Origin of the sequence: Pseudoalteromonas sp. MER144-MNA-CIBAN-0113 (assembly GCF_040308965.1) — a bacterium.
Lineage (GTDB): Bacteria > Pseudomonadota > Gammaproteobacteria > Enterobacterales > Alteromonadaceae > Pseudoalteromonas > Pseudoalteromonas tetraodonis.
In genome coordinates, this window is record NZ_JBEOOG010000002.1 from 1 (window position 1) to 115,343 (window position 115,343).

Below are 115,343 nucleotides of genomic sequence, written 5' to 3' on the forward strand. Positions count from 1 at the left end.
ACCCAAACCACCTCAAAATGCAGAATTCAGCGCTTCACAGGGGCTTAATATCAAGGCGATACTTTGCAGTAATGGTAGTCCCTTTCAAGAAGTAGCAACGATGAGAGTATGCCCCTGTGAAACGCCCACGGGTTGGCTTAAAAGCGATTTATACTGCGTTATTGATATTAATAATAGAACCACTATTATTTGCAATCAATGCCTTGCCTAAATCGCTTTTAATTCCAACTGAAACTCGCATTTTGAGGTGGTTTAAATATACCCAAACCACCTCAAAATGCAGAATTCAGCGCTTCACAGGGGCTTAATATCAAGGCGATACTTTGCAGTAATGGTAATCCCTTTCAAAAAGTAGCAACGATGAGAGTATGCCCCTGTGAAACGCCCACGGGTTGGTTTAAAAGCGATTTATACTGCGTTATTGATATTAATAATAGAACCACTATTGTTTGCAATCAATGCCTTGCCTAAATCGCTTTTAATTCCAACTGAAACTCGCATTTTGAGGTGGTTTGGGTATACACTTGGCGCGATTTTAAATGATGTGGAATTCTAACAATGCGCGTAGCTGATTTTAGCTTTGACTTACCTGATGAATTAATTGCTCGTTTTCCTAAAGCAGATAGAACGAGTAGCCGTTTATTGAGCCTAAACGGGCCAACTGGTGAGATTGAGCATAAAATATTTAGTGACATACTTGAGCTTGTAAACGAAAACGATTTACTGGTTTTTAATAATACCAAGGTTATACCTGCGCGTATGTTTGGTCAAAAAGAGTCTGGTGGTAAAGTTGAGGTACTCGTTGAACGCGTATTAGACGAACACCGCGTACTTGCGCATATTCGTGCGAGTAAATCCCCAAAGCCAGGTAATGTACTCATTTTAGAGGGCAAAGCAAAAGCTATTATGGTGGCACGCCATGATACCTTATTTGAGCTTGAGTTTGACCGCAATGAAAATGTGCTCGATATTTTAAATGATGTGGGCCACATGCCGCTTCCTCCTTATATTGACCGCCCAGATAACGAAGCCGACCGTGAGCGTTACCAAACGGTATATGGCGAAAAGCCAGGCGCTGTTGCTGCACCTACGGCAGGTCTTCATTTTGACGATAAACTCATGGCTGCGCTCAAAGATAAAGGCGTGCAAATGGCGTTTGTAACCTTGCACGTTGGTGCTGGCACCTTTCAGCCTGTAAGAGTTGAGAGTGTTGATGAGCACATCATGCACTCTGAATATATTGAAGTGCCACAAGATGTGGTTGATGCGGTTGCAAGCACCAAAGCCAAAGGCGGGCGAGTAATTGCTATAGGTACAACTTCAGTACGCTCACTTGAGTCTGCAGCAAAAATACATGGCGGCAAGCTAGATACTTACTTTGGCGATACCGATATCTTTATTTTTCCGGGTTATCAATTTAACGTTGTTGATGCCATGGTAACTAACTTCCATTTACCCGAATCAACTCTGATCATGTTAGTTAGTGCCTTTGCAGGGCAAGACAACATTATGGGCGCTTACAATACGGCGATTGAACAACAGTATCGCTTTTTTAGCTATGGCGATGCGATGTTTTTGACCCGTAAATAATTTACAGCGTTATCGGTTTTTATTTTACTCCTAAGCATAGTGAATTTCTCACTGCTAATAGTAATAGGGTGGTAAAAAGGGTAGAATCGAGCGGTTAAATTATAGCTTGTTGGACTGTTTTTCCGACACAGAGGATATTATGAAATTTGAATTAGACTGCACTGATGGTAAAGCGCGCCGCGGCCGCTTGATTTTTGACCGAGGTGTAATAGAAACACCGGCGTTTATGCCTGTAGGTACTTACGGCACGGTTAAGGGTATGACACCTGATGAAGTAAAAGCAACGGGTGCACAAATTTGTTTGGGCAATACATTTCACTTAATGTTGCGCCCTGGTACTGAAATCATTAAACAGCATGGTGATTTACACGACTTTATGAATTGGGACTTCCCAATTTTAACTGACTCAGGCGGTTTCCAAGTATTTAGCCTTGGTGCAATGCGTAAAATCACTGAAGAAGGCGTGATGTTCCAATCGCCTGTAAATGGTGACCAAATTATGATGTCGCCAGAAAAGTCAATGGAAGTGCAGCGTGATCTTGGCTCAGATATCGTGATGATATTTGACGAATGTACGCCATATCCTGCCACCGAAAAAGAAGCCAAAGACTCTATGGAGCTTTCTCTTCGTTGGGCTAAGCGTTCAAAAGAAGGGCATGGCGACAACCCATCAGCATTGTTTGGTATTATTCAAGGCGGTATGTATCCTGAGCTTCGTGCACAATCACAAGCAGGCCTTGAAGAGATTGGTTTTGATGGTTATGCACTCGGTGGTTTATCGGTGGGTGAGCCTAAACATGAAATGATTAATATTCTTGATCATTGTGCTTATAAAATGCCAGAAAACAAACCGCGATACCTAATGGGTGTTGGCAAGCCAGAAGACCTAGTTGAATCGGTTCGCCGTGGTATAGATATGTTTGACTGTGTAATGCCAACGCGCAATGCACGTAACGGTCACTTATTTATTACTACTGGCATCATAAAAATCCGTAACGCAGTGCATAAAACAGATACTGGCCCACTTGATCCAGAGTGTGATTGCCATACCTGTAACAATTATTCGCGTGCTTATTTGCATCATTTAGACAAATGTAACGAAATTCTTGGCGCACGACTAAACACTATCCATAACTTACGATACTATCAACGTGTTATGGAAGGTTTGCGTAATGCTATTAGCGAAGGTCAACTAGAGACATTTGTACACGATTTTTACGCTCGCCGAGGCCAAGAAGTGCCAGAGCTAGCTGATACAACAAATTAAAATTTAAAAATTAAAGAGGAAGTATTATGAGTTTATTTATTTCAAACGCACATGCCAGCGCTGGCGCACCTGCAGCAGGCGGCGGTATGGAAATGCTAATTATGTTAGCGATTTTTGGTTTGGTTTTTTACTTTTTAATTTACCGCCCGCAAGCTAAGCGCGTAAAAGAGCATAAAAGCTTAATGAGCGCGATGGCAAAAGGCGATGAAGTGCTAACCCAAGGTGGTTTAGTGGGTAAAATCGTAAAAATTGCTGAAGATAAAGACTTCATCGTGATCTCATTAAATGAGCAAGCAGAAGTAACTGTACAAAAATCAGCAGTATCTGCTGTACTGCCTAAAGGCACAATGAAGTCGCTATAAAAATAATAAGGACGGCCCCGTGTTAAACAAGTTTCCAATTTGGAAGTATTTACTTGTTTTAGCTGTGTTAGCCATTGGCCTTTTATATGCTTCACCAAACTTGTATGGCCGCGATCCGGCCATACAAGTTTCTGGCGCTAAAGGCACCGATGTCGACCTCAGTGTTGTAGACAAAGTAAACGCAATCCTCAAAAAAGATAACGTCAGCGCTAAATCGACGAAACTCGAAGACGGGCAAATTCTTGTTCGTTTTAAAAACGTTGAAGACCAACTAAAAGCACAAGACTTATTGCGTAACTCACTTAGTGACGATTATATCTCAGCTATCAATATGGCACCGGCACAACCGGCTTGGTTAAAGTCGCTTGGCGGTAATCCTATGAAGTTAGGCCTAGATTTAAGTGGTGGTGTACATTTCACCATGGAAATCGATATGGTCACTGCGGTTGATAATCAGCTTGAGCAAATGGAGCAAGATTTTCGTAGCGACCTGCGCGAAGAAAAACTACGTTATCGTAGTGTGCGCCGTGTAGCAGGCTCAGAGCGTATGCGTGTAGAAATGCGTAACGAAGAAGACAAAGAAGCCGCAGAGCGCTTTTTAGAAAGCCGTTACCCATTAAACGTTTACATTGATGATAGCAGTAACGATAACGCATTCTTTGCCACTATGAGTGAGCTAAAGCTAAAAGAAATTCGTGACTATGCCATCAAGCAAAACGAAACGATTATTCGTAACCGTATCAACCAAATTGGCGTTGCAGAGCCAAACGTACAGCGCCAAGGTGCTGAACGTATTATTGTGCAATTACCAGGGATTCAAGATACCGCTCGCGCTAAAGAGATTTTAGGTGCTACGGCAACGCTTGAGTTTCGTGAAGTTGACGAAAATGCTGACATAAGCGCCGCTGCTCAAGGTCGTATCCCACCGGGTACTGAAATGATCATGAGCCGTGATGGTTATCCTGTGGTACTAAAAAAGCGCATCATTCTTGAAGGCAGCCATATTACTGGCGCGCAGTCAGGTGCAGATGAGTACCAGCGTCCACAAGTAAGCATTAAACTCGATAGTAAAGGTGGGGCAAAAATGAATGCCTTCACCAAACGTGCTATTGGTAAACGTATGGCTACCGTGTTTATTGAGTACAAGCCATCGGGTAAAAAAGATAGCGAAGGTAAAGCACTTCCACCAATTAAAGTGGAAGAAGTGATTAACGTAGCAACCATTCAAGCGCGTCTTGACCGTTCATTCCGTATTACCGGTATTGATAACCCCGCTGAAGCACATAACTTAAGTTTACTACTTCGCGCGGGTGCACTGGTTGCGCCTATTCAAATAGTAGAAGAACGTACGGTTGGGCCAAGCCTAGGTCAAGAAAACATTGAAGCAGGTATGACCGCTGTAGCCTTAGGTTTTGCGTTTGTACTGGCCTTTATGCTTATTTACTACAAAGGTTTTGGTCTTGTTGCGAATATCGCACTGGCTGCCAACTTAGTACTTATTATTGGTGTAATGTCGTTAATTCCAGGTGCAACGCTTACCCTGCCGGGTATCGCAGGTATTGTACTAACCGTTGGTATGGCTGTTGATGCGAACGTACTTATATTTGAGCGTATTCGTGAAGAGCTCGCTGATGGCCGCAGCCCTCAACAAGCGGTTCATTTTGGTTACGATAGTGCCTTTAGTACTATTTTTGATGCCAATATCACCACATTAATTGCGGCGATTATCTTGTTTGCTGTTGGTACCGGTCCTGTTGCAGGCTTTGCGGTAACCCTAGCAATTGGTATTTTAACCTCTATGTTTACAGCAATTGTAGGTACCCGTGCGGTGATCAACCTATTTATTGGTGGTAAACGTGTTGATAAACTTTCAATTTAAGGAGCAGACATGCAAATTTTAAGATTGGGCGGAAAAACCCTTCGTTTCATGTCTCTTCGAAAAGTGGCAATGGGCTTTTCTACGTTATTAATCATAGCGTCGCTGGCGTCACTTTTTGTTAAAGGCTTAAATTTCGGTTTAGATTTTACCGGCGGTACCGCAGTTGAGGTAGGTTTTTCACAACCTGCCGATCTGAAAAAAGTACGTAATGTACTGGCTGAAAACGACTTTGCTGATGCATCGGTACAGCTTTTTGGCTCAAGCCAAGAAATACTGGTCCGTTTAGCCCCTCGCGGTGATGATGTAAAAGCAGAAGTGATTGGTAACCAAGTAATTGCTGCCCTTAAACAAGCTGATGATAGCGTAGTAATGCGCCGTATTGAGTTTGTAGGCCCAAGCGTAGGTGAAGACTTAAAAGAGCAGGGTGGCCTTGCCATGTTAACTGCGCTTATATGTATCTTAATTTACGTGGCATTTCGCTTTGAATGGCGCTTTGCTGTAGGTGCGGTGGGTGCACTATTACACGATGTAATCATTACGATTGGTTTATTCTCGGTGCTTGGTTTAGAGTTTGACCTAACTATTTTGGCTGCAATACTCGCCGTGATAGGTTACTCACTAAACGATACCATTGTTGTATCAGACCGTATCCGTGAAAACTTCCGTAAAGTACGTATTGACGACACCATTGAAATTATTGACCTGTCACTTACGCAAACACTTAATCGTACTTTAGTTACATCAATTACCACTATTTTAGTATTGATTGCACTCTTTGTATGGGGCGGCCAAACTATTCATGGCTTTGCTACCGCACTATTATTTGGTGTATTTATTGGTACTTATTCTTCAGTTTACGTTGCCAGCTCGGTGGCGATTGCCATGGGCGTAAGTAAAGAAGATTTAATACCAGAGGTGATTGAAAAAGAAGGTGCCGATTTAGACTCAATGCCTTAATTGAGATTAAATTATCCTTTTTAAAAAACCGCTCCTTGTGAGCGGTTTTTTATTGCTTAGCGTGTAAGACATATAATTGTCATACGAGCTTGATATTTTATTACTCTTATTTAATTTTGATCAGAGCTAGTAGTGACTGAGCAACGTAAAGCCTTAGAGTCAATCTTACAACAAGGGGCAATAACAACCTTGTTCCAACCTATTTTTGATATAACTAAGCAATCTATTATTGGGTATGAAGCGCTGAGTCGAGGCCCTAAAAATAGCCCATTAGCGATGCCAAATAAGCTATTCGAAACGGCTCATAAATATCAATTAATTTCAGAGCTTGAGCTTTTATGCCGTTCTCGCGCCATAGAAAACTTTGTAAAACTAAATCTACAAGGGAAGTTATTTTTAAATGTCAGCCCAAAAATTCTACTCGATCCGAGCCACCCTAAAGGCGAAACCTTACATTTAATTGAACAGTTTGGTCTTGCGGCTAATCGTGTGGTGATTGAAGTCACCGAACAAGAAAAAGTAGATGATGGCTTTTTACTGTTAAAAACCATTGCTCATTATCGAGAGCTAGGCTTTACTATTGCTATTGACGATCTTGGTGCAGGTTATTCCGGTCTAAAGCAATGGTCGCAGTTATGCCCAGATATTGTAAAAATTGATCGTTACTTTATTGATCATTGCGATCAAAGCGAAGTTAAAAAAGAATTTCTAAAATCAATTGTGGTGTTAGCGCGGGCAACAAATACAGCGGTGATTGCAGAGGGAATTGAGCGTACTGAAGAACTCGATTTAGTTAAAAGTATAGGCATAAGTCATGTTCAGGGATTTTTGTTAGAAAGACCCAGCCAACAACCAAGCTATGACTATAACTGTAAGCAGTTACAAGCATTTACATCGACTCAAGCAGGGTCAAAGTTTGAACAATCAATGGCTATCGGGGTGCTTGCTGTTGCTCAGCCTGCCATTAGCAGTCATACGCGTTGTAAAGAAGCTCATGCGCTTTTTGAGCAAGACAAGCGCATAATTAGCTTACCCGTTTTAAATAGCAATCAGCAGCCAATAGGGCTGTTACACAAAGATCAGCTAACAGAAGTGTTTGCCGCGCCATACGGGCACGCACTTTATGATAAATGTGAAGTCACTGAGTTAATGGATAAACAGCCTTTGGTGGTTGATGAAAATCAAATGCTTGATATTGTCTCTCAGCAAATAACAGAGCAAGACTTTGATATTCGTCGCCATATTGTTATCACAAGTAATAATAAATATTTAGGTTTGGCACCGCTCAGGGATATATTAAAGCACATTACCGCTGAAAAAATCCGCCACCTCCAACATGCTAACCCTCTGACCATGTTACCGGGTAATGTGGCAATTAGTGAGGTAATAGAGCAGCGTCTGCAACATAAACAGCCATTTTCACTAGCCTATATCGATTTAAATCATTTTAAACAATTTAACGATCTGTATGGTTATGCCAGTGGGGACAGCGTGATAAAACTTCTGGCCGATGTGACTGTAAAAGCGTGTGCGCACAGCGCTAACTTTGTCGGGCATATTGGTGGCGATGACTTTATGGTGGTGTTTGAAAAAAAAGATGCGGTGGAGGTTTGTAATACCATTATCACGTAATTTGAATTGCAGTCACGCGTATTTTTACGCCAGAGCATATTGCTGGAAAAGGGTATTGGGCAACTAATCGAGAGGGCGAAAAGCAGTTTGTACCTTTACTTACATTATCTATAGGTTTAGTTGAGCCGGATCTGCAGCAGTGTAAAAATAGCCATCAAGTAGCGGCATTAGCCACAGATGCTAAAAAAGAAGCAAAACGTTATCGTCACAGCTACTTATTTATTTGTAATCGAAGAAGGCCTGCACCCGCTGTTGTGCGTTTATCCAATAGTAAAAAAAGTGGCTAACAAAAAGCAAAAAAGGAGCCTCGGCTCCTTTTTTAGTGCGGTATTACGATTAACGTAATAACGACTCAGATAATACTGGGCGCATTTCACGAACAATCGCTTGTGTTAGCTTAGGTGCACCACAAATAATGTTACCGCTCACGTTGTAGTTATTACCGCCAGCAAAATCAACAACCATGCCGCCAGCTTCTTTAACTAATAGCTCGCCTGCTGCTGTATCCCACGGTTTTAAACCAATTTCAAAGAAACCATCAACACGACCCGCTGCAACATATGCCATATCAAGTGCTGCAGAACCTGCACGACGAATATCAGCGGTATGTACGAATAATGCTTTAAACGCTTCAGAATAGGCATCTAAGTGGTGTTTTTGTTTGAAAGGGAAACCTGTTGCAAGAACAGAACCGGCAAGTTCAACCGTTTTAGATACACGTAAACGTTTGCTGTTTAACTGTGCGCCTTGACCACGAGAAGCGGTGAAAAGCTCGCCACGAATTGGATCGTAAATTACGGCTTGGTCTAAACGACCTTTAACTTTAAGTGCAATAGATACTGCGAAATGAGGGATACCCTTGATGAAGTTAGTTGTACCATCAAGTGGGTCAACAATCCATTGGTAATCAGCATCCTTACCTTTGTGTTCGCCTAACTCTTCACCAACGATGCAGTGATCAGGGTAAGAACGTAAAATAGTGTCACGAATTACGGCTTCGGCTTCTTTATCAATGTTCGTAACTAAATCATTAGTGCCTTTTTGTTGCACTTCAACTTTTGATAAGTCTTCACTTGCACGAAGAATAAGCTTGCCTGCGTTACGCGCAGCGCGAACCGCAATGTTTAACATTGGATGCATGGTATTACCTTTGGGTTGTAAAAGAACGTTTATATATTTAAGCCGGCGTATTTTAGCGGTTTTTGCCATAAAGTAAACCATAAAGCCTAAATACTTGTGAGTGTTTTTTGTACAGGCATGATCTTTCAATATATTTATCGGAATAAAAACAGACAATAAATTTGTAAATTAGCGCTTTACCTAAAGTTAACTTGAGGTTTTATGATGTTCTATATTCAATTAACAGGAAGAAAGTTATGAAATTAGAACACGTAAATTTAGTTGTTAGTGACATAAACGCCATGCTTAAGTTTTACCAAGCAGCGTTTCCCTATTGGTCAATTAGAAGTGAGGGCGAAGGAACCTGGTATGGTAAAGCAAGGCGCTGGGTACATTTTGGTGATAACGAGCAATATATTGCTATAAGCGATCACGGTGAAGGGAAAAACCGCGACCTATCAGGACATCAAATTGGTTTGGCACACTTTGCCTATGTAACCAATAACTTAAATGCAGTAATAGCGCGCCTAAAACATGCGGGCTTTGCAATAAGTAAAGAAGGTGCTGTAAATCCATTTAGAAAAAACATTTATTATATTGATCCCGCAGGGTTTGAAGTTGAGTTTGTAGAGTACATGAGTGATGTACCTAGTGAGCGAAATAACGACTTATAATATGAATGAAGCCAACTATTATGGTTTCATTCAATGTTCAGCATATTTAATAATGTTTACCATGTATGCCAAGTTGAGTTTTTAGATCATTTGCAAAGCTAATAAATTTTTCTTTAATAGTGCGCTTAACTTTAACTTCCACAGAGCCTAAAACAGTTTTTCCTTCAATGTGAATCGTTGGCCCTTGGCGCTTATTTAGTGACACTGTTTTATTTTCAAAACTGCCTAAAATACAAAACATTTTAGAAACTACATTAACGTGCTCTGGTACATATATTTCTTCGCTGCCAAAGTAACAATTAACGTGAATAGTGACATGTTGATGGGTAAAAATAGCATCCGTAAAATCAAGATTGATTGACCCCATGTAGTTTTCTATATAAATGTTTTGAGGAACTACCCATTGGCCGCTTCGTTCACTCGAACCAAGAATGCTTCTTAATGTAAGTGGCTCTTCATCAGTCTCATGCTGCGCGCTATAATTAGGTGCAAACTGAGAGTGCTTTTGCGCCTTATATTGTTGGTCAGTATTTAAGGTTAAATCTTCAACGAGATCCATAAGTGCTTTATTGTCACTCGCTGCCATGGCGTCGTCTAAGCGCCTTTCAAATGCTTCTACAGAAATAACACCATGGCTGTAGTTATAAATGAGCTGATCAATCACTTGCTCACGAACTTGCTCAATAGGGCGGTCTTCAATTTTAACAGACATTTAAATTATCCTTTTATGATTGCTGGTTATTTCAAAGCAAGCCTTATACCAAACATTAAATTGTTTAAATTCAGTGGTTTATAATTTTGGGTTTTTGACCCTTTATTATATTAACGACAGATTAACCAAATATACAATTATTTAGTTAGTTTCGCTATTCGAGAAACTTTTACGCAATAGTCTGTAAATGTTTACTTAGTAGGTTTAAGCCAATATCTACTATTTTAAATTAACCTATTGAAATTAAAGGTTATAAAATGTTGGCCCGATGCTCGCATTAGCTTAAGTGTCTTTAATCAAAAGGAGAACGATTATGAAAACATTTAATAAGTCTATGATTGCAGCCCTAGTATTAGGAACAACCGCAATGGGCGCTCAGGCAAGCAGTTGGGAAAACGAAAGCAAAGATGCTTGGATTGATGGGAAAGCAGAAACAGTACTGCTGATGAACACCAATCTAAATAACTTTGATATCAACACGGACGTAAAAAACGGCAAGGTAATGCTAACAGGTAAAGTAAACAGCGAAGTAGATAAAGAGCTTGCTGAAGAACTCGTGCTAAGCCTAGATGGTGTAACTGACGTTGAAAACAGTCTAACTGTGGTAAAAAACTCCGACATGAAGAAGCATGACTCTGAAATGATGGGTAACGACACTGAAAGTGATTTAACAGATGCTAAAATCACTACAGTGATCACAACACGTTACTTATTTGATTCTGAAGTAGGTGGTACAGACATTGATGTTGATACCGATAATGGTGTGGTAACTCTTAAAGGTACAGTTGAGTCTGATGCTGAAAAGCAATTAGCGATGGAAATTGCTAAAAACGCTGAAGATGTTCGCAAGGTAGTTGATGAATTAACTGTTATTGCAGAATAATACACTATACTAAAGCCCAGCCCTGCTGGGCTTTTTGCTTTGCTAACATTATAAGGATTAAATTATGGATATCATTAGAATTATTTTTTCTATTTTATTACCACCACTGGGTGTGTTTTTACAGGTAGGACTAGGGATGCATTTTTGGTTAAATATTTTGCTAACTTTGCTCGGCTATTTCCCTGGATTAATTCATGCGATTTACATTATTGCCAAAAAATAATGTAGCAGCATAGCAGGACATTTAATACTGAGTTGCTAAGTGCTCCCAAAGGTATGTGTATTAGTTACTCAGGCTGCTATTAATAGATGGATTTGTTTTACAAAACTCATCACTAACAAAACCTCAAAGCCTACTATTTGAGCAGTTAGCCCCTTGATTGTTAAAATAAAGCTTTTTGCTAGTGACAAGCCCCTAAAAACTTTTTATACTGCAACCCGCTTTAGTCGCTCTGTGGCTAAACGCTTCAAAAATTAACTGCTTACAGTTATACAAAGATGGCCCCTTAGCTCAGTTGGTTAGAGCACACGACTCATAATCGTTAGGTCCCCAGTTCGAGTCTGGGAGGGGCCACCACTTTTCAAAGCTTTCCAAGTAAATAGAAACTCACCTTCCTAGTTTATAAAACTTCATTTCTATTACTTCTATTGTATTTTTATCAGCGCACTGATTTTTTTATTAATTTTATTGAATACATTGCAATATACACAGTTGAATCTACTATTAAAGTGTTATGGGATTTTATTATAAAAATCTTTATTTTGTGACCTTTAATGTCGCTACTGTTAATTGTGTGCAGTATATAAAATACCGCTTTGTTACCCCTTAGGTGCTCTATGTTATTAAAACGAAAAGTATACCTCAGCCTTATTTTGGCTGTTGTTGCTCCTTTAGCAATATCTACTCTAATATTTTCAAATAGTATTCGCTCAAATACAGAAGACAAACTAGCCAAAGTAGATTTACCAACAGCGCTTAGTGAAGTGAAAAGCCAAATCGAATTAGAGTTATCGACTCCTATTATTGTTGGCAAAGAAATAGCGCAAAACTTATTTGTGCAACAATGGATGAATAATAATGAAGATGCGCAAAGCCGAGGTAAATTCATTGATTACCTCAAACATATAAAAAATAAAAACCAAGCCAATAACGCATACATTATTTCTAAAAACTCCCGCAATTATTACACCGATGAAGGTATTTCTAGGCAAATAGACAGTAGTGATACTTGGTTTGATGCTTTTTTAGCATCGGATAGACCATTTGAAGTAGCGCTCGACATAGATAAAGGCAGCTCTGAGGTGATGGTATTTATTAATTATGCCATTGAGCTTGATGGGCAAAGACAAGGAATTGCCGGAATAGGCCGTTCGCTCGATTCTATGGTGGATCTCATAAGTGAATATAGAATAGGAGAGGGCGGCATTGTTTATTTGGTCTCTGGTAGTGGCGAGATTATGTTGCATGGTAATAAAACTAAAATTGGGCAATCTGTTGACTTGGCACCCATTAAAAATGGGGCAATTCAAAGTAAAGTAATTGATGGTAATGACTATGTTGTCTCAAGTACGCCAGTAAATTCATTAGGTTGGCATCTAGTCGCTGAAATTCCCCAAGAGCAATTATATGGCGCAATTAATAGTGCCATTAATACTAATATCATTTTTGGTGTAATTATTGCGCTTGTAGGTTTAGCGTCAGCACGCGTGTTGGTAGGGCAAATATTTAGGCCAATCGAAAACATTACTGCAGCAGTGAATGCGTTAACAGAAAAAGATGGCGATTTAACAGCGCGACTCCCTACTGATGATAATAATGAAATTTCAGACTTAGCGGTTAAGTTTAATCTGTTTTTAGAGCAGTTACATTATATGTTCAAACAGGTTTCTGAGTCGGCAATTCATGTTAAAGGTATTTCCCAAGATGTGCTTGAGCAAGTGCAAGGTGCGGCAAATTTAGCTGAAGTGCAATCATCGAGTACGCAAACGGTGGCGGCAGCCGTTAATGAGATGGAGGTTACGGTTCAGGATATTTCTGGTAGTGCCAGTAATGCAGCAGATATTGCTACTAAAACCGAAGAAACGACGCACAAAGGGGTTGAGTTTGTGCAAAGCACGATTAAACAAATGGAACAACTAGAAGCGTCAATGGCCAATTCTGTGGCCTCGGTGTTAGAGCTTTCGACAGAGATTAAATCAATTTCTCATGTATTGGATGTAATTAAAGGGATTTCCGAGCAAACTAACTTATTGGCGTTAAATGCGGCTATTGAGGCTGCTAGAGCGGGTGAGCAGGGCCGTGGCTTTGCGGTAGTTGCTGACGAAGTAAGAACGCTTGCGCAACGTACCGCGGAGTCTACGGAGCAAATTAATGAGATGATTGATTCGTTAAATGCTAAAGCGTCAAGCACGGTAACAGCGATTGAATTGGGCAGCAAAAACACCCTAGAAAATGCCGAGCGCTTAAAAGAAACCGGCCATACATTAAATGGTATTTCACAGGAAATTGTACTACTAAGCGAGTTAAACAACTCAGTGGCTACTGCAACGCGAGAGCAAACATTAGCAACCTCAGAAATTAGCCAAAATATTGTGATGATTTCCGATTCGGCAGAGCAAACCAAAGAAAATATGAAAAAGTCAGAGCAGCTTTGTAACGGTTTAAATAAAGAATCGAATATTTTAAGGGATTTACTAGGTAAGTTTACGCTTTAAACACGATTTAATTAAAAAATCAGTTGAGCGAGGAAACCATCATAGTTATAGAGCTCTCGCCTATAACTATGATGCTGTAATGGCGGTTAGTTTTTACGGTAAATCTCGTGATCCATTTCGTAAATATTTACGCTTAAACTGTCAGAGGCTCTGCAATACGTTTGCAAGCAGGCTAGTAATTGCTCACTTAGTAGTTGCTTTTGCTCAATGGAACGCCCAGCCATAATATGCACCGCAATATGAATAAACCCTTCTTTACCCACACCTAACTGATAATGCTGATAAGCAATAGCGCGAGTCTTTATTGTTTCTAAATCAAATAAGCCACTTTCAAACGTTGTTGTATGGATTTTTTCCACAAGAACTTGAGGTAGTAAAGGCAGATCTTCTGAGTGTTCAATAATAATGTGTGGCATTTAACGTATCCTCTTTAGATTGGTTTATTTAATTATACCAAACGGGTTTGTACACGCTAACCCCATAACGCTTAATTTTTAAAATGTGGCTTGAACATATTTTTAGCAATAAACTATTTAAGCAATTACAAGACCTGTAGCGTGTTTAATTTTAGATTTATTATGGCAAATATTTTTGGTTGATACGTTTTATGTCAATTTGTGGTGACTTATACGAAGAGTACACAAGCCAGTTGGTATTTGTAATAAAGGTTAAGCCAGAGGTGCGACTAAATGCGCGTTCGGGAAGGCGTATTACGTCATGATGGCTGTTGGTTGATAAGTCGTAATAACTCAAACGGTAATCACCTTGTTTTACATTAAAATAGTAAATACGCGATTGCGCTAAGGTGTCGCCTTCAAAAAAATACCACGAATTATGATTCGATAAATTAATTTCGCTAACCAGTGGTTGCTCAGTTTGGCTATCTGGGTCTTTTATCCATAGTTGATTTGTTGCTTGGTTGGCAAAAATTAAAGCGCCTTGCTTGTTTTCATAAGCGTATAGTGTTGGTGAATCTATGGCCTTTGCGAGTTTATTACCCTTTAAGTCGAAGCGATAAACGTGTTGATCATTCGCTACCAATAGGCTTTTACTATCTGCAGCCCAACTCGGTTTTCCATGGTAACTAAAGCCTGTGGGTAATGACTGACTTGATTGGGTGTTAAAGTCATAAAGGTATAGCGCATGCTCACCAAGATGAGAAGCAACAAAGGCAATGTAATTACCATCAGGTGACCACACCGGGTTGTAAATATTTGCACTGAGATTAGTAAGCTGTTTTCGTGAGGTGCCGTCTTGATTTGCAGTCCATAATTCCATTGAGCCCGATTCGTTAGATACAAAAACTAACTTTTTTCTGGCTTTACTGTAATCAGGAAAGCGCGTATTAAAGTCGCTTGATAATACCGGAAAAGGCGAACTTGCAACCGCATTACTGGTTTCTACACGCATTAATGCAGAGTCGATATTCCATTGATGAAAATACAAACTGCCATCATGTGCATATTCTGGGTAACTTAACCCATCGATGTGCGCATTGATCATTTGTTGTGTTTTAAGGTTATAAAAATAACCTTGGCGCTTGCCTTTTTTAACACCCGAAAAGACGAGTTGTGGCTTATTAGGGTGCCAATCAACGCCTCTCATATCAACAAAACCTGAAGTTAATTGCTTGGCATGAGCTGTTTTTATGTCGATTAAAAATAATTCTTCAAAACCCGTTGGTAAATTACGCGATACCACCAGCTGTGTCGCATCTGGTGAAAACACAACCGACTCATCGGTATATTGGCATGCTGACGTACAAGGGACTTGAGTAACTGTGTATGGCGATGAGGTTAAATCGACAAGGTTAAGCTGGGTAAAATCATTATTTTTTCATCTTCACTTATATAAACCAGCTTAGTGCCTGTGGCATTAATGTCTATATCGGTACTGGTTTTACTTCCGCACAGCCCTATAACAGTGATATTGCCCGAGGCGATATTTTGCTGAATTACTTCACAGCCTTGAGCAGCTTTACGGCGGTAATAATAAATAAACGTTAAATCAGGACTAAATACCGCTCTGCCCTCAATGAATGGGGTGTCGGTAAGTGCTATTGCAGCTTGCTCTGGTAAATGAAGATCACGTAAGTATAAATTAGCTTTATGACCAGGGCGGCGCCACGAATACGCTAAAAAATGACTGTCATTAGAAATAGCCGGAAACAACTCTCTTCCTGGGCTGGTGGTAATTGTTTCAATGTAATCGTACAAACGCGCTGCTTGTTGCGATTGAGCAAGTGGCTGCTTTGCGTTTTCAAAAAGGGCGCTATAACCCCAATAGCTACCTAATAATATAACAATAGCAAGTACGCTAGCGTAAATATACCCAGAGCGAAGCGGCGTATTGTTAATGCTATTAACAGGCTCTGGCGTTGTTGGTTTTTGTACTAAGCGGTAACCCGTTTTACGCAGTGTTTCTATATAGGTATTGTCGGGGTCGAGTTTTTTAAAGCTTTTACGAAGATGCCATATGGCATTTGTCAGTGCTTTTTCGCCCACATATTGATTACCACCCCACACATTCTCTATTAGTTGCTCACGCGTTACTGCGTTTGGATAACACTCTACCAAGTAAACAAGTAGTTCTATAAATTTAGGTTGTAATACACAGGTTTTATCAGCACAAAACAGCTTATTTTCAAACACCGATATTTGGCATTTTCCAATTGAAAATGTCTGTTGAGTATTCATAGTTTGTGTATTTAAACCTCTTGATTAAGTACGTTACTAGGCAGTGTTTAATGCAAAATAAAACGATAGTTGGTTAACATTCGATTTTACATCATTCTAACACGAAAACCTTAAGTGTATGATTATAAATAAATAGATATAAAATAGGGATATAAACGAGACACCTCTCATTGTGCTTTTATTCACGATTACTTACAACATGTTATTAGTAAAATAAACCAATTGGTACAAAACAAATTTAATAACTAAAAAGTTAATAAAAAAGCGATTTGTACTAGGGTCTGTTGACCTTTAAAGATTGAATTTGCATCAGTCTGTTTGGTATTTAGGCAAGGCAGAGTCTGTGTGGTGTGGTTATTCCCCATAAATAGGCGAAAACGCAGCATCAATGCCAAACAGGCGCTGCCCTTCGGGTTCTGCCTAGGGGCGATTTACTCTTTGTTGCTCGGTTTTTACTTAGCCCACTAGGTTACAAACTTCGCGCCGCGATTAAACCGCCCCTAGTTTGAACAAATTTTAATCCGCAAAGATCAACAGACCCTGATCATAATAAAAAATGAGGGAAGTCTGTGAGTAAAATATCAACCAAAAAATGCGCTTTAGCTTTGGCTATAACAGCGAGTTTATCTGGACATGCAATAGCAAATGACGAGGCTATTGCTCGTCAATCAACCGCTAAAGCAAGCGAAGAAGTGGTACAAGAAGCACCAGAAAAAATAACCGTAACGGGTTCGCGTTTAAAGCGTGATAGTTTTTCGGTCACAACTCCGCTGGTTACCATGGACAGAGCATCAATTCAGGATACAGGCTTAGGCAATCTTTCAGATGTATTAATCGATAATATGCCTGCACTGAGCCAAAGTATTGGTAACACAACCAGCCAATCAAGCATTTCGGGTACTGGTTTATCAACAGTCCAGCTTCGTGATTTAGGCGCTAATAGAACGCTTATATTGATTGATGGTCGTCGTGTAGTATCAAATAGTTACGGTGGTAATTATGTCAGTTTAAATACTATTCCTAGTGGCATGGTAGAGCGCGTTGAAATTATTAGTGGTGGTGCGTCGGCCACTTATGGTGCCGATGCGGTAGCCGGTGTAGTGAATATTATTACCCAGTCAAAAAAAGAAGGCTTTGAATTTCAAGCCCGTGGCGGTGAAACAACAGATGGTGGCGGTCGTGAGTTTACGCTTGATTTAAACTACGGGACGTCATTTGCTGATGATCGTGGTTATGTATTTGTCAGCTCAAACTGGGATCGTGATTTTGGCATGACCTTTTACGACCGTGACCGCGCAAAAATAGAAGCGGCGCATAGTTACGATGATGAGTTAATGTGTAATCAAATGTACACTGCTGATGGTTATCAGTGTATGAGTGGTATTACACAAGCTGATTGGGCAAGCAAAAGCGATGGTACCTTAGGCGGTGTATTTTTAGAAAGCAGCCGAAACGACACTCAGTTTTGGTACGACGGGCAAACGCTGCGTGATGACTGGAAAGGTAATGAAGAAATTTATGGTATAAATTCGTCACAATACGTCATGCTTGATGTACCTAGTGATAACTTTTCGACCGCGATAAAAGTAGATCATGATGTAACAGACGACATTATGAGCTACTTCCAAATTCAATACAGCAAAAGTGGCTCGTTCAACGATAAGTCACCTGAAGATGAATACGAAGGGGCTTACGTACCTCGCTACGACCCAGTGACTGGCGACCCTATCGATGATATTGCGCCAGGTTACATTCCTATTGATAACCCATATGTGGCACAAGAAATTATTGACAGCAACCCATACAAAGACCGCATTTATTGGGATCGTCGTTTTGGTGAAGTAGGTAATATCAGCACTGATAACGACCGTACGACCATCCGCACTTGGGCTGGCCTGCAAGGTATGATGTTTGATGATACATGGGATTGGGATATCTCTGCTGGATACGGGCAATTTAAAAAACATCAAATCCGTAGAAACGAGTTAAATACGGTACGTGTCAATCAAGCACTGCAAGCTGAAAAGCTAGCCGATGGCACTATTCAATGTAAAGACGCCGAAGCGCGATCGCAAGGATGTGTCCCGCTTAATCTATTTGGTGAAGGGTCTATTACCCCTGAGATGGCTGATTGGATCCGTACTAACCCGATTATTGATACTGAGATTCAGCAATATACAGTAATGGGTTATATCACCGGAGACCTATACGAATTACCAGCAGGTAATGTGTCTGCAGTATTTGGTGCAGAGTACCGTAAAGACTCACAAAGCCTAGATACCAGTGATGATATGAAAGCGGGCGGTATTACGTTTAACGTTGTGCCTTCTTTTTATGGTGAAGTAGAAGTGTATGAGGCGTTTGCTGAGCTTGCAGTGCCACTACTTAAAGATGTGCCATTTGCTAAAAGTTTGTCGGCAGAAACGTCGCTGCGTTTAGCAAATTACAGCATTGATAATATCAGCACTGTCGCCAGTTATAAGCTAGGCCTTTTATGGCAACCAATTGATGGATACATGCTACGTGCCAACTATGCACGAGCACAGCGTGCGCCGACTATCACGGAATTATTATCACCCCCTCGCGGCGATTTTGATTCATTTGATGATATTTGTGATGGTCTAACAGCAACATCAACAAACCCAGGACACGATAACTGTCGTTTAGAGCCAACCTTGGCACAAAAGCTAGCTGATGATCCTAATTTTGAATTTGAAAGTGAAGACAATAACTACTCGCCAAATACAGGTAATCCAAACTTAAAAGAAGAAACAGCCGATACCTATACCTTTGGTATTACTGTATCTCCTGAGTTTTTAGATGGCTTTAACTTAGCGGTGGATTACTACGATATTGCCATTGTTGATGCAATTGATGAAATAAGTAACGAAAACATCATGCGCGAATGTTATGACTCAGAGGCTGCGTGGGGCAGTGATAACGAATACTGTAACGATATTACCCGTAACGACGAAGGTAACATTGTAAAAATTCTACAGCGTGAATATAACTTGGATGAGTTAACTGCGCGCGGTTACGATGTCGTTGCAACTTACAAATATGACATCGGCAGCTATGGCAACTTGTCATTTAAGCTTGATTACAATCACATTATTGAAAACTCGCAAACCTATGAAGGCTTAGATGGTAACAGTGTTACTTCACAGTATGCAGGTTATGGGCGCTCAAAAGATAAAGCCGCTATGTCGATTGTATGGAAAATGGATGATTTACGTATCCGCTGGCGTACAAATTACGTAGGCGCGTTTAAAGCAAGCCAAGAAGATGAGAAAGACTACCTTGAGTATGTTGCTGCAAACGATGAGCGCTGTGCTGCGGGCGATGCCGTTTGTATTGCAAACCCAGAGCCACTTGCGTATCAAGATTATGGCTCATTTTTAAAGCATAGTTTATCAGCGTCTTACACTCTGGCACTGACTGATAAAAGTGACTTACGTGTATTTGGCGGTATTAACAATGTATTTGACGACAAAGGGGCATTTTACCCAATTGGTCGTGGTAACTTTTATAGTGGCTACGGCGGCGGTGCCGGTCGTTATGTTTATCTAGGTGCACAATATAGCTTTTAATAACCTTTAGCTGTATTTGTTTGCAAAGGCACTCCCTCGGGCGTGCCTTTTTTATTGTGTATCTTGCTGCGAAATACCCTTTAAACCATTACAGTATTGAGTTGGTGGATAAAATTTGTTTTATCGCGGTGAAAGCGTTTAGTATAAGGCGTAACTTAATTTTTAATATGAACGAAGGACTTGCTATGAAGTATCTCAAAATGGGTGGTTTAATTGTATGCTTAGCAGGGCTTGCAGGGTGCTCTGATGATGTTGCTTCAGTAAGTCTTGGGCTATTTACCACTAAAGATGTGGTGGTTAATTCACAGCAAGACCCGCTAGTGACCGGTGTAACCTGTCATATTAGCCATATTGAGGCGAATTTAGATTTTTCAGACCCCTCAGATATGTCGATTGCCTGTCGTCAAACTGGGCCAATTACGCCAGACCAATTACAGTCTATCGACCGCAGTAAATCCGGTGAAGTCGTGTTTAAATCATCTAAGAGTATTTTGTTTAAGTCATTAAAAGTGCGCCGTATTTATGATGCTAAAACACATACATTATTATATTTATCATACTCAACGAAAGAGTCTACGGGCAGTCATCATCATGCGCTCTCTACGGTGCCTTTATACAATACACAAGCATGGCAATGGGCGAAGGGGCAAGAGTAGTTTATGTTAACTCTATTTAAATCAAAGCCCTTATTGGCAGAACAAGAACAACAATGGCTGGTTGATACCTTTATATGGGCAGCAGAAAACTTTGATTTGGATTTTTTTACCAAACACAGCCAAGTTATTTTGCCAACGGTTGAGTTTTTTCCTGACTCGGTTTCAAGTATTGAGGAGATGGCCAGCAAAGTGTTTGCGCGTGTTAAGCAATACGCTGGTATGAATGAATGGCCAGTAACCTTGGTTGCACCGCAACAATTACAACCACAGGTGTTTCCACACTTTGAATTTAGTCAGCATTTACGTGGCGAAGAGTGTCATTTAATAGTACCAGCCAGTCATACTATTAATGTGTCGTTTAACCCTAATCAAATTAATCAACCGCAAGACTTAGTGGCGAGTTTTGCCGGTACGCTTGCCGCCATATTAATTCATCACGTAGGGGTGCTGCCCCCAGGTGGTAAAGAGTATTTACCGCAAGCCACTGATGCCTTGGCGTGTTTTTTAGGCTTTGGGGTAATGATGAGCAATACCGTGTACCAGTTTAAAGGTGGCTGTGGCTCATGTTATAACCCGTATGCAAATCGCGAAGCGGCGCTCAGTGAAACGCATACCGTATTTATGCATGCGTTAGTGAGCTACTTTAAGCAAGATAAACACTCTAAAAAACATTTAAAACCGCATTTACGAGGCCAATTTAAAAAAGCGCAAAAAGAAATAAAAGCCTTGGTTAATCATTCGGCTAACCCATTATTATTGGCTTTTTCGCCAGAGCAAGCCAGTTAAGTATGAACTATATCGATGAATTTTTATTAATTGCGGTGGCTCATTTTTTTGCGGTAGCAAGCCCTGGGCCCGACTTTGCGGTAGTCCTTAAACAAAGTGTACAACACGGCAGGCGCAATGCCTTATGGACAAGTGCCGGTGTTGGTGCGGCTATTTTATTACACATAGCCTATTGTGTATTGGGAGTTGCGCTGGTGTTAACTCAATCACCTGCGTTGTTTATGGCGCTTAAATATATAGCGGGCGCGTATTTAGCGTATTTAGGCGTGCAGGCACTGCGCGCAGCTAAACCTACAAATACCTCATCAGAATCGACTGCAAAACCCAGCCTTGCAGCTGAGTCATCATGGCGTGCGTTTCGACGTGGCTTTTTTACCAATGCACTTAACCCTAAGGCAACACTGTTTTTTATGTCGTTGTTTACCTTAGTGATTAGCCCAACTACGCCGGTAATAGTACAAATGGGATATGGCGTTTATATGGCGCTTGCTACGTGGGCTTGGTTTTCTATTTTATCGCTATTGTTATCAAAAGCGCGTGTACGTGATTTTTTTCAGCAAAGTGGTTATTGGTTCGACCGCGGCATTGGCATTATTTTAATCGCACTGGCTGTGCGAGTTGTTATTTAAAGAAGGAATAGTATGGCGTTATATAATTTTTCGTTTGGCTCCAATATGTCATCTAATCGTTTATTGGCACGTTTACCTAATGCAAAACGTGTGGGTACGGCACTTTTAAAGGGCTATAAGTTAACCTTTAATATGGCCTTTTCAGATGGTTCAGGTAAATGCACTATTGTGCCCACCAATGAACCCGATGCTGTGGTATATGGGGTAGTGTATCAGCTTAATGAAGCCGAAAAAGAGATCTTAGATAAAATTGAAGGCCCTAATTACGACTGTGTTGATTTAACCGTGAGCCTTCTAGATGACGATGACATTAATGTACACTGCTACATAGCAAACACACATGACGACACACTGCTACCTTATGATTGGTACGTGCAGCATGTATACCGCGGCGCACTTGAGGCGGGCGTACCCGAACACTACAGTCAACGCATTTTAGCTTACCCGAGTAAGCAAGATACTAATAAAGCGCGCGCCGAAATAGAATTTGCGGTTCATCAAGACTAAACAAAAATAATAACCTAAGGTAACACTATGAAACTAAAAAAATTAGCCACAGCCGCATTATTGGCTGGCTGGGCGTTTACGAGCTCTGCAGCGGTTGATACCGATAAAATTTCAGAGGTGATCAACGCCTCAATGACACGTTTTGATGTACCCGGAATGGCCGTTGCCATTGTTGAAAATGACAAAGTTGTATTCGCTAAAGGGTTTGGTGTTGCCAACCTTGATACGAATAGCAAGGTGAATAAAGACACTTTATTTGGCATTGCTTCAAATACCAAGGCATTTACCAGTGCAGCATTGGCTAAGCTGGTGGATGAAGGCAAATTAAGCTGGGATGACCGCGTGATTGACCATCTCCCTGAGTTTAGATTGTACGACCCTTACGTTACTCGTGAAATGCGCATACGCGATCTACTTAGCCACCGTAGCGGTTTAGGGCTTGGTCAAGGCGATTTAATGATTTGGCCAAGTACAGATAAATCGGTAGCCGATATTTTATCGGGGCTGAAATATTTAAAGCCTGCGAGCAGTTTTCGTAGTCAATATGCTTATAACAACCTAATGTTTGTTACCGCTGGTGAAGTTGTTGCGCGTGTATCTGGGGTTAGCTGGAACGACTACATTGAAAAAAACATTCTACAGCCGCTAAATATGACCAACTCGCGCGCTGGCTTTTCGCGTATCGCAAAAAACAACAAAAACTGGGCGATTGGACACATCCCAATGGATGGCAAATTGCATCCTTTTTTTGTTAATTACCTTGAAGACTTTCGAGGGGCAGGCGCCATTGCATCAAGCGTAAATGATATGAGCCAATGGCTCCGTACTCAACTTGCGGGTGGCAAAATGCCTAATGGCGAGCAGTTATTTAGTGAAAAGCAGCAAGCACAAATGTGGCATCCACATATTACGTCACTGGCATCTAAAAGTGCCTATGAAGCGTATCATCAACAATTTAGAGGTTACGGATTAGGTTGGAGTATAGAAGATTACCACGGCGTTAAAAAGCTGGCACATGGTGGCGGCATTTTAGGTATGGTATCGCAGGTGACTTTATTACCAGAAAAAAACGTGGGGATTGTGATATTAAGCAACCAACAAGCATTTTCTGCATTATCGGCAGTGACTCATGAAGTACTTGAAGATGTACTCGAGCTTGAAGATAAAGATTGGGTTGAAGAGTTAGCTAAAAAGCATTTTGCAGGTAAAGAAAAAGCCTATGCTAACGCCGCTCCAAAAGCGCCAACAGACACTCAACCGCAATTGCCTAATATAAACTACACCGGTACATTACATGATGATTGGTATGGCGATGTAATCGTTGAAGAACTAGATGGTAAATTACGCATTGATTTTACCCATACAAAACGCCTTAAAGGTGAGCTGAAGCATTACACAGGCAATACCTTTATTGTTAAGTGGGATGAAAAGTTATTAGAGGCAGATGCCTTTATTCGCTTTTCTATGAGCGCCGATAACCGCGTAGAATCAGCAAAAATGAATGCAGTTTCAACGCAGGTAACCGACTTTAGCTTTGATTTTAGAAACCTCGACTTAAAAGCTAAATAACCATAACTTTGGTTAAAGAGTCGTTTAGTATCAACCAAAGTCGCAAAGCCACCACAAGGTGGCTTTGTTATACTTGATGAGCAACTTATTTTTGGAGTTAGCTATGCGCACTGCGATTATTTCTCATCCTCACTGTCGTAAACATAAAATGATTGAAGATCATCCAGAATGCCCTGAGCGTTTAGATGCGATTAATGACCGTTTACTTGCTAGTGGACTGGATGTGGCTATAGAGCAAAAACAAGCCCCTAAAGCACTGCGCGAACATTATTTATTGGCGCACAGTGAGCAGCATATTAAGCATGTAGAAGACATGATCCCCACTGAGGGGCTCAGCGATCTAGATGGAGATACGTGGTTATGCCCCGACTCTTTAAAGGCCATTGAGCGTGCAGTCGGAGCAGGCTTACTCGCTGTTGATGAGATTTTAGAGGGTAAGTTAGACGCTGCGTTTTGTTCAGTACGCCCGCCAGGGCATCACGCTAACCGAGATAGCTCTTCTGGTTTTTGTGTGTTTAATAACCTTGCGATTGCAGTTAAATATGCACAAAGCAAAGGGGTAAAACGCATTGCCATTGTTGATTTTGACGTACACCATGGCAATGGTACTCAAGATATTTTTATGGATGATGAAAATGTGTTGCTGTGCTCGTTATTTCAATATCCATTTTATCCTAATACCGCCATTAAAAATAATGCCACACTGGTAAATTCACCTTTACCGATAGCTAGTGATGGTGCTGATTTAAAAGCACTTTATGAGCAACAATGGCTACCAAAATTAACAGAATTTAAGCCTGAGCTACTTTTTATAAGCGCGGGATTTGACGCACATTTAGAAGATGACATGGCCAGTCTTAAGTTTGTTGAAAGTGATTATATATGGCTTACTGAGCAGTTAGCGCAATTTAGCCAACAGCATCATTGTTTAGGTATTATTTCTTATTTAGAGGGAGGGTACTCACTGTCGGCCCTCGGGCGCAGCGCGATTGCACACGTTAAAGCGTTAGTTGATTTCGGCGAGTAACGCAAACGCTTGGCTTGGTGTGAGCTGCTCTATTTTACTTAAGCAGCATTGCCCTTCTTTTGCTAAATATTCTTTTACTAGCTCTGCTAATTGGCTTGCACTGAGCGCCGTGAGCGAATGGCCGCTTAAGCTTTGATAGCCACTAACCTTATCTAAAATAATGACTTTTTGCTGTTCACTTGCTTCCATAGTGTAAATAAAGTCGTGTAAATCATTGGCGTGCTCTATTAGCTCAATTTCATTATTATAAATAATAATTTGTGGGTAACTGATGCTCATCTATTGTCCTAAATCAAATTGTTTTTTACTGAATAATTTATAATCATTAATTGGTTTAATTTTGGAAGTAGAAGCAATGCCTCACACTAGCCGCTATCAAAAAGTATGCGATGTTTTTACCAATAAGGTGATCGCCTGCGCTAAGGATACCCCTTTAATTGAAGCGGTGAAACTAATGCGAGCGCACAATGTTAGCGCTATTTTTGTAAAACAACAGCAACAAATAATAGGCGTATGGACTGAAACCGATTGTTTAACACTTAACTTTTCTAATCACTCACTTAGGCAGTTAGCGATTGAAAGCGTTATGTCGAGCCCTGTACTAAGTGTGCCCAGCCAACAATTATTAACCGAGACGGCCATGGTGTTTAATAAGCAGGGTGTAAGGCATTTGTTAGTCACTGATACAAATGACATTCCCAGCGGCGTGATCAGCATTACAGATATTGTAAACAATCAAGGGCTAGAGCATTACTTACAATTTAGACCTATTAATGATCAATATAATAAAAACATACGGATAGTACCGAGTTCATTGGCAATCAATGACGCGGTGAGCATGATGCGTGAATATGCAGAGAAAGTGATTTTGGTGTTTAATGAGGATGAAAATGTTCATGGCATTATTACCCAGCGCGACTTACTAAAGCTCATCACCGAGCAGCACAATCATCTTGTTTGTTGGGATTTAGCTAGCCGCCCCCTTTATCAGATAAGCCCCCAAGACAGCCTTTTTGATGCGTACAGGTTGATGTCTGAAAGTAATATTCGGCATTTGGTGGTTAGCGAAAATAATCAAATTAACGGTGTATTATCGCTTGAAAACTTAATTAATGAAATTGAAACGGCTTATTGTTGTGAGCTTGAAAAAGTACTTCAGCAGCGTGATATTGCATTGCAGCATTCGCAGCGTAACTTATTTTTAGCCAATAAAATTATCGACTCCTCCCTAGATGGCATCATGATCACCGACTCGAATGGAGTGATTATGCAAGTAAACCCTGCATTTACTCATCTAACCGGTTACAAAGAATATGAGGTGATAGGTAAGCGGCCTAATATGTTGAGTTCAGGGCGTCATGATAAAAACTTTTATATAAAAATGTGGGATTCGCTTGCCAAAACAGGGGTATGGCAGGGGGAAATTCATAATCGTAAAAAGTGTGGTGATATTTATATTGAGTGGCTCAGTATTATAGAAATAAAAGAGCCAAGTCATAGTGAGGTGATTTACGCCGCTATTTTTAGTGACATAACTGAGCGAAAAAGCGCAGAAGAAAAAGTGGTGCAGTTAGCGTATTTTGATGAGCTAACTGGCTTACCTAACCGGCGTTTATTTAACGATAGACTCTCTATGGCACTCGCCTCAGCACACAGAGATAAACAAATGTTAGCGGTAATGTTTATTGACCTTGACCGTTTTAAAGAGGTGAATGACAGCTTAGGCCATAATGCCGGTGATACCTTATTAAAATTAGTCTCTGAGCGCATTATTAACACCCTCAATGAGGGAGATACGCTGGCGCGATTAGGGGGAGATGAGTTTATTGTATTGTGCGAAATAAACAATGTAGAAGGTGCTATCACCCTTGCTGAGAGTATTTTAAATCACTTAAATACACCGTTTAAGCTTGAAGGATTTGAGGTTGGTGTTACCGCGTCTATAGGGGCGGCTGTTTACCCTGATGATGGCTTAGACAGTGAAACATTATTAAAGCATGCTGATATTGCCATGTACCGCTCAAAAGATGTCGGTCGCAATTCGTTTCAGTTGTTTCAACCCTCAATGAATGCACGATCTTTAGAGCGTTTAGCGATGATGAGTCGCTTTCAACATGCGCTAGAAAATAATGAGTTTGAGCTTTATTTTCAGCCTAAGCAATGTTTAAAAACAGGGTTGATTATGGGAGCTGAAGCACTACTGCGTTGGCATGACCCTGATTTAGGCACTATTTCACCAGCGCAGTTTATTCCGCTTGCTGAAGAGCTAGGTTTAGTGGTGCGTTTAGATTTATGGGTTATAAACCAAGCAGGTAAAGAGTTAACCCTTTGGCAAGCGCAGGGGATTGATGCCGGACGTTTAGCAATTAATGTCTCTGCGTGTCATTTAAGCCAAGGTAAGTTGGCTGATAATATTAAAGCTATGCTTACTCGTTACCAATTACCTGGCAGCTTACTTGAAATTGAGCTGACCGAAAGCAGCTTTATTAGCTCGTTTTCACAGGCAAAAGAGCAACTACAACAGCTCAAAGCGCTGGGCGTGCATATTGCGCTGGATGATTTTGGTACGGGGTATTCTGCACTCAGTTATTTAACCAAATTACCGTTTAATACATTAAAAATTGATGCGAGCTTTATTGCTAAGATTCCTGATGAGTATGGCAATAGCCAAATTGTGGCGGCCATTATAGCCATGGCGACAAGTTTAGGATTGGATGTGGTTGCTGAGGGCGTTGAGCATGCCTCGCAAGAGGCACACTTAGTCGAAATAGGCTGCAATGTTATTCAGGGCTATTATTATTGCCATCCATTAACGCAGCAGCAGTGGATAGCATTTTATAACCAAGCAGCAAAAGGTTATTCTGAGTCTACACTCACTTCATAAGAGGTGAACTTACGAATATTAATAACGCCGCTATCAAAAATTAAGTACTGACCTTTTATACCTTGTAAAATACCGCTAACAACGAGGTTTTTATCGAAGTTAAATGAGCTGATTTTGCTTGGGTATTCGCTTACAGGAAAATCAAGATTCACAACGTCTTGGTCAAGCTGTTCAATAGCGGTTGCGCCAAATAACTCACTCAGCTCGGTTAGTTTTTCGCTAATTTGTGGAATAAGCTCAGCAGCCGCTGCTTTTAAATCAAGAACGTCGTTTTGTCCTTTGAGCATATTGCGCCAATTGGTTTTATCAGCAATAAACTGCGCGAGCGCCACTTCCACTAAGCCCGACTGTAAACGAGTTTGTACTTTAAAAATAGGTAATGCTTGGGTTGCCCCTTGGTCAATCCAACGGGTAGGTATTTGGGTGTGGCGAGTAATGCCTACTTTTAACCCTGATGTATTAGCTAGATACACATAATGCGGGATCATGCAGTTTTCTTCACCCCATTGTGGCTCGCGGCAGGTGCCTTGATCGTAATGGCAGGTTTCAGGTTTCATGATACACATGTCGCAACTTGCAAGCTTGCGCATACATACAAAGCAATGCCCTTGAGAATAGCTTTTTTTTGTTTTTTTGCCACAGTTAGAACACAAAATTGTGCCACTAAAAGTGAGAGTCAATTGTTTACCTATTAAAGCATTTAAATCAACCAGTTCATCACCTACAGGTAAATGATATTGAACGGGTTCTGTTAAGCTCGACTTTAATTTACGCAGTGTACCTTGCATCTTTACTTGGCCCCAAAGATGTTAAAAAGGGGAGCTTAACATTTTTAGGCGGTATTGGCTGTTCAAGAAGTCTAAATAATTATCATAAGAGAGTGCTTTTGCGTACAAATAGCCTTGGGTACGGTCAGCTTTCATGGTGTTGAGCAACTGGTGAACTTCTTGAGTTTCTACGCCCTCAATCGTGATAGTAAGGCCCAAGTTATGCGCCATATCTATAGCTGTTTGCACAATGACCTGATGAGCCCGGTTATCGGTTAAATCATACACAAACGACTTATCTACTTTAAGTTCATTAAAGTGATAGTTAACTAAGTAGCTAAGTGATGAATAACCAGTACCAAAGTCGTCTAACACCACCTTAACGCCAAGTGTGGCGAGTTCACCAACTAAGGTGACTAACGCATCTTGATTTTCGACAAACGCTGATTCAGTCAGCTCAAACTTCAATAAATGAGGGGCAACCTGATACTTTATTAAAAGGTTTTCTACTTTTTCGGTTAAATTGGCAATGGCTAGGTTTTTTGCACTTAAATTAACGCTAATACTATGTTCAGTTACGCCCTCATTTGCCAGTTTTGCAATGTCTTTGCAGGCTTGCTCTATCACCCAAAGTGTTAATTCATTAATAATACCGGTGTGTTCGGCAAGTAGAATTAGTTTTTCTATGGAAATGTTTTTAAACTCAGTATTAGGCCAGCGTAGTAGGGCTTCGGCACCATTGACACTGTTATCTTTTAAACTAATTTGTGGTTGATAAAACAGAGCGAGCTGATCCGTTCTTATCGCTTGTTGAAGCTTAGCAGCAAGCGCAACGTCCATAGCTAAACTGCTGTCCGCAGATGATGAGCTTACCTTACTTAGACTATGTTTAGCGTTATGTAATGCCAAGTAGCCTCGTTTCAACCAAAATTCAAAGTCATCACGTTTACCAAAGGCACTAATCCCCACGCTGTAATTGAGTTGTAAGTCTAGCCCTTTGATTTGATAGGTTTTTGGTAACTTATTTACTACCCTTTTTAATAACTCTTCGAGCGTGTGTGGGCTTTGGTTTTTAGTCGAGATACAGGCAAAAACACCGCTACCTAAATCAGCAATTTTAGCGGGTTGATTAATGCCATTACTTAAGTTAAAAAATTCTCTCTCAAAGCTCAATTGGCATTCTAATTCGTGCGCAACATGCTTAATTAATTCATATCCTTGGGAGGGCGTAATAATGGTATTTAGCGAGTTAAAATGACGTATTTTAACCAAACATAAAGTGGTGGAACGTTGCTGGGCTTTGAGTGCCATAAAGGCATACTTTAACTTTGCGCTATTGAGCAGTTTTGTTTGCTGGGTATGCGTGGCATGATATAAAGCGCGCTCACGCTGATAACGAACCCGATCGGCAAGTGCCATGGCCATGAGGACAATTTCACATAAGATGGCCATTAAAAAAGCATGACGTATTGAAAAGCTATAAGTGATAACGCCTGTAAGCTCTAAAGGCTGAATGGCTGCACCAATAATCAATGGCACCCATGAAAATACGTAAAACTTAGCCCATCTAAAGCCACTTTTTAATTTGTTATAAATTAAAATAAAGCAGACGATATAAAGTAATCCCAAAATTACAAAAAATATGGGGGCAGCTATATTTTCGGGAATAAAAAAGCTTAATGTACCGAGCACTAGCATTAGCCAGAGTAAACCAACACTTAATTTATAACGCCAGCAACGGTCTTTATGATATCGCAAAAACATGGTGCAAAAAGCGAGAGTGAAAAACGCAATAGTGTAATTAACGACAATTATTTTTTCGTGAATAAACAACTGCCATTCTAGCGGCCATAAATAAAAACCAAACCCCAGAACGGTGCCCATTAATGCTATAGCACTAATAATGTAGCCAATATAAACTAAGTACACGCGGTCTTTAATGCCAAAATAGAGTAATAGGTTATATAGTGAGGCCATTAATAAGACACCCGCGAAAATTCCCCAAATGCCTGTTTGTGAGCGAACTAAGTCAACAAATACATTATGGCGATATAAGTGAATTGGAGTTTTACTGATCCCCACAGTATCTATTTTTATAATTAGTCGTTGTGTAGATTGGCCATCGAGGTTAAAGCGAATGTGGGGCACGCTGTACTTAAATAAAGTAAGACGTGGCTCTTTATCGCCAAGCTTATAAGTGTCGAGTAGTTGGTTGTTACTATTGAGCCGATATATGGTGAGATGATCTACCATCGGGTTATCAAAGTGGGCAACCACATCTTCTTGTTGGCTGCTTTTGTTTTCTAAATCGAGGCGTAACCAATAATTTTGCTGTTCAAAGCTCCAAGGTATATCGTTAAATTCTTGCTGTGTAAATAGCGCCTGCTTGGTCATTACTTCTTCAAAACTTTGTGTTTTGCTTTTGTCTATGTAATACGCATGATCGAGGTAAACAGGGGTTATTTTATCTATGGTATAGCGTGATGGCATCACAAAGTTTGTTGCCAATGTGCTGATAATAAAAAAGATAAAAATAAGTATTACAACTGCTACCGCATGGTAGCGCAAGGTTTTAAATTCCAATATTAATCTATGTCCAGATTACTTTTTTATAGTGTAGCAGTAAAAAGCGCAGATAATCTGCGCTTTTATAAAATTTACTCGTTAGTTATCAATCGTTATGATTGTTCACGAGCAATTGCGCGATAAGCAATGTCAGTACGGTATTCCATGCCATCCCAGTTGATTTCATCAACCAGTTTATAGGCACGCTGCTGCGCTTGTGTAACTGTATTACCCAGTGCAGTAGCACACAGTACACGACCACCGGCAGTCACTATGCTATCGCCGTCTTGCTTAGTCCCTGCATGGAAGACTTTTTCGCCTTCAGGGTAAGTTACTTTCAAGCCACTGATAGCATCGCCTTTCGGGTAACTATCAGGGTAGCCTTTAGCGGCTAAAACAACACCTACTGCAGCGCGTGAATCAAACTCAATGGTGGTTTTATCAAGCTCTACACGGTTAGCAGCTTCAATCAATTCAACTAAGTCTGATTGTAAGCGTAGCATCATAGGTTGTGTTTCAGGGTCGCCAAAACGACAGTTATATTCAATAACCTTTGGTGTGCCTGTCTCATCTATCATCAAGCCTGCATACAAAAAGCCAGTGTACGGATGGCCTTCGCTAGCCATACCTTCTACCGTTGGGTAGATCACTTCGTTCATAATGCGCTGATGAATTTCATCGGTTACTACAGGCGCTGGTGAGTATGCACCCATACCGCCAGTGTTAGGACCTTGATCGCCATTGTAAGCGCGTTTATGGTCTTGGCTGGTTGCAAACGGCAGTACGTTTTTACCATCAACCATGACAATAAACGACGCTTCTTCACCTTCTAAAAACTCTTCAATGACCACACGGCTACCGGCGTCACCAAAGGCATTACCCGCAAGCATATCGCGAATAGCCTCTTCAGCCTCGCGTTCGTCCATAGCAACAATCACGCCTTTACCAGCCGCTAAACCATCGGCTTTAATAACAATCGGTGCGCCTTTTTCTTTTAAATAGGCAAGCGCAGGGTCGATTTGTTCAAACGTTTGGTAATCAGCGGTTGGAATAGCATGGCGTGCTAAAAAGTCTTTAGTGAACGATTTAGACCCTTCAAGCTGGGCAGCACCGGCGGTTGGGCCGAAAATAGCTAAGCCGTGTTCACGGAACTTATCAACAACCCCTAATACTAGCGGTACTTCAGGGCCAACAATGGTTAGCTCAACATTATTTTGTTGTGCAAAGCTTAGCAGTCCATCAAGGTCTTCAACGTTAATTGCTACGTTCTCAAGTTTTGGCTCAAGGGCTGTGCCCGCATTACCTGGAGCAACATAAACAGTGTTAACTTTTGTATTTTGAGCGGCCTTAAACGCAAGTGCGTGTTCGCGGCCGCCGCTGCCAATGACTAATACATTCATGGCGAATATCCTATTTAAAGCGGTTTTTTAAATTTCAGCGTCATACGGTCGCTTTCACCTATGGCTTTATATTTAGCGGCATCTTGCTCGCCAAGTCTAAGGCTCGGTGGAAGGGTCCATACCCCTTTAGGGTGATCGGCTGTATCAAGAGGGTTTGCATTAATATCGCTTTTTGCTTCAAGTTCAAAACCAGCTTGTTCAGCAAGTGCAATAACCACACTTTGCTTCATATAACCTGATGATTTTTGCATCTCATCATCTTGCTCTTCTGGTAGGCGGTGTTCAACCACACCTAAAGTGCCGCCTGGTTTAAGTGCTTTGTAAAAAGACTTAAACGCATTGCTTGCAGCTTCTTTATCTTTGCTCATGTACCAGTTATGAACATTACGAAAAGTCAGTACCATATCGGCGCTAGCCGCAGGAGCAATATCTAAATGTGTAGATGGGGCAAACTCAGTGAGTTTAACGTGACTAAAGCGGGCATCTTCAGCGATTTTAGCCTTAAAGCCAGCAAGAGAACGTTGGTAATAACCAACCGATGAATCAGCAGGGAAGTGCGCAGCATAATAGGTGCCTTGCTCTTTCAGCGCTGGCGCTAAAATTTCACTGTACCAACCACCACCTGGGGCAATTTCTACCACGGTCATAGATGGTTTAAAGCCAAAAAATTCGAGTGTTTCTACAGGGTTGCGGTATTGATCGCGCTCACTGCTACGCTCGCTTGCTTTAACTGCATTTGTTAATGCTGAGTCGTGGCCATGGTTATGTGCCAACGCCATTGTTGAGCTTAATGACAGTGTGGCAACCAGTAGAGATTTTAGTGCAAATTTCATCGTCTAATCCTTCACATTATAATTTTTAGTCATGGTTATAGAATAAGCAGAATACGTGAATTTGGTGCAAACAAAAAGAGCTAACTGAAGCAGTTAGCTCTTTAAGCGATTAATGGCGGAAATGGCGCATACCGGTAAACACCATTGCCATTCCAGCTTCGTCAGCGGCCGCAATCACTTCTTCATCGCGCATTGAACCACCTGGTTGGATAACAGCAGTAATGCCAGCCTCTGCAGCTGCATCAATACCATCGCGGAATGGGAAGAATGCATCTGATGCCATCACTGAGCCTTTTACTTCAAGGCTTTCATCAGCGGCTTTAATACCGGCAATTTTAGCTGAGTAAACGCGGCTCATTTGGCCCGCACCTACACCTATTGTCATACCGTCGCGGGCATAAACAATGGCGTTTGATTTAACAAATTTAGCCACTTTCCAGCAGAATAATAAATCTTTAAGCTCTTGCTCAGAAGGCTGGCGCTTAGAAACAACCGTTAAGTCGCCTTGCGTTACCATACCTAAATCACGGTCTTGAATTAGAACGCCGCCATTAACGCGTTTAATGTCATGGCCTGTGCCTTTAGCAGAGAACTCACCACACTCTAATAAACGTACGTTTTGTTTAGCTGATACTATTTGAGCGGCTTCTGCACTCACGCTTGGCGCAATAATAACTTCAACAAATTGACGTTCAACAATCGCTTGTGCAGTTTTTGCGTCAAGTTCTTGGTTAAAAGCAATAATGCCGCCAAACGCTGACGTTGGATCAGTTTTAAAGGCGCGATCGTATGCTTCTAAGATATTATCACCAATTGAAACACCACATGGGTTAGCGTGTTTTACAATTACGCACGCAGGTACATCAAATTCTTTTACACACTCAAGTGCAGCATCGGTGTCGGCAATATTGTTAAACGATAATGCTTTACCTTGCAGTTGAGTCGCTGTTGCCACTGACGCTTCAGTGATGTCGTTCTCAACATAAAACGCGGCATCTTGATGCGAATTTTCACCGTAGCGCATATCTTGCTTTTTAGTGAATTGCATATTGATAGTACGCGGGAACTTAGTATCGATAGCAGCTTCCTCTGTGTAATCAGGAACCATTTTACCGAAGTAGTTAGCAATCATGCCATCGTACTGCGCTGTATGCTCATACGCTGCAATAGCTAAGTCAAAGCGAGTTTTGTAAGTTGTTGAGCCGTTGTTATTTTGCATTTCGCTAATAACACGGTCGTAGTCGCTTGCGTTAACAACAATCGTCACATCTTTGTGATTTTTAGCTGCCGCACGTACCATGGTTGGGCCACCAATATCGATGTTTTCAATAGCATCTTCAAGGCTGCAGTTTTCTTGAGCGACAGTATTCGCAAAGGGGTATAAGTTAACTACAACGATGTCGATAGCAGAGATATTGTTATCTGCCATTACGTCTTCATCTTGGCCACGACGAGCAAGAATGCCGCCATGAATTTTTGGATGTAGGGTTTTTACGCGACCATCCATGATCTCAGGGTGACCGGTGTGATCTGATACTTCAGTTACTTTAATTGCATTGTCAGCAAGTAGTTTACACGTGCCGCCAGTTGAAAGTATTTCAACACCTTGTGCTTCTAGTGCACGGGCAAATTCAACAATACCGGTTTTGTCTGACACACTCAAAAGTGCGCGACGTATAGGACGATGTGTATCCATTGTAGTTTGATTTCCTCAGTTAATGAGCTAGCTTAGAAGCGCGTATTTTAACTGATTACGACTCAAAAAACGACTTATAACGACCCATAAAGCGTGAGCATTTTGCAATTTCGTTAATAAATTTTACAAATAAAAAAAGCACCCTAAGGTGCTTTTTACTCAAAATACTTTATACCAGCTGTATTGGATTAGTAAGCAATTATAACGACAAAGAAATAAGTCAATAACAAGGCAAAAATTTGCTGTGTAGTTATTCTACATAAAAAATTTTTAACGCAGTTAGGGGCTTATTTAGCTCGTTAGAATGATTACGGTTTCAATATAGCTGGTATTAGTTCATACCGTATTTTTTAAGCTTTTTACGTAAAGTACCACGGTTGATACCTAGTAAAATTGCCGCACGAGTTTGATTGCCACGTGTGTAAGTCATTACTTCTTCAAGCAATGGCGCTTCTAGCTCAGAAAGAACAAGGTCGTAAACGTCTTGCACATCTTGACCGTTAAGCTGCTTTAAGTAGTGGTGAACAGCTTTTTTCACTGCATCACGCAATGGCTGCGGTTTCTCGTGTGACTGAACATGAGGGTTAGTGATAAATGGAGAAGTCACGTTTTGTTCGAACATTATAAAGTCTCTTTCTTTCTTAGTTAGCTGCTAGTGTTTTAAAGTATTGCTCTAATGCGACGACCTGTGCCTCTGAATTGTCGAGCGCATTAAATACTCGCCTAAACTGACCGTCACTGTCATGGGTTTGCAAATACCAAGATACATGTTTGCGAGCGATTCGTGCTCCCATTGGCTCACCGTAAAACACATGGAGGTTGGTTAAATGCTCCATTAAAATACTGCGCACCTCTGCTATAGCAGGTGGCTGCATATGTTCACCAGTTCGCAAATAGTGGTCTATCTCCCTAAATATCCAAGGGCGACCTTGGGCGGCTCGACCAATCATAATGGCATCTGCACCCGTATAGTCCAAAACCTGCTTTGCTTTTTCAGGTGATGTAATATCACCATTAGCAACGACAGGTATCGACACTGAACGTTTTATATCCCTAATTGTGGCGTACTCAGCATCACCTTTATACATACATGCGCGCGTGCGCCCATGTACAGCCAGTGATGCAATGCCATAACGTTCAGCTATTCTTGCAATCTCTACACCATTACGGTTGTCCTGATCCCATCCGGTACGGATTTTAAGTGTCACAGGTATATCAACCGCATTTACTACGGCATCAATAATCTCTTCCACGAGTTCTGGAAACTGTAATAAGGCTGAGCCTGCAAGTTTCTTGTTCACTTTTTTTGCTGGGCACCCCATATTGATATCTATGATCTGTGCACCGTTTGCAACATTGAATTGTGCGGCCTGTGCCATAAGCTCAGGGTCTGCTCCTGCAATTTGCACCGCACGTATACCCGACTCACCAGAATGATCCATTCGGTTCATCGACTTTTCGGTTTTCCAAACCTTCGGATTAGACGACAGCATTTCAGACACAGCAAGGCCAGCGCCTAAACGACGACATAACTGTCTAAATGGTCTGTCTGTTATGCCCGCCATAGGCGCGACAATGACATTATTCTCAAGTTGGTATGAACCGATACGCACGATATTCAATAGGCCTCTTTTCAAGGGGCGCTAAGTTTACGGCTTTTTGCGCAAAAATCAAAGGCTATAAATTGAACAAAAGTGACTTTTTTTTGCTCTTTTCGTATTGACATTTGATAACCGTATGACGAAGCGGTTTATTTGTGTGAATTTTGAACGGTCGTTGTTTTTATAATAAAAAATCTTTATTTTTTATTATGTAAAAAAATAGTAAAGCCTGTTAAATACAGGCTCTAGAAACGACTTTTGAGTTAATACTCTAAACTTTGAAAAAACGCACTATTATGCTTTTTTAATGCCACTGACTCGGGTCCAGTCGCCTTCAATGGCAATCTCATCAAGTTCAATAAAGGGCGCATATATATCGGCAACCGATTTTGCTTGCTCTTCTAAAATGCCCGACATGGCAATTTTACCGCCTGGTTTTAATAATCCTAAAATCACACTATGAAGCTCACGCAGAGGTTGCGCTAAAATATTTGCCACAACAATATCGGCTGTAAATTCAGGTTGGTTTTCTGGTAGATAAACTTCAAGCTTGTCAGCAACGCCATTACGATTAGCGTTATCTAGGCTTGCTTCTAGCGCTTGCGGGTCAATGTCTATCCCTATCATGCGCTCTGCACCTAGTTTAATTGCTGCAATGCCTAATATGCCTGAACCACAACCAAAATCGACTACTGTTTTGCCGCTTAAGTCTTGGCTTTCAAGCCACTTTAAACACAGCGCGGTGGTGGCGTGCGTGCCAGTACCAAATGCAAGGCCTGGATCAAGTAGTACATTGACTGCGTCAGGGTCTGGAATATCGCGCCAGCTAGGGCAAATCCATAGTTTTTCGCCAAATTGAATAGGGTGGAAGTTATCCATCCATTCACGTTCCCAATCTTTGTCTTCGAGTTGCTCGATTTTGTAAACTAAATTGTCTTTGAGCTCATCATGGCGCTTTAATAACGCAACCACGGCGTTCATATCGTGATTAGCTTCGAACAGACCAATTACGGTGGTATCAGCCCAAAAAACGACAGTGCCAATTTTGGGTTCGTAAATAGGGGTGTCTTTAGCATCAATAAAAGTAACAGAAGCACTACCAGCTTCCATTAATAAGTCACTAACTGCATCTGCGGTTGCAGCATTGGCATTGATACGGATTTGGATCCAAGCCATGTTTATTTCCTTGAAATAGAAAAAAGGCCGCTACAGCGGCCTTTTGAGTTAACTCATAATGTAACGCTAGATTATTTAGCGTCTAAAAAGCTTTTCAGTAAATCAGAGCGAGAAGGGTGACGTAATTTACGTAGTGCCTTCGCTTCAATTTGACGAATACGCTCACGTGTTACATCAAACTGCTTACCTACTTCTTCCAACGTGTGGTCGGTATTCATATCAATACCAAAACGCATACGCAGTACTTTCGCTTCACGGGCAGTTAAGCCAGCGAGCACATCGTTAGTTGCGCCACGAAGAGACTCCATTGTTGCCGAATCGATAGGCGAATCAATAGTAGTATCTTCAATGAAGTCGCCTAAGTGCGAATCTTCATCATCACCAATCGGTGTTTCCATTGAAATTGGCTCTTTTGCAATCTTAAGTACCTTACGGATTTTATCCTCAGGCATCATCATGCGTTCAGCTAATTCTTCTGGATTTGGCTCACGACCCATTTCTTGTAACATTTGACGTGAAATACGGTTCAATTTATTGATCGTTTCAATCATATGTACTGGAATACGGATCGTTCTTGCTTGGTCAGCAATAGAGCGAGTAATTGCTTGGCGGATCCACCACGTAGCATAAGTTGAGAACTTATAACCACGACGGTATTCAAACTTATCAACCGCTTTCATCAAACCAATATTACCTTCTTGAATTAAATCCAAGAACTGTAAACCACGGTTGGTGTATTTTTTAGCGATTGAAATTACCAGACGTAAGTTCGCTTCTACCATCTCTTTTTTAGCACGGCGCGCTTTCGCTTCACCAATACTCATGCGACGGTTTATATCTTTAATACGTTCAATGCTTAAGCCAGTGCTTTCTTCCATTGAAGAAAGTTTGCTAATACAACGAAGTATTTCAGGCTTCACTTCTTCAAGTTTAGCTGAATGCTTTTCGTTAGCTGCAATTTCAATATCAAGCCATGCTGTGTCAGTTTCGTTGTTTGCAAAGTGCTTAACAAAGGTTTTCTTTGGAAGCTTTGAAACTTGTACTGCATGCTTCATGATAAGACGTTCTTGAACGCGAACTCGGTCCATCATTTCACGCATGTTATTAACCATGCGGTCAAATTGCTTAGGCACAAGTTTAAAGGTTCTGAACAACTCACCAATTTCTAAAATAGCGGCTTGAGATTCTGGATGAGAGCGACCTTTTTTATCGAATGTTTCACGTGCTTTAGTGTATAAATCACGTAAGTTTTCGAAATGGATGCGCGCTTCTTCAGGATCTGGACCTGTATCTACTTCTTCTTCGTCTTCATCATCGCTGTCATCATCATCGTCGCTGTCATCAAGCTGTTTTTCGCTTAATTCAGAACCAATGTTAGTGGCAGCAATTGGTGGTGCTTCGTCTGCATCAGGATCGAAAAAGCCAGAGATAATGTCGCTAAGGCGCATCTCTTCTGCTTCAAACTTATCCCACTGTTCAAGTAGGTAAGTGATCGCTTCTGGGTATTCAGCAACCGAAATCTGTACTTGGTTAATGCCTTCTTCAATACGTTTAGCGATAACAATTTCGCCTTCACGGGTAAGAAGTTCAACAGTACCCATTTCACGCATGTACATGCGAACAGGGTCTGTTGTACGGCCGATTTCTTTTTCTACAGTAGCAAGGGCTGCAGCGGCAGCTTCCGCTGCGTCTTCGTCTGTCGTGGTTTCTTGCATCATTAATTCATCAGCATCAGGCGCGTTTTCGCTAACCTTGATACCCATGTCATTAATCATGCTAATGATATCTTCTACTTGATCTGAGTCGATAATATCTTGTGGAAGGTGATCATTAACTTCTGCAAAAGTTAAGTAACCTTGCTCTTTACCTTTTTGAATCAGAAGTTTTAATTGTGACTGAGGAGTTGGATCCATAGAGATTGTTTCTTCCACTCTGATAAGTTGATACAACAGGCGCCATCATGGAGTTTGCTCAAAGGCTAACCAGAATAATGTGACGCAGTGAATAGCACAGTATAACAGCCTAAATCAAATCTGACTAGCCGTTAGTCGTTTTTAACGCTGTCATTAGCAAATGACATTCTAGTCGTTCATCGCTATTTAAGCCCTGTGTCTTGTCTTTTATTAATAGGGTCTCTAGTCGATAATTTAAACACTGATCTTCAATAAATTTAAAAGTATTTTGAAAAACAGTCTCTAAACGCTCTTCATCTATTTGATGTTGCCATGTAGCCAACTTAGTTAATGGCTCATAGTCATCAGTACCTCTAAATGATTCAAGAATTTGTGCAGTGGTAATGCCATCTTTTTGTAACGCTTGATGTTGTAGGCGTAATAACAAGCCGATTCCTGCAATATTCATTTGTGCTAAATCAGGCAAGTAGGGCACGCTTTTTGCCAAATTAGGGTGCTGAACTAAAATGCCTATCGCTTGGCGCATCGGTGTAATTTTAAATTTACGTTCAATTGCCTGCTGCTGTTTTGGTGTTTTTAAGTGATTATTGAGTTGCTCACGGGTGCGACCAATTAATCTGCCAAGTTGCTCCAAGATATTTTCTTGATAGAACTCACTTGGGATTTTTTCAATTAATGGCAGTGCTGCACTGAGTAACTTAGCCTTACCGGAATCGAGCGTTAAATCAATCTCTTTACTTAGTTTATTAAACAGCACTTTAGTGAAGTCATCGGCGTTTTCTAGCCGCTGCTCAAAAGCCTCTTTACCTTCTTGTTGAACGAGTGAATCAGGGTCTTCACCATCGGGTAAAAATACAAAATGCAGTGCTTTGCCATCGTTTAAGTAAGGAAGTGCATTTTCCAGTGCGCGCCACGCGGCATCTTTACCTGCACGGTCACCGTCGTAGCAACAAATAACTTTGTCAGTGGTTCTAAATAAGGTGTGCATATGCTCGCTGGTTGTCGCTGTGCCGAGTGCGGCAACTGCGTATTCTATGCCTTGTTCAGCCAGCGCAACGACGTCCATATAACCTTCTACTATAAGTACATGATCGAGTCTTTTATGTGCTTGTTTTGCTTCATAAAGGCCATAAAGTTCAAAGCCTTTGTGGAATATTCGTGTTTCAGGAGAGTTTAAATATTTTGGCCCCTGATCTGCTTGCATTACACGGCCACCAAAAGCAATTACGCGACCGCGTTTATCACGAATAGGAAACATTAAACGATCACGGAAAAAATCGAATTGCTTACCTGGCGTTTTTTCAGATGCGAGCTTCAGCTCAACTAATTGCTCTTTTTGTTCTTGATTACGTCCAAGCTGTTGGCAGAGGCCTTCCCATTCGCTGGGCGCATAGCCCATCATAAACTTTTTAACTGTTGCGCCGCTTAAGCCGCGACCTTTTACATAGTCTATGACTGTTTCAGAATTACTATGATGTTTTAACTGGTGTTGATAAAAACGCGCTGCATGGAGCATTAAATCGTAGTCTGAACGTTTTTGTGCTGCGGTGCGTTCTGGGCCATTACTACTTCCTTGTTCGCGAGGAACATCTAGGTTAAGTAAACTGGCTAGCTCTTCAATTGCATCAACAAACTCAAGTTTGTCATATTCCATAACAAAAGAAATAGCATTGCCGTTAGCGCCACAGCCAAAGCAATGATAAAACTGTTTATCTTGCGATACAGTAAACGAAGGCGATTTTTCATTGTGAAAAGGACAGCAAGCTTGATAGTCTTTGCCCGCTTTTTTCAACCCTACCTTTGAGTCAATCAGGTCGACAATATCGGTTCGTGCCAATAAATCATCGATAAAGTTGCGTGGGATCTTTCCAGCCATTGTTTAAAGTACAGCCCTAAGGTAAATATAAAAGTGTTAAAAGCGAATTATAATACGCAGAGATTGGAACACAAATGCATATTTTTTTGAAGTGCTCTAAACGAAGAAACCGAGCTCAAGGCTCGGTTTACTTCAATCATACTTAATGTATGTGGGAGTATTAGGCAGTTAATCGTTGCTTAATTAAACCTGAGATTTTGCCCATATCGGCACGACCTTCGGCTTTGCTTTTGATTATACCCATTACTTTACCCATGTCTTGCATACCTGCTGCATTAGTATCAGCAATAGCCGCGTCAATGAGAGCAATGATTTCTTCTTCACTCAATTGTTGAGGTAAAAAAGCTTCAAGTGCTGTAATCTCATTGGCTTCAATTTCAGCTAAATCATCACGCCCAGCATCTTTGTACTGAGTGTAAGAGTCGCGACGTTGTTTAACAAGCTTCACTATAACGGAGGTAATACCTGCGTCGTCTAGTGTTATTTGCTCGTCAATTTCACGTTGCTTGATTGCAGCAAGTACCATGCGAATAGGATTAAGACGTTGTTTGTCTTTAGCTCTCATCGCATCTTTTTGCGCATCTTTTAGCGTTATTAAAAGGCTCATTTATACAAGACCTAATATATTAGTATAATTTAACGCGACGAGCGTTATCACGAGAAAGTTTTTTCATGTGACGTTTAACAGCAGCTGCTTTTTTACGCTTACGCTCAGCTGTTGGTTTTTCATAGTGCTCGCGACGACGAACTTCTGAAAGGATACCTGCTTTTTCACATGAACGCTTGAAGCGACGAAGTGCTACGTCAAACGGTTCGTTCTCTCTTACTTTAATTACTGGCATTAAAAATTCACCTACCTAAATTATGAGCGTTGCTCAAGTTGATCAAACATTGATCAAGTGGTTCAAAAATGGTGCGGTATTGTAATCCGAAGCAACACCACATGTAAAGGATAATATTAACAGAAACCCGACCGCTAAAACAGTGTTAATTTACATGCCGTTGGTATAGCCTGCAAAAAACTTGACCAGCTTTTTTCTCTTTTATTAACAACCAGTTATTAGGTGCTTTGAACGAAGTTAACTCGGTTTCTACTTCAACATATATTAGTGCGTCAGGGTCGAGCCATTGATTATTTTCTAATAAATTACAGCATGATTGGGCTAAATTTTTGCGAAATGGCGGGTCAATAAAAACTAAATTAAATGTGTCATTGGTGTTTTTGCTTTCAAGAAAGGTCAGGGTATTAGTATTGAGTACCTGTGCATTTTGCGCATTAAGGGTGGCAACATTTTGCGTTAGCTGTTTTGCTGCTAACGGATCAAGCTCTAAAAATGTGGTGTTTTTAGCAAAGCGAGATAGCGCTTCGAACCCTAAACCTCCGGAACCGGCAAAGCAATCGAGAGTGCGCGCATCGCGGGTATCGTGCATTAACCAATTAAATACTGTTTCTTTTATTCTGTCGGTTGTAGGGCGCAAGCCTTGAACGTCTTTTACTGGCAGTTTTCGACCGCGAAATTGGCCGCTAATGATTCTAATAACGCCATCGACTGATTTATGGGTGGTGTTATTTGGTGTGATTTTTTTTCTCATTTAACTCACTAAAAATTGGTATCTATGATCTAGCTCAGATAATATTGCAATCATATCACGGCGTGTCATTTTTCAACTGCGCTAAAAGTGTTACTATTATGCACCCTCGAGGATAACGTGTTGCTAAAAAGCAATTATTCAGGCTTAAAAGCACGCTATCATTATCGTTAGTTTATCAGATTTTTATAAGTGGTTATTAGCAAGTATGGCAAAAAAAAGTAAATTCATGTCGTGGCTCGGTTTTGGCAAGTCAGATAAAAAACAAGCAGAAGCTGATAAACAACAAGCATTGGCAAACGAGCAGGCAGAAAAAGCCGAACAGGAGCGCTTAGCAGCAGAGAAAGCCGAGGCAGAGCGTTTGCAAGCTGAAGCCGAACGTTTAGAACAAGCCCGAATTGCAGCTGAACAAGCTGAAGCAGAACGTTTAGCGCAAGAGCAAGCTGAAAAAGCCGAACAACAAATAGCTGCCGAAAAAGCAGAGACAGAGCGTTTAGAGCAAGAAAAACAGGCGCAAGCACAACGCGCTGCGGCAGCAGAAAAACAAGCGATTGAACACGCTAACGCTGAGCTATTGGCTAAACAACAGGCAGATGCCGAGCAGCAAAGACAAGAGCAAGCTCAACGTTTAGCTGAGCAAGAAGCGCAAATGTTGTTAGAGCAAGAGCGTATAGCAGCTGAAAAAGCAGAAGCTGAACGTTTAGAACAAGAAAAACAGGCGCAAGCACAACGCGCGGCGGAGGCAGAAAAACGAGCGATTGAACAAGCTAACGCTGAGCTATTAGCTAAACAACAGGCGGATGCAGAGCAGCAAAGACAAGAGCAAGCTAAACGTTTAGCTGAACAAGAAGCGAAAATGTTGTTAGAGCAAGAGCGTATCGCGGCTGAACAAGCTGAGCATGAGCGATTAGAGCAACAGCGTATTGCAGCAGAGCAAGCTGAAAATGAGCGCTTAGAACAACAGCGTATTGCAGCAGAGCAAGCTGAGAATGAGCGCTTAGAACAACAGCGTATTGCAGCAGAGCAAGCTGAGCAAGCTGAGCAAGCTGAGCATGAGCGCTTAGAACAACAACGCATAGCAGCAGAGCAAGCTGAGAATGAGCGCTTAGAACATCAGCGTATTGCAGCAGAGCAAGCTGAGAATGAGCGCTTAGAGCAACAGCGTATTGCAGCAGAGCAAGCTGAAAATGAGCGTTTAGAACAACAGCGTATTGCAGCAGAGCAAGCTGAGCATGAGCGTTTAGAGCAACAGCGCATTGCAGCAGAGCAAGCAGAGAATGAACGTTTAGAGCAAGAACGTATTGCAGCTGAAGAAGAGGCTGAACGCTTAGAGCAACAGCGACTGACCACAGAGCTTGCAGAGGAAGAAGCAAAAAAAGCGGAAAAACCTAAAAAAGAAGGTTTTTTCTCTCGCCTCAAAAAAGGCTTACTGAAAACACGCGTTAATATTGGTTCTGGCTTTGCCTCAATTTTCAGCGGTAAAAAAATTGACGATGAGTTATTTGAAGAATTAGAGACTCAGTTACTCACTGCCGATCTTGGTGTTGATACCACCATGAAGCTAATCGATAGCCTGACCGACGCCGCTGATCGCAAGCAGCTTAAAGATGGTGATGCGCTTTATGAATTAATGAAGCAAGAAATGGCAACTATGCTGAAAACAGCAGAGCAGCCTTTAGAAATACCAGCGGACAAAAAACCTTTCGTTATCCTTATGGTAGGTGTAAACGGCGTAGGTAAAACCACCACTATTGGTAAAATGGCGAAACAATTTCAAAACCAAGGTAAATCGGTAATGCTTGCTGCCGGTGATACATTTAGAGCCGCAGCAGTAGAGCAGCTTCAAGTTTGGGGTGAGCGTAATAGTATTCCTGTTATAGCTCAGCACACTGGTGCTGATAGCGCCTCAGTGGTATTTGATGCTTTTCAAGCCGCTAAAGCGCGTAATGTTGATGTGTTAATTGCCGATACAGCAGGGCGCTTGCAAAATAAAGATAACTTAATGCAAGAGCTTGAAAAAATAGCCCGTGTGATGAAAAAAGTAGACCCTGATGCACCTCATGAGGTGATGCTGACTATTGATGCTGGTACCGGCCAAAATGCAATTAGCCAAGTAAACTTATTTAATCAATGCGTAGGTTTAACGGGTATCACACTATCAAAACTCGATGGTACTGCTAAAGGCGGGGTTATTTTTGCCGTTGCCGATAAGTTTAATATTCCTATTCGTTACATTGGCGTAGGTGAGAGTATTGATGATTTACGCACCTTCAAGAGCGATGACTTTATTGACGCGCTATTTAGTCAAGATGAGGACGACGCTTAATTTACCAAAAGGGAGCCTGCTCCCTTTTTAATTGCGAGGAATACCATTTTATTTTTAAGCCTAAGGCTCACAATAAATTGGCAATAATAAAAAATGATAAATTTTCAGCAAGTAAGTAAAACCTATGCCGGTGGGCACCGCGCGCTTGAAAAAGTGAACTTTCATATAAAGCCTGGTGAATTGGCCTTTTTAACGGGCCACAGTGGTGCCGGTAAAAGTACACTGTTAAAGCTTATTAGCTTGATGGAACGCCCTTCTGCGGGCAATGTGTTTATCAATGGCGTGGATTTAAATAAGTTAAATTCACGACAAATTCCGTATGCACGCCGCGACATTGGTATTATTTTTCAAAATCATCGTCTATTAGAACGATACACGGTGTTCGATAACGTTGCTTTGCCCTTAATTATTGAAGGGACTCACCACAAGCAAATTGCCAAGCGTGTGCATGGCGCGCTCGATAAAGTGGGCTTGTTAGATAAAGTACGCTGTCATCCCTCCACACTCTCTGGCGGTGAGCAGCAACGTGTAGGGATTGCACGAGCCATTGTTAATTCTCCTCCTATACTATTAGCTGATGAACCTACCGGTAACCTTGATCCTGAGTTATCGATGGAAATATTACGCCTGTTCGAAGATTTTAATAAGCATGGCACCACGGTTTTAATTGCCACCCATGACTTGGGGTTAGTATCACGAATGAAGTATCGTAGCTTAACGCTTCATGATGGGCGGATGAGCCAAGATCCACTGGCTGAGGGTGTATTATGAGTTTACTGTTCAAAAGCCGTCAAAATAGTAATGATAAACAAAAAAAATCCGTATTCTCTGGCGGTTACTTTTTCATTATTAATATTTTTCGCCAAGGTGTGTACAGTCTTGGGGAAATGTGGCGAACGCCATTAGCCTCTATGATGACCATTGCTGTACTGGGTTTGAGTTTAACGTTGCCCGCAACGTTATACTTAGTGGTTAAAAATGTGCAGCAAGTGAGTAGTGGTTTTGAGCAAGCCAGCGAAATATCCTTGTTTGTAAAAGAGGATATGAGTGAGCAAGAAACGCAAACTTTAGTTAAACGCTTAGCGCTATATCCTGAAATACAAAGTGTGACTTTTATTTCTCGCACTGAGGCTTTGGATGAATTCAAAGAAATGTCTGGGTTTGGTCAGGCTTTAGAATACCTAGATAGTAACCCATTACCGAATGTGGTTTTAGTTACACCAACCCAGCGACATAGCCAACCTAATGCGGCTAAGCTATTGCTTAAAAAACTTGAAGGTGAACGCGAAGTTGACTTTGGTAAGCTTGATATTGCTTGGCTTGAGCGCCTAAATGCATTACTCAGTTTGTTAAAAGAAAGTGTAATTACGATTGCGCTATTATTACTTACCTCAGTGACGCTTATTATAGGCAACACAATTCGTTTATCTATTATGGATAAAAAAGAAGAAATACAGGTAATGAAGCTCGTAGGGGCAACTAATACCTTTATTCATGCCCCCTTTTTATGGACTGGCATTTGGTATGGCGTGATTGGCGGATTGTTTGCTTTTATTTGCGTAGCATTAATGATGTGGTGGCTATCTGCTGCGGTAAGCAGTGTTGCAGGGGTATATCAAACCAGCTTTACGCTAATAGGGCTTAGCCTTAATGAATTTGGCGCGTTGGTATTGTTGGCCACTAGCTTAGGCTTTATTGGTTCTTACTTATCGGTTAACCGTTACATCTCAGAAATAGAACCCGATAAGGTTTAGGGCCCTAATATAATTCTTAAAACTGTCATGTTTTAAGTTTAAAATTATAAAAAGCCAAAGCAAAAAGATTAATCTTTGCTTTGGCTAAACCAATTCATAGGTTATTCAGTCGTCTAGTGTAGACTGACTTAACACTAAAAAAACCACTTGATTTATGATTCAAAAAAGTTTTAAATTCAAGTTAGCACTCTTACTAAAAGAGTGCTAAGATGGTTTCAAATGTTTATCACCGAGGTGAAAAATGAGTAAAGATTTATACGCAATGGCACTTACAGTTGGGCAACAAAGCGCAAGTATGGACGGCTATCTTCAAGCTGTTAGTACTATTCCTATGCTTAAAGTTGAGCAAGAGCAGGAACTTGCAAAAAAACTTCAGGAAGAAGGCGATCTTAGTGCTGCAAAGCAACTCATTATGTCGCATTTGCGCTTTGTAGCGCACATAGCTAAAAGCTACTCGGGTTACGGGTTACCACAAGCTGATTTAATTCAAGAGGGTAACATTGGACTGATGAAGGCAGTAAAACGTTTTGACCCATCAGTGGGTGTACGTTTGGTTTCATTTGCGGTTCATTGGATCAAAGCCGAAATTCATGAGTTTGTGCTTAAAAACTGGCGTATCGTAAAAGTTGCGACAACCAAAGCGCAACGTAAACTGTTTTTTAATCTTCGTAAAAACAAAAAACGTTTAGGCTGGTTTAATCAAGCTGAAGTTAGCACAGTAGCGAGCGAGCTAGGTGTGAGTGAAAAAGAAGTGCGTGAAATGGAATCGCGTATGAGCGGCCAAGACATGGGCTTTGACTTAACAGGCGACGATAACGACGATGCGCCAACCAGTACTTACTCACCAGTGCAATACTTAACGGATGGTTCTGCTGACCTAGCTGACGACATTGAACAGCAACAATGGCAAGAGCAGTCGCATACGCGATTATTTAGCGCTTTGAAAACCCTTGATGAGCGTTCTCAAGATATCGTTAGCGCACGCTGGTTGTCAGATGATAAAGCAACACTGCAAGAGTTGGCTGAAAAATACAGCGTATCAGCAGAGCGTGTTCGCCAGCTGGAAAAAACAGCAATGAAAAAATTACAAAGCGCGATGAGTTAATCGTACTTAAAAAGTTATAAAGCCCTGCATGAAAATGCGGGGCTTTTTTTTAGTTAAAAAAAAGAGGTTAACAAAAAGTATCGTTTTTCTTATTTTGCTTACCTCTAGTCACATCTGTATATCTTTTAATTAAATATACCCTAGTTAAAGTTAATGAATAAGTTTGGTTTTAATTTAAATACATGATTTTAGTTTGTTTTTAATTTGGGTATATGAAAATATTCGCGCACCTGAGCGACTTGTCGTTCAAACCGTAGCCTAAATTAAATTATTAATTGCTGTGCTTATTGCCTTTCAATTTCATTTAACGCGAGTATTTACACTCAATATGAACTCATATTCACTAAAGAAAAAGATCTTGCTATCGGTGGTTCTTGCCCTAGCCGTTATTATTGTATTGCTATCGTGGAATAGCTACACCTCTCAAAAAGCGTTACTGTTAAAAAGCAGTATTGATAATGTAAGTCAGTCTGGTAAGCAACAAGCTGCGAGTATTGAAGATTGGCTAGCTAGTCGTCAGCAGATCATAGAGTCAGTTGCGAGTAAGGTTGAGGGCAATACGCTCAGCGCATTACAGCAAGCCCAAGTGTCCGGTGGTTTTCAATTAACTTACTTTGGAGATAGTATCGGGAAAATGACTGACTCTGATCCAAGTATTGATCGAACCGGCTACGACCCGCGCACTCGTCCATGGTATAAACAAGCACAGCTGAAAAATGGCACCGTAATTACCAAACCTTATTTAGATACTGCGTTTAATCAGTTGGTTGTTTCTATTGCTAAAACCACACAAAGTGGCGTGGTAGCGGGTGATTTATCGATTGAGTCTTTAGTTAATGATGTTAATACTATGTCTTTACCGGCAAATGGCTATGCCATCATGATGCATCAAGATGGCACTGTGATTGCCTATAAAGACACTAAAAAAGTAATGGCAAATATTACGCATATTGACTCGAAAATAAATCACCAATTCATTTTATCTAATAGTCAAAACGGTGAATTTACTCCCCTTTATTTTAAAGATGAAGGCCGAGAGAAGCTTGTTTGGGGTGAAAATATAAATAATACCGATTGGCAGTTGCTATTTGTACTGGATAAAGAAACCTTAGAGGCACCGTTAATTAGTTTATTAGTAACTCAACTCGTATTAGTCAGTGTGGCACTTTTATTGAGCGTGTTGGCTATTTCATGGTTATTAAGTGTGTTGCTTGCGCCGTTAAGCCGAGTATCACAAGCGCTATCAACAATTGCTGATGGTAACGGTGATTTGACCCAGCGTATTAGTGTTGATACACAAGATGAAGTTGGGGTACTGGCTGATAGTTTTAATCGCTTTGTAAGTAGCCAGCATGAGCTTATAAGCCATATTCGCCAGTTAGCTACTGATTTAGATTTTGATGCAGAGAAAAGCTTAATCACTAATCAAAACAGTGTCAGTGAGTTGCAGCGTCAGCAACAAGAAGTGGCGATGGTTGCCACTGCGGTCACAGAAATGGCGAGTGCAACCCATGAGATTGCTGCTAATGCCGAAAATACCGCGACGGCATCACAACAGTCAGCGCAAAGTAGTCGTGAAGGTAAACTGTTAGTTGATAAAACCAGAAATACGATTAATTCACTTGCGGGTGAAATAGACCAAACGACCACCGTCATTGGCGAACTAAGCTTACATGCTCAGGCTATATCGAGTATTTTGACCACCATTCAAGAAATTGCTGAGCAAACAAATCTCTTAGCACTCAATGCCGCAATAGAGGCTGCCCGTGCTGGTGAACAAGGGCGTGGCTTTGCAGTGGTTGCCGATGAGGTGCGTGTACTATCAAGAAGAACGCAAAACTCCACAGCAGAAATTTACACCACCATAGAAACCTTACAAAATACGACCAAAAAAGCAGTGAGCTTGATGGACAGCAGTAAGGGGTATGCTAACAATAGTGTGGATGATGTTAATGCAGCAGCTCATGCACTAGAGGAAATCACCTTAGCAGTGAATGAAATTTCTGATATGGCGGGTCAAATAGCGGTTGCAGCAGAAGAGCAAACGCAAGTGACTAATGAAATTACTCGAAATACGGTCGCCATTAAAGATGTAACCGATGAAATTACTGCCTCAGCAACTGCGCATTTAAGCCAAGCTGAAGTATTAAAAGACAGAGCTACAGATTTAAATGCCAAAGTAGCGACGTTTATTTTATAAGTATAATGCGCTTAAGTGAGTTAAATTAACTGACGGGGTAGGGTGTTTACTTACCCCATCAGTTTAATGAAATAGCTTGTTGTTGAGCTATTTGTACATATTTACGTTCGACCAGTTGCGATACTGGCACCAGTTCAAATCCTTGCTCACTTAATTGCGGCAAAGCGTGGCGTAAAAAATCGATGGTTTCGGGGTAGGGATGCGCTATTGCAATGGCAAACTGATACTTAGTTGCTTTTGATTTTAGCTCTTCTAATCTTAATTGTAATTGCTCTGTGGTCGTTATATTGTCTAAAAATACATGTCGGCTAATGTTTTCCACTCCCAAAAAGTTGGCTGCATTCTGAGCTTGGCTTAATTCAGTTGTACGGCTATCAAGAAAATACAGCTGGCGTTTTTTGAGTACTTCCATGGTCCATTTCATTGCTTGGCTTTGTTGAGTCAGCGCAGAGCCCATATGGTTATTAACTCCTTTAACTTGCGGTAAACTGGCCAGCGCATTCCCGAGCGTTTGTTGAAGTTGTGCTTTATCCATATTTAAAGTGAGCGCACCAGGCCCGAGTTTTTTACCATTTAAAGCCTGCATAGGAACATGCAACAGGAGCTCTTTATTTGACTGACTAGCAAGGGTTGCAAATATTTGAGAATAGGGGGTGTGGGGCAATATTGAATAGGACAACTGCCCAGGTAAACTCAGGAATTCTAAATCACGTTGATGATAACCTATGTCATCGATCACTATGGCTATTTGCTTGGCTTTAACAGCACTCGATGTTGCAAATAAGGCTAAAAACAGCCCAGCTAACACCATTAAATTTATAGTTTTCACGTTTTATAATTTTTATTATCTTTGTCGTGTTTAAAATAATTTACCGAATTTAGTGCATGTTGAGTAGCTGTTTTGCCTTGGTTAACTGGATATCGGCTAAATCTTCAGTGCTAAAAACGGTGTTTTGTTCTAATTGTTCATTTTTTATTATAACGGCTTTATTTGTTTGTGGAAGCGTTGTTTGATTAATCGCCACATTCGGGGTCACGCCAATACCTTCAATCGATTCACCTGATGGCGTAAAGTAGCGTGCGGTAGTTAGTTTTAAGGCGGTATCACCATCGCCTAATGGAATGAGTGATTGTACCGACCCTTTGCCAAATGACTGACTCCCCACTATTTTTGCACGCATATTTTCTTTTAGTGCTGCAGCCAGTATTTCTGCTGCAGAGGCTGAGTTTTCGTTAATCAGTACAACAATAGGTGCGCCTTTTAAAATATCGCCGCGTTTAGCGTAAAACGACTGATTAGAATCATAAAAACGTCCTTTGGTTGTTACTATTAGACCATCTTGTAAAAAGAGATCTGCCACAGCAACCGCGCTTTTTAAAGTCCCGCCAGGGTTGTCTCGTAAATCAATAATTAAGCCTTTTAATGCGTGGCCGTAATGGTTTTGCATAGCGGCTATTTGTAAGGCAACTTCATGCAAGGTGTGATTTGAAAAGGTATTTATAGCAATATAACCGCTACCAGCATCAAGTAATTGCTTAGTTACACTGGCCAGTTTTATTTGTTTTCTGCTGAGGTTAAATATGAGCGGTGTTAGATTGTTATTTCGGATAATACTTAGTTGTACTTTATTGTTGGGGCTGTCTTTAATTTGCTGCGCGACTATATCAATAGGACTATTTTTAATCTGCTGATTATTAACTGCTGTAATAATATCGCCAGCTCGCAGGCCGACTTGTTTAGCAGGCGAATTATTAATTACTTTAACAATCGTGGTGCGCTGCTCAATATTTTTGACCTCAATGCCTAAGCCAGTATAGCGACCATTGGTATTATCAAATAACGCATTTAGCTCATTTTTATCTAAATATTTAGAGTAGAGATCGAGTTTAGAGTATAAGCGTTCAAATTGAGAGGTGTTGTATTCAACGTATTCACTGTTATGCAGTGCTAAATCATCAACGTAGTAGGTATGAATATTAAACAGTATTTCATTTATTTTTTGGCTTTCTAAATCTTTGACCGAACTGGCATGAGCATTATTTATAAAGCCAAAAAGTGCCAATAAAAAAAATACCTGCAAACAAAACCAAAATATTGATTTTGTTTGCGATACTTTTTTTTGGCAAATGTGTGTGTTTATCATAACTGCCTCTACTAGGATGCAGTTATTTTAAGATTAAATACGTCTGCACCATTTTATGGGATTAACAGCACGCCCTTTGTGGCGTATTTCAAAGTATAGACCAGAATCGGCTTGTCCACCGCTTTGCCCAACTAAAGCAACGCTTTCACCCTCTCTGACCATATCACCCACATCTTTGAGTAAGGTTTGTGCATGCCCGTATAAGCTCATAAAGCCTTCACCGTGGTCCACAACAATCACCCAGCCGTAACCTTTTAACCAATCTGCAAATACCACCTGACCGTTATGAATGCTATTTACTGAAGTGCCCTCTGCAGCAGAAATTAACACGCCTTTCCAGTTAATTCCGCCGTGCTTACGTTGGCCAAACTTGTGCGTTAGTTTGCCTTTACTCGGCCAGCTTAATCTTCCTTTATTTTTATTTAGGCCCAATAGCTCAATTTTTGTGGTTTTTTCTTCTTCAAGTTCTTTAATAGTTGCGATCAGCGTTTGTTCGTTCTCTTCTAAGTAACTAATTGAATTTTTTGTTTTATTTAACTGCTGTTTTAGATTTTTTAGGCTGGCTTGGCGCTCATTTTTAGCGTCAAGAAGCGCTGCTTGTCGCCTTTTTTGTTCATCAAATAAAGCAACTAGCTTTTCTTTTGTTTTTTCAAGCTCAGCTTGGTTTTTCGCAATTTCTATTTGCAGCGCTTTAAGTTCATCAAGCTGCTTTATGCGGGCTTTATTTAAGTAGTTGTAATAGCTAAGCGTACGTTCAAATTTAGCGGTATCTTCTTGGTTAAGCAGCATTTTTGAATAGTCATCACTACCTGCCATATAAGCACTTTTTAACTGTGCTGCTAACACACGCTGAAATTGGGCTTGTTGTTTTTCAAGCTTTACCGCGCGTTGTTGTTGCTCTGCTTGCTGTTGTTGTGTTTTTTTAACAGATTGCTCAGCCATATTGAGTGCTTTAGCGTTTTTCGCTATAGCGAGTTCATGTGCTTTTAGCTTTTGCTGCTGTTTAGCTATTTCTTTTTGCTGTTGTTGATATTCAGCTTGGCTTTGCTCTAAAGCCACTTGAACTTGGGATAGGTCTTTTTTAGTACGATCTTCATTAGCCACGGCAACGCCAGTGACTAATGAATGCAGTACACAGATACACGCAATGACGCGGTATGCGCTTTTTTTCATAGGTTATTTCAACACCATAATTGGCGACCCTGTCATTTCTGCAGGTTGCCCTAACCCCATTAAATGCAGCATGGTTGGGGCAACATCGCTCAAGGCTTTGCCTGAATAAGCTTGTGCATCGCGACCTACATAAATGAACGGCACGGGCTCACTGGTATGTGCTGTGTGCGCTTGGCCTGTTTTAAGGTTTGCCATTTGCTCTGCATTGCCATGATCGGCGGTAATAAGTGCTTCGCCGCCATATTCTTTCAATGCATCCACTACACGGCCAATACAGTTATCTACTGCCTCACAGGCTTTAACTGCAGCCTCAAATACACCTGAGTGACCGACCATGTCGCCATTAGGGTAGTTACAAATAATGGCATCGTATTTTCCACTTTTTATTGCTTCTATTAGCTTATCGGTAAGCATTTTTGAGTTCATTTCTGGCTGCAAATCATATGTTGCAACCTGAGGTGATGGAATAAGTTCACGGGTTTCGCCGTCAAACTCATCTTCTCGTCCACCACTGAAGAAAAAGGTAACATGAGCATATTTTTCAGTTTCAGAAATACGCAGTTGAGTTTTACCTTGTTTTTCAAACCATTCGCCAAGTACGTTATTAAGCGGCGTGGGGCCAAAAGCAACAGGCGCATCTATATCGGCTGCGTATTCAGTCATCATCACAAAGCCGCTAAGCTCAGGCGATTTTTTCTTATTAAAGCCGTCAAAGCCTGGTTCTACAAAGGCGCGGGTTATTTCGCGTGCGCGGTCTGCTCTAAAGTTTGCAAATATAATGGTGTCGCCATCATTTACTTTTACAGATTCGCTGCCTTTAGGAGTGATCGTGCTGGCTGCTACAAATTCGTCATTTTCATCGCGCTCATAAGCGGCATTTAGTGCACTTACGCCTTCTTCATAATCAAAATCGCCTTCACCTAAGGTGATTAAATTATAGGCTTTTTCAACACGATTCCAGCGGTTGTCTCTGTCCATGGCATAGTAACGGCCAATTAGTGAGGCTAAACGGCCACATTTAAGTTCGCTAAATAAGGCTTCAATACGCTCAATAGACGCTTTAGCACTACGCGGTGGTGTATCGCGTCCATCTAAAAAGGCATGAAAGTACACCTCTTTAGCGCCGCGTTTTGCAGCCAGTTGTATACTGGCAACAATATGATCTTCGTGGCTATGCACGCCACCTGGACTTAACAGTCCCATAATGTGTACAGCTTTGTTGGCATGAACGGCTTTATCAATGTTTTCAACAAGTGCAGGGGTTGTATCAAATTCGCCATCATCAATGGCTTTGGTGATACGGGTAAAATCTTGATACACAATACGACCTGCGCCTAAATTAACATGGCCCACCTCAGAATTACCCATTTGGCCATCAGGAAGACCGACATCTAAACCCGATGCTGAAATTAATGTATGAGGACGTGTGGCCCAAAGCTCATCTAATACAGGGGTGTTAGCAGCTAAAATAGCATTGCTTTGCTCATCTTCTCTGTATCCCCAGCCATCTAAAATCATTAATACCAGTGGTTTTTTATGCTCTGTCATAGTCACTCCTATTAGGGTCTGTTGACCTTTGCGGATTAAAATTTGTTCAAACTAGGGGCGGTTTAATCGCGGCGCGAGGTTTGTAACCTAGTGGGCTAAGTAAAAACCGAGCAAAGCTTCCGCGTCCTGCTCACGCCCCTTACCTACATCCATGTAGGCAACAAAGAGTAAATCGCCCCTAGGCAGAACCCTTCGGGCAGCACCTGTTTGGCATTGATGCTGCGTTATCGCCTATTTATGGGGAATAACCACACCACATAGGCTCTGCCTTACCTAAATACCAAACAGACTGCTGCAAATTTAACCTTGAAAGATCAACAGACCCTAGCGTTGCTAAAATACACGCTAACATTAATGCCAACATGCCAAGCTTAAGCATACCGTGTTTTATAGCTAGGATCAGCAATGAAAAGAAGATATTAAAAATTTTCAATTAGGATTGGCTAAATTGAAAACTTTAAAGGGCTAGGTTATTTTTCAGTTAAAAAGAGCAGGGCATTGTGGCTTTCAAGTGTGCTTAAACTCGCATTTTTAGCTGATTTGGGTATACTTGCGCGGCTAATCTCTATTTTATTCAAGTATTGAATAGGGTTGTGGGGTAAGTTAAGCCTATCTTGTAGGTGAAAATTCAGAGTAGCCTAACAGCGCTCTATTGATTTGCTGATGAGTGACTGCTCATTGTGCAAGTGCAATTGGTAAGAATTTAAAATATCTAAAACATCCGTTTTAGTATGTAACTTTATAGTGGAAGTCGAATGGATCAATATATTGAATTTGTCTCAAACCATCCAATTCTAAGCCTAGCTTGGGTTGCGATTGCGTTTCTTATTATTAGTGGCGCAATAAAAAGTAAATTTTCAGCAATTCGTCAAATCAATCCTCAGCAGTTAACGTTACTTATTAACCGCGAAGACGGCCAGGTTGTTGATATGCGTGGGCAAAAAGAGTTTAAAACCGGCCATATTGCCGGTGCTGTGCACTTAAACCCAGAAAAAGCTAAAGAATCTGATTTCTCGACCCTTGAAAAGTATAAGAGCAAACCCATTATAGTGGTATGTGCTGCAGGCATGACTGCTTCAGGTGTTGCAACCGCAATGCATAAAGCAGGCTATGAACAGGTTTATGTTTTATCTGGCGGTATGGGTGCGTGGCAATCAGCAAGTCTGCCAACAACAAGCGGTCGCTAATATCTCTTAGCTAAACCGATTAAGGATTAATTATGAGTAACGTTGTTTTATACACCAAAGGATATTGTCCTTTTTGTCATCGCGCATTAGCGCTGTTAGACAGCAAAGGTGTAAAATACACAAATATTGATATTGGCGTTCAGCCAGAGCTTCGCGATGAAATGATCGCCAAAGCCGGTGGCGCAAGCACGGTTCCACAAATTTTTATCAACGATGAACACATCGGTGGCTGTGACGACATGATGGCACTAGAAGCGCAAGGTCACCTTGATGCTAAGCTCAGTGCTTAATTTAATTAATTATAATAAATAACAGGTTAGGAATAACAATGAACGAACAAAATCAAAACGCAGCAGCAGAAGCTGATGCAGGTGCACAGTTTACTATTCAACGTATTTATACTAAAGATGTATCGTTTGAAACGCCAAATTCGCCGGCTATTTTTCAAAAAGAGTGGGCTCCAGAAGTAAAATTAGATTTAGATACGCGCTCTAACAAGCTTGATGAAGGTGTTTACGAAGTTGTGCTTGCACTAACTGTAACGGCATCTATCGGTGAAGAAACTGCGTTTTTATGTGAAATTCAACAAGCAGGTATCTTTACGATTGCTGACGTTGAAGAAATGCAATTAGCGCACATGCTAGGTGCATTTTGCCCTAACGTGTTATTCCCATACGCACGTGAAGCGGTATCTAACTTAGTAAATCGTGGTACGTTCCCACAACTTAATCTTGCGCCAGTTAATTTTGACGCATTATTTGCACAGTACATGCAGCAACGCACAGCGCAAGCTGAGCAGGCTACAGCAGACGCTTAATTTATGAATACAGCCACATCAGCTGTTACTGTTTTAGGGGCGGGGTCGTATGGCACCGCCCTTGCTATTTGTTTAGCCCGAAATGGTCACAAAGTGACTTTATGGGGACGCAATAGCCAAGACGTTGCGACGCTTGCAGCTGAGCGAAAAAATCAACGTTACTTACCTGAAATTCCTTTTCCTGATACCTTAATCCTTGAAGCAGATTTACAGCGTGCAACGCAAAATAGCGATATTGTTTTGGTTGTTGTGCCAAGCCACGCATTTGCTGACACATTAAAGCAAATCAAACCTGCTTTGCGGCCAAATGCAAAAATAGCATGGGCCACCAAAGGGCTAGAGCCAAATACTGGGCGTTTGTTACAAGAAGTGGCAGTGCAAGAACTAGGTGAAGAGGTGCCACTAGCGGTGCTTTCTGGGCCAACTTTTGCCAAAGAAATGGCGATGGGATCACCAACTGCAATTTCGGTGTCATCAACATCATCGGCATTTGCTAAACAAATAGCCGATTTATTGCATTGCGGGCGCTCGTTTAGGGTGTATAACAATGATGATTTTATTGGTATACAGCTCGGTGGTGCGGTTAAAAATGTAATTGCTATTGGTGCGGGAATTTCTGATGGAGTGGGGTTTGGTGCAAATGCTCGTACCGCGCTTATTACTCGTGGTTTAGCAGAGTTGTCGCGTTTAGGGTGTGCACTAGGTGCAAAACCTGAAACCTTTATGGGTATGGCCGGATTAGGTGATTTAATTCTGACCTGTACCGATAACCAATCACGCAATCGCCGTTTTGGTTTAGCCTTAGGCAAAGGTGAGAGTGTTGATGATGCCATTGCATCAATTGGCCAAGTGGTTGAAGGCTTTAGAAATACCAAAGAAGTGTACTTACTCGCGCAGCGTGCGGGTGTTGAAATGCCAATCACTGAGCAAATATACAAAGTACTTTATGAAAATAAAGACATGAAAGCAGCTGCTATGGCCTTATTAGGTCGTGAACAGAAATCAGAATAAAACGAACTGCTAGGTTTTAGGTAACAGGTATTTTTGTTTACCTAAAACCTAAAACCTAAAACCTAAAACCTTACTGAGCGTTTGGAAAACCAAGCTGACGCCAAGACTCATACACAAACACAGCTACCGCATTAGATAGGTTCATACTACGGCTGTCGGCTTGCATAGGAATACGTACTCGTTGCTCGTTTGGTAATGCTTGGATCATGTCATCAGGTAGGCCTCGGGTCTCAGGACCGAATACTAAGCAGTCACCCGCTTCATATTGTGCTTGATGGTGAAACTGACTGCCTTTAGTGGTGCATGCATACACTTTTTTAGGCTGACACTTTTCTAAGTAAGCTTCAAATGAAGCATGGCGTTGCACATGGCTAAATTCGTGATAATCAAGGCCAGCGCGTTTTACACGTTTGTCATCCCATTCAAACCCTAACGGTTCAATTAAATGCAGTGAATAGCCTGTATTGGCACATAAACGAATGATATTCCCGGTGTTAGGCGGAATTTCAGGTTGGTATAAAACAATATCCAGCACAATAAGCCCTATAAAATCTTTAATTTGACGGGGTCAGTATACACGAACAATGAATAAAAAATGATATACTGAAAACATTAAATACAGCTTAAAACGGAAAGATACGTGCATAATCGCAGTTATGAATTTTGGGTCAAGGCCTCCAGCATAGTGACCATGATTATGGTCAGCCTAATGATTGCGACCAAAGCATGGGCGTGGCTTGCGTCAGGTTCGGCGTCAATGCTTGGCTCATTAACCGACTCATTAATGGATATAACAGCAACACTAATGAGCTTTTTGGTTTTATCGTACGCGCTGCGTCCTGCGGATGACGACCACCGATTTGGTCACGGTAAAGCCGAGGCGCTTGCAGGGCTTGGGCAGGCCGCTTTTATTGCAGGCTCAGGTTGTTTATTAGCGTTTCATGGTATTGAGCGTCTCATTAATCCCGTAGAGCTGACACATTCATTATTAGGTGTGTGGGTCAGTATTTTTGCTATAGCGTGTACTTTAGTAATTGTATTTGTGCAAAATAAAGTAGTGAAGCATACAGAATCAATCGCCATCAAGGCTGATTCTGTTCACTATAAAGGCGATTTAATTTTAAACGCGGCGGTACTAATTGCTATTTTACTTGCTTATTATGGGGTGCTGTATGCTGATCCTCTATTTGCCATTGGTGTAGCGGGTTACTTACTTTATAACAGCTGGGATATAGCAACCGAAAGTGCCTCGCATTTAATGGACAAAGAGCTACCCGATGAAGAAAAGCAAAGTATTTTTGAAATAGCGCGTAACCATAATGATGTTTATGGCGTTCACGGTATTCGCACTCGACAGGGCGGTAAAGTTAAGTTTATTCAACTGCATTTAGAGCTTGATGACAATTTACCGCTTATTCGTGCCCATAAAGTGGCAGATGAAGTGGAGCTGATGATCACTCAGCAATTTGAATCTGAAGTTGATATTTTGATTCACCTAGATCCGCTGTCGCTTAGTAGTTAACCTATTGAATCACAAAATTTATAAAGGCTTGTTAGCAATGGTTGGCGAATTTCGTCCCGCTCAAAAAACAGCTCGTGCTTAGCCCCTTTAAACTGCTTTATTAGGGTGTTTTTATGTCGGCTTGCAAGCTTATGCTGAGCTTGGTTATCAACCACTTCGTCATTTTCTGCGCTGGCTATAAATAACGGGGTTGTTATGGATAGTTTATCGAGCGCTTTAATAAATGAAAAAACAGTATGCAGCCAGCCATAGGTAACACCGCCTAATTGTAATAGTGGCGTTTGCTGATAAGTTGCCCTAAATTGATCATAGCGTATTTGGCTACTGGTTAAAGTGTTAAGCGCAAACTCTTCAGGTGTATAATCGCTTTGTCCTAACGCATAACACCCTGAGAACCCTAATAATGACGCACTGGCGGCGATAAACTGTGCTACGGGTTTTGGTATTCCTTTAGTATGAATATCAAACATGGGCGCAGATAAAAACGCCCCACTAAAATCATGTGAATAACGTGCTAAGTAATCAAACGCAATAGCGCCGCCCATTGAATGGCTAAGCAGTAGTTTTTTACCTTGCCAATGCTGCTTTACCACCTCAAGATTGAATTGATTGAGATCGTGACTGTAATCTTCAAATTGTTTGACATAGCCTTTATGGGGGTTTTTTAATAACCGATAAGAGCGCCCTTGGCCTTGGTGATCAACAATAAAAACAGCAAAATTATTACAATAAAGCTCCCAAAGTAGCTCTTTGTATTTATCGAGTCCTTCAATGCGCCCAGAACTAATAACAATGGCAGTGTGAGCCTGTTTAGGCTTAGCGTAAGCATAAAATAATTTACCGGCAGCCGTGCTTAAATACGCTTTTTTTAGCGTATTAGTATAAAACTCATTAATGGCAGGCAGGTTATTTTCAAGCTCGCTTTCATTGCTATAAAACATGGTGTCTCTTTTGTATTGGTAAGCTTATCTCAACGCATAACCCGCCAGCGTCCTTATTTGATAAAGCTAAATTTCCGCCGTGGGCAATCACCGCATTTTTTGCAATGGCTAAACCCAGCCCAGTGCCGCCGCTGACTCGGTCGCGGGCATCTGATTGCCTGAAAAATGGCTCACATAGTTTATCAAGTTGCGCTGTGGGAACGCCAGGGCCGTCATCACATATTTGTATAGTGATGATATCACTGTGTTTTAAGGTGATGCTAATAGTATGTTGTGCGTATTTAATTGCATTACGTAAAATATTTTCTAGAGCACTGGCAATCAGCATTTCGTCGCACTCTATATTTACCTCAGCATCACCTTGAATATGCAGCGTTTTATTGTGCTGTTTTGCTTCAAACTGAGCATCGTTAATCACATGGTCAACAATAACTTGTAACGACTGCGCTTGCAGTGATAAAGGTTGGCTATTGGCTTCTAAGCGCGATACCTGCAATACATCGGCTATCATTTTATCAAGTTGATTTGCTTCTTTTTCAATACGCAATAAATACGATTGGCTGGCTTCACTCGCTTGCATTTGCGCCAGCCCTGTGGCCATTTTTAAGCGTGTTAGTGGGGAGCGCAATTCATGGGATATATCGGCAAGTAAACGCTTTTGAGCGCTAAGTAGTTGCTCTAATTGATCAGCCATACGGTTAAAATCGCGTCCTAAAACTCCAAGCTCATCTTTTCGTTGACTATTTATTGCCGCGCGCGCACTTAAATCGCCATTTGAGAGCCTAATTGCAGCTTGTTTTAAACTATTTATAGGGGCAATTAAGTTACGACTAAATAAAAAGCTTAATGTAAGTGAGGCGATAATGGCGATAGAAATTTTTAACCAAACCGGCAACAATCTTAAGCGAATAAAGAGCGGTCGCTGTTGATTTATATCGATTTCATATAACTCAAATTCGCCTTCAGGTACTCGAATGCGCACAGGGCCAAAAGCTTGGTAATATTCAGTAAAAATAATTTGAGGTGGCATGCCTTCACTAAAGTTCAGTAAGCTAAAATCAATATTATTCTCAACTTTTTTACTGATCAAAAACTCATCACTACTTAGTGAATTTAAATAAAGTAACTTGCGCTTACTCAAACGCGGGTGAGTAATAATGTCATGAATAGAGCGCTTGTGTTTATGTGCACTACGTTCGATACCTCGAGCCAAATATTCTAGGTTTTTTTGCATCGGCCCTTTTAGGGGGTCATGGCTAATAGCATTGATCAGCGAAATATTACTTAAGAAAAATAGCGCAGTAAAAGTGCCAATGATCGTTAGCCAAAACCAAGCAAAGACTTTAAAAAACAAATAATGTCGAGGGTGTCTTAACCAACTAAAACGCGTTACTTTACTCTCCTTGGATAAAGACATAACCCGTCCCTCGAATAGTTTTAATTTTTTCACCCGCGATATGCTCGGCTATTTTTTTTCGAATATTACTCACATGCATATCAATAGAGCGATCAAATGACGCTAAACGCCGTCCTAGTACCTCTTCGCTTATTTGCTCTTTGCTTATAACATCAGGGGCGTGTTTTACTAATAAAGCCAATATTTCGTATTCGGTACCCGTAAGCGTGAGTGTGGTGTTATTTACACTGGCTTCACGCGTGGCAAAGTTAATAGTAATACCGTTTAAAGAGAGCTTTTTATTATTGTTATTGCTTACACTATTAATGTGTTCAATACGGCGAGTAATAGCTTTAACGCGGGCAAGGAGTTCGCGGTGGTTAAACGGTTTTGGAATATAGTCATCAGCGCCGAGCTCTAAACCAAAAATACGGTCAAAGTCTTCACCTTTAGCGGTCAACATAATTACCGGCGTTAATTTACTTTGTCTGAGTTGTTTGAGTACTTCAAAGCCATCTATAGAGGGCAACATAACATCAAGTAATATAAGCGCGTAATCGTTTTGTAAAGCAAGCTCTAAGCCTTGTTGGCCATCATGCGCGGTTTGTATGCTAAAGCCTTGTGCGCTCAAATACTCGCTTAATAGCTCACATAAACCTGTGTCATCATCAATCATTAATAGTTTCATACATTAAGCCCTACGCGCTGTTTTATGGTTTTATTTTACGCGTTTAATGTACTAAAAGTTAGTCTTTACATAACCTTTACACTGCTTTGCGTTACTTTGCATTGAGCCGGTTATAGTGAACACACTGGCTAGCAGCCAACAACCAACTCAATATTAAGGTGATGATTATGACTAAGATAAACACGCTATCAAAATTAGTACTTATATGTGGCTTAACAGCAGCAACGCTCAGTGCGGGCAGCGCACTTGCAAAAGGTGATGGCCATAAACAAGGCCACTCTCAAGCACGCTTTTTACTCTCTGAGCGAGCAGCAGATAAACTGGCGCTTACTGAGGATCAACAAACACAACTAAAAGCGATTTTTACAGCGCAAAAAACGCAAATTAAAGCACTAAGAAGCCAAAATAAAGACGCGCGTAAGGCACAGCGCCAAGCTTATAAAGCGCAGATGGATGCGTTATTGTCAGCGCCAAACTTTGACGAAAATGCAGCGAAAGAGTTATTAACCGCACGCCAAGATAAGAAGCAGCAATTGGGATTAATTAAATTGAAAACCCAGCATCAAGTAATGCAACTGCTTAACGCTGAGCAAAAAGAAAAGTTAGCTAAAATACAGCAGCGCCGCAGGTAATAGGGCGAGGTTTTAACCCCATGGCCAGTAACTCGTTGTCTGAAATATAAAATGCGCGGCATAAAGCCCCGCCTACAGAATATTTTGAACCACAGAGGGGGCGAGGCGCTTTGCGCTCTACAGAGTTGCCTGTTGCTAAAACCTAAAACCTAAAACCTAACACTGACGCGGGGTAAACCCGCTGCTACAGGTATAAAAAATCTTGCAATGTTAACTGCAAGGTTTTTAAATTTCTCGAACCTCGAACCTCGAACCTCGAACCTCGAACCTCGAACCTCGAACCTTTAAAAATCACTTAAAAAAGTCATCTTCGTTTTTTGCCATCATTGCTTCAATGTCTTCAATCATGTCTTGGCTGAACTCATCTGCAGATGTAATCGGTGCTGAAATTTTATTATTTTCAAACGACCATTCACCTAAATCAATAAGTTGGCAACGTTTTGAACAAAAAGGGCGATTCGGACTTTGTGCTGACCATTCTACTTTTGCTTTACAGGTTGGGCAGTTAACCACTGTTGGCATAATTTACTCTCACATTAATATAGGCTTTGCGACTCAATTTATAATAAACAGCTAAGCTTTCTATTTAAAAACTAGTGACACGATTAACCTCAGCAAGTGAGGTCACACCCTCTGCGGCTTTACGAATACCCGATAAACGCAAATTGTTATATCCTGCTTTAAGTGATACCTCAGCAATTTCTAATGAGTTACCGCCGCGCATTATAATTTGCGCTATTTCAGGCGTAATTTTCATTACTTCGTAAATACCAACACGGCCTTTGTAGCCATCGGTACAGTTTTCACAGCCTTTAGGTGCGTATAAAACCATGTCTTGAATTTGTTGTTCACTAAAGCCTTGGCGTATAAGCTCTTCGCGAGGTAACTGCTCTGGTGTTTTACATTTAGAGCATAACCTTCGGGCTAAACGCTGAGCTATAATTAAACTAATAGAACTGGCCACATTATACGCGGGTACACCCATATTTAACAAACGAGTAATCGTTTCTGGCGCTGAATTGGTATGCAGTGTTGACAGCACCAAGTGACCTGTTTGCGCCGCTTTAATTGATATTTCTGCAGTTTCTAAATCACGTATTTCACCCACCATCACCACATCGGGATCTTGACGTAAAAACGCCCGCAGTGCATTAGCAAAAGTCATATCTGCTTTAGTATTTATTTGTACTTGGTTAACCCCTTCGAGGTTAATTTCTACCGGATCTTCGGCAGTACTAATATTCCGCTCCGGCTGATTGAGTATATTTAAGCCCGTATACAAAGAAACCGTTTTACCTGAACCGGTTGGGCCGGTAACCAAAATCATTCCTTGCGGTTGCTCAAGTGCATCGAGGTAGAGTTTTTTCTGTTCGGGCTCATAGCCTAATACATCTATACCTAACATGGCACTGGATGAATCAAGAATACGCATTACAATTTTTTCGCCCCACAAAGTTGGCATGGTACTAACACGAAAATCAATACTTTTACGCTCTGTTACCTTAAGCTTAATACGGCCATCTTGTGGTTTACGCTTTTCTGCAATATCTAGGCGCGACATTACTTTTATGCGCGCTGATAATTTACTGGCTAAAGTATTTGGCGGGCTGGCTACTTCGTGCAAAATACCATCAATGCGAAAGCGAATACGGTATTTGTGTTCATAAGGTTCAAAGTGTAAATCTGAGGCGCCTTTTTTTATTGCATCCATTAAAATTTTATTAATGTAGACAATTATTGGGGCGTCGTCTTTGTCATCGTCTTTAGGAGTGTGTTCTTTGTGCTGCTCAGAATCGAGTTCAGCAAACTCTTTAAATTCGTCTTCACTTAAATTTAAACTGCTAGAGGCATCGAGTAATTGCTCAATTTTATGGTCAAGCTGGACGTAGTCAACCACAACTACTTCGCACGATAAACCCGTGCTAAATTCAAAGTTTTCGAAGGCACCATAATCGGTAGGATCTGAGGCGGCAATATACACTTTTCTGCCTTTTTGTACCAAAGGCAAAATATGGTGTTTGCGGATCAGTTTTTCTTTAACCAGCTCAGCTGATATTTGTGCAACATTAAAATCTTTTAAATCAAAAAAAGGCACTCTAAATAAATCAATGCATTGCTCAGCTAAATCTTTACTGTCTATTTTTCCGCATTTAGAGATAAGCTCTGCAGTTGAGGCAAAATCTTGCTGCCGTGTTTTTACGGTATCAGTATCAACCCGGCCGAGGGTAATAAATTTTCTTAATAACGGTGAGTTAATATTCATTGCGCACCTGATTTAATCCTTCTTTAGTCAGCAATTTATCAGAAAAAAGAAAGGAATACATTAATCGTACCAACGCAGCAGACAATTTACTGATAAAAATATCAGTTTATTGCGCTGCGATTGGGTTAATTTATTTATATTGTAGACTTAGCTTGCTGTAAATAATAATTATGCAGTTTAAGTAAGTCTTGTTTTACATCGCTTAGGTCGCGGTTATTATTTAAAATATCATCCGCTTTTTGTTGTTTATGCTCTCGAGACATTTGTGCGTCAATAATTTGCTCTGCTTGTTCAATGCTTATATTGTCGCGCTGTGTAGTACGTGCAATTTGCACCTCTTTGGGAACATCTATTAGCAAAGTACGATGACAGTAGCCATCAAGCCCATTTTCAAATAATAACGGGGCAACTAAAACCACATAGTCGCTTTGCGCGTTTTTTAAGTCAGTGAGCAGTTTAGTACGAATTAAAGGGTGCAGCAGGGCATTGAGCCATGTTTTTTGTTCAGGATTACTAAAAATCCGCGATCGTAGTTCGCTACGGTTTAATGCGCCATGTTCATCGAGTATGTCAGTGCCAAAATGCGCAATAATCGCTTTTAGGCCATCAGTGCCGGGTTCAACCACTTGGCGAGCCACTATATCTGCATCCACAATAGTAATGCCTAGCTCTGCCAACATATCGCTAACTGCGGTTTTACCGCAGCCAATTCCGCCGGTTAGTCCCAATACCCAGTTGTTTTTATGATGTTGTGTATTGTTCATAGTTAGTAGCCAATAAAATTAAAATAGCTGTTTTGTAGTTGCGTGCCCCATAGCATAGTGAACCAACCGGCTATTGCTAAGTAAGGACCAAAAGGAATGGGGGTTGCTTTGTCTTTACCTTGAATACTCAGTAGAGCAATGCCAATTACAGCGCCAACTACGCTTGAGAGCAAAATAATGGTCAATAACGATTGCCAACCCAGTATGGCTCCAAACACCGCCAGTAATTTAAAGTCGCCATAGCCCATGCCTTCTTTGCCGGTTATTAATTTAAACAACCAAAACACACTCCATAAGCTTAAATAGCCACATGCTGCGCCAATAATGGCATCGCTAGGGGCAATGGTATAACCCATAACAGAGGCTATTAGTGCTAACCATAAAAGTGGCAAAGTAAGCTGGTCCGGCAGTAGCATGTGATCAATATCAATAAAAGTCAGTGCTACCAACGCCCAAGTAACTACAATGTACAATAAAGCCTGCTCTGTTGCGCCAAAGGTGTAGGCAACCACTAAACTTAAAATAGCGGTAATGGCTTCAACGAGAGGGTAACGAACTGATATTGGGTTGTTACAGGTTGCGCATTTACCTTTTAAAAATAACCAACTAAATATAGGGATGTTTTGCCATGGCTTAATGGCTGCTTTGCACTTTGGGCAACATGAGTTGGGTTTAACTAAGTTAAACGTGTCAGTAGTGTGTTCAGTGGTCTGTTTAGCCTTTGGGCTGGTTAGTTCATCGGCTAATAATAAGCGGCATTCAGTTTGCCATTCTTTTTGCATCATTAGCGGTAAGCGATAAATCACCACATTTAAAAAGCTACCAATACATAAACTCACTAGGCCAATCGTGGTTAAGTAAAACCATAAATGGTTTTGCATCGTGGCGGTGATATCAATAAAAAGACTTTGCATTTATTTTACCTAAAACTAAATTCTGCGTTGATAATACAGTGGTTTTATATAAGTGCAAAGTTAGGGTTTAGGATGTTAGGTTCGAGGTTCGAGGTTCGAGGTTCGAGGTTCGAGGTTCGAGGTTCAAGGTTCAAGGTTCAAGGTTCAAGGTTTTAGGCCCATAACCCGAAGCTCGTTGCTCGTGAACCTAAAACCGAAATAAAATCTTAAAGGACGCGGGGTTAAATAACTGAACCTAGTTGGAATATAGGTAAGTACATGGCGACAATTAAGCCACCGACTAATACACCGAGCACTGCCATTATTAACGGCTCAAGTAAGCTCGATAGGCCATCTACGGCGTCATCTACTTCTTGCTCGTAGATAGTGGCCACTTTTGCCAGCATGCCATCAAGCGATCCTGACTCTTCACCAATGGCAACCATTTGAATTACCATATCAGGGAATATTTTTGAATTACGCATCGCCCAATTCATTTGGTTACCTGAGCTTACCTCGGCTTTTATTTCTAAAATAGCATAACGGTAAACTGCGTTGCCTGAGGCACCAGCTGCGGAATCAAGCGCATCTACCAGCGGTACACCCGCAGCAAAAGTGGTCGATAAAGTACGTGCATAACGCGCTACCGCTGCTTTATTTAAAATCATACCAACAACAGGGAGTTTAAGTATGGCGCGGTCAGTGGCATCACGCAGCTTTAAACTTCTTAAATGTGCTTCTTTAAATAGATAACCAAATGCCACAACGCCAATGAGCGCTATCCACCAGTTCGCTTGCATAAATTCTGATATACCAATCACAAATAAGGTAAAAGCAGGCAGTTCTGCACCAAAGCCAGCAAAAATATCTTGAAATTGCGGCACCACAAAAATCAGTAATATGGAGGTTACAATCAGCGCAACTACTAATATAGCAATCGGGTAAAACATGGCTTTTTTAATTTTTGATTTAAGCGCTTCTGATTTTTCTTTATATAGCGCAACGCGGTCGAATATTTTATCCAGTGCGCCAGATTGCTCGCCTGATGCCACCAAGTCGCAATATAAATCATCAAAATAGCGGGGGTGTTTTCTCAGCGCAGTTGATAAGGGCTGGCCAGCTTTTACTTCATCGCCAATGGTGCCCATCAGTTTGGTAACACTTTTATTGGTCGAGCCTGAGCCTATCATTTCAATCGATTGAATTAGCGGTACACCCGCCATCAGCATAGTAGCTATTTGCCTAGTAACTAAGGCTATATCTTTTGGGGTAATTTTTTGTACGCTTTGAATACCAAACAAAGGTTTGGCTTTTCGTTTAACTTTTGAGGGCGTTATGCCTTGCTTACGAAGTTGGGCTTTAACTAGAGCAATGCTTGCACCAGTCATTTCACCTTCAAGGCGTTTCCCGCGAGCACTTACGCCTACCCATTCAAAGGTATCAAATCCTTTTTTGTCTGGTTGTTTTGCCATTATTAATCCTCGAAGTAAGTAAGCTTACAATTTTCAAAAGATAATTGCCCGTTAGACCAAAAGCTAGGACCGTGTGGTTTAGGGTCTAAACAGTTGTAGCTCAGTATGACTAATGCCGCGTAAAGTAAAGATGTTGTAAATGTAATAATTTGTGCTACTTTTTTATGTGTTTTGCTTTTTCTTTCAACTAAATTATAACCTAAATATCCAAGTAAAATCCCAACTAAAATAAATAAAAAGGTCTGCGGAATTGGCATGACTATTACGCCACTGACTAGTGAGTAAATCAGTAAGCTTACAAATGAAGTAAAACAGGTTAAAAACTCATTGTTATCTTTGTTTTTTTTAATGAAGGTAAGTGATTGAGTAATTAATTTATATATAAACCAAACAACAATAGATAAAACAATTGCTCCCCAGTTGTTCAGAATTTGAAGGATACTATTATGGGGATGGCCAAAATCGAAAACTTCAGATTTATATCCACCAGGGCCATTACCAAAAAGTAGTGTTTTAAGGTATATATTATTGATGATTTCTAGCCATATCTCGTACCTTTTTGAGCTATCAGTTCTTATTGTATACTCGGCTGAGTGGTAAAAGCTAAGATAAAAATAATGAAGTGAAAATAATAAAATAGCAGCCAATAGACAAAAGAGTATCTCTTTTATCATACTTCTATTTATGAAATAGCAGTAAACTAATGTTGTCACCAATATTGCTATTGAAGCTCCTCGGGCACTACTGAAAAGTAACAAAAAGAAATTTAAAGTCAGAGTGACTTTTGCAACTCGATGTAAATTTGGGTGTAAAAGAAAATAGATAACAAAAGGTATGCTTAGGACTTGAAATTGATTAAAAAATCGAATGTTATAAAAACCATACAAAACACCATCAGGTAGTGGAAGTTCACTTGATAAAATAAAAAAAGAATAATTAAGTAATGAATAAGATACTAAAAATATGTTAGAGAATAGTATTGTATAAAATAAAATAGAGTTATCACTTTTTATTTTATACCCTAAAAAAACAAGGCTTATTAGCATTGTAGCGTGAAGATAGCTCAAGCTTGAATGTAATAGGTTGTTACTTAATAATGTGCTGGTTAAACCAAGGAGTAGCACTAAAGTTAAAGTCAGATTTGCTTTTTTTTCTAACTTGAGTGAGGGAAAATAAAATAAGGCGCACATACTTAGAAGTATTGATTGGAAAGCTCTTTTTTCATTAAATAGACCAAAGAAGTATTCATCAATAAATGGAGTTAAACAAGCAATTAAGAATATAGAGAGGGCTATATGGTGGCTGTGAGATTTGATAAATTGCATGTAAAGAAAAGCTCTTATGTATAAGAGCTTCTACATTTGTTGAAATAGGAATTAACTACCATTTCTACAGTTTTGTGGAACATACTTATTTAAAGTTGCAGCGCTTATTTCACAAGTCCAGCTAATGTTTGTTGCATTTGTTGTGTTTGGGGTTAAAGTTAATGTAGCTCCAGTTAAATCTGTATTGATAGCTTTGATTGTTGTCGTTATCTCTCCTGCTGTTCCAACTACCACACTAGTCACATATGGAGAGGAGATATTTTCATCTAACCCTACCGCTTTATTAGAAGCACAGCTAGCAGAGCTCCCAGTTGATATAATACATTCACTAACAGCTGTTTTAGCTGATGCTGTGAAAGTTATAACTTCACTCATTTTAGCGCGAGCCGTATAATCTTGGTAAGCAGGCAACGCTACTGCTGCCAAAATACCGATGATTGCTACTACAATCATTAATTCAATTAGGGTGAAACCCTTTTGGTTTTGTTGTGTCATTGTTTGCATGTTTCCTCTCCTAAAGGATAATGTTGTGGTAAGCCAAACGGGTATAAGTTTTTAAAATGTAACTTATGTTGTTCACTTAACCTGTTACTACAAAAATAAAATCATTTTGCCAAATTTAGTGCTGTGTTTAAGCGGTAAAATATTGGCCGCAAAGATATCGCACTGCATGGCGGTTATTCGTTAATTTGTCCCTTACTTGAGCATAAACCTAACTATTAAAAGTTAGTTATAACCCGCGTAAGTTACAAGCTAATTATAAAAATAAACCCTATCGCTTATTTTTACTCTGTCCCTTATAAATACCTTTTCACTCTTTATAACTAATTAAATATTTAAAACTAGTCAATATGAATGAGTCTAACACTGTTTATTGCGCTTTTGTATGTAAAAAACTTATAAAAAGCGCATTAATTTAATAGCTTGTTATAAATAATCCTTTTGAATTATTTAATGCCCTTTTTTAAAGGCTGTCAATCAATTAGCGCGGGAATATATAAATAAATTTTACATTATTTACTCAAATCGCATCGATAAATCGATTGATTGTAAATTTTTTGTAAGCGCTCCGCTTGAAATAAAGTCAACCCCAGCTTGCGAGTAGGCTTTTAGCGTTTCTAAGGTCATATTGCCTGATACTTCTAATTTAGCGCGCTTATTTGTAATGCTAACCGCTTGGCGTATTTGCTCTGGGTTAAAATTATCTAACATTATAATATCGGCGCCTGCGTTAATGGCTTGCTCTAACTCAGCAAACGATTCAACTTCAACCTCTATAGGTTTATCGGCATGATTTAGCTTAGCTTGAGCTACTGCGTTATTAATTCCTCCACAGGCTGCTATGTGGTTTTCTTTAATTAAAAACGCATCAAACAAACCAATTCGATGGTTTGCACCGCCGCCACACTTAACTGCGTATTTTTGCAATGCTCTTAGCCCCGGAATGGTTTTACGGGTATCGAGTAGTTGCGTGCTAGTGCCACTTAGCTCTTTTACATAATGCGCGGTGGTGGTGGCTGTGCCAGAGAGCGTTTGTACAAAATTAAGTGCTGTACGCTCTGCCGTTAAAATAGCGCGAGCAGAGCCTGATGCGGTGAACAGAGTGCTATTGGCACTAACAAAGTCGCCGTCGTTCACGCATATAGTTACAACCACACTTGGGTCGACTTGCTTGAACACTTCAATGATTAGGTCTTTACCACAAAAAATGCAGTCTTCACGGGTGATCACTTTCGCATTGGCTTGCTCTGCTTGCGGAATAAGCTGTGCGGTAATATCGCCTTGTTCTGCGCTTTGGTGATTTAGGTCTTCATCTAGCGCTAAGGTAACAAGTTGGCTAATTAGGGTATGCGAAATAGACATGAAAAAGCTCATAGTAGATAATTAATTAATTAACTAAATTTTACTCTGTTTAATTACTAAATAGAAGCAGCTAACAACTAAACTAAAAAGCCAGCGCTTAATTAACGCATTAATCATATTTTATCGTTTGGTATTACGCTATCTTTATAGGGTTAAATCTATTAGCATCTTGATATACATCAATTTTGGTTGATTAACCTGAGCGCTGCGAGCTACGTGTAACGGGCTATGGGCAGCGGGCTACATAAGTTTTAAATAAATAGTATGAAAATAGATTCTTTAGGCGTTATAGATAATATTACCCAGCGGGCGTGTAGCCACTTTGACGAGCGACCTGCTCACAGCGATATTTCACTGTTGGTTATTCATAATATTTCATTACCCGCAGGGCAGTTTAACACTCCCTACGTTGATGATTTATTTATGGGGTGTATTGATTGTAATGCGCACCCTAGCTTTAGTGACCTAGAGGGGCTTAAGGTGTCAGCGCATTGTTTTATTAAGCGCTGCGGCGAAGTTACACAGTATGTGCCTTTTGAAAAACGTGCATGGCATGCGGGGCGCTCCTGCTTTGCTGGGCAACAAAATTGTAATGATTTTAGTATAGGTATAGAGCTTGAAGGCACAGATACAATTAACTATACCGATGCGCAATATCAAAGTTTAGCTGCATTGGCGCAGGCTATTATGCAGCGCTATCCAAAAATAACAGCCAGTAATATAGTTGGGCATTGCGATATAGCCCCTGGGCGAAAAACCGACCCTGGGGTCAGTTTTAACTGGCGTAAGTTTTTTAACCTAATTAAATAACTAGGGTCTGTTGACCTTTCAAGGTTAAATTTGCAGCAGTCTGTTTGGTATTTAGGCAAGGCAGCGCCTATGTGGTGTGGTTATTCCCCATAAATAGGCGATAACGTAGCATCAATGCCAAACAGGCGCTGCCCTTCGGGTTCTGCCTAGGGACGATTTACTCTTTGTTGCTCGGTTTTGACTTAGCCCACTAGGTTACAAACCTCGCGCCGCGATTAAATCGCCCCTAGTTTGAACAAATTATAATCCGCAAAGGTCAACAGACCCTAAATTAAGCGAGTAACAACATGATTTTGGTTTCAATAATAATAGCACTGATACTTGAGCGTTTAGGTGCTCGCTCTGCGCATTGGCAAATAAGTCATTATGCCAATGGCTACTTAAATCGCAGTGTTAATTTATTAACGAATAAAGGTTTATTTGGCACGGCTACCGGGTTTTTGATTTGGTTATTACTGCCAGTGATTGCCGTTGGGTGTGTGTATTTTTTATCTGACTTTGCACTTTGGCAGCTTGTTTTTAATGTAGCGGTGTTATTAGTGTGCTTTGGCTGTGCTAAACAGCGTGCTTTGTATAAGTCGTATTTAAATGCACTGACTCGCGGTGATCAAACCGCTGCGTCTTTGTATGCTTTGCAATTAGGGCAAAAACGCACCCAAGATCAACAAGGCGGCGAAACCGTTGGGCAAACATTAGCTTGGGTTAACTTTCGATTTTATTGCGCGGTTATATTTTGGTTTGTGGTATTGGGGGTTGCTGGTGCTGTTTTTTATGCATTAGTGCGTACCTTTGCCGACTTAGTCAGTGATAACCGTGATGAAGTCATTGCTAAGCATTTTAAACTCCTCCACCGTTTACTATTTTGGCTTGATTGGCTCCCTGCGCGTATTACCAGTTTTGGTTATTTAGTGATTGGTAACTTTAATAAAGGGACTAGCTGTTGGCTACATTACGTGTTTGACTTTTCAAGCCCTAATCGCAAGGTGGTTACTTATACGGCGCTAGCGGCTGAACAAGTTGAAGAGCGCTACTATGGTTGCACCTTTGAAGCCACCTGTATGATCAAACTGGTTAAGCGAAATGTACTTTTCTACTTAGTATTGATTGCTTTAATGACTTTATTTGGTGGTTTAAGTTAAAGAGCAGGGGTTAGGTTCTAGGTATTAGGTAGAAATTAAGCCAAGCACTGTGATTTGCTTGGTGTTGGCGGGCTACGAGCAATGAGCAACGGGGAACGGGCTTAAAACCTTTGATCTTTAACCTAGACCCTAAATATGCGGGAGGTAAACTCTCGATTACAATAAAATAAAGGTATGTTTGTATGAGGCGCTACGTTTTACCCTACTGCCGAACCCCGAACCCCGAACCCCGAACCCCGAACCCCGAACCCCGAACCCCGAACCCCGAAAATTAAAAATTAGCTGGTCTGACCATTTGTTTTTGATCTTATTAACCTTTCTTTACTCTCTGTAATCTGTGTATTATTTGAACTTTGTTTAAATTACGTTACGCTGGCCTTAGGGCTTTAAAACTGCTGTAAATTGACAGTAATTACGGTTTTTGATAACGTATGGCAAAATTTGGTATGACCAATTTACCTTTTGGTCAGGTCATTCAGTTAAAAGCCTTGTTTTATGGGCTGTTAGCACTTATACAACGCGGACGTTGATTGATGTCTTTAAAAATTAAAGCGGCAAAATTATCTGATGTTATTTTACAACAACTTGAGAACATGATTCTTGAGGGGTCGTTAGCACCAGGAGAAAAGTTACCACCGGAGCGTGAACTCGCCAAGCAATTTGAAGTGTCGCGTCCGTCGTTGCGTGAAGCCATTCAAAAGCTTGAGGCAAAAGGGCTCGTAACCCGTCGTCAAGGTGGTGGAACGTATGTAAAAAATCAATTGGAAGAGGGGCTGACTGATCCGTTGTTTGATTTGATCAGTAAACACCCCGAATCGCAATTTGATTTATTAGAATTTCGTCATGCGCTAGAGGGAATTGCGGCTTATTACGCAGCACTTCGCGGAACAAGTAACGATTTTGCAAAAGTAAAACAGAGCTTTGATCAGATTGCATTAGCTAAAGATGAATTAAAGCAAAAAGCCAAAGCGATTAATGACTTTCATTTTTGCATCGCAGAGGCATCTCATAATGTAGTGTTACTGCATTTAGTAAGAGGGATGCGAAGCTTACTTGAGCAGAATGTTTTACAAAATTTAACAGTGTTACTTAAAAAGTCAGATATAAGCAGCCAATTAGCCGAACACAGGCGTTTATTAATGGATGCAGTGATTGACGGTAATCCTGAACAAGCTCGCTTAGCGAGTAATGCGCATTTAGCCTATATTGAAGAAGCATTGCTTGAAGCGGGTAAAGAGCATTCGCGAATTGAACGTAGTTTAAGACGCACCAAACAAAATTAAGCAAGTACATTCACTGTTAACTTGATTCAACAGTGAAGTATTCAATACATACATTAGTATTTTAAACATAAGGAAACCTCCATATGTCTGAAGTCAATAAAATTGACGTAGACGCGCTAGAAACACAAGAGTGGTTACAAGCTCTTGAATCGGTTGTGCGCGAAGAAGGTGTTGAACGAGCTCAGTTTTTACTTGAGCAAGTGTTAGAGCAAGCCCGTTTAGACGGTGTTGATATGCCAACAGGCATTAACACAAACTACGTTAATACGATTCCGGTTGACCAAGAACCAGCCTATCCAGGTGATGTAAATCTTGAGCGCCGTATTCGTTCAATTATTCGCTGGAACGCGATTATGATTGTATTGCGTGCATCGAAAAAAGATCTCGACTTAGGCGGCCATATGGCGTCTTACCAATCGTCTGCTGCATTTTATGAAGTATGTTTTAACCATTTCTTTAAAGCGCCAAATGATGTTGATGGTGGTGATTTAGTTTATTACCAAGGTCATATTTCTCCGGGTATTTATGCGCGTGCATTTGTTGAAGGGCGTTTAAGTGCCGAACAGCTTGATAATTTCCGTCAGGAAGTAGATGGTAAAGGCTTACCTTCTTACCCTCATCCTAAATTAATGCCTGAGTTTTGGCAGTTCCCAACGGTATCTATGGGCTTAGGTCCAATTTCTTCAATTTACCAAGCGCGTTTCTTAAAGTACTTAGATGGCCGTGGCTTAAAAGACACTAAAAACCAACGTGTATATGCGTTTTTAGGTGATGGTGAAATGGATGAGCCAGAATCACGTGGTGCTATTTCTTTTGCTGCCCGTGAAAAGCTGGACAACTTATGTTACTTAGTTAACTGTAATTTACAGCGCCTAGACGGCCCAGTAATGGGTAACGGTAAAATCATTCAAGAGCTAGAAGGGCTATTTAAAGGCGCTGGCTGGAATGTTATTAAACTTGTTTGGGGTAGCGGTTGGGATATTCTGCTTGCTAAAGACACCACAGGTAAACTACTACAGCTAATGAACGAAACTGTTGATGGCGATTACCAAACATATAAAGCAAAAGATGGCGCGTACGTACGTGAACATTTCTTTGGTCGTTACCCAGAAACAGCGGCACTTGTTGCTGATATGACCGATGACGAAATTTTTGCGCTTAAGCGTGGTGGTCATGAATCGTCAAAGCTTTATGCTGCATTCAAAAAAGCAGAAGAGACTAAAGACCGCCCAACAGTGATCCTTGCTAAAACAGTAAAAGGTTACGGCATGGGTGAAGCGGCTGAAGGTAAAAACATTGCGCACCAAGTTAAGAAAATGGATATGTCGCATGTGGCTCACTTACGCTCACGCTTGGGCTTAGATGATTTAGTATCAGAAGAGCAATTAAAAGAGCTGCCTTACTTAGAGCTTGAAAAAGATTCTCCAGAGTACAAGTACCTACATGCTCGTCGTGATGCGTTACAAGGTTACACGCCAACACGTATCGCTAAGTTCTCTGAAAAATTACAGTTGCCAGAAGTAGATGCGTTTAAGCCGTTACTTGAAGAGCAAAAACGTGATATTTCAACCACTATGGGCTTTGTACGTGCACTTAATATCTTATTAAAAGATAAAGGCATTGGTAAAAACATTGTGCCAATTATTGCCGATGAAGCACGTACTTTTGGTATGGAAGGTTTATTCCGTCAAATCGGTATTTATAATCCGCATGGCCAAAACTACACGCCTCAAGATCGTGATATTGTTTCTTACTACAAAGAAGCAACCTCAGGACAAGTACTACAAGAAGGTATTAACGAGCTAGGTGCAATGTCGTCATGGGTTGCTGCTGCAACATCTTACAGCACCAACGACTTACCGATGATCCCATTCTACATTTACTACTCTATGTTTGGTTTCCAACGTGTTGGTGACATGGCATGGATGGCAGGGGATCAACAAGCACGTGGTTTCTTATTAGGTGCTACAGCAGGTCGTACAACGCTAAATGGCGAAGGCTTACAGCATGAAGATGGCCACAGCCACATTCTTGCAAACACGGTACCTAACTGTATTTCTTACGATCCTACTTATGCATTTGAAGTAGCGGTTATTGTGCAAGACGGTATTCGTCGTATGTACGGTGAAGATCAAGAAAACATTTACTACTACCTTACGTTAATGAACGAGAACTACCATCAGCCAGCCATGCCAGAAGGCGCTGAAGAAGGCATTCGTAAAGGTATCTACAAGCTAGAAAGCTACGAAGGCAAAAAAGCCAATGTACAGCTATTAAGCTCAGGTACTATCATGACTGAAGTGCGTAAAGCAGCGACAATTTTAAGCGAAGAGTTTGGTATTGCGTCTGATGTTTACTCAGTAACTTCATTCAATGAACTTACCCGTGATGGACAAGATGTTGAGCGTTTCAACATGCTTAATCCAGAAAGCGAGCAAAAAACGCCGTACATTACTAGCGTATTAAACGACTCAGTAACCGTTGCTGCAACGGATTACATGAAAAACTACGCAGAACAAGCGCGTTCATTTATCCCAAGCAGTAACTACAAAGTATTGGGTACAGATGGTTACGGTCGTTCTGACAGCCGTGAAAATCTACGTCGTCACTTTGAAGTTAACGCAAGCTACGTGGTAGTTGCGACATTATCTGAACTTGCTAAACGTGGTGAAGTTGAAAAGTCAGTGGTTGTTGAAGCAATTAAAAAATTCAACATCGACACGAACAAACTTAATCCACTGTACGCATAAGAGGTTTGCAATGAGTATTGAAATTAAAGTACCTGATATCGGTGGCGATGAAGTAGAAGTAACCGAAATACTAGTGAGTGTTGGCGATAAAGTTGAAGTTGACCAGTCACTGTTAAGTGTTGAAGGTGATAAAGCTGCGATGGAAGTACCTGCTGAGCAAGCCGGTACGGTAAAAGAAATTAAAGTGAATGTGGGTGACACTGTTACCACAGGCACTTTAGTGTTTATCTTTGACGGTGAAGCGCAAAACTCTGCTGCTGACTCTAAAGAAGCTGAAAAAACCGAGGAAGCAGCACCTGCTGCGTCATCGGCTTCATCAACCAAAGAAGTCACAGTGCCAGATATTGGTGATGACGAAGTTGAAGTGACTGAAGTGATGGTTGCGGTTGGCGATAGCGTAGAAGAAGAGCAATCTATCTTAAACGTTGAAGGCGACAAAGCGGCAATGGAAGTACCAGCCCCCTTTGCCGGTACAGTAAAAGAAATTAAAGTAAATACTGGTGACAAAGTGAAAACGGGTTCATTAGTATTTGTTTTTGAAGTGGCGGGTGGTGATAACCAAAGCGCCCCTGCAGCTGATTCAAAAGCACAAGAGAAGCCAGCTGAACAAGCTTCAGCATCAAGCACTAAAGAAGTTAGCGTGCCTGATATTGGTGATGACGAAGTTGAAGTAACAGAAGTCATGGTTGCGGTTGGCGATAGCGTAGAAGAAGAGCAATCTATCTTAAACGTTGAAGGCGATAAAGCCGCCATGGAAGTACCAGCACCATTTGCAGGTACTGTAAAAGAGATTAAAGTAGCGACTGGCGATAAAGTTAAAACGGGCTCATTGATTTTTGTATTTGAAGTGGCGGGTAGTGCACCAGCTGCAGCACCTACAGAAAAATCAGCACCTAAAGCAGAATCTAAGCCGGCAGCTCAGGCTGAGTCAAAACCAGCAGCATCATCTGCTAAAGTAAGCTCTGAAAGCTTTGAAAACAATAGCGCTTATGCACATGCATCGCCAGTGGTTCGTCGTTTAGCACGTGAGTTTGGTATTAACCTTGCCAACGTTAAAGGCACGGGCCGTAAAAACCGTGTTGTTAAAGAAGACGTGCAAAACTATGTTAAGCAACTGGTTAAGCAAGTTGAGTCTGGTCAAGTACCAGCAGCTAAAGGCAATGCTGGTAGCGGTGAGCTTGGTTTAATTCCATGGCCAAAAGTTGATTTTGCTAAGTTTGGTGAAATAGAAGAGAAAAAACTCTCTCGTATTCAAAAGCTGTCAGGTAAAAACTTACATCGTAACTGGGTGCAAATCCCACATGTTACCCAGTTTGATGAAGCGGATATCACGAGCCTTGAGCAGTTCCGTAAAGAGCAAAATGCCCTTAACGAGAAGAAAAAGCTTGGTGTTAAAATTACGCCACTCGTGTTTGTAATGAAAGCAGCTGCTAAAGCGCTTGCTGAGTTCCCTACATTTAATTCATCGCTTTCAGAGGATGGCGAAAGCTTAATCCTTAAAAAGTACATTAATATTGGTGTAGCGGTTGATACGCCAAATGGCTTAGTTGTACCAGTGTTTAAAGATGTTGATAAAAAAGGCATTATTGAACTCTCTCGTGAACTAATGGAAGTATCTGTTAAAGCGCGTGATGGCAAGTTAAGTTCATCAGATATGCAAGGTGGTTGTTTTACTATTTCAAGCCTAGGTGGCATTGGCGGTACGGCATTTACGCCGATTGTGAATGCGCCTGAGGTGGCAATTTTAGGTGTGTCTAAATCTGAAGTGAAGCCTAAGTGGAATGGTAAAGAGTTTGAGCCTAAGCTAATGGTTCCACTTTCAATGTCTTACGACCATAGAGTGATTGACGGTGCGCTTGCTGCACGCTTTACTGTTACTCTTGCAAGTTACATGAGTGATATACGCCAGTTAGTGATGTGATCACTACAGAGTGAGTAAAATCAAATCCCAGCCAGTTGTTTTTAGCTGGGATTTTTATCATTTGCAATGATACAATATTTGCACAAATGCCCTTTTCTGCCTTGCAGAAACATGGCAGTTAAATTTTGGGGCTGTGTCCCGTTCAAACAATAAAGGTAATAGCATGAGCAACGAATTAAAAACTCAAGTTGTTGTACTAGGCGGTGGTCCTGGTGGTTACTCTGCGGCTTTTCGCGCTGCTGACTTGGGCTTAGAAGTTACATTAGTAGAATCTCGCGAGACATTAGGCGGTGTATGTCTTAATGTTGGTTGTATTCCTTCTAAAGCACTTTTACACGTAGCTAAAGTGATTGATGATGCTGCAGAAATGTCATCTCACGGCGTTACTTTTGGCGCACCAAAAATTGACTTAGATGAAGTTCGTTCTTGGAAAGACTCTGTTGTTGGCCAGCTTACAGGTGGCTTAGACGGCATGGCTAAAATGCGTAAAGTAAAAGTTGTATCTGGTTACGGTAAATTTACTGGTAGCAACACTTTAGATGTTGAAGGCGCTGACGGTAAAACAACCATTACCTTTGATAACGCAATTATTGCTGCGGGTTCTAAACCTGTAAACTTACCTTTCATCCCTGAGGATGATCGCGTTATTGATTCAACGGGCGCGCTAGAGCTTAAAGATGTTCCTGAAAAGCTACTTGTTTTAGGTGGTGGTATTATCGGTCTTGAAATGGGTACGGTTTACCGTGCACTAGGTTCTGCAATTGATGTTGTAGAATTTGCAGACCAACTTGTTCCTGCTGCTGATAAAGACATCATTAAAATTTACCAAAAGCATGTTAAAGACAAGTTTAATGTAATGCTTTCAACTAAAGTAACTGGCGTTGAAGCAAAAGACGATGGTTTATATGTTACGTTTGAAGGCAAAAATGCACCGGCAGAGCCAGTACGTTACGACAAAGTACTTGTTGCTGTAGGTCGTACACCAAATGGTAACATGTTAGACGCTGATAAAGCGGGTGTGAATGTTGATGAGCGTGGTTTTATTAACGTTGATAAGCAATTACGTACTAACGTGGAACATATTTTTGCGATTGGTGACTTAGTGGGTCAGCCTATGCTTGCGCATAAAGCGGTTCATGAAGGCCATGTTGCTGCTGAAGTTATCTCTGGTCAAAAACATTACTTTGATCCTAAGTGTATTCCTTCAATTGCTTACACTGACCCTGAAATTGCATGGGCGGGTGTAACTGAAAAGGAAGCGAAAGAGCAAGGTTTAAGCATTGAAACAGCTGTATTCCCTTGGGCTGCATCGGGTCGTGCTATTGCTTCTTCACGTACTGAAGGTTCTACTAAGCTTATTTTTGATAAAGAAAGCGGCCGTATTATCGGTGGTGCTATGATTGGTATTAACGCAGGCGAAATGCTGGGCGAAATCGGTCTAGGTATTGAAATGGGTGCAGATGGTGAAGACCTAGCGCTGACAATTCATGCTCACCCAACATTGAACGAATCAATCGGCCTTGCTGCTGAAATTTTTGAAGGTTCAATCACTGATTTACCAAACAAAAAAGCAGTTAAAAAGAAGAAGTAATTTCTTTTAGTTAATCGCGATAAAAAACCCAAGCCTCGGCTTGGGTTTTTTGTTTTTATAGCCTCAGCGTTTAGCAAAAGATTGTTCTATCTAGCGCAGCGTCTCTATGGTGCAAAAACAAAGACTAAAGCATGTCGAGCTGCGAGTGTCGGGCAACGGGCTTAAAACCTCAAAACTAAACCTGCGCGAGGTAAACTCCCGTTAACAATATAAAAATTGTGTTTGCAAAGAGCCCAGTGTTTTATTTTACTATCTGCCCGTTGCCCGTTGCCCGTTGCCCGTTGCCCGTTGCCCGTTGCCCGTTGCCCGTTGCCCGTTGCCCGTTGCCCGTTGCCCGTTGCCCGCTAATATCTATTTTCTTTTATTTTAGCTACAATGCGCAGCCATCAATTTATAGGTAAATACCCACAGTGACCCAGAGTTTAAAAAATTCAGTTTTAGCATTACGTGCCCAGCAAATAAGTGAATCTCGACGTGAGTTTAATGCCCGTGGTGGAAAAATGGATCGCTGTGAGCAATGCTTAATTGCCAAGCATTACTGTATTTGTGAGGGCGCTGAGTACGCAAGCTGCAACGCTGCAGTATGCTTACTTATGTATCATAATGAAAGTTTTAAACCGTCTAATACAGGGCGTTTAATTGCTGAAATAGTGCCTGATAATCACGCGTTTCGTTGGGATAGAACCTCCCCAGATCCTGCTTTATTAGCACTGTTGAGTAATGAACAGTATCAACCTTTTGTGATTTTTCCTGCAGAAGATGTTGAAACAGATAGAGTAGTAACGCAAGTAGAGCCTGTTGCAGGTAAAACGCCTTTATTTATATTTTTAGATGGTACATGGCGTGAAGCTAAAAAAATGATCCGCAAAAGTCCTTATCTAGATAATTTGCCCGTGCTTTCTATTACCGCACAAAAGCTCTCAGATTACCGATTACGTGTAGCACCCCATGCTCACCAGTTAGGTACGGCAGAAGTGGCTATTATGGTATTGGCATTAGCGAATGAGGTTGATGCGAGTACTAAATTAGAACAGCATTTTATCAAATTTCGCGACGCCTATTTACTCGGTAAGCGCAACAAAGGCAGGCCGGAATAAACTGCAAGATGTTGATACGAAAAGGCTGGATTTAATGCTTGTTCATAGTTTGAATGTATATAATCTTGGCTGACCGCTGACCGCTGACCGCTGACCGCTGACCGCTGACCGCTGACCGCTGACCGCTGACCGCTGACCGCTGACCGCTGACTTTCAGGCAAAAGAAAAGCGCGAACCATCTCTAGTCGCGCTTGCGGAATCTTCTAACTTTGTTGCATCCTGCAATTGAACCTAATCAACTCCAATTTTTACGATCCGTGTTATTACAATATTACTTTCTAGTTCTATGTAATATAGGCTATCCGGGCCTGTCTCCATAAATCCTTAAAACATCCTGTAAGGTAAAATCTATTACCAATCCTTATTGCACATCCGAGTGCATTCCCTTTGTTACCATTCCGTTGTGTTGCCTTTAAGGCCTGTCCTTTTTGTTCCCTATCCTTTATAAACAACTATTCCGATGTTGTTATCCATTATGCATCATCCTGATGCTATCCTTTGTGCAACAGTCCATTGCGATACTCATCCTGAGCCTGTCCTTAAATCCCTGTTATCCTAAAAACCAAACCTTGGTACTCGAGTAGTTAATCCGTTTCCATTTACTCGGTAAGCGTCGTTGCTTATTTATGGGTTAATTATAGAGAGTGATTTGCAGTAAATGTAGGATAAAACCGCTTATGGTTTATGTTCTTACAAATGAAATATTTATAAATTATTTAAAATACAATGGCTTGCTGTATTTATGGGGTGTTATGCAGGGTGTTTTTACTCATTTACTGCCATAAGCGTAAGAGATATCTTACAAGGGTTTTCTTTTTTGGGCGTATTTATCACTAAGTAATTATATAAAGTGTGCACTTTTTAGTTCATCGCGGTAAAATTAATGATAATAATTATTAGTCAGGTAAGAAAATATGAAAAAAACACTAGCGCTTGTCGTTGGACTAATTATCTCAGCACCTGCTGTTGCAACCGATGTTGTAAATATTTACTCATTTAGACAACCTTTTTTAATTAAACCTATTTTAGATGATTTTACACAGCAAACAGGCATTAAAACTAATGTTGTGTTTGCTAAAAAAGGCCTAATCGAGCGTGTTAAGCGTGAAGGCAAACACAGTAAAGCAGATTTAGTTTTAACGTCTAACTTTAGTGCGTTAATTCAATTAGAAGAGCTAAAGCTAACGCAAACTATTGATAGTGAGCAGGTTAATAAGAATGTGCCGGCTGCATTTCGTGATGGCGATGGTCAGTGGGTGGCGCTCACTAAGCGAGTGCGAAATGTTTACTCTTCAAAAGAGCGTTTAGGTTCATTACCTGAGCTGAGTTATGAAGATTTAGCTGCACCTGAATATAAAGGTCAAATTTGTACTCGCTCTGGTAAACACCCTTATAACTTAGGGTTAGTGGCTTCTATGATTGCTCATCATGGTGAAGTCCAGACTAAAACATGGCTGGAGGGTGTAAAAGCGAATTTAGCGCGTAAGCCGCAGGGAAATGATCGTGCGCAAGTGAAAGCCGTTAAAGAAGGTTTATGTAATTTAGCTTTAGGTAACAGTTACTACTTAGGTAAAATGTTGCAAGATGAAGCGCAAAAACCGTGGGCAGATGCGGTTAATATTAATTTTCCAAACCAAACTAACCGTGGTTCGCATATTAACGTATCGGGTGCGGTAATTACTAAGTATGCTAAAAACCCTGAAAATGCCTTGAAACTTATAGAGTATATGACCGACAATAAGGCGCAAAATATGTATGCCTCGCTCAATATGGAGTACCCGGTTAAGCCAGGTGTGAAACTTTCTAGTTTGGTTGCATCATGGGGAAGCTTTAAGGAAGACAGCTTACCGCTTGATGAAATTAGCAAATATCGTCCGTTAGCCCTTAAGCTAATTGATGAGGTGAAGTTCGATCTTTAATGACTTATAAATTTCAGCTGTCGAAGTGGCAGCTTATTGCGTGGTCGACGGGGTTATTGCTGTCGACCCCGTTGTTTTTTCTGCTAGTAGAATCTTTACAAGGCGACTCAGAGGTATTTACCCACCTGTGGAATACCGTACTGTGGGACTATATAAGTAATACCGTATTACTGGTTTTAGGTGTAGGGTTACTTAGCTGCTTTATTGCGTTACCACTGGGTTGGCTCACCGCTTATTGCCGTTTTCCTGGTAAAAAACAATTTGAATGGGCATTGATGCTGCCTCTTGCCATGCCTACTTATATTATTGCTTATGTGTACACCGATTTACTCGACTATGCGGGGCCGGTACAAATAACTCTAAGAGAGTGGTTTGGTTGGCAATCACCCAGTGACTACTGGTTTTTTGATATACGCACCTTACCAGGGGCTATTGTTATGATTGCGCTGGTACTCTACCCGTATTTATATTTAATTTTTAAAACTGCACTGCGAGAACAATCTTTTAAGTTAGTCCAAGCCAGTCAGTTAATGGGGCTAAATGCATGGAAAAGCTTTTTTAAAGTCAGCCTTGTATTATCCCGTGGTGCCATTGTAGCGGCACTTGCTTTGATCAGCATGGAAACCATGGCTGATTTTGCCACCGTAAGCTATTTTGCTGTCAGTACATTAACCACTGCCGTATACGATACCTGGTTTGGCTATTATTCATTAACTGCAGCAGCAAAAATTTCAGGGGTGATGTTGTTATTGCTGTTTTTAGCATTGATCACCGAGCGTTTTAGCCGTCGTAACCAAGCGGTGTTTGAGCGTCAATCGAGCGTGAACAGCGAGGCGCTTTATATCCTCAAAGGCAAGTCTGCGTGGCTAGCAACTGGGTTTTGTAGCTTTATTTTAATTATTTCGTTTATTATTCCGATGGTTGTATTGCTCAAATATGCAGTTATGTATTTTGATCAAGCGTGGAATAGTGAGTTTTTTAGCTATGCATGGCAAAGTTTAAAAGTGGCAGCTGTAGTCAGTGTGGTGACTATTATACTGAGTATCTTAGTGGTGTTTTATCAGCGCATTGCTAAACAAACAAATCCATTAATTCCTGGGCGTTTGGCCAGTACGGGCTATGCGTTACCCGGCACAGTATTAGCGATTGCGGTATTGTTGCCACTAACACTATTAGAAAACACCATTAACCGCATTTTAACCCCTTATGATTTAGATATTGGCTTATTACTTACTGGCAGCTTAGTCACTATTATTTTTGCTTATATAGTGCGATTTTACGCAGTTGCACATGGTGCCATAGAGTCAAGCTTTTCACGTATTAGCCCCTCGCTTGATATGGCAAGTCAGTCAATGGGGAAAAGCCAAGGCCGCACATTACGCTTAGTGCATTTGCCTTTATTGCGCCGAGGCTTATTAACCGCAGGTTTATTGGTCTTTATTGAGTGTATGAAAGAGCTGCCCGCAGCCTTACTGCTAAGGCCTTTTGACTTTGAAAGCTTAGCAACGCACGTGTTTCAATATGTCAGTGACGAACAATTAGAGCTGGCCTCTATATCAGCTTTATTTATAGTGGTGGTGGGCTTTATTCCGTTATATTTTATTAACCGTTCAATGGAGCAACGTAGTTAAATGAGTAGTTTGATTTTACAAGGCGTGAGCTATGCATATAACGGGACTAAGGTTGTAGATAATTTAGATTTAACCTTAGGTAAAGACGAAATAGTGTGTTTACTCGGAGCCAGTGGCTGCGGCAAAACCACCACGCTTAAAGCCATTGCAGGGTTAATTGAAGCCAAACAAGGACAGGTATTTATTGATGGTAAGTTAGTCAGTGACGCCAATACGTTTGTGTCACCAGAGCATCGTAATATTGGCATGATGTTTCAAGACTACGCATTATTCCCACATTTAACGGTGGCGAATAATATTGCCTTTGGTCTAAGCGGTATGAGCAAAACGGATAAACAGGCTCGCGTGGATGAAATGTTAAAACTTGTGCACTTGGTTGGCTGCGCCGATAGATTCCCTCATCAACTCTCTGGTGGGCAACAGCAGCGAGTAGCGATTGCACGCGCATTAGCTTATAAACCTAGCTTACTGTTACTTGACGAGCCATTTTCTAATATTGATACCCAAGTACGATTTGAGTTAATTGCCGACATTAGGCGCATTATTAAGGCGCAGCAAGTATCGGCTGTGTTTGTTACTCACTCAAAAGAAGAGGCGTTTGCTTTTTCAGATACGCTAGCGGTTATGCACCAAGGTAAAATTGCGCAGCAAGGTACGCCAGAACAGCTTTTTGCTAAACCACGTTCAAAGGAGGTTGCAGAGTTTCTGGGTCAGGGCATATACTTAAGCGCAACCGCATTAACCGCCACTGAATATCAAACGCAGTTTGGGGTGGTTGAATCAATACAGCCACAGCAGCATGGCGTGGCCGATAAGGGCGTTATTTATGTGCGTCCGCATCAACTTGAACTTGTTAGTAATAACGATACGCAACAGCAATCTGAGCGGGTTAGTATATTAAGTAGTCGCTTTATTGGCTCCGCTTATGTATACACTGTGGTTATTGATGAGCAAGAAATAGAAGTTGCAGCCCAGTATGGCCAGTCATTTGAAATTAATGAACAGGTTATAATAAAAATAAAACCGCACACGGTGAATTTTTTTTGAATCGTAATTAATCGCTGTGTTTTGCTCTAAAAAGTAAGGAATGACAATGGCGCAAGCGCAATCAGGGATTTGTGCTGAAGCAAACTTACACGGTTTGCACTTATTTTTTAATGTACTTGATGGTCACGACGAATCACTTCGCGCTAAGCTTAAAAAAGTGAGCGATATTGAAGATGAGTTTAGTGATCAATTCTCTGAATCTATGCTTTCTTGTATGGTCGCCATTGGCGCGCAATATTGGCCACACATTCTGCCTGATTATATGCCAAGTGAGCTGCAAAGCTTTCCTAATATTACCCATAGCGAGTTTGTTATGAGTGCAAGGCCATGCGATTTATTTGTACAAATCCGCTCAGACAGAGAAGATGTAAACCACCTGTTTGCATTGCAAATATTAAAACTTTTCAACCCTGATGTTGAGCTGGTTGAGCAAATTCGTAATTTTCGCTTTTTAGATGGCCGTGATTTTAATGGTTTTATTTATGCCGGTGATACCCCGCATGGTCGTCAAAAACGGGTAACGGCCCTCGTTAATAAGCCTGATAGCTTTGAAGATCAAGGCAGCTATATTCATGTTCAGCGCTATAAGCATGACTTAACGTTATGGCAGCACTTGTCGTTGCAAGAACAAGAACAAATAATGGGGCGTACTCGTCTCGACAATACCCTAATAAGCCCCGCACTTGAGAGCAGCCATGCAACCCGAAGTGAATTAAAAGATGAACAGGGGCAAGCATTATTACTAAATCAAAGTATGCCTTATGGCGACGTGTATGAGCAGGGGATGTTAATGATTACGTGCTCGGCTAAAGGGGATGCGTTCGAGAAAGTACTCAATAGCCGATTAGGGCAGGGGGAGTATTACGACCATTGGCTTGATTTTACTCAAGCAGATATGGGCTCTGCGTTTTTTGCACCCTCAGTGCGATTTTTAAAGCAGTTATAAAACAAGCCAGTAACGGCTACGTATCAGTATAGCCGTAACAGTGATAACCAAACGAGTTTAAACCGTATCAAACAAAATACGCACACGCTCTAATGTGAGGTCTATTTCTGATACTTTCGCTGGCGCAATAAAAATAGTGTCATCGCCGGCAATTGTTCCTAATACGCCATCTGCTTTACCTAATGAATCAAGTAAACGCGCAATTAGCTGCGCAGCGCCTGGGCTGGTGCGAATAATAATCATCATTTCGTTATGCATAATATCAATAACGAGCTGGCGTAATGGGCTCTTAGCGGTTGGTACCCCCATTTCGGCGGGTAAACAGTATACCATTTCTTGTTTTGCATTACGGGTGCGTACCGCGCCAAACTTACTTAACATTCGCGACACTTTACTTTGGCTAATATTATCAAAGCCTTGCTCTTTTAACGCATCAACTATTTCGCCTTGTGAGCCAAAGTTTTCTTCTTTTAAAAGTGCTTTAAAGGCTTTAACCAATGCTTCTTGTTTATCTTGTGGTTGCATAGTGTCTAATTAGTTATGTAATAGATACTGCAAATTCTACACAAAAATGCATAATTATGCAGCAGTTGTTTGCTTAAGTTGCCATTTTGCTGCGTTTAAACAGCAAAGTTTACAACTATGGTCGAAAATATAGCTAAAATAGGCAGGATAAATTTGTTTTTAGTCGTTAATTTCTTTATCTTATGAACCACAAATATTTCCTACCTTAAATCACGGAGAATTCCAATGAAAGTTGCTGTATTAGGTGCTGCAGGCGGTATCGGTCAAGCGTTGTCTTTATTATTAAAAACAGGTTTACCAGCTGGCTCTGAATTATCACTATATGATGTTGCGCCAGTAGTTCCTGGTGTTGCTGTTGACCTTTCTCACATCCCAACAGATGTTAAAGTTGCAGGTTTTGGTGCAGATGCACTAGATAAAGCATTAACAGGTTGTGATATCGTTCTTATCCCAGCGGGTATGCCACGTAAGCCAGGTATGGATCGTGCTGATTTATTTAATGTTAACGCTGGTATCATCAAAACACTAGCAGAAGGCATTGTTGCTAACTGTCCTAAAGCGCTTGTGGGTATTATTACTAACCCAGTTAACGGCACTGTACCAATTGTTGCTGAAGTATTTAAAAAAGCAGGTACTTATGATGCTAAACGTGTATTCGGTATTACAACACTCGATGTGATCCGTTCTGAAGCGTTCATTGCTGAGCTTAAAGGCGTTGACGTAGCAAGCGTTAAAGTTCCAGTAATTGGTGGCCACTCAGGCACAACTATCCTACCGTTACTTTCTCAAGTTGAAGGTGTTACTTTCACTGATGAAGAAGTGGCTGCACTGACTCCACGTATCCAAAACGCGGGTACTGAAGTAGTTAATGCTAAAGCGGGCGGTGGTTCTGCAACATTATCAATGGGTGCTGCTGCAGCACGTTTTTGTATGTCTTTAGTTAAAGGCTTACAAGGTGAAGACGTTGTAGATTATGCATACGTTGCTGTTGAAAATGGCGATGCAGAGTACTTCGCACATCCAGTACGTTTAGGTAAAAATGGCGTAGAAGAAATTCTTTCTTACGGCACTTTAAGCGCATTTGAAGAGCAAGCAAAAAATGACATGCTTGAAACTCTGAAAAAAGACATTAAAGAAGGTGTTGATTTTATGGCGTAATAGCCAAAATTAACCCATAAAAAAGCCTGCACTTGCAGGCTTTTTTATTGCTCGGAATTATCTACACAGTATTACTTAGTGGTCGCGGTCAACCGCTATTCTAGCTAAGCTAATTAACGCTTGCTTGTAACTTGATTCAGCTAAGCAATCTAAACAAGCAATTGCTTTCTCTGCTTCTTGCTCTGCTTTTTGCATAGTGAACTCAAGGGCATTGGTATGTTTAAGTGCAGCGAGTATCTCGTCAAGGTGCTCCATACCATTACAGTGCTCAATAGCGTCTCTTATTAACTGTGTTTGATGCTCACTACCGTGTTGCATTGCATATATAAGAGGTAACGTCGGCTTACCTTCAGCTAAATCATCGCCAATGTTTTTACCAAGTTGGTCGGCATCAGCGTTGTAATCTAAAACATCATCCACTAACTGAAAAGCAGTGCCTAAATGCATACCATACAAATTAAGTGCGTTTAATACACTGTCATCTTGCTCAGTAATAATAGCAGCTAGCCCTGTTGCAGCTTCAAATAACTTGGCGGTTTTAGAGTAAATAACCTGCATATAACTGGCTTCAGTAGTATCAGGGTCGTTGCAGTTCATTAATTGCAGCACTTCGCCTTCAGCAATAATATTGGTTGCATCGGCTAATACTTGCATTATCTGCATTTTACCAAGACCCACCATTAGCTGAAACGAGCGGGTGTAAATAAAATCACCCACCAGTACGCTAGCAGCATTACCAAACTCGGCATTTGCTGTGGGTGTGCCACGGCGCAAGTTAGATTCATCTACTACATCGTCATGTAAAAGCGTTGCGGTATGAATAAATTCAATAATTGTTGCTAGCGTAATGTGATCTTTACCTTGGTAACCTAGCGCTTTAGCCGCCAAAATAGCCAACATGGGGCGAACACGTTTGCCACCGCTGTTAACAATATACAAACCAAGTTGATTAACTAACGCCACATCTGAGCGCATTTGCGCATGTATTAGTTGATTGACGTCATTCATATCGCTTTCGATTAACGCCTGGATAGCTTTTATATCCATTGATCTCCGAGCCAATTTTAATGTGTGAACGGCGCAGATTGTACAACAAAAAACGCATAAGCTCGATATTTTGTGATGATTCCTTAAAAAAACACCCTTAAGTAGGTTAAATGACCTATTAACTTGGTGAATAATTGATTAAACACCCTGGTTTAAATTTGAATCATCCTTGACGGTTAATTGAACTACATAGGCTTGCTTTGCGATTGCTAATTTATTTTCTCTAACCGTTAAAAAGCGCTTGGCAAAGGGGGATTTTAATATAAAATAGGGGAAATATTGAATTGCTCTCAATGCAGCTACTTTTTATTCATTTAATTACAAAAAGAGGCTTGCTAGTTTTTTCGCATTAGCGTAAACTTCGCGCCCTATTGAAGAATATTTTAGTTGCGTCGATTTGAGGGCGCACAGACGGAGTTAATTATGTACGCGGTTTTCCAAAGTGGTGGTAAACAGCACCGTGTGACTGAAGGTCAAACAATTCGTCTTGAGAAATTAGACGTTGAAACTGGTGCAGCAGTTGAATTTGATTCAGTACTTTTAGTTGCTGATGGTGAGAAGATCGAGATTGGTGTACCGTTCGTAAACGGTGGTAAAGTAACAGCTGAGGTTGTTTCACACGGTCGCGGTGAGAAGATTAAGGTTGTTAAATTTAGACGCCGTAAGCATTCTCGTAAGCAAATGGGCCATCGTCAATGGTTCACAGAAGTTAAAATCACTGGCATTAGCGCTTAATTAGAGGTACTTAGAAATGGCACATAAAAAAGCAGCTGGTAGTACTCGTAACGGTCGCGATTCAGAAAGCAAACGCCTAGGTGTTAAGCGTTTTGGTGGCGAATCAGTTCTAGCGGGTAGCATCATTGTTCGTCAACGTGGAACTCGTTTCCATGCTGGCGCAAACGTAGGTATCGGTAAAGACCACACTATCTTCGCAAAAGCAGATGGTAAAGTTCAGTTTGAACAAAAAGGTCCTTTAAACCGTAAATACGTAACTATCGTAGCTGAGTAATCAGCAAGGTAGTTAAAAAACCCCGCCTTTGCGGGGTTTTTTGTTTTAAGCAAAATATATACCCAAGCCCAGCCTGCAATCAGCACGGCTTGGGTATATAATAGAGTTATTAACAAGCCAATCCCTAAAGTGAGTAATCATGAAGTTTGTAGATGAAGTAGAAATTCGCGCAGAAGCTGGTGACGGTGGCAGCGGCATCGTGTCTTTTCGTCGTGAGAAATATGTTCCAGATGGTGGACCTGATGGCGGTGACGGTGGAGACGGTGGTAGTGTTTATCTACAAGCTGATGAAAACTTAAATACCCTTATTGACTATCAATTCGAGCGTTTTCATAGAGCAGAACGCGGTACTAACGGTCAAAGCCGTAATTGTACGGGTAAAAAAGGTGAAGATCTGATTGTAAAAGTACCGGTAGGGACACGTATCATTGATGTTGATACACAAGAATCATTAGGGGATTTAACCCAAGATGGTCAACGAATTGTGGTTGCAAAAGGCGGTTTCCATGGCTTGGGGAATGCGCGTTTTAAATCAAGTACTAATCGTGCTCCACGTCAAAAAACACTTGGCACACCGGGTGAAGTACGTAACCTTAAGTTAGAGCTAATGCTACTGGCTGATGTAGGTTTACTGGGTTTACCAAATGCCGGTAAATCGACCTTTATTCGCAGCGTATCGGCTGCAAAACCTAAAGTAGCTGATTATCCATTTACTACGCTGATTCCTAACTTAGGGGTTGTTCGTCCGGAAGCAAACAAATCATTTGTCATCGCTGATATTCCAGGTTTGATTGAAGGCGCGTCAGAGGGTGCGGGATTAGGTATTCGCTTCTTAAAGCATTTAGAGCGTTGTCGTGTGCTTTTACATATTATAGATGTAATGCCAGTTGATGGCTCTAATCCTGTTGATAATGCATTTGCAATCATCAACGAGCTACACCAGTACAGCCCTAAGCTTGCTGAAAAGCCACGCTGGTTAGTATTTAATAAAATTGATTTATTGCCTGAAGATGAAGCCAAAGCCTTATGTGAGCAAATTGCAGAAGAGTTGGGTGAGTCTGAAAATATTTACAGTATTGCTGCAATTAATAAATTAAATACGCAGCCATTAATTCACGACATCATGACGCTACTTGATAACATGCCTAAAGAGAAGTTTGTAGAAGTGGCAGACGAAGAGGTTGAATTTAAGTGGGATACCTACCATCAAAAAGCCACTAAAGGCGATGATGATGACTGGGATGATTGGGATGAAGATGATTACGACGTAGAAGTTGTCTACGAGCGTTAATAATTGTTTATATTTAAAAGGAGCTAACGCTCCTTTTTCTTTGATTAATAATAAAGTATTGGGTATTTAGTGTGATAATTTCAATGATTGCAGCAATGGCAAATAACCGTGTCATTGGCTTAGATAATAAAATGCCATGGCATTTACCTGGTGACCTTCAGCACTTTAAAAAAGTAACCTCTGGTAAACCCGTTATTATGGGGCGCAAAACATTTGAATCAATAGGCCGACCGTTACCTGGGCGACGTAATATTATTATTACTCGTAATAAAGACTATCACGCATCAGGAATTGAAACAGTAACCACACCAGAAGCTGCACTTGAGCTTGTTAATGATGTTGCAGAGGTGATGATAATTGGTGGCGGAAACATCTACCAGCAGTTTTTAGCGCAGGCGCAGCGCTTGTATTTAACCTTTATAGACTTAGATGTTGAAGGGGATACACAATTTCCTGATTATAAAAGTGTTGCAAACTGGCAAATTGCAGATGAAATGTTGATGACGCCCGATGATAAAAATAAATATAGTTATAAGTTCGTAACTTTGAATAAAGTTTCTTAACATTATTGCCAAAATCTGAGCGTGTTGGTACAATATTAAACAGTCGAGTACGAAAAAAGTATTAATATAGGGTGTCCAATCAATGATTAAATTACCAAAGCTAGTTGTAATTGCTGCTATTGCAGCGGGTTCGTTCGCTTATACTGCGCCTGTAAGCGCTGATGATCAGTTAGCTGTTTCAGTCTGTGAATACATTGCCGCTGATGATAAAAATCGTCTGCGTAGCAAACTAAAAAGTTCACGTGTGAAAGTACGTAATATCTATGATGCAGTTTTCTGTAATGGTAACAACTTATTGCGTCACGCTGTTGCAAGTAATGCGGTTGATACGGGTGAGTACATTGTTAAAAACTTATCAAAAAGCTCACTTGAAGATGGCGCAGATATCGCTTGGGCTGAGGCAAATCATGCTGGTTCAGCTTTAATCCCTATTATTAAAGACCGCGCAGGCCTTTAAATAAAAGCTTAATTAATAAAAAAAACCGCGTTTAAACGCGGTTTTTTTTACTTAGATAAATTGTCATTTTACACCCTGTTAAACTACCTTTAAGTCTAGTTCCCCCTGAGTATTTATCCTTATTACTCTTATTACATAAAAATGTCATAAAAACTCAATACTCTATGTGTATGTCAGTTTTGAGATATATTTATGCGTGTATCATTTTTTACCCGTTTACTAGCCATTTTATTAACGTTAGCAAGTATCCTTTTAGCCGCTACCTTGTTATGGGCAAGCCATACATTACTTAAACTTCAGCAACAAGATAGTGCATATAGCCAATTCAAAAATAGCATAATGGTCGAGCTTGCCGATCATTTGGAAAGTTATTTAGTACAAGGTAATAGCCAATACCTAAAACAATCATCGACCTTGATTGAGCAGCTTAAAGCGCAACAGTTAACAGTGCTGCCTCCTGAATTAGAAATTCGTTTAGCTGCACAATTAACTTCATTAAATACAGATATTAATGGTAAATACAGAGCACTTGGAAAACTATCTGGCAATGAAACTGCGCTGTTAGATAACGCGCTTAGACAAATGGCCGGCTCAGCCTCTTCACTCATTAATTATGCGCAAAAAGCACCAATGCAAACCAGTAACGCTCTTAATTATTATAAATTAGCGAGTGATTATTACAGTGAAGTGGTTAATTTATCTTTATCGACTTATCAGTTGATCAATGATTACCAACCTGAGGTAGAGAAAAACCTGCAACAAAGTATAAAAACCCTAAATTTACTAGCTATAAATATTGAGCAGTTACCGAACTTAGGGGTAATGACTGAGGTTGATGAGTTTGCTTTATTTGTAGATGAGGAACCGGAAGATTTGGCAGCTGAAATAAAAGCGGAGTTGGTGAGTTGGCCTAAACGTTATTTGCGCGATTTAAGCAGTACTTTATCGCAATCAAAACAACGTGATTCTGGAACGAATGAGTTACGTGAACAAATTAGTTTAGTATCAAAAACAGTGATTGAGGCAGAGCAAACATTAAAAGCACAGCAAGATAACGTGAAACGACAAGTGTTTTGGGTGTTTGGAATAGCAATAGGCGGATTAGTAATATTAGCTTTTAGTGTCTATTGGGTACAGCGCAGACAGGTTTTACAGCCTTTACGACAACTGCGAGATGGGTTTGCATTTTTAATAGAAAGTAATGAGTTAAAAAATATTACAGTGAATAATCCTAAAACAGAGGTAGGAGAAATAGCACAGTATTTTAACCAGCTAATTGAGCGCCAGCGTTTAGAAGCGCAAGAAAGAGCGAATATGCTCAATGTAGTCAGCCAGTTTATGCAGCAAATGAGTGAGCATTTACATACTATTGGGCAAAAAAGTAATGCGAGTTATCAGCAGGTAAATCACAATGAAGAACTGCTTCTTAATATTCAGCAACTTGGTGAGCAGGTTAATCATATTAACGCTCAGGCTGCTGAAAATGCCCAAAGTACTTATGAGGCAATGCAGCAAAGTGTTGGTTTTGCTAAAAGTATGCTTAATGCCAGTTCTGATACACAGCAACGTATTGAGCAGGGGATGCATAGTGTTCAGGAATTACTGAGTGGGGTGCAAGGAGTGAGTAATATTATTACGGTTATACGTACCATCGCTGAGCAAACAAACTTACTCGCGCTCAACGCTGCGATAGAATCAGCAAGGGCCGGTGAGCAAGGTCGAGGTTTTGCGGTGGTTGCTGATGAAGTAAGGCAATTATCCATACAAACCCAAGGTTCGTTAAAAGAGATTAACGATCAGCTGGCGTTATTAAGTGAGAACTCTCAAATGGTCTATTCACAAATTAATGCGTTAACTGAGGATGCACAGCTACAAACCGAAAATGCCCAAGAGCTTCAAGCAAACTCTGAAGGGGTCGCAAATAATGCTCAGCAGGCAAACACAGTTGCAGTTGAAGCAATGGAGCTTGCAAAACAGCAAAGCAATTTCCTTAGTGACTTTACCCAATCAATGCATAATATGAAAAGCCAAGTAAATGAGTCGAGTGAGTTGGTGTCTGATATTCGCTCGCAGCTAGAGCTGCAAATGGCAACAATTAGAAAGGGATTGGGTTTAGACAGTGATGCAGTTTAATCTCGGTATTAACTCGAAACCGTAAATATTAACCTGTATGCTAAAAGTCTACGTAATTACCCAAAGGATTTAACATGATTGAACAAGGTCAAACAATACCCGCAGTTAGTCTATCTAAGCTAACCGATGACGGTATGCAAACACTGACAAGCAATGAATTATTTGCAGATAAAAAAGTCGTGTTATTTGCAGTGCCAGGCGCTTTTACACCAACGTGTTCGAATGCTCATTTACCTGGATATATCGCGCTAGCCGATAAAATTAAGGCTAAAGGTATTAACGCTATCTATTGTGTATCGGTAAACGATGCATTTGTGATGAAAGCGTGGGGTGAGTCACAAAATGCAGAGCATATAGATATGCTTGCAGACGGTGATGCTAGCTTTACCCGTGCTTTAGGGCTTGAAAAAGATACCGCAGGCTTTGGTGGAATACGCTCAAAACGATACGCGATGGTTGTTGATAATGGTGTTGTTACTGGTCTATTTGTAGAACAAGACAAAGAGTTTGTAATAAGCAGTGCTGAAGCTGTTTTAGCAACGCTTTAAAACTGACGACTTTAATCAGAGAATAAAAAGCCGATACAGTGTATCGGCTTTTTTTATCTAAAGAGAGGATGTTTTATGGCTGGTATTGGCCGCTTAGCGTTAAACCAGAAAATGTTTGATACGCATTAACACTTAAGTGCCATGTTCCCGCTTGAGGATTACTAAAAGTACAAGTTTCGGCGTTACCATTTTTATATGGACGACAATCATAGCTTGAGCTTGTTGGCTGGCTACCAAATTTTACAAATAAGTCTGCATCACCGGTGCCGCCTGACGTTGTAACAGTAAAGCTTGCCATACCCGCCGGTACATCTAGCGTGTAATGTTTCCACTGACCTGCATTTGCTGTGATATCAGACACCGTGCCACCACCTGCTTGAGGTGTACCTGAACCACCACCTGTTGAACCACCCGTAATGTTACCGACTAAACTCACGCCACTGTAGGCTGAATAACCACGCAGCATTACATGGTAAGTGCCGGCTGTTGGACTATCAATAGAACATTCTTCACTGTTTCCACCTTTATATGGACGACAATCATAAGTGGTTGAGGTTGGTTTACTACCTGCACGTACATACAAGTCAGCATCCCCTGTGCCACCACTCATAGTGAAAGTAACATTGGTTGCACCACTTGGTACTGTCATAGTGTAAAAGTCTTGTGCACTTGCCGCACCGCTTAAACCGGTTTTGACTTCTCCATCAACAAGTTCGTTATCACCCGTTGTTGGCGGTGTACCACCAGATGCTGCAGCAACCGCAGCGGCCGCATCAACAATACCTGTACCACAGCTGGTACACGTGGCAGAGAATGGACGAGTGGTTGTTTTTAAAATACTTTCTATTTCATCAGGAGTCGCGTTTGGTTTTGCTTGTTTGATCAGTGCAGCAACACCCGCAACATGAGGAGCCGCCATTGAGGTGCCTTGCGAAAAGCCATAACTGTCGCTTGATGGTGTTGTTGAACCTGAATTGTAAGTTGATAAAACACCTTCAGAATCATTGGCAAAGCTTTGCGCGCCACCCGGTGCTGCCACATCAATATTACTTCCGTAATTTGAGTAATAAGCGCGACCACCATTACGGCCAACCGATGCAACATTAACAACACCATTACAGTTACCTGGGTTGTAGTTTGCAGAATTATCGTTATCGTTACCTGCAGCAATAACAACAACTGTGCCGTTGTTACGAGCGGTATTAATGGCATTTTGCGTGGTTGAACTACATGCACCCGCACCACCTAAACTCATGTTAATTACATCGGCTGGATTAGCATTTGCTGATGTACCCGATACATTACCACCTGAGGCCCAAATGATACCGTCAGCAATATCGGAGGTTAAACCACCACATTTACCCAATACACGCACAGGTACTACTTTGGCGTCATAAGCAACACCAGCAACGCCTTCACCGTTATTCGTTACTGCAGCGACAGTGCCTGCAACGTGAGTACCATGCCAACTAGAGCCTTGTGCACCGTTATTACCACATTCACCAGCTGCAACCGCATCCCCTGGATCGCGAGCATCGTTGTCACGGCCATTGCCATCATTGGCGACTGATAGATTAGAGATCATATCGTAGCCTGGTAAAATATTAGCGTTTAAATCAGCGTGAGGGCGGTAGCCCGTATCAAGCACAGCGACAACCACACCACTGCCTGTTGCCGTATCCCAAGCTGTTGGTAAGTTAAGTCCACCGGCTTGCTCATAGTAATGCCATTGATCATCAAAACGCGGGTCATTTGGTGTCGCAAATGGTTTTAGCATTTGATCGACTTCAATATATTCAACATTACCCGAATTAACCATTTCCTGCATGAACTGCTGGGCCTCTTCAGCGTTTAGTTTTTTATCGGCACGCATTACGTGATGGTTATTGAGTGCCATTGCGCGAACATACTTGGCTTTAACTTTGCCTTTTTTTGAGGTGAAGTTTTTTACAAAGCTTTGCGCTTTTTTATTCATCATTGCTGGTGATGCATCAGCGGTTGAGGTACTCATCATATCGTTGTTATTTTTATATTTAATGATGAATTGAGTCTCAAAGCCACCTTGATTTAGTAACTTGGCTGAGGTTTCTGCCATTGAAGGTGCGATTGCTTGCGCTGGGTTAGCCATGCTTGAGCTGGCAGCAAATAGTGTACTTATTGTTAGCGCAACAGCGCATTTTTTAAATGAATTATTAGAAGTCATAATTACCCTTAGTGTTATTATTATTTGTGGATATCCACAAAGCGGGTACAAAGGTAAATGATCTGTTAACCATTTTGAAATATTAAATACGCATGTATCTATTTCATTTAGTTATAACCGCGTATTCAGTGAGCTTTCAATTGTTTTGTATTTAATTTTTTATTTGTTGCGATCCTAATGTATTAGATTTTTTCGGTGTTTTTTATCATTAATTGGCCTTTGTTGATAAATTAAAAACAATGTAACAACTATCTGGTTATTATCGAAACTTTGTTATAATCCACCAAAGTTTTTAAGAGATAACTAAATGACTCACGTTGATGTAATTGTGATCGGTGCAGGTGCAGCAGGTTTAATGTGTGCAGCGCAAGCAGGGTATCGCGGCCGAAGCGTTACAGTGCTTGATATGGGTAAAAAGCCAGGACGTAAAATTTTAATTAGTGGCGGCGGGCGTTGTAACTTTACTAACGAAAATGCGAGCCCTAATAACTATTTATGCGCAAATCCTCATTTTGTAAAATCGTGCTTAAGTCGTTATACGCAGCATGACTTTGTAGAGCTTGTAGACCGACATGGTTTGGCGTATCACCATAAAACATTGGGGCAATTATTCTGTGACAATAGCGCACAGGACATTGTTGATATTTTACTTACCGAGTGTGAGTGGGCGGGTGTTACTATTAAACTACGTAACGAAGTGTTAAATGTTGCTAAAACAGCAATGGGTTACAGTGTCACAACTGAGCAAGAAACACTTACTTGTGAGTCGTTAGTCGTTGCATCTGGTGGTTTAACTATGCCTAAGCTTGGTGCTACGCCAATAGGTTATAAAATTGCAGACCAATTTGGTTTAAAGGTTTTGCCGACGATGGCTGCTTTAGTTCCCTTTACCTTACATCAACACGATAAAGACCGTTTTGAAGGGCTTTCGGGTATTAGTATTTCTTGTGAAGTTACAAGCGAAGATGGCACTGTATTTAAAGAGAATATTTTATTTACTCATCGCGGCTTATCCGGGCCTGCCATATTACAAATAAGCTCATTTTGGCGAGCAGGTCAGGCGGTAACGATCAATTTACTACCTGAACTCGATTTAAAGCAACAGTTAGCTGACTGGCGAGAAACGCAAGCGCAAAAATCGTTAAAAAATAGCCTTGCCACTATCCTACCTAAGCGTTTTGTTGAAATACTCCATGACAGTAAAGCTATTCCTGATTGCAATATTAACCAGCTAACGCATGGCCAAATAGATGCACTCGCTGACTATATTCATGCGTGGCAAATTAAGCCAAATGGTACCGAAGGTTACAGAACCGCAGAAGTGACTTTAGGTGGTGTAGATACCGACGAGCTAAGCTCAAAAACATTTGAGGCTAAAAAAGCCAAAGGTTTATATTTTATTGGCGAAGTAACCGATGTAACGGGTTGGCTTGGAGGTTATAATTTTCAATACGCATGGAGCTGTGGATTCGCCGCTGGGCAATACGCATAAAAAAATAGCTCACCACAGCTTATTAAACCTGCCACTTTAGCTCTGAAGTGGCATTTTTATTTCTAATTTTTAAGTCTATATTGCTGCATTTTGCTATTCGGTTTTTCGGGAATGGTCATTTCGATTATGCCTGCCTCAATCGCAGGCTTTAAGTAGCGCTCTCTAAAATGTTTTCGATCTTTTAATCCTAGCTGATTTTGTAGCTCTTGTCGGTTTAACGGCTTTTCGCTTTGGATAAATATATTTATTAAAGCGATGACTTGGGGGGCTTGTAAGTCTACATTTATAGCCTCTTTAACTTGAGGGGTTTGTTGGGGGTTTTTGGTTTTTGTTATTGATTTTAAATCACTTTCTAATGACTTTAGTGCCGCTAATAATGCTTCCAATATATACTCAATAAACACGGATGAGTCACCGGACTTGGTACTAAGATTAATGCTTTCAAAATAATGTCGGCGAGTTATCGCTATAACATTGTTAATATTTATTAGTGAAAATAGCGAATGCCACTGCGATAATTGCAGGGTTTGCCACGTACACGCTATTTCAGTATTACCCTGTGCAAAAGGTTGAATAAACTGTAATTCATAATGGCATACTGCACTACTGATTAAAGGATGATGCGCGGTTGTTTTAAACCAAGCAAATAACTCCTCTACCATTTGTGGTACTCGCATTGCTTGTGGTGCCATTTGCAAACCACTTTTTAACGCTAAACTTTGCTGCCTATAACTGCCCGATTTTTCACTCAGATCTTTGATTAAGCTTCGATGCAAGGCTAATAAGCTATCAGGGGTTGATAGGCCAGATGATATTGATTGAATATCAAGGTTATTGATTTGCAGGGAGGCGGTTTTTTGTTGCTTATAGTGCTCAAGCATTGCTGGCGAATATAAGGCACTGATTTTACCTAAAACTTCACTAATATTTACCATACTGTGAGTCATGCTAGCTGAAATAGAGAAGGGGGGAGTGGCGTTGCTCATTTTGGTATAGGGGTTATTCAAATCAGGGGGTTAAGAATACGCGAACTGAGTTTAAAAGTCAGTTTTAATGGGTTTTTAGTCTGGTTTTTTTGTGCTGTTATTGGTTCTTTATAATTAGTTTGGTGTGTGTCGATACATTAATTGGCTATCTTACTTAGTTATAAGAGGCTAGCTGAAGCGACTATCGTTAGTTTATTGTCGCTAAAATAAACTGAATTACGACCATTATTTTTAGCTTCGTATAGTGCGCTATCGGCACGTTCTAACACGCTAATAACTGAATCATCAGAACTGATGGTAGCTACCCCTATGCTTATGGTTAGCTGAATGTTGGCAACAGGGTGTGTCGAAATATAGTCTTTTAACGCGTTTGCTTGTGCTAATGCATTGGTCAGTGAGGTATTTGGCAAAATAATAGTAAACTCTTCTCCCCCCCAACGCGCAATTAATGAATGGTTGGGCATGCTACTTTTAATTAGTTTAGCAAACTCAGCTAACACTTTATCACCGACTAAATGACCATAGGCGTCGTTTATTTTCTTAAAGTGATCAATGTCACAAATGAATAAGCAGTTTGTGGTTTTTGTTTCTTTGCTGCTGGTAATGACTTGCGACAATGCATAGTCAAATTTTTGCCTATTAAAAAGCCCTGTCAGTTTATCTGTTTCAGCAAGGTGTTGGATTTCTATATTGCGCATTGTTAAATGGTCATAAGCAGAAAAGCGAGTTTTTTCATAAAACCTGAAGATTAAGATATGGGCAATACAGACCTCTATGATATTAAATAAAGAGCCCAGACCTATAGTCACAGTTAGCTGCTGTTGTTTATAAGTTAAATAAGCGCAAATACAAAAGGCAATGCCGCTAAAGATGCTCCCCCAATTTCTGCCGACGAGAAAAAATGCAAAAGGAGGGATAAGTGTTGCCCAAAATAAAGAGTGGGCAAGGCCACCTACAGAGACAACAAATGTCATTATTAAACTAGCTATCATAATAGTGACTGCCCATGCTGCAGCACTTACATTTGCAGTTTTACTAAACCAGCCATAAATAGCTAATGATATAACTAAGCCTAATGCATCAATGGCGGCAATATCGTAACTGTGAAAGTAGAACAGGTTGAGTAGGGTTAAAACTAAAAAGTAGCAGGTTGCCGTTAATAATGAATGAGCAATTAAGCGTGTGCGCCAAAAGTCTTTATGATCTTTTGGATACTGTGGTAGTCCTTTGTACCAAAAATCTAGCATGCTTTATTTCTCTTAGACTGTGTCTTTTTTATTCACTGATTATTACTCATAACCCGCTCATATAAAAGTACCGAGTAAATAACTACAAAAAGAAAGGGTTATCTAACTTGCGCTATTTTTGTATGCAAAATACAGTTCAGCATTGCAGTGATAGCGAGTAGATTTTCAGCTAGAGATATGACGGGCACATTATTACTTTGGACACTCTCTTTAAAGTGATGATGATTATATAGTTAAAAACCCCGATATCACGCAGTGCAATCGGGGTTTTTAACTTCTAGTGGTTACTCTTCGATAAACGCTTCACCTTCTTTCATCCACTTAGCGGCCGGTTTGCCTTTAAGATAATGATCAAAGTACTGCATCATACGCACTGAAAAATCGACCTGATTAGGAAATTTTTTCAAGTGGTGTGGTTCACCTTCGTATTGTAAAAAGGTTGCATCTTTACCTGCGCGGCGAAGCGCTAAGTAATATTGCACGCCTTCATGCCATGGCACCGCATCATCTTTGTCGCCAAACATAATTAAGATAGGCGTGTTTACTTTATCGGCAAAAAATACCGGTGAGTTTTCAATATAAAGCTCAGGTGCTTCAAATAAATTTTTACCAATACGGCTTTGCCCTGTTTCGTATTGAAATTGGCGTGCAAGTCCAGATTTTAAGCGAATGCCACTGTAAGCACTGGTCATGTTAGACACTGGCGCGCCCGATACCACTGCTTTAAACATATCAGTTTGGGTGATCATAAATGCACTTTGATAACCCGCCCAAGAGTGGCCTTGTAAACCTATTTTATCTGGGTCGGCAATGCCTAAATCAATCAGCTTTTGGGTGGCGTTGATCATGGTTTGCGTTGAGGATTTACCAGGGTGTCCTATTTCAAAGCGAATATCAGGTAAAAAGATGGCGTAGCCATTTGATGTAAACATCGGAAAGTTAGGGCGATGATTTAATTCCATTTTTGGAAAGTCATACATGCGCTGGCTCATATAGCGGTAAAAGTACACCACAACCGGTACTTTATCGCCTTTTTTATAGCCGGCAGGTTTGATTAATACCCCTTGTAAATCTTCTCCATCAAAGCCTTTATAGCTAATAAGTTCAGGTGCTTGTCCCCAAGCAAAGTTGCTTATCTGAGGGTTAAGGTTAGTTACGCGTTGTGGTTGTTTAAAGTTAGAGTCTGTTTGATAAATGTCTGGAAATTGCTGATAGGTTTGCTCAGTAAATAAGTATTTATCGGCATTTTTGGCTTTTTTAATTACATCAAAACGCTTATTACCTGTGAGTACTTTAGTAACGTTAAGCGTTGTTAAATTAAGTTTAGCCACCTCACTTTGCTTACTTTGTAAGTTAATTGCAGAGAGCAAAAGAGTATCATTGCTGTTAAAGCCCACTTGGTTTTTATCAAGCTTGATTACTCTGTACTGAGTATTACTTTGTTTACCATTAGTTAAGCGTTTGGCTTGCTTGGTATTTACATTAAACGACCAAATATCATATTTACTATAAACCAGTATTTCGCTGCTATCGTTAAGCCAGCCTGCAAAACCATAACCAGGCTGCTTGGATGGATAGTCGTGTTTGTCATCTGCAAACGTGGCGTTAATCGCCTTGCTGAGTACGCTCACTTTGTTATTACCTAAGTTTTTAAGCTGTACTTGGTTATTATCAAAGTAAGCAGCAAACTGCCCATTAGGCGCAAGGCTCGGCCTAAATGGATAGTCGTTAATAATAGGTGTTTGTTTACCCGTTTTTATATCAACCGCAAAGTAGTCAGCAAAAAAACCGCCGTACATTACTTTTTCAAGATGCGCTAAATTTGAGTAGCCTAACAATGACGTGGCACGCTCAGTATTAAGCGCCAGCTCTGGCATATTTGGTGTGCTTAACTGTATAACTTGTTGCGAGTTTACATGGTATACCGCCGTGTAATGACGATTTTTATTATTTTCATTCCATTGCTGTTCTTCGCGCGGTTTTATTTGCGCATCGTTGTTGTGCCATACATTTAGCCCTTTATGGTCGCGAATTACCTCAAAGTCATACAGTGATGACTCATCGGTATATTCTTTTTGCTTAACTTTTGCAGCGAGTTTTGGGCGGTTTTCAAAGTATAAACGTGTACCATCTTCGGCCCAAGTTAATGTCGCGGTTTTGCCCATTAACCATTCTGGGTTAGGTGATTGCACAGTGGTTAGCGTGTCGTTTTGCCACAGCGTTAATTCGTACTGACGACGACGCTTATCATCGTTTACATAGTTGCCTAAGGTAAACGCAACGGTTTTTTCGATTGGGTGCCACGCTATTTTGCTAGCAACCACACCAGGCTCATCAATTAATACGGTGCTGGTAAAATTATCGAGTGAAAATAAGGTAATTTGATTATTGCCGCCATCCACATAGCTTTGACTCACCAATAGCTGATCGCTGGTGGCACTAATGCCATAGGTAAAGGCACTTTCAAGAGTATGAGTGCGCTTATCACTTAAGTTGATGATAACCAGCGGATAGCTTTTATCTTTTTTGTCGGCAGTGATAGCGCTATCGTTGTCGAGCTTTTTATCGTCTTCTTCAGCGTTTTCATTTTTGCGATAGGCCAGCCACTGGCCGTTATTAGCTAGCACGTAATCTTTTACATTATTAAAGCTTTGCTGCTCACCGGTTTGGGTGTTGACTAATACTAAGTTATTTTTTAAGTCACTTTTTTTCTTAGTGGTTTCTTTTTCAAGCAGAGTAGGCACTTGCGTAAATGCGACCCAGTTTGCCATTTTGCTAATGGTAGGGCGGGTTCCTCGTTCCACCTCAGCAATAAGCTTATTGCTATTGAGTGAGTAGACTTGCCCTGTGGCATTACCGCGATAAGGGGTTGCACTTAAAGAAAGGATTTGACCATTTTCAGAGAGCTGTGTGCCTTTTGCAGATTTAAAATCAAATACATCTTTAAATTCTAGGGGCTTATTTGCTAAAGCACTGGCGCTCGTTAAGCTGGTAATAAGTGCACAGCCTATAAGAGTGAGTTGTGTTTTCATTATAGATTCTCGTTTTTTAACATTATTTTATTGTAACGAGTTTTAATAACAATTCGAGTAGATACGACAAGTGGTAGCAGGGCAGAGATGAGAGGTTAAAAATGAATGGTAAAAGGTAAAAGGTAAAAGGTAAAAGGTAAAAGGTAAAAGGTAAAAGGTTAGATTTTCGGTCCACGGGATGCGAGGTGCTAAGTATCCGTAAAAAGTTAGGGAAGCGGAAGTTTAATTGTGGTTTTCAATTTTTTTACTTTCAGCTCTGTGTTCAAATTTATTTTTAAGTCTAATTTATAAAAAGAACACAGAGTTTATGTGGAATAGATTATAAGAAATGGCTAAATAGTTTAATTTAATAACCTTGCTAGCAAAATTAACTAAAACCTTATAACCAAATTTTTTGAAGCTCTGGCCATTGTTTTTCAAATTGCTCGCTAGGTCGTGCACTAAAATTACTGCGCACAAACTGATTCATTTTACCTTCAACGTAGGCAAGCAAAAAGTTAGCTAGGGTTAACTCATCGCTTTGGAAGTTTTTACCTTCACGTAGCTTACGCTCTCTAAGAATTTGTTTAAATTGGGTTTCCAGCTTTTCAAATAAGCCTTGTACACGCTCACGAAGTCGCTCTTGTTCACCCTGTAGAGCATCGCCTGTTAATATACGGGTTATGCCTGGGTTTTTTTCGGCAAACGTTAGCAGCAGTAATAGGGTGTTGTATACACGTGCTTTACTTTCTTTCTCGTTATCTAAAATAAGATTAATACGTGATAGCAGCGTGTCTTCAATAAATTCAATTAACCCTTCAAACATGCGCGCTTTACTAGGAAAGTGGCGATAAAGAGCGGCTTCAGATACGCCAACTTCTGCGGCAAGTTTGGCTGTTGTAATACGCTGGCCTGGGCTGGTTTCTAACATTTGTGCGAGTGCTTGCAGTATTTGCTCTTTGCGATTACTTTTTTTTGTCGCAGGCATGAACATTCCTTTTTAATAGTTATTTTTTTCAACATAAATGTGCGATAACACAGCTTTGTGCCAAGTGTTACAGCGCGCAATACTCAATGGGGTGTTTTTGCACGTATTACAGCGATACATTAGTAATGCGCAAGCGTTAAGCTATTTTAGCGCAGTAAAATTACACTAAAAGGTCACAAGGCGTCATCATGTTAATGTTTTATTCAGTTTGTTTCCAGCCTTTTTATAATCGTTTGGCGAGCTGCTCGATCACTTTAACCGCTATTTCTATTTTACTGCTTTCAGGTAAATCGAGTTGTTCATTTTGCCAGTAAAGAGTGAGTGCGTTACGCTCTGAATTGAAGCCCAAGTCACTTTGCGATACATCGTTGGCACAAATCATATCGAGGTTTTTATTGGTTAGTTTCCCCTTTGCGTAATTAGCAACGTTCTGCGTTTCTGCGGCGAAGCCGACGGTGTAAGGGCGTTTTTGTGTGAGGTTTGCAACCGCGGCTATTACATCTGGGTTTTTAACTAAGCTAAGAGTGAGTTCATCGCCTTGTTTTTTCATTTTTTGCGTGGCGATACTTGCTGCACGATAATCGGCCACAGCGGCACAACCAATAAAGGCATCTGAGTGAGGCGCATATTTGAGTGACTCATGCAGTAACTGTTCAGCACTTTCTATATTAATTAAATTAACACCTTGCGGTGCTGTAATAGTTACCGGGCCTGAGATTAAGTTCACGTGTGCGCCAAATGATAACGCAGCTTGCGCCAGTGCATAGCCCATTTTTCCAGAGCTATGATTTGATATAAAACGAACAGGATCGAGAGGTTCACGGGTTGGGCCTGCAGTAATTGTAATTGTTTTACCTGCTAAGAGTTGTGGTTGCGCAGGTTCAGTGCATAAACTCACTAATTCATGCGGTTCAAGCATTCGACCAGCACCGACATCACCACAAGCTTGCTCACCCTTACTTGGCCCCCAAACAGCAACGCCACGAGCCTTTAAAGTGGCTATATTAGTTTGCGTTGCAAGGTGTGCGTACATTTGCTGATTCATAGCTGGTGCGATGGCAACTTTTGCGGGGGTCGCCAGTAATAAAGTCGTGAGCAAGTCGTCAGCAATCCCTGCGGCCATTTTCGCAATAATATTGCTGGTGGCAGGGGCAACTAAAATTAAATCAGCCCATTTTGCAAATTCAATGTGCCCCATAGCGGCTTCGGCTGATGGGTCTAGCAACGAGTCAGACACCATTTCACCACTCACAGCTTGCATGGTTAGCGGGGTGATAAAATGTTTTGCTGATTCGGTCATTACTACTTTAACGTCACAACCATGGTCTTTTAAGCGTCTTACGAGTTCAGCACATTTATACGCTGCAATTCCACCGCTAATACCCAGCACTATTTTTTTATTTGTTAAATTAATCATGGTTGTTCATCAATTTTATAAAATATTGTGGCTAAAATAACAAATCTTGAGCGTGACAGCTAAGATAAAATGCGTTTTATCGCGCTAATTTTTGATTTTGCATTACAGTTATACAGTACAGTAATCTTTCAAGGATGAATCATGCAATTAACGTCACTGCCTAATTCGCTCCGCCCGCGAGAAAAACTGCTAGAAAAGGGCGCAAAGGCACTCTCTGATGCTGAACTATTAGCTATATTTTTGCGCACGGGCCTACCCGGCATGAATGCCATAGAGTTGGCGCAGCATCTGATCAACGAAAATAAAACCCTGCATAATTTGTTTAATGCCAGTATGGATGAATTTTGTGCGCAAAAAGGCTTGGGAATGGCTAAATATGTTCAGCTACAAGCAGTACTTGAACTAAGCCAGCGATATATGCAAGAGGGCTTTGTGCGCGACGCCGTTTTTAACTCCCCACAAGCCGTTTATGACTATTTAACGCTGCAAATGCGTGGATTGCAGCAAGAGGTATTTATGGTGTTGTACCTTGATAGTCAAAATCGTTTATTAAAAGATGAAATATTATTTTACGGCACAATTAATGCGGCCAGTGTATATCCGCGTGAAGTGGTAAAGGCGGCACTGAAAAATAATGCGGCGGCGGTTATTTTTTCACATAATCACCCCAGTGGTATTGCAGAACCGAGTCAGGCCGATAAGCTCATTACCAATAAGTTGTGCCAAGCACTGCAATTAGTCGACATAAATGTGTTGGATCATATTATTATTGGTGGTGAAAGCAGTGTTTCGTTTGCCGAACGGGGACTGATTTGAGTTTATCGCTTCAGATATGTGCTAAAAATGAGCGGTTTAGTGCGTTTTGGCAAATTAGTTTAATTTAAATGCAGTTTTTACTTTCCCTAAGGGCATTCGATCTTTATAATTAGCCGCTATCAAATTTACACATGAGCTGGTTGGATAAGATCAGTATTTGATCTTTGCCTGTAAAAGCTGTATAAAGAGCGCCCTTCGATTTATCTCTAGGGCACAAATACATGGCCTTAGGGAAAATTAAGCTCGAGCGAAGTTATTGGAGATATATAGACATGTCTAAAGTATGTCAAGTTACAGGTAAGCGTCCAGCGGTTGGTAACCACCGTTCACACGCGAGAAACGCGACTAAACGTCGTTTCCTACCTAACCTACAAACACACCGTTTTTGGGTTGAAAGTGAAAAACGTTTTGTAACATTACGCACTACTACTAAAGGTATGCGTATTATCGATAAAAAAGGCATTGACACGGTTCTTACTGAAATCCGTGCTCGTGGCGAAAAAGTTTAAGGAACTGAATTATGCGCGATAAGATCCGTTTAGTTTCAACTGCTGGTACTGGTTTTTTCTACACTACCGACAAGAACAAGCGTAACATGCCTGAAAAAATGGAAATCAAAAAATTCGATCCTAAGGCTCGTAAACATGTGATTTTCAAAGAAGCTAAAATCAAGTAATTTAGTTTTCTTTCAGAAATGTAAAAACCCAGCTTATGCTGGGTTTTTTGTTTTTAAAATCTGCTCTATCATCCACCGAAACCATATCACCGTAATGATACCCATTGAATTAAATCGCTAATTGGCTTTTGTTAAGCGCCACGAATTATTCCGTAGATAATGGCATCAGTTGTTTATAACTAAAAAACATAAAGAGTATGAGCATTAAATAATTTTACGAGCTAAGTCGTTTGGTGTTGTGTATTTAGAGTGCGGTTATGAGCTGTTTAAGTATGCCTGAAGAGGAATAAGGGGGCTTTACGCTGACTTACTAGGGTATGAGCTGTAAGTAGCTCTAAGGCTACTTACAGCGCGATATTTATACTTTAAAGTTCTCTACTGATATTCTTAGTTCTTCGGCTAATTTAGCCACTTCTGAACTTGAAATATTCGTTTGTACAGCGCCTTCTGCTGTTTGCTCGGCAATAGCAACAATAGACTCTAAGCGCTCACTGATCTCTTGTGATACTTGTTGTTGCTCTTGTGCTGCTGTTGATATCTCTTCACTGACATTATGCGCTTGTGATACTGCAAGGGTAATTGAATCCAGTGCACTGTTGGCTAAGTCACTTTGCTCAACACACGAAACCGCGCGTTCTTTACCTTTTTCCATAGCTTTAACCGCTTCTTCAGCGCCCGACTGTAGTGACTCAATCATAGATTGAATTTCTTGGGTCGACTCTTGTGTTTTACTTGCAAGTGATCTTACTTCATCAGCTACCACAGCAAAGCCTCTGCCGTACTCTCCGGCACGAGCGGCTTCAATCGCTGCATTAAGTGCGAGTAAGTTAGTTTGCTCGGCAATACCGCGAATAACATCTAAAATACTACCAATTGATGCGCTATCTTTGTGTAGCTTATTGATAACACTTGATGCTTCGTCTACCTCGTAGGCGAGTTGCTCAATGGTTGCTTTATTTTGATTTGAAATACCTTTAACGCGCTCCGCTTCTTTATCGGCATTTTTAATTTCGCTCAGTGCTTGTTGTGCACTATTACTCACTGTTTGTGATGTGCTGCTCATTTCAGTGGTTGCGGTTGCTGCTTGCTCTACTTGCGCTTGCTGATTACTTATTGCTTTGCTTGATTCACCGGTAATTGTTGAGGTTTGCTCAGAAGCGGCTGCAAGTTGTGTTGAACGTGAAATAATACCGGTGATTAAGCTACGTAAACTATCGATTAAGGTATTACAACTTTTCGATAATTCACCAAATTCATCTTTTGCGCTGTCATCTAAGCGTTGAGTCATATCACCACTGGCAACAATATCTAGAATACGATTTACTTCCGCTAATGGCTTAGTAATACGGTTAACCGTAATGATGGCTACAAGCACAGCGATAATAGTCGCAATGATCATACCTATCCATGTCCATAAATTAGCTGAGTTTACGTCACTACGTACGCCTTCTTGTAATGTAAATGCAACGCCACTGGCTTGTAATACTAATTCGTCAATTTGGCTAAGCGCTGTTTTAGTCGCTTTTTCAGACTCTGCTAATTCACGCTCGGTTGTGCTTATTGCGTCAATAAGGCGTTTTTTATTCGCTGAAAGGCTATCGTTACCTAAAATATTGCTCTCTAGGGTATCTACATAACCCTTTAAGTCATTAAACAAGCTGCTGTGACTTTGCTCTATCGCCGGCTTTATTAATGAAACGGTACGAACGACTTCTTCAAAGTAATACACTTGTTCATTTTTAATAATATCGAGCGTGTTAAGCGTTTTAACGGTTAGCATGTCGGTGCTGCTGGTAACCACGGACATAAAGTTATTTTCTAGATTATTAGCTGCTTGATAAGCGCGTGGATGATTATCCTCTAAACCATCAATATCAATAATATCAAGTACCATAGAGTTGGCATCTTCTGCCGCGAGCTCAACGGTTTCTAGTTGCGCTTTGAGCTTTTTGTTAAGCACTAGCTGGGTGTTTTTATCTTTAAGCAGGCTGTTTATGATATTTGAAAAGCTCTGGTAGGTTTTTTCAACTTCAAGGCTGCTTTTGTTTAGCTGTGGATCGTCTTTAACAACTTGTTGTAGTTCGCGGTGCAATTTATTAAATATTTGTTTTTGCTCTTCTATTTGCGCTTTTAACGTGGCGAGTTCTTGAGCCGATGTTATATGGAAACTAGCTTGAGCGGCTTTACTCATCAAAATAAATTCTGCTTGTAACTGAGCGCTCTTGTTTAATGCAGGAAGCGATAGCTGATTAACTTTTTGAGTTGAACGATCTATATTTGCTATTTTTATTAAAGAGTTACCGCCAATAATTAAAAGTAATAAAGTGATAAATATAAAACCACCCCAAATACGTTGACTCACTGTTAGATTCATATGGTTTTCCATTCAAAAATACGTCTATTAAAACTTATCGGCGCTTTCAACAATAAGTTAAGTAATTAAAAATAATTAATTTTTACTGTTAATAGTTAGTTGCTAAATTTACCGCAAAACTTAATTACAAACTAAGTCTTTTATTAAAGATAAAAAATAATGTAGGCAATAACACTCGTTTACTGTCTATGTTTAACTCAATTATAAGAGCATTGCTATTTTTTACACATTATTGTGAATGTTTTGTAATTATACAATTTAACATCCACTCTTAAACTTAACAGATGTATTAACTTTTTTCAGTTTATTTAGACAAAAGTTGTGATTTTTCTGAAAATTTTTGCTTACTTTGCAGTTCTATTAGTGTCATTGAGCCACCCCATACGCAACCCGTGTCTAAAGCATAAAGGTGGTTGTAGGGCGTTTTGCCTTCAAGTGCTGCCCAGTGTCCAAAAATTAGGTCATGTTGAGCGTTCATAATGGCAGGATGAGAAAACCAAGGAATTAGTGATGATGAATTTGTTGTTGCTTCTTTTGCATTAAAATCGAGCAAATTATCAGGCGTAATAAAGCGCATGCGAGTGAAATAATTAACGATGTAACGAAATTTAGCAGCATCATCAAGTTGCTCCGTCCATTTTAGCGGGTGAGGCTGATACATGTTTTTTAAGAAGAACTTAGCGTTATCAGAACCATAGCATTGCTGCGCAAATTGAGCGTGCTTAATGGCTTGCTCGCACGACCAATCAGGGTTAAGGCCTGCATGAGAAATAAAACAATTATATTGTTCTAAATAAAGCGCTAAAGGCTGAGTTTGTAAAAACGCGATGTAGTGGGGCAGTTTACTACTGTTAAACAGTGCAGTGAGTTTGTCTTTGGGGTTAGGTGTAACGTTATTTAAATAACAGGCAATCATGTGTAAGTCATGATTGCCTAATGTGACGCTAACGCTGTCTTGATGTTGATAAATATAATCAAGGCACGCTTTAGAGTCTGGGCCGCGAGCGACAATATCACCCACTAAATATAGGTGATCTTTGCTAGGGTTAAAGTCGACTTGCTTTAACAATAAACTAAATTCGTCAAAGCAGCCTTGTAAATCACCTATTGCGTAGTCGGCCATTGTTACCTGTTTTTATCAGTGTAGGATATTAGGGCAGGCTAAGCGGAATACGTTTATGGGTGCTTTAAATTCAGCACCAAACTCGTTACGTAAAGTGTAATGTCCCTGCATGGTGCCTACCGGTGTATCTATTATTGCACCACTGGTATATTTGTAGCTTTCACCTGGGGCTATATCTGGGGTTTCACCCACCACACCTTCGCCTTGCACTTCTACTTCTTTGCCATTGGCATCAGTAATTAGCCAATAACGGCTAAGTAGCTTTGCACTGCATAAACTGTGGTTTTTTATAGTAACGGAGTAGGCGAACACAAACTTATCTAGTTCAGGTTGCGATTGCTCTTCTACATAAAACGTTTCAACAGATACCTTTACAGGTGATCCTATATTACTGCTTGTTGTCATAAATCCAGTTAGCTATATCAATAAATTGTTGTAACGACAGGCTCTCAGCTCGCAAAGTAATATCAATGCCAATGCTGGTTAATTCGTCAGCGGTTAGAAGGTTGCCAAGGCTGTTACGCAACGTTTTACGGCGCTGATTAAACGCTTCTAAACAAACGGTGTTTAATATTTTAACGCTTTTAGCGGTGCGCTGCTGTGCCTTTTTAGGGATTAAGCGAATCACCGCAGAATCGACTTTAGGTGCCGGTTTAAAGCATTCAGGCGGTACCTCTACCACAGGCATCGCATGACAATAATACTGAGTCATCACACTCAAGCGACCAAAGGTTTTACTACCAGGGCCTGCTACCATGCGCTTTACCACTTCTTTTTGCAGCATAAAGTGCATGTGCTCAATATGATCGGCAAATTCAAACAGGTGAAACAACAAAGGCGTTGAAATATTGTACGGCAGGTTGCCGAATACTTTTAGCTTTTTGTCATCTTTAACCAAGCTTGCAAAATCAAACTTCATTGCATCGCCTTGGTTTACGGTTAATTTTGGCCCTAAAAATGGGTGTTCAATTAAACGCTGGGCTAAATCTTTATCTAGCTCAACAACCGTTAAATGGCCACTTAAATCTGCAACAGGCTCGGTAATAGCGCCTAGACCTGGGCCAATTTCTACTAAATTATCTTGCGGTTTAGGATCGATAGCGGTGACGATTTTGTCGATGATTGACTCATCGAATAAAAAGTTTTGGCCAAAACGTTTACGGGCGCGGTGTCCTAAGTGTACTTTATCGGTCATTGATTCTGTGCTTTTTCATGGGCGAGCTTAATTGCTTCGCGGATCGCTAATTCAAAACTGCCAACATCAGCATCGCCTGTACCGGCTAAATCAAGCGCAGTACCGTGATCGACTGAGGTGCGAATAAATGGAAGGCCGAGAGTTATATTCACTGACTTACCAAATCCTTTGTATTTTAGCACAGGTAATCCCTGATCGTGATACATAGCCAGCACTGCATCGGCTTCATTTAGGTATTTATCTTGAAATAACGTATCGGCTGGTAAAGGACCGATTAAGTTCATCCCCTCAGCTCTTAATATGTCAAGTGTAGGCGTAATCGTGTCGATTTCTTCTCGGCCTAAATGGCCATCTTCACCAGCATGCGGGTTTAAG

The 115,343-nt window shown here is 40.8% G+C and carries 102 protein-coding genes, 1 tRNA gene and 1 pseudogene (1 of these 104 running past the window's edge); 54 read left to right on the forward strand and 50 right to left on the reverse strand.

The window, feature by feature from the left end:
- The 7 genes and pseudogenes from AAEY57_RS00705 to AAEY57_RS00735 form a co-directional block, all read left to right on the forward strand.
- Positions 1-211: hypothetical protein (locus tag AAEY57_RS00705; RefSeq protein ID WP_350605719.1), on the forward strand; the 211-nt coding region annotated here is incomplete at its 5' end.
- Between the two features lie 347 nt (positions 212-558).
- Complete coding sequence (gene queA / locus AAEY57_RS00710; RefSeq protein ID WP_058155303.1) at positions 559-1,590, forward strand: tRNA preQ1(34) S-adenosylmethionine ribosyltransferase-isomerase QueA; 1,032 nt, start codon at positions 559-561, stop codon at positions 1,588-1,590.
- 139 nt (positions 1,591-1,729) lie between these two features.
- Positions 1,730-2,857, forward strand: coding sequence for a tRNA guanosine(34) transglycosylase Tgt (gene tgt, locus AAEY57_RS00715; protein ID WP_013465989.1), 1,128 nt, complete (start codon positions 1,730-1,732; stop codon positions 2,855-2,857).
- A gap of 26 nt (positions 2,858-2,883) precedes the next feature.
- Complete coding sequence (yajC, locus tag AAEY57_RS00720; RefSeq protein ID WP_010391747.1) at positions 2,884-3,219, forward strand: preprotein translocase subunit YajC; 336 nt, start codon at positions 2,884-2,886, stop codon at positions 3,217-3,219.
- A gap of 19 nt (positions 3,220-3,238) precedes the next feature.
- Complete coding sequence (gene secD / locus AAEY57_RS00725) at positions 3,239-5,098, forward strand: protein translocase subunit SecD (RefSeq protein ID WP_013465988.1); 1,860 nt, start codon at positions 3,239-3,241, stop codon at positions 5,096-5,098.
- A 9-nt stretch (positions 5,099-5,107) separates the two neighbouring features.
- Positions 5,108-6,055: a protein translocase subunit SecF gene (gene secF, locus AAEY57_RS00730; RefSeq protein ID WP_013465987.1), complete on the forward strand. Its 948-nt coding sequence runs from the start codon at positions 5,108-5,110 to the stop codon at positions 6,053-6,055.
- A 132-nt stretch (positions 6,056-6,187) separates the two neighbouring features.
- Positions 6,188-7,974, forward strand: a pseudogene (locus tag AAEY57_RS00735) (GGDEF domain-containing protein).
- 49 nt (positions 7,975-8,023) lie between these two features.
- On the opposite strand, the gene suhB reads toward AAEY57_RS00735, so the two are convergent.
- Positions 8,024-8,827: an inositol-1-monophosphatase gene (gene suhB, locus AAEY57_RS00740; RefSeq protein ID WP_138765223.1), complete on the reverse strand. Its 804-nt coding sequence runs from the start codon at positions 8,825-8,827 to the stop codon at positions 8,024-8,026.
- A gap of 236 nt (positions 8,828-9,063) precedes the next feature.
- Between suhB and AAEY57_RS00745 the strand changes: the two genes are divergently transcribed.
- Complete coding sequence (locus tag AAEY57_RS00745) at positions 9,064-9,480, forward strand: VOC family protein (protein WP_028835578.1); 417 nt, start codon at positions 9,064-9,066, stop codon at positions 9,478-9,480.
- A 46-nt stretch (positions 9,481-9,526) separates the two neighbouring features.
- On the opposite strand, the gene AAEY57_RS00750 is transcribed toward AAEY57_RS00745, so the two are convergent.
- On the reverse strand, positions 9,527-10,192 hold the full coding sequence (locus AAEY57_RS00750) for a LiaF domain-containing protein (protein WP_028835579.1): 666 nt from the start codon (positions 10,190-10,192) through the stop codon (positions 9,527-9,529).
- A gap of 313 nt (positions 10,193-10,505) precedes the next feature.
- Here AAEY57_RS00750 and AAEY57_RS00755 point away from each other — a divergent pair, with 313 nt between their 5' ends.
- The 4 genes from AAEY57_RS00755 to AAEY57_RS00770 all read left to right on the forward strand — a co-directional run bounded on the left by AAEY57_RS00755 (position 10,506) and on the right by AAEY57_RS00770 (position 13,790).
- Positions 10,506-11,075, forward strand: a complete 570-nt coding sequence (locus AAEY57_RS00755; protein ID WP_262977380.1) for a BON domain-containing protein — start codon at positions 10,506-10,508, stop codon at positions 11,073-11,075.
- A gap of 64 nt (positions 11,076-11,139) precedes the next feature.
- On the forward strand, positions 11,140-11,298 hold the full coding sequence (locus AAEY57_RS00760; protein ID WP_008466367.1) for a YqaE/Pmp3 family membrane protein: 159 nt from the start codon (positions 11,140-11,142) through the stop codon (positions 11,296-11,298).
- A 277-nt stretch (positions 11,299-11,575) separates the two neighbouring features.
- A tRNA-Ile gene (locus tag AAEY57_RS00765) sits at positions 11,576-11,652 on the forward strand.
- 260 nt (positions 11,653-11,912) lie between these two features.
- Complete coding sequence (locus tag AAEY57_RS00770; protein ID WP_138687350.1) at positions 11,913-13,790, forward strand: methyl-accepting chemotaxis protein; 1,878 nt, start codon at positions 11,913-11,915, stop codon at positions 13,788-13,790.
- Positions 13,791-13,876: 86 nt separating this feature from the next.
- Here the strand turns inward: AAEY57_RS00770 and AAEY57_RS00775 are convergent, their stop codons facing one another.
- The 3 genes from AAEY57_RS00775 to AAEY57_RS00785 form a co-directional block, all read right to left on the reverse strand.
- Entirely contained in the window at positions 13,877-14,206 is a 330-nt protein-coding gene (locus AAEY57_RS00775; protein WP_013465979.1) for a 5-carboxymethyl-2-hydroxymuconate Delta-isomerase, read from the reverse strand.
- A gap of 160 nt (positions 14,207-14,366) precedes the next feature.
- Complete coding sequence (locus AAEY57_RS00780) at positions 14,367-15,518, reverse strand: TolB family protein (protein ID WP_249362450.1); 1,152 nt, start codon at positions 15,516-15,518, stop codon at positions 14,367-14,369.
- Between the two features lie 68 nt (positions 15,519-15,586).
- Positions 15,587-16,486, reverse strand: a complete 900-nt coding sequence (locus AAEY57_RS00785; protein WP_249362449.1) for a winged helix-turn-helix domain-containing protein — start codon at positions 16,484-16,486, stop codon at positions 15,587-15,589.
- A 569-nt stretch (positions 16,487-17,055) separates the two neighbouring features.
- Here AAEY57_RS00785 and AAEY57_RS00790 point away from each other — a divergent pair.
- The 7 genes from AAEY57_RS00790 to AAEY57_RS00820 all read left to right on the forward strand — a co-directional run bounded on the left by AAEY57_RS00790 (position 17,056) and on the right by AAEY57_RS00820 (position 25,250).
- Positions 17,056-20,076, forward strand: coding sequence for a TonB-dependent receptor domain-containing protein (locus AAEY57_RS00790; RefSeq protein WP_350605728.1), 3,021 nt, complete (start codon positions 17,056-17,058; stop codon positions 20,074-20,076).
- A 185-nt stretch (positions 20,077-20,261) separates the two neighbouring features.
- On the forward strand, positions 20,262-20,732 hold the full coding sequence (locus AAEY57_RS00795) for a CreA family protein (protein ID WP_013465976.1): 471 nt from the start codon (positions 20,262-20,264) through the stop codon (positions 20,730-20,732).
- A 3-nt stretch (positions 20,733-20,735) separates the two neighbouring features.
- Positions 20,736-21,518 carry a hypothetical protein gene (locus AAEY57_RS00800; protein WP_350605730.1) on the forward strand — a complete coding sequence of 261 codons (783 nt, stop codon included), beginning with the start codon at positions 20,736-20,738 and terminating at the stop codon, positions 21,516-21,518.
- A gap of 2 nt (positions 21,519-21,520) precedes the next feature.
- On the forward strand, positions 21,521-22,147 hold the full coding sequence (locus tag AAEY57_RS00805; RefSeq protein ID WP_350605733.1) for a LysE family translocator: 627 nt from the start codon (positions 21,521-21,523) through the stop codon (positions 22,145-22,147).
- 12 nt (positions 22,148-22,159) lie between these two features.
- Complete coding sequence (locus AAEY57_RS00810; RefSeq protein ID WP_013465973.1) at positions 22,160-22,654, forward strand: gamma-glutamylcyclotransferase family protein; 495 nt, start codon at positions 22,160-22,162, stop codon at positions 22,652-22,654.
- Between the two features lie 27 nt (positions 22,655-22,681).
- On the forward strand, positions 22,682-24,223 hold the full coding sequence (locus AAEY57_RS00815) for a serine hydrolase (protein ID WP_350605734.1): 1,542 nt from the start codon (positions 22,682-22,684) through the stop codon (positions 24,221-24,223).
- Between the two features lie 103 nt (positions 24,224-24,326).
- A complete protein-coding gene (locus tag AAEY57_RS00820; protein ID WP_024601706.1) occupies positions 24,327-25,250 on the forward strand; it encodes a histone deacetylase family protein in 924 nt (307 codons plus the stop codon).
- Here AAEY57_RS00820 and AAEY57_RS00825 read toward each other — a convergent pair.
- Positions 25,230-25,529, reverse strand: coding sequence for a DUF4144 family protein (locus AAEY57_RS00825; protein ID WP_024601707.1), 300 nt, complete (start codon positions 25,527-25,529; stop codon positions 25,230-25,232). The genes AAEY57_RS00820 and AAEY57_RS00825 overlap by 21 nt on opposite strands.
- A 76-nt stretch (positions 25,530-25,605) precedes the next feature.
- On the opposite strand from AAEY57_RS00825, the gene AAEY57_RS00830 reads away from it, so the two are divergent.
- Complete coding sequence (locus tag AAEY57_RS00830) at positions 25,606-28,134, forward strand: EAL domain-containing protein (RefSeq protein WP_024601708.1); 2,529 nt, start codon at positions 25,606-25,608, stop codon at positions 28,132-28,134.
- Here the strand turns inward: AAEY57_RS00830 and AAEY57_RS00835 are convergent.
- The 13 genes from AAEY57_RS00835 to rsmD all read right to left on the reverse strand — a co-directional run bounded on the left by AAEY57_RS00835 (position 28,107) and on the right by rsmD (position 43,554).
- A complete protein-coding gene (locus AAEY57_RS00835) occupies positions 28,107-28,922 on the reverse strand; it encodes a DUF2797 domain-containing protein (protein WP_024601709.1) in 816 nt (271 codons plus the stop codon). The genes AAEY57_RS00830 and AAEY57_RS00835 overlap by 28 nt on opposite strands.
- A gap of 21 nt (positions 28,923-28,943) precedes the next feature.
- A complete protein-coding gene (locus AAEY57_RS00840) occupies positions 28,944-31,484 on the reverse strand; it encodes an EAL domain-containing protein (protein WP_024601710.1) in 2,541 nt (846 codons plus the stop codon).
- A 95-nt stretch (positions 31,485-31,579) separates the two neighbouring features.
- Positions 31,580-32,866, reverse strand: a complete 1,287-nt coding sequence (gene purD, locus AAEY57_RS00845; RefSeq protein ID WP_024601711.1) for a phosphoribosylamine--glycine ligase — start codon at positions 32,864-32,866, stop codon at positions 31,580-31,582.
- 14 nt (positions 32,867-32,880) lie between these two features.
- Entirely contained in the window at positions 32,881-33,699 is an 819-nt protein-coding gene (locus tag AAEY57_RS00850; RefSeq protein ID WP_013465965.1) for a class I SAM-dependent methyltransferase, read from the reverse strand.
- 109 nt (positions 33,700-33,808) lie between these two features.
- A complete protein-coding gene (purH, locus tag AAEY57_RS00855; RefSeq protein ID WP_024601712.1) occupies positions 33,809-35,395 on the reverse strand; it encodes a bifunctional phosphoribosylaminoimidazolecarboxamide formyltransferase/IMP cyclohydrolase in 1,587 nt (528 codons plus the stop codon).
- Between the two features lie 331 nt (positions 35,396-35,726).
- On the reverse strand, positions 35,727-36,017 hold the full coding sequence (gene fis, locus AAEY57_RS00860; RefSeq protein ID WP_002957804.1) for a DNA-binding transcriptional regulator Fis: 291 nt from the start codon (positions 36,015-36,017) through the stop codon (positions 35,727-35,729).
- Between the two features lie 19 nt (positions 36,018-36,036).
- Positions 36,037-37,008, reverse strand: a complete 972-nt coding sequence (gene dusB / locus AAEY57_RS00865) for a tRNA dihydrouridine synthase DusB (RefSeq protein ID WP_024601713.1) — start codon at positions 37,006-37,008, stop codon at positions 36,037-36,039.
- A gap of 282 nt (positions 37,009-37,290) precedes the next feature.
- On the reverse strand, positions 37,291-38,172 hold the full coding sequence (gene prmA / locus AAEY57_RS00870; RefSeq protein WP_054202602.1) for a 50S ribosomal protein L11 methyltransferase: 882 nt from the start codon (positions 38,170-38,172) through the stop codon (positions 37,291-37,293).
- A gap of 71 nt (positions 38,173-38,243) precedes the next feature.
- Complete coding sequence (rpoD, locus tag AAEY57_RS00875; protein WP_010391796.1) at positions 38,244-40,085, reverse strand: RNA polymerase sigma factor RpoD; 1,842 nt, start codon at positions 40,083-40,085, stop codon at positions 38,244-38,246.
- 124 nt (positions 40,086-40,209) lie between these two features.
- Positions 40,210-41,961, reverse strand: a complete 1,752-nt coding sequence (gene dnaG / locus AAEY57_RS00880) for a DNA primase (RefSeq protein WP_350605742.1) — start codon at positions 41,959-41,961, stop codon at positions 40,210-40,212.
- A 160-nt stretch (positions 41,962-42,121) separates the two neighbouring features.
- On the reverse strand, positions 42,122-42,568 hold the full coding sequence (locus AAEY57_RS00885) for a GatB/YqeY domain-containing protein (RefSeq protein ID WP_008114877.1): 447 nt from the start codon (positions 42,566-42,568) through the stop codon (positions 42,122-42,124).
- A gap of 19 nt (positions 42,569-42,587) precedes the next feature.
- Entirely contained in the window at positions 42,588-42,803 is a 216-nt protein-coding gene (gene rpsU / locus AAEY57_RS00890; RefSeq protein ID WP_002957797.1) for a 30S ribosomal protein S21, read from the reverse strand.
- A gap of 145 nt (positions 42,804-42,948) precedes the next feature.
- On the reverse strand, positions 42,949-43,554 hold the full coding sequence (gene rsmD / locus AAEY57_RS00895; protein WP_350605744.1) for a 16S rRNA (guanine(966)-N(2))-methyltransferase RsmD: 606 nt from the start codon (positions 43,552-43,554) through the stop codon (positions 42,949-42,951).
- Positions 43,555-43,759: 205 nt separating this feature from the next.
- Between rsmD and ftsY the strand changes: the two genes are divergently transcribed.
- From ftsY to AAEY57_RS00920, 5 genes are all read left to right on the forward strand, one after another.
- Entirely contained in the window at positions 43,760-45,877 is a 2,118-nt protein-coding gene (gene ftsY / locus AAEY57_RS00900) for a signal recognition particle-docking protein FtsY (protein WP_350605746.1), read from the forward strand.
- Positions 45,878-45,970: 93 nt separating this feature from the next.
- Entirely contained in the window at positions 45,971-46,648 is a 678-nt protein-coding gene (ftsE, locus tag AAEY57_RS00905; protein WP_008114891.1) for a cell division ATP-binding protein FtsE, read from the forward strand.
- Entirely contained in the window at positions 46,645-47,631 is a 987-nt protein-coding gene (ftsX, locus tag AAEY57_RS00910) for a permease-like cell division protein FtsX (RefSeq protein WP_028835596.1), read from the forward strand. Before ftsE ends, ftsX begins: the two co-directional genes overlap by 4 nt.
- A gap of 241 nt (positions 47,632-47,872) precedes the next feature.
- Entirely contained in the window at positions 47,873-48,736 is an 864-nt protein-coding gene (gene rpoH, locus AAEY57_RS00915; RefSeq protein WP_013465954.1) for an RNA polymerase sigma factor RpoH, read from the forward strand.
- A gap of 328 nt (positions 48,737-49,064) precedes the next feature.
- Positions 49,065-50,936: a methyl-accepting chemotaxis protein gene (locus AAEY57_RS00920; RefSeq protein WP_138765435.1), complete on the forward strand. Its 1,872-nt coding sequence runs from the start codon at positions 49,065-49,067 to the stop codon at positions 50,934-50,936.
- 58 nt (positions 50,937-50,994) lie between these two features.
- Here AAEY57_RS00920 and AAEY57_RS00925 read toward each other — a convergent pair whose 3' ends face one another.
- From AAEY57_RS00925 to AAEY57_RS00945, 5 genes are all read right to left on the reverse strand, one after another.
- Positions 50,995-51,747, reverse strand: coding sequence for a divergent polysaccharide deacetylase family protein (locus tag AAEY57_RS00925; RefSeq protein ID WP_024601719.1), 753 nt, complete (start codon positions 51,745-51,747; stop codon positions 50,995-50,997).
- Between the two features lie 67 nt (positions 51,748-51,814).
- A complete protein-coding gene (locus AAEY57_RS00930) occupies positions 51,815-53,080 on the reverse strand; it encodes a S41 family peptidase (protein ID WP_350605747.1) in 1,266 nt (421 codons plus the stop codon).
- Positions 53,081-53,113: 33 nt separating this feature from the next.
- Positions 53,114-54,253: a murein hydrolase activator EnvC family protein gene (locus AAEY57_RS00935; protein ID WP_036956697.1), complete on the reverse strand. Its 1,140-nt coding sequence runs from the start codon at positions 54,251-54,253 to the stop codon at positions 53,114-53,116.
- A gap of 3 nt (positions 54,254-54,256) precedes the next feature.
- A complete protein-coding gene (gene gpmM, locus AAEY57_RS00940) occupies positions 54,257-55,801 on the reverse strand; it encodes a 2,3-bisphosphoglycerate-independent phosphoglycerate mutase (RefSeq protein ID WP_350605749.1) in 1,545 nt (514 codons plus the stop codon).
- Positions 55,802-56,036: 235 nt separating this feature from the next.
- On the reverse strand, positions 56,037-56,234 hold the full coding sequence (locus tag AAEY57_RS00945) for a hypothetical protein (protein WP_138609618.1): 198 nt from the start codon (positions 56,232-56,234) through the stop codon (positions 56,037-56,039).
- A 322-nt stretch (positions 56,235-56,556) separates the two neighbouring features.
- Between AAEY57_RS00945 and AAEY57_RS00950 the strand changes: the two genes are divergently transcribed.
- The 4 genes from AAEY57_RS00950 to gpsA are packed head-to-tail and all read left to right on the forward strand — an operon-like array spanning position 56,557 to position 58,816.
- The gene (locus AAEY57_RS00950) at positions 56,557-56,988 is read left to right on the forward strand and encodes a rhodanese-like domain-containing protein (RefSeq protein WP_013465947.1); all 432 of its coding nucleotides are present in this window, start codon (positions 56,557-56,559) and stop codon (positions 56,986-56,988) included.
- Between the two features lie 32 nt (positions 56,989-57,020).
- Positions 57,021-57,278 carry a glutaredoxin 3 gene (grxC, locus tag AAEY57_RS00955; RefSeq protein WP_016899746.1) on the forward strand — a complete coding sequence of 86 codons (258 nt, stop codon included), beginning with the start codon at positions 57,021-57,023 and terminating at the stop codon, positions 57,276-57,278.
- Positions 57,279-57,316: 38 nt separating this feature from the next.
- On the forward strand, positions 57,317-57,805 hold the full coding sequence (secB, locus tag AAEY57_RS00960; protein ID WP_013465945.1) for a protein-export chaperone SecB: 489 nt from the start codon (positions 57,317-57,319) through the stop codon (positions 57,803-57,805).
- 3 nt (positions 57,806-57,808) lie between these two features.
- The gene (gene gpsA, locus AAEY57_RS00965; protein WP_016899747.1) at positions 57,809-58,816 is read left to right on the forward strand and encodes an NAD(P)H-dependent glycerol-3-phosphate dehydrogenase; all 1,008 of its coding nucleotides are present in this window, start codon (positions 57,809-57,811) and stop codon (positions 58,814-58,816) included.
- A gap of 70 nt (positions 58,817-58,886) precedes the next feature.
- Here the strand turns inward: gpsA and trmL are convergent, their stop codons facing one another.
- Positions 58,887-59,351, reverse strand: a complete 465-nt coding sequence (trmL, locus tag AAEY57_RS00970; protein WP_008466410.1) for a tRNA (uridine(34)/cytosine(34)/5-carboxymethylaminomethyluridine(34)-2'-O)-methyltransferase TrmL — start codon at positions 59,349-59,351, stop codon at positions 58,887-58,889.
- Positions 59,352-59,456: 105 nt separating this feature from the next.
- Here trmL and AAEY57_RS00975 point away from each other — a divergent pair, with 105 nt between their 5' ends.
- Positions 59,457-60,338, forward strand: a complete 882-nt coding sequence (locus AAEY57_RS00975; RefSeq protein WP_502935485.1) for a cation diffusion facilitator family transporter — start codon at positions 59,457-59,459, stop codon at positions 60,336-60,338.
- Here AAEY57_RS00975 and AAEY57_RS00980 read toward each other — a convergent pair.
- The 3 genes from AAEY57_RS00980 to AAEY57_RS00990 are packed head-to-tail and all read right to left on the reverse strand — an operon-like array spanning position 60,335 to position 63,363.
- Positions 60,335-61,279: an alpha/beta fold hydrolase gene (locus AAEY57_RS00980; protein WP_008114910.1), complete on the reverse strand. Its 945-nt coding sequence runs from the start codon at positions 61,277-61,279 to the stop codon at positions 60,335-60,337. The two genes, AAEY57_RS00975 and AAEY57_RS00980, sit on opposite strands and share 4 nt — an antisense overlap.
- The gene (locus AAEY57_RS00985; RefSeq protein ID WP_350605754.1) at positions 61,269-62,696 is read right to left on the reverse strand and encodes an ATP-binding protein; all 1,428 of its coding nucleotides are present in this window, start codon (positions 62,694-62,696) and stop codon (positions 61,269-61,271) included. The genes AAEY57_RS00980 and AAEY57_RS00985 overlap by 11 nt, the downstream gene beginning before the upstream one ends.
- Positions 62,674-63,363, reverse strand: a complete 690-nt coding sequence (locus AAEY57_RS00990) for a response regulator transcription factor (protein ID WP_016899750.1) — start codon at positions 63,361-63,363, stop codon at positions 62,674-62,676. Before AAEY57_RS00990 ends, AAEY57_RS00985 begins: the two co-directional genes overlap by 23 nt.
- Positions 63,364-63,530: 167 nt before the next feature.
- On the opposite strand from AAEY57_RS00990, the gene AAEY57_RS00995 reads away from it, so the two are divergent.
- Positions 63,531-63,995 carry a Spy/CpxP family protein refolding chaperone gene (locus AAEY57_RS00995; RefSeq protein WP_008114914.1) on the forward strand — a complete coding sequence of 155 codons (465 nt, stop codon included), beginning with the start codon at positions 63,531-63,533 and terminating at the stop codon, positions 63,993-63,995.
- Positions 63,996-64,286: 291 nt separating this feature from the next.
- On the opposite strand, the gene yacG is transcribed toward AAEY57_RS00995, so the two are convergent.
- From yacG to nadC, 8 genes are all read right to left on the reverse strand, one after another.
- Positions 64,287-64,517, reverse strand: a complete 231-nt coding sequence (gene yacG / locus AAEY57_RS01000; protein ID WP_024601728.1) for a DNA gyrase inhibitor YacG — start codon at positions 64,515-64,517, stop codon at positions 64,287-64,289.
- 64 nt (positions 64,518-64,581) lie between these two features.
- On the reverse strand, positions 64,582-66,258 hold the full coding sequence (pilB, locus tag AAEY57_RS01005) for a type IV-A pilus assembly ATPase PilB (RefSeq protein WP_350605757.1): 1,677 nt from the start codon (positions 66,256-66,258) through the stop codon (positions 64,582-64,584).
- Positions 66,259-66,392: 134 nt separating this feature from the next.
- Complete coding sequence (gene coaE / locus AAEY57_RS01010; RefSeq protein ID WP_350605760.1) at positions 66,393-67,022, reverse strand: dephospho-CoA kinase; 630 nt, start codon at positions 67,020-67,022, stop codon at positions 66,393-66,395.
- A 2-nt stretch (positions 67,023-67,024) separates the two neighbouring features.
- A complete protein-coding gene (locus AAEY57_RS01015; RefSeq protein ID WP_350605761.1) occupies positions 67,025-67,936 on the reverse strand; it encodes a prepilin peptidase in 912 nt (303 codons plus the stop codon).
- A 221-nt stretch (positions 67,937-68,157) separates the two neighbouring features.
- Positions 68,158-69,387, reverse strand: a complete 1,230-nt coding sequence (locus AAEY57_RS01020) for a type II secretion system F family protein (RefSeq protein ID WP_350605763.1) — start codon at positions 69,385-69,387, stop codon at positions 68,158-68,160.
- Between the two features lie 2 nt (positions 69,388-69,389).
- The gene (locus tag AAEY57_RS01025) at positions 69,390-70,712 is read right to left on the reverse strand and encodes an O-antigen ligase family protein (protein ID WP_350605765.1); all 1,323 of its coding nucleotides are present in this window, start codon (positions 70,710-70,712) and stop codon (positions 69,390-69,392) included.
- A 51-nt stretch (positions 70,713-70,763) separates the two neighbouring features.
- The gene (locus AAEY57_RS01030; protein ID WP_008466435.1) at positions 70,764-71,216 is read right to left on the reverse strand and encodes a pilin; all 453 of its coding nucleotides are present in this window, start codon (positions 71,214-71,216) and stop codon (positions 70,764-70,766) included.
- Positions 71,217-71,729: 513 nt separating this feature from the next.
- Positions 71,730-72,575: a carboxylating nicotinate-nucleotide diphosphorylase gene (nadC, locus tag AAEY57_RS01035; protein ID WP_350605768.1), complete on the reverse strand. Its 846-nt coding sequence runs from the start codon at positions 72,573-72,575 to the stop codon at positions 71,730-71,732.
- Positions 72,576-72,839: 264 nt separating this feature from the next.
- On the opposite strand from nadC, the gene ampD reads away from it, so the two are divergent.
- The 11 genes from ampD to AAEY57_RS01090 all read left to right on the forward strand — a co-directional run bounded on the left by ampD (position 72,840) and on the right by AAEY57_RS01090 (position 88,709).
- On the forward strand, positions 72,840-73,385 hold the full coding sequence (ampD, locus tag AAEY57_RS01040) for a 1,6-anhydro-N-acetylmuramyl-L-alanine amidase AmpD (RefSeq protein WP_350605770.1): 546 nt from the start codon (positions 72,840-72,842) through the stop codon (positions 73,383-73,385).
- Positions 73,386-73,672: 287 nt separating this feature from the next.
- Positions 73,673-74,524 (forward strand): beta-lactamase regulator AmpE, encoded by an 852-nt coding sequence (gene ampE, locus AAEY57_RS01045; protein WP_350605772.1) that lies wholly within the window; start codon positions 73,673-73,675, stop codon positions 74,522-74,524.
- A gap of 533 nt (positions 74,525-75,057) precedes the next feature.
- Positions 75,058-75,807 carry a pyruvate dehydrogenase complex transcriptional repressor PdhR gene (gene pdhR / locus AAEY57_RS01050; protein ID WP_076920086.1) on the forward strand — a complete coding sequence of 250 codons (750 nt, stop codon included), beginning with the start codon at positions 75,058-75,060 and terminating at the stop codon, positions 75,805-75,807.
- An 83-nt stretch (positions 75,808-75,890) separates the two neighbouring features.
- Positions 75,891-78,557 (forward strand): pyruvate dehydrogenase (acetyl-transferring), homodimeric type, encoded by a 2,667-nt coding sequence (aceE, locus tag AAEY57_RS01055; protein ID WP_350605775.1) that lies wholly within the window; start codon positions 75,891-75,893, stop codon positions 78,555-78,557.
- 10 nt (positions 78,558-78,567) lie between these two features.
- Positions 78,568-80,478 (forward strand): pyruvate dehydrogenase complex dihydrolipoyllysine-residue acetyltransferase, encoded by a 1,911-nt coding sequence (gene aceF / locus AAEY57_RS01060; protein WP_350605777.1) that lies wholly within the window; start codon positions 78,568-78,570, stop codon positions 80,476-80,478.
- A gap of 163 nt (positions 80,479-80,641) precedes the next feature.
- Positions 80,642-82,069 (forward strand): dihydrolipoyl dehydrogenase, encoded by a 1,428-nt coding sequence (lpdA, locus tag AAEY57_RS01065; protein WP_008114944.1) that lies wholly within the window; start codon positions 80,642-80,644, stop codon positions 82,067-82,069.
- A gap of 410 nt (positions 82,070-82,479) precedes the next feature.
- On the forward strand, positions 82,480-83,166 hold the full coding sequence (locus AAEY57_RS01070; RefSeq protein ID WP_008114945.1) for a tRNA-uridine aminocarboxypropyltransferase: 687 nt from the start codon (positions 82,480-82,482) through the stop codon (positions 83,164-83,166).
- A 914-nt stretch (positions 83,167-84,080) separates the two neighbouring features.
- Positions 84,081-85,085: a Fe(3+) ABC transporter substrate-binding protein gene (locus AAEY57_RS01075; protein WP_008114947.1), complete on the forward strand. Its 1,005-nt coding sequence runs from the start codon at positions 84,081-84,083 to the stop codon at positions 85,083-85,085.
- Positions 85,085-86,716, forward strand: coding sequence for an ABC transporter permease (locus AAEY57_RS01080; protein ID WP_350605780.1), 1,632 nt, complete (start codon positions 85,085-85,087; stop codon positions 86,714-86,716). The genes AAEY57_RS01075 and AAEY57_RS01080 overlap by 1 nt, the downstream gene beginning before the upstream one ends.
- Positions 86,717-87,763 carry an ABC transporter ATP-binding protein gene (locus AAEY57_RS01085; RefSeq protein WP_350605782.1) on the forward strand — a complete coding sequence of 349 codons (1,047 nt, stop codon included), beginning with the start codon at positions 86,717-86,719 and terminating at the stop codon, positions 87,761-87,763.
- Between the two features lie 46 nt (positions 87,764-87,809).
- Complete coding sequence (locus AAEY57_RS01090) at positions 87,810-88,709, forward strand: Dyp-type peroxidase (protein ID WP_350605785.1); 900 nt, start codon at positions 87,810-87,812, stop codon at positions 88,707-88,709.
- Between the two features lie 57 nt (positions 88,710-88,766).
- Here the strand turns inward: AAEY57_RS01090 and argR are convergent, their stop codons facing one another.
- The gene (gene argR / locus AAEY57_RS01095) at positions 88,767-89,234 is read right to left on the reverse strand and encodes a transcriptional regulator ArgR (RefSeq protein ID WP_008114955.1); all 468 of its coding nucleotides are present in this window, start codon (positions 89,232-89,234) and stop codon (positions 88,767-88,769) included.
- 225 nt (positions 89,235-89,459) lie between these two features.
- On the opposite strand from argR, the gene mdh reads away from it, so the two are divergent.
- Positions 89,460-90,392, forward strand: coding sequence for a malate dehydrogenase (mdh, locus tag AAEY57_RS01100; protein WP_008114957.1), 933 nt, complete (start codon positions 89,460-89,462; stop codon positions 90,390-90,392).
- 75 nt (positions 90,393-90,467) lie between these two features.
- On the opposite strand, the gene ispB is transcribed toward mdh, so the two are convergent.
- Together ispB and AAEY57_RS01110 are read right to left on the reverse strand one after the other, a co-directional pair.
- The gene (gene ispB, locus AAEY57_RS01105) at positions 90,468-91,439 is read right to left on the reverse strand and encodes an octaprenyl diphosphate synthase (RefSeq protein ID WP_008114958.1); all 972 of its coding nucleotides are present in this window, start codon (positions 91,437-91,439) and stop codon (positions 90,468-90,470) included.
- Between the two features lie 138 nt (positions 91,440-91,577).
- Complete coding sequence (locus tag AAEY57_RS01110; protein ID WP_008114960.1) at positions 91,578-91,733, reverse strand: hypothetical protein; 156 nt, start codon at positions 91,731-91,733, stop codon at positions 91,578-91,580.
- A gap of 129 nt (positions 91,734-91,862) precedes the next feature.
- Here AAEY57_RS01110 and rplU point away from each other — a divergent pair, with 129 nt between their 5' ends.
- The 7 genes from rplU (at position 91,863) to AAEY57_RS01145 (ending at position 97,440) form a co-directional block, all read left to right on the forward strand.
- The gene (rplU, locus tag AAEY57_RS01115) at positions 91,863-92,174 is read left to right on the forward strand and encodes a 50S ribosomal protein L21 (RefSeq protein WP_004587921.1); all 312 of its coding nucleotides are present in this window, start codon (positions 91,863-91,865) and stop codon (positions 92,172-92,174) included.
- 16 nt (positions 92,175-92,190) lie between these two features.
- Entirely contained in the window at positions 92,191-92,448 is a 258-nt protein-coding gene (rpmA, locus tag AAEY57_RS01120; RefSeq protein WP_004587922.1) for a 50S ribosomal protein L27, read from the forward strand.
- A gap of 139 nt (positions 92,449-92,587) precedes the next feature.
- The gene (gene cgtA, locus AAEY57_RS01125; RefSeq protein ID WP_013465920.1) at positions 92,588-93,739 is read left to right on the forward strand and encodes an Obg family GTPase CgtA; all 1,152 of its coding nucleotides are present in this window, start codon (positions 92,588-92,590) and stop codon (positions 93,737-93,739) included.
- A 71-nt stretch (positions 93,740-93,810) separates the two neighbouring features.
- Entirely contained in the window at positions 93,811-94,302 is a 492-nt protein-coding gene (folA, locus tag AAEY57_RS01130) for a type 3 dihydrofolate reductase (RefSeq protein ID WP_167378571.1), read from the forward strand.
- Positions 94,303-94,384: 82 nt separating this feature from the next.
- Positions 94,385-94,759: a DUF3718 domain-containing protein gene (locus AAEY57_RS01135; protein ID WP_013465918.1), complete on the forward strand. Its 375-nt coding sequence runs from the start codon at positions 94,385-94,387 to the stop codon at positions 94,757-94,759.
- Positions 94,760-94,951: 192 nt separating this feature from the next.
- Positions 94,952-96,892, forward strand: coding sequence for a methyl-accepting chemotaxis protein (locus AAEY57_RS01140; RefSeq protein ID WP_350605792.1), 1,941 nt, complete (start codon positions 94,952-94,954; stop codon positions 96,890-96,892).
- Positions 96,893-96,966: 74 nt separating this feature from the next.
- Complete coding sequence (locus AAEY57_RS01145; protein WP_013465916.1) at positions 96,967-97,440, forward strand: peroxiredoxin; 474 nt, start codon at positions 96,967-96,969, stop codon at positions 97,438-97,440.
- Positions 97,441-97,513: 73 nt separating this feature from the next.
- Here AAEY57_RS01145 and AAEY57_RS01150 read toward each other — a convergent pair whose 3' ends face one another.
- Positions 97,514-99,643, reverse strand: a complete 2,130-nt coding sequence (locus tag AAEY57_RS01150) for a S8 family peptidase (RefSeq protein WP_024601747.1) — start codon at positions 99,641-99,643, stop codon at positions 97,514-97,516.
- A gap of 307 nt (positions 99,644-99,950) precedes the next feature.
- Between AAEY57_RS01150 and AAEY57_RS01155 the strand changes: the two genes are divergently transcribed.
- Positions 99,951-101,135 carry a BaiN/RdsA family NAD(P)/FAD-dependent oxidoreductase gene (locus AAEY57_RS01155; RefSeq protein WP_008113243.1) on the forward strand — a complete coding sequence of 395 codons (1,185 nt, stop codon included), beginning with the start codon at positions 99,951-99,953 and terminating at the stop codon, positions 101,133-101,135.
- A gap of 62 nt (positions 101,136-101,197) precedes the next feature.
- Here AAEY57_RS01155 and AAEY57_RS01160 read toward each other — a convergent pair whose 3' ends face one another.
- The 5 genes from AAEY57_RS01160 to coaBC all read right to left on the reverse strand — a co-directional run bounded on the left by AAEY57_RS01160 (position 101,198) and on the right by coaBC (position 108,784).
- Positions 101,198-102,082, reverse strand: coding sequence for a Fic family protein (locus AAEY57_RS01160; protein ID WP_350605796.1), 885 nt, complete (start codon positions 102,080-102,082; stop codon positions 101,198-101,200).
- Positions 102,083-102,279: 197 nt separating this feature from the next.
- Positions 102,280-103,368, reverse strand: coding sequence for a GGDEF domain-containing protein (locus tag AAEY57_RS01165; RefSeq protein WP_350605799.1), 1,089 nt, complete (start codon positions 103,366-103,368; stop codon positions 102,280-102,282).
- 284 nt (positions 103,369-103,652) lie between these two features.
- Positions 103,653-106,400, reverse strand: coding sequence for a S9 family peptidase (locus AAEY57_RS01170; RefSeq protein ID WP_350605801.1), 2,748 nt, complete (start codon positions 106,398-106,400; stop codon positions 103,653-103,655).
- A gap of 379 nt (positions 106,401-106,779) precedes the next feature.
- Positions 106,780-107,367, reverse strand: a complete 588-nt coding sequence (gene slmA, locus AAEY57_RS01175) for a nucleoid occlusion factor SlmA (protein WP_008113236.1) — start codon at positions 107,365-107,367, stop codon at positions 106,780-106,782.
- Positions 107,368-107,590: 223 nt separating this feature from the next.
- Positions 107,591-108,784, reverse strand: a complete 1,194-nt coding sequence (coaBC, locus tag AAEY57_RS01180; RefSeq protein ID WP_024601751.1) for a bifunctional phosphopantothenoylcysteine decarboxylase/phosphopantothenate--cysteine ligase CoaBC — start codon at positions 108,782-108,784, stop codon at positions 107,591-107,593.
- 141 nt (positions 108,785-108,925) lie between these two features.
- Here coaBC and radC point away from each other — a divergent pair, with 141 nt between their 5' ends.
- From radC to rpmG, 3 genes are all read left to right on the forward strand, one after another.
- Positions 108,926-109,600 carry a RadC family protein gene (gene radC, locus AAEY57_RS01185; protein WP_013465906.1) on the forward strand — a complete coding sequence of 225 codons (675 nt, stop codon included), beginning with the start codon at positions 108,926-108,928 and terminating at the stop codon, positions 109,598-109,600.
- A gap of 272 nt (positions 109,601-109,872) precedes the next feature.
- Positions 109,873-110,109 (forward strand): 50S ribosomal protein L28, encoded by a 237-nt coding sequence (gene rpmB / locus AAEY57_RS01190; protein ID WP_008464111.1) that lies wholly within the window; start codon positions 109,873-109,875, stop codon positions 110,107-110,109.
- A gap of 11 nt (positions 110,110-110,120) precedes the next feature.
- Positions 110,121-110,276 carry a 50S ribosomal protein L33 gene (gene rpmG / locus AAEY57_RS01195; RefSeq protein WP_004587947.1) on the forward strand — a complete coding sequence of 52 codons (156 nt, stop codon included), beginning with the start codon at positions 110,121-110,123 and terminating at the stop codon, positions 110,274-110,276.
- Positions 110,277-110,634: 358 nt separating this feature from the next.
- On the opposite strand, the gene AAEY57_RS01200 is transcribed toward rpmG, so the two are convergent.
- The 5 genes from AAEY57_RS01200 to pdxA all read right to left on the reverse strand — a co-directional run.
- The gene (locus tag AAEY57_RS01200; RefSeq protein ID WP_013465904.1) at positions 110,635-112,650 is read right to left on the reverse strand and encodes a methyl-accepting chemotaxis protein; all 2,016 of its coding nucleotides are present in this window, start codon (positions 112,648-112,650) and stop codon (positions 110,635-110,637) included.
- 304 nt (positions 112,651-112,954) lie between these two features.
- Complete coding sequence (locus AAEY57_RS01205) at positions 112,955-113,773, reverse strand: symmetrical bis(5'-nucleosyl)-tetraphosphatase (protein WP_350605806.1); 819 nt, start codon at positions 113,771-113,773, stop codon at positions 112,955-112,957.
- 15 nt (positions 113,774-113,788) lie between these two features.
- Positions 113,789-114,178, reverse strand: coding sequence for a Co2+/Mg2+ efflux facilitator ApaG/CorD (gene apaG, locus AAEY57_RS01210; protein ID WP_008113223.1), 390 nt, complete (start codon positions 114,176-114,178; stop codon positions 113,789-113,791).
- A complete protein-coding gene (gene rsmA / locus AAEY57_RS01215; protein WP_008113221.1) occupies positions 114,162-114,968 on the reverse strand; it encodes a 16S rRNA (adenine(1518)-N(6)/adenine(1519)-N(6))-dimethyltransferase RsmA in 807 nt (268 codons plus the stop codon). The genes apaG and rsmA overlap by 17 nt, the downstream gene beginning before the upstream one ends.
- Positions 114,965-115,343, reverse strand: partial view of a 4-hydroxythreonine-4-phosphate dehydrogenase PdxA gene (gene pdxA, locus AAEY57_RS01220; protein WP_008113219.1) — the 3' portion only. Its footprint extends 614 nt past the window's final position; only the last 379 of its 993 coding nucleotides appear in the window; the start codon falls outside the window, past its right edge; the stop codon is at positions 114,965-114,967. The genes rsmA and pdxA overlap by 4 nt, the downstream gene beginning before the upstream one ends.

Coding starts and splice junctions, on each gene's coding strand:
- queA (WP_058155303.1), top strand. CDS start 559: ATGCGCGTAGCTGATTTTAGCTTTGACTTACCTGATGAATTAATTGCT.
- tgt (WP_013465989.1), top strand. CDS start 1,730: ATGAAATTTGAATTAGACTGCACTGATGGTAAAGCGCGCCGCGGCCGC.
- yajC (WP_010391747.1), top strand. CDS start 2,884: ATGAGTTTATTTATTTCAAACGCACATGCCAGCGCTGGCGCACCTGCA.
- secF (WP_013465987.1), top strand. CDS start 5,108: ATGCAAATTTTAAGATTGGGCGGAAAAACCCTTCGTTTCATGTCTCTT.
- suhB (WP_138765223.1), bottom strand. CDS start 8,827: ATGCATCCAATGTTAAACATTGCGGTTCGCGCTGCGCGTAACGCAGGC.
- AAEY57_RS00745 (WP_028835578.1), top strand. CDS start 9,064: ATGAAATTAGAACACGTAAATTTAGTTGTTAGTGACATAAACGCCATG.
- AAEY57_RS00750 (WP_028835579.1), bottom strand. CDS start 10,192: ATGTCTGTTAAAATTGAAGACCGCCCTATTGAGCAAGTTCGTGAGCAA.
- AAEY57_RS00755 (WP_262977380.1), top strand. CDS start 10,506: ATGAAAACATTTAATAAGTCTATGATTGCAGCCCTAGTATTAGGAACA.
- AAEY57_RS00760 (WP_008466367.1), top strand. CDS start 11,140: ATGGATATCATTAGAATTATTTTTTCTATTTTATTACCACCACTGGGT.
- AAEY57_RS00770 (WP_138687350.1), top strand. CDS start 11,913: ATGTTATTAAAACGAAAAGTATACCTCAGCCTTATTTTGGCTGTTGTT.
- AAEY57_RS00775 (WP_013465979.1), bottom strand. CDS start 14,206: ATGCCACACATTATTATTGAACACTCAGAAGATCTGCCTTTACTACCT.
- AAEY57_RS00785 (WP_249362449.1), bottom strand. CDS start 16,486: ATGAATACTCAACAGACATTTTCAATTGGAAAATGCCAAATATCGGTG.
- AAEY57_RS00795 (WP_013465976.1), top strand. CDS start 20,262: ATGAAGTATCTCAAAATGGGTGGTTTAATTGTATGCTTAGCAGGGCTT.
- AAEY57_RS00800 (WP_350605730.1), top strand. CDS start 20,736: ATGTTAACTCTATTTAAATCAAAGCCCTTATTGGCAGAACAAGAACAA.
- AAEY57_RS00805 (WP_350605733.1), top strand. CDS start 21,521: ATGAACTATATCGATGAATTTTTATTAATTGCGGTGGCTCATTTTTTT.
- AAEY57_RS00810 (WP_013465973.1), top strand. CDS start 22,160: ATGGCGTTATATAATTTTTCGTTTGGCTCCAATATGTCATCTAATCGT.
- AAEY57_RS00815 (WP_350605734.1), top strand. CDS start 22,682: ATGAAACTAAAAAAATTAGCCACAGCCGCATTATTGGCTGGCTGGGCG.
- AAEY57_RS00820 (WP_024601706.1), top strand. CDS start 24,327: ATGCGCACTGCGATTATTTCTCATCCTCACTGTCGTAAACATAAAATG.
- AAEY57_RS00825 (WP_024601707.1), bottom strand. CDS start 25,529: ATGAGCATCAGTTACCCACAAATTATTATTTATAATAATGAAATTGAG.
- AAEY57_RS00830 (WP_024601708.1), top strand. CDS start 25,606: ATGCCTCACACTAGCCGCTATCAAAAAGTATGCGATGTTTTTACCAAT.
- AAEY57_RS00835 (WP_024601709.1), bottom strand. CDS start 28,922: ATGCAAGGTACACTGCGTAAATTAAAGTCGAGCTTAACAGAACCCGTT.
- purD (WP_024601711.1), bottom strand. CDS start 32,866: ATGAATGTATTAGTCATTGGCAGCGGCGGCCGCGAACACGCACTTGCG.
- AAEY57_RS00850 (WP_013465965.1), bottom strand. CDS start 33,699: ATGAAATTTGCACTAAAATCTCTACTGGTTGCCACACTGTCATTAAGC.
- purH (WP_024601712.1), bottom strand. CDS start 35,395: ATGGATACACATCGTCCTATACGTCGCGCACTTTTGAGTGTGTCAGAC.
- fis (WP_002957804.1), bottom strand. CDS start 36,017: ATGTTCGAACAAAACGTGACTTCTCCATTTATCACTAACCCTCATGTT.
- prmA (WP_054202602.1), bottom strand. CDS start 38,172: ATGGCTTGGATCCAAATCCGTATCAATGCCAATGCTGCAACCGCAGAT.
- rpoD (WP_010391796.1), bottom strand. CDS start 40,085: ATGGATCCAACTCCTCAGTCACAATTAAAACTTCTGATTCAAAAAGGT.
- dnaG (WP_350605742.1), bottom strand. CDS start 41,961: ATGGCTGGAAAGATCCCACGCAACTTTATCGATGATTTATTGGCACGA.
- AAEY57_RS00885 (WP_008114877.1), bottom strand. CDS start 42,568: ATGAGCCTTTTAATAACGCTAAAAGATGCGCAAAAAGATGCGATGAGA.
- rpsU (WP_002957797.1), bottom strand. CDS start 42,803: ATGCCAGTAATTAAAGTAAGAGAGAACGAACCGTTTGACGTAGCACTT.
- rsmD (WP_350605744.1), bottom strand. CDS start 43,554: ATGAGAAAAAAAATCACACCAAATAACACCACCCATAAATCAGTCGAT.
- ftsY (WP_350605746.1), top strand. CDS start 43,760: ATGGCAAAAAAAAGTAAATTCATGTCGTGGCTCGGTTTTGGCAAGTCA.
- ftsE (WP_008114891.1), top strand. CDS start 45,971: ATGATAAATTTTCAGCAAGTAAGTAAAACCTATGCCGGTGGGCACCGC.
- ftsX (WP_028835596.1), top strand. CDS start 46,645: ATGAGTTTACTGTTCAAAAGCCGTCAAAATAGTAATGATAAACAAAAA.
- rpoH (WP_013465954.1), top strand. CDS start 47,873: ATGAGTAAAGATTTATACGCAATGGCACTTACAGTTGGGCAACAAAGC.
- AAEY57_RS00920 (WP_138765435.1), top strand. CDS start 49,065: ATGAACTCATATTCACTAAAGAAAAAGATCTTGCTATCGGTGGTTCTT.
- AAEY57_RS00925 (WP_024601719.1), bottom strand. CDS start 51,747: ATGGTGTTAGCTGGGCTGTTTTTAGCCTTATTTGCAACATCGAGTGCT.
- AAEY57_RS00930 (WP_350605747.1), bottom strand. CDS start 53,080: ATGATAAACACACACATTTGCCAAAAAAAAGTATCGCAAACAAAATCA.
- AAEY57_RS00935 (WP_036956697.1), bottom strand. CDS start 54,253: ATGAAAAAAAGCGCATACCGCGTCATTGCGTGTATCTGTGTACTGCAT.
- gpmM (WP_350605749.1), bottom strand. CDS start 55,801: ATGACAGAGCATAAAAAACCACTGGTATTAATGATTTTAGATGGCTGG.
- AAEY57_RS00950 (WP_013465947.1), top strand. CDS start 56,557: ATGGATCAATATATTGAATTTGTCTCAAACCATCCAATTCTAAGCCTA.
- grxC (WP_016899746.1), top strand. CDS start 57,021: ATGAGTAACGTTGTTTTATACACCAAAGGATATTGTCCTTTTTGTCAT.
- secB (WP_013465945.1), top strand. CDS start 57,317: ATGAACGAACAAAATCAAAACGCAGCAGCAGAAGCTGATGCAGGTGCA.
- gpsA (WP_016899747.1), top strand. CDS start 57,809: ATGAATACAGCCACATCAGCTGTTACTGTTTTAGGGGCGGGGTCGTAT.
- AAEY57_RS00980 (WP_008114910.1), bottom strand. CDS start 61,279: ATGTTTTATAGCAATGAAAGCGAGCTTGAAAATAACCTGCCTGCCATT.
- AAEY57_RS00985 (WP_350605754.1), bottom strand. CDS start 62,696: ATGTCTTTATCCAAGGAGAGTAAAGTAACGCGTTTTAGTTGGTTAAGA.
- AAEY57_RS00990 (WP_016899750.1), bottom strand. CDS start 63,363: ATGAAACTATTAATGATTGATGATGACACAGGTTTATGTGAGCTATTA.
- AAEY57_RS00995 (WP_008114914.1), top strand. CDS start 63,531: ATGACTAAGATAAACACGCTATCAAAATTAGTACTTATATGTGGCTTA.
- yacG (WP_024601728.1), bottom strand. CDS start 64,517: ATGCCAACAGTGGTTAACTGCCCAACCTGTAAAGCAAAAGTAGAATGG.
- pilB (WP_350605757.1), bottom strand. CDS start 66,258: ATGAATATTAACTCACCGTTATTAAGAAAATTTATTACCCTCGGCCGG.
- coaE (WP_350605760.1), bottom strand. CDS start 67,022: ATGAACAATACACAACATCATAAAAACAACTGGGTATTGGGACTAACC.
- AAEY57_RS01015 (WP_350605761.1), bottom strand. CDS start 67,936: ATGCAAAGTCTTTTTATTGATATCACCGCCACGATGCAAAACCATTTA.
- AAEY57_RS01020 (WP_350605763.1), bottom strand. CDS start 69,387: ATGGCAAAACAACCAGACAAAAAAGGATTTGATACCTTTGAATGGGTA.
- AAEY57_RS01025 (WP_350605765.1), bottom strand. CDS start 70,712: ATGCAATTTATCAAATCTCACAGCCACCATATAGCCCTCTCTATATTC.
- AAEY57_RS01030 (WP_008466435.1), bottom strand. CDS start 71,216: ATGCAAACAATGACACAACAAAACCAAAAGGGTTTCACCCTAATTGAA.
- nadC (WP_350605768.1), bottom strand. CDS start 72,575: ATGTCTATTTCGCATACCCTAATTAGCCAACTTGTTACCTTAGCGCTA.
- ampD (WP_350605770.1), top strand. CDS start 72,840: ATGAAAATAGATTCTTTAGGCGTTATAGATAATATTACCCAGCGGGCG.
- ampE (WP_350605772.1), top strand. CDS start 73,673: ATGATTTTGGTTTCAATAATAATAGCACTGATACTTGAGCGTTTAGGT.
- pdhR (WP_076920086.1), top strand. CDS start 75,058: ATGTCTTTAAAAATTAAAGCGGCAAAATTATCTGATGTTATTTTACAA.
- aceE (WP_350605775.1), top strand. CDS start 75,891: ATGTCTGAAGTCAATAAAATTGACGTAGACGCGCTAGAAACACAAGAG.
- aceF (WP_350605777.1), top strand. CDS start 78,568: ATGAGTATTGAAATTAAAGTACCTGATATCGGTGGCGATGAAGTAGAA.
- lpdA (WP_008114944.1), top strand. CDS start 80,642: ATGAGCAACGAATTAAAAACTCAAGTTGTTGTACTAGGCGGTGGTCCT.
- AAEY57_RS01075 (WP_008114947.1), top strand. CDS start 84,081: ATGAAAAAAACACTAGCGCTTGTCGTTGGACTAATTATCTCAGCACCT.
- AAEY57_RS01080 (WP_350605780.1), top strand. CDS start 85,085: ATGACTTATAAATTTCAGCTGTCGAAGTGGCAGCTTATTGCGTGGTCG.
- AAEY57_RS01085 (WP_350605782.1), top strand. CDS start 86,717: ATGAGTAGTTTGATTTTACAAGGCGTGAGCTATGCATATAACGGGACT.
- AAEY57_RS01090 (WP_350605785.1), top strand. CDS start 87,810: ATGGCGCAAGCGCAATCAGGGATTTGTGCTGAAGCAAACTTACACGGT.
- argR (WP_008114955.1), bottom strand. CDS start 89,234: ATGCAACCACAAGATAAACAAGAAGCATTGGTTAAAGCCTTTAAAGCA.
- mdh (WP_008114957.1), top strand. CDS start 89,460: ATGAAAGTTGCTGTATTAGGTGCTGCAGGCGGTATCGGTCAAGCGTTG.
- ispB (WP_008114958.1), bottom strand. CDS start 91,439: ATGGATATAAAAGCTATCCAGGCGTTAATCGAAAGCGATATGAATGAC.
- rplU (WP_004587921.1), top strand. CDS start 91,863: ATGTACGCGGTTTTCCAAAGTGGTGGTAAACAGCACCGTGTGACTGAA.
- rpmA (WP_004587922.1), top strand. CDS start 92,191: ATGGCACATAAAAAAGCAGCTGGTAGTACTCGTAACGGTCGCGATTCA.
- cgtA (WP_013465920.1), top strand. CDS start 92,588: ATGAAGTTTGTAGATGAAGTAGAAATTCGCGCAGAAGCTGGTGACGGT.
- AAEY57_RS01135 (WP_013465918.1), top strand. CDS start 94,385: ATGATTAAATTACCAAAGCTAGTTGTAATTGCTGCTATTGCAGCGGGT.
- AAEY57_RS01140 (WP_350605792.1), top strand. CDS start 94,952: ATGCGTGTATCATTTTTTACCCGTTTACTAGCCATTTTATTAACGTTA.
- AAEY57_RS01145 (WP_013465916.1), top strand. CDS start 96,967: ATGATTGAACAAGGTCAAACAATACCCGCAGTTAGTCTATCTAAGCTA.
- AAEY57_RS01150 (WP_024601747.1), bottom strand. CDS start 99,643: ATGACTTCTAATAATTCATTTAAAAAATGCGCTGTTGCGCTAACAATA.
- AAEY57_RS01155 (WP_008113243.1), top strand. CDS start 99,951: ATGACTCACGTTGATGTAATTGTGATCGGTGCAGGTGCAGCAGGTTTA.
- AAEY57_RS01160 (WP_350605796.1), bottom strand. CDS start 102,082: ATGACTCACAGTATGGTAAATATTAGTGAAGTTTTAGGTAAAATCAGT.
- AAEY57_RS01165 (WP_350605799.1), bottom strand. CDS start 103,368: ATGCTAGATTTTTGGTACAAAGGACTACCACAGTATCCAAAAGATCAT.
- AAEY57_RS01170 (WP_350605801.1), bottom strand. CDS start 106,400: ATGAAAACACAACTCACTCTTATAGGCTGTGCACTTATTACCAGCTTA.
- slmA (WP_008113236.1), bottom strand. CDS start 107,367: ATGCCTGCGACAAAAAAAAGTAATCGCAAAGAGCAAATACTGCAAGCA.
- coaBC (WP_024601751.1), bottom strand. CDS start 108,784: ATGATTAATTTAACAAATAAAAAAATAGTGCTGGGTATTAGCGGTGGA.
- radC (WP_013465906.1), top strand. CDS start 108,926: ATGCAATTAACGTCACTGCCTAATTCGCTCCGCCCGCGAGAAAAACTG.
- rpmB (WP_008464111.1), top strand. CDS start 109,873: ATGTCTAAAGTATGTCAAGTTACAGGTAAGCGTCCAGCGGTTGGTAAC.
- rpmG (WP_004587947.1), top strand. CDS start 110,121: ATGCGCGATAAGATCCGTTTAGTTTCAACTGCTGGTACTGGTTTTTTC.
- AAEY57_RS01200 (WP_013465904.1), bottom strand. CDS start 112,650: ATGAATCTAACAGTGAGTCAACGTATTTGGGGTGGTTTTATATTTATC.
- AAEY57_RS01205 (WP_350605806.1), bottom strand. CDS start 113,773: ATGGCCGACTACGCAATAGGTGATTTACAAGGCTGCTTTGACGAATTT.
- apaG (WP_008113223.1), bottom strand. CDS start 114,178: ATGACAACAAGCAGTAATATAGGATCACCTGTAAAGGTATCTGTTGAA.
- rsmA (WP_008113221.1), bottom strand. CDS start 114,968: ATGACCGATAAAGTACACTTAGGACACCGCGCCCGTAAACGTTTTGGC.